Raw genomic sequence first — 114,572 nt, forward strand, 5'->3', positions numbered from 1 at the left:
GTAATCCTTACAGGCCAGTTCGCAGGTCTTGCAACCGGTGCAGCGGCTGGAATCAATATAAAATCCATACTGGGTTGTCATCGGTTACTCCTTACACCTTTTCAACCTGAACAAGGTTTGTGTGGGACGGATTACCCTTCGCCAGCGGCGATGGACGCTGCGTGGTCAGTACGTTAATACTGCCAGCCTGGTCGATGCGATTTGCATCCGGGTTGTACCAGGCCCCTTCCCCCAACGCGACAACGCCAGGCATCATACGCGGTGTAACTTTGGCTTCGATATGCACTTCGCCACGACCGTTAAAGATACGCACGCGATCGCCGTTTGAAATGCCGCGCGCTTTCGCATCCATCGGGTTGATCCACATTTCCTGACGACAGGATGCTTTCAGTACATCAACGTTGCCGTAAGTCGAGTGAACCCGCGCTTTGTAATGGAAGCCCGTCAACTGCAACGGGAATTTCGCGGTCAGCGGATCGTTGTAGTTTTCGAAACCTGGCGTATAAATTGGCAGTGGATCAATAACATCCCCTTCCGGCAGCTCCCAGCTGGATGCAATTTTTGCCAGTTCTTCAGAGTAGATTTCGATTTTGCCCGATGGGGTGGTCAGCGGATTGGCATGAGGATCGTCGCGGAATGCCTTATAAGCAACATGATGCCCTTCCGGGTCGCGCTGCTTGTACATACCCTGCTGACGGAAGGTATCAAAGTCCGGTAGATCAGGGATTGCTTTGCGTGAAAGTTCATGCAGATGACGCATCCATCCTTCCTGAGTACGCCCTTCGGTGAACTGCTGCTCAACGCCAAGACGCTTCGCCAGTTCAGACGTCATCTGATAGATGGTTTTGCACTCGAAACGCGGTTTAATCGCCTGATCGGTAAAGATAACGTAGGACATGTTGCCGCAGGAGGCATCCAGCGCGAAGTCCATCTGCTCTGATGCGGTGCAATCCGGCAGAATGATATCGGCATATTTCGCCGACGAGGTCATGTGGCAGTCGATGACCACAATCATCTCGCACTTCTTATCATCCTGAAGGATCTCATGAGTACGGTTGATCTCAGAATGCTGGTTAATCAGACAGTTACCAGCATAGTTCCAGATCATCTTAATCGGGACATCCAGTTTATCTTTACCGCGCACACCGTCGCGCAATGCCGTCATTTCCGGGCCGCGTTCAATCGCATCGGTCCACATAAACATGGAAATACTGGTCTGTACCGGGTTGTCCAGGGTCGGCATACGTTCAAATGGCACTTCATAAGAGCCTTCGCGCGCGCCCGTGTTACCCCCATTGATACCTACGTTGCCCGTCAGAATAGAGAGCATTGAAATGGCACGGGTGGCGATTTCACCGTTCGCATGACGCTGCGGCCCCCAGCCCTGGCTGATATAAGCCGGTTTCGCCGAACCAATTTCACGCGCCAGCTGAACAATACGTTCTACCGGAATACCGGTGATCGTGGATGCCCACAGAGGCGTTTTTGCCACGCCGTCACTACCCTGGCCAAGGATATACGCTTTGTAATGCCCGTTAGCAGGGGCACTGGCTGGCAGGGTTTTCTCGTCGTAACCGACGCAATATTTATCAAGGAAAGGCTGATCAACGAGGTTTTCAGTGATCATCACCCATGCCAGCGCGCTTACCAGTGCGGCATCGGTACCCGGACGGATAGGGATCCACTCATCTTCACGTCCGGCACCGGTATCGGTGTAACGCGGATCGACGATGATCATGCGGGCATTAGATTTAGCACGAGCCTGCTCAAGATAGTACGTCACCCCGCCGCCGCTCATGCGGGTTTCACCCGGGTTGTTACCGAACAGCACCACAAGTTTGCTGTTTTCGATATCAGACGGACTGTTGCCATCTGCCCAGCCACCGTAAGTGTAATTCAGCCCTGCCGCGATCTGCGCGGAAGAGTAGTCGCCGTAGTGATTGAGATAACCGCCGCAGCAGTTCATCAGGCGTGCAACCAGCGTTTTTCCTGGCGGCCAAGAGCGGGTCATGGTGCCGCCGAGCGTACCTGTACCGTAGTTCAGGTAGATAGATTCGTTACCGAACTCTTTAATCAAACGCTGCATGTTGGTCGCGATGATGTCGTAGGCTTCGTCCCAGCTAATGCGCTCGAACTTTCCTTCCCCGCGTTTTCCCACGCGTTTCATCGGGTACTTGAGGCGATCCGGGTTATAGACGCGGCGGCGCATTGAGCGGCCACGTAAACAGGCGCGAACCTGATGTAACCCGTCATAGTTATCGTCGCCGGTGTTATCTGTTTCGACATATTTGATTTCGCCATCCACCACATGCATCCGCAGCGGACAACGGCTACCACAGTTAACAGTACAGGCGCTCCACACCATTTTTTCCGGGGCTGATGCCGGGGACAGCGCATCCGCTGCCGACACCATACGAGAAAAAGGCAGAGTTAACGCACTGCTGGCAACAGCCAGACCGCCTATTGCCGTGGTTTTCATCAACCCACGGCGAGTGACCTCGGCAGCCAGTAAAGCATCAGGCGCTTTGATTTTCATAAAGACTCACTTTGGTTGCTCACAAATAAAAGAGATACGGTAAAAATCGCTATGTAGTGATATTTATAACGAATTTCTCCGTTATTAGTTTTTTATGCTGACTTTCATTTGGAGGAGTATTACTACTTTAGAGGGAGGCGTTATTGTTTCGCGTCAAAGCAGGGGCATAAAAAAAGCGCCCTTAGGCGCTTTCTTAATTTAAGACAAATTAGCCGATGTACTGCTGGCCTTTCATATACGGACGCAGCACTTCCGGGATCTCAATACGACCATCAGCCTGCTGGTAGTTTTCCAGCACGGCAACCAGGGTACGACCCACAGCCAGGCCAGAGCCGTTCAGGGTATGGACCAGACGGGTTTTCTTGTCTGATTTGCTGCGGCAGCGAGCCTGCATACGGCGAGCCTGGAAATCCCAGACGTTAGAGCACGATGAGATCTCACGGTAGGTGTTCTGTGCAGGAACCCAGACTTCCAGGTCGAAGGTTTTGCAGGCACCAAAGCCCATATCACCCGTACACAGCGCCATACGACGGTACGGCAGCCCCAGCAACTCCAGCACTTTCTCAGCGTGGCCAGTCATTTCTTCCAGCGCGTCCATGGACTCTTCAGGACGTACGATCTGCACCATCTCAACTTTGTCGAACTGGTGCATACGGATCAGACCACGGGTATCACGACCGTAAGAACCTGCTTCAGAACGGAAGCACGGAGAGTGTGCTGTCAGTTTAATTGGCAGGTCGTCTTCGTCGATGATCTCATCACGCACGAGGTTGGTCAGCGGCACTTCAGCGGTCGGGATCAGCGCGTAGTTGCTGCTGTCTGCTTCTTCGTCCAGAGGGCGAGTGTGGAACAGATCGCCGGCAAATTTCGGCAGCTGGCCGGTACCGTACAGCGTATCGTGGTTGACCAGATACGGTACGTAGGTTTCGCTGTAGCCGTGCTGCTCAGTGTGCAGATCCAGCATGAACTGCGCCAGCGCACGGTGCAGGTGAGCAATCTGTCCCTTCATCACAACAAAGCGAGAACCCGTCAGCTTAACTGCGGCTGCAAAGTCCAGGCCTGCGTGCATTTCACCCAGAGTGACGTGATCGCGAACCTCGAAGTCGAACTCGCGAGGTGTACCCCAGCGTTTCACTTCGACGTTGTCGTTTTCGTCTTTGCCGACAGGTACGCTGTCGTCAGGAATGTTCGGGATCGCCAGCGCGATATCACGGATCTCGGTCTGAAGAACGTCCAGATCAGCTTTAGCCTGATCCAGCTCTTCACCCAGTTTGTTTACTTCCAGGCGTAATGGCTCAATGTCTTCCCCGCGTGCTTTCGCCTGGCCGATGGATTTCGATCGAGAGTTACGCTCTGCCTGCAGATTTTCAGTTTGTACCTGCAGAACTTTACGACGCTCTTCAAGAGCGCGCAGCTTATCTACATCCAGCTTAAAGCCCCGGCGTGCCAGTTTTTCAGCGACTGCGTCTGGCTCATTACGCAGCAGATTGGGATCGAGCATGCTTATCCTGTGCTTATCGAATTAAAATAGGAAAATGTGACCACAGCCTGCGGCCACAAGGATACTACGCCAACATTACCGCAACGATTGAACTAACGGTAGCGTTTTATAGGGCTATTTTGATCCTGTCCGGCGAGCCAGGCGAGCTTTTCGCCAATCTTGCCTTCAAGACCTCTGTTTGTGGGGTGATAATAGCGGGTTTGTGCCATCTCCTGCGGAAAATATTCCTCTCCGGCGGCATAGGCATTGGGTTCGTCGTGGGCATATCGGTACTCCTGCCCGTAACCCATCTCTTTCATCAGTTTGGTCGGCGCGTTGCGCAGATGAACCGGCACATCATAGTCCGGGCGTTCACGCGCATCCGCCATCGCCGCTTTAAACGCGGTATAGACGGCATTACTTTTCGGCGCGCAGGCCAGGTAAACAATCGCCTGCGCGATTGCGCGCTCCCCTTCCGCAGGCCCCACGCGGGTAAAGCAATCCCAGGCTGAAATCGCAACCTGCATCGCGCGGGGATCGGCATTACCGACATCTTCCGATGCAATAGCCAGGCAGCGGCGAGCAACATACAGTGGATCGCCACCGGCGCTAATGATCCGTGCATACCAGTACAGCGCTGCATCCGGTGCGCTGCCTCGCACCGACTTGTGCAGGGCCGAGATCAGATCGTAAAAACGATCACCTTTGTTATCGAAACGCGCACTGCGTTCACCGGCAATTTCGGTGAGCAGTTCATGTTTCAGTACACGCTTACCGGAATCATCCACTTCGGCCATATCAGCCATCATTTCCAGCGTATTTAAGGCACGGCGCGCATCCCCATTGACCAGCTCCGCGATCGCAAGCCGCGTCTCGTCTGGCAGCACGATATCCTGCCCGCCATAACCACGTGCCTTGTCCTCCATCGCCTGAGTGAGAACCTTTTCGATATCGTCAGTTGTCAGCGATTTGAGCAGATAAACACGTGCACGGGAAAGCAGTGCCGAGTTCAGTTCAAAGGAGGGGTTTTCGGTCGTCGCGCCAATAAAGAAAATGGTGCCATCTTCAATGTGCGGCAGGAACGCATCCTGCTGGCTCTTATTGAAACGGTGGACTTCATCGACAAAGAGGATAGTGCGGCGTCCAGCATTGCGGTTCTGCCTTGCACGCTCGATAGCTTCGCGGATCTCCTTCACGCCGGAGGTCACTGCGGAAATGCGTTCAACATCAGCGTTCGCATAGCGGGCGATCACTTCTGCGAGTGTCGTTTTACCCGTACCTGGTGGCCCCCACAGGATCATGGAGTGCAGATGCCCTGCTTCGATGGCACGCGGCAACGGCTTACCCGCAGCCAACAGATGCTGTTGACCGATGTACTGCGCTAAATTTTCTGGCCGCATACGGGCGGCCAGAGGTTGAAACGCATTATCTGAAAAATCGAGCGACAGGTTGCTCACTCACGCCTCTTACTTATTGCGTTGGTCGTCCACCGTTACGCCCTGCGGCGGGGTAAAGGTGAATTTCGATGCATCGACAGCGCCGTTTTGCTGGGATTTGAGCTGGTAGCTGCTACGCTGATCGTCCTGCTCAACCGCACCAAACTGATTAATGGTTCCGTTGGTGCTTACGTTAATGGTGAACTGTTTCAGGTTACCGTTGCTGCCTTTCGGCGTCAGAACAAACTCATCACCATTCTGTTTAATGTTGTACTGCTGCCAGTCACTGGACTGGTTACGTGCAATCAGCATAAACGGGGTATTACTGGTGGCATCTTTCAGCCAGGTCGCAGTTGCCTGCTCAACAAACGGGTTGAAAAACCACAAGGTTTTACCGTCTGACACCAGAATGCTTTCATCCGGCTGCGTCATGTGCCAGTTAAACAGATTCGGGCGTTTTACCCACAAATCCCCCTGACCTTCCTGCACCGCATTACCGCTGCCGTCAGTCACTTTTTGGGTGAAGCTGGCGTGGAAGCTGCTCACTTTATCCAGTCGGCTTTTAAGGTCGCTGGCTGCATCAGCCCAGACGCTGCTGGCAACAAAACTGGTCAGTAATGCACAGGCGATTGCGAATTTTTTCATTGTTATTCCTTAAAATACGTCATCCCGATATGGGGTTCTGTCATCTATTGTGAACCTGCCCGCAGGCAGGCGACAGAAGAAAATGCTTAATTTTTGCTGATTTACCCTTCTTTGCAATCGGTGAAGGGTCAATCAAACGGCGGCGGAGCCAGCACCTCACGGTTACCGTTATGGCCCTGCTCGCTCACGATGCCCTGTGCTTCCATCTGCTCGATGATTCGGGCTGCGCGGTTGTAGCCAATACGGAACTGACGCTGTACCCCAGAAATGGACGCTTTACGTTTCTCAGTCACGAAGTTAACCGCCTGATCGAATAACGGATCCAGCTCTTCGCCACCGTCAAAGCCACCGCCACCACCTTCGCTTTCAGTGTCAGAGGTAATACCATCCACGTACTGTGGGCGACCACGCGCTTTCCAGTCCTGAACGACCGCGTGAACTTCCTCATCGCGGACGAATGCACCGTGGACACGCACCGGAGAGGTGGAGTTCGGGCCTGAATACAGCATATCACCCATACCCAAAAGCGACTCTGCGCCGCCCTGGTCGAGGATGGTACGCGAGTCAATTTTACTCGATACGGTAAACGCGATACGCGTAGGGATGTTAGCTTTAATCAGACCGGTGATGACGTCCACGGATGGACGCTGCGTTGCCAGTACAAGGTGAATACCGGCCGCACGTGCTTTCTGTGCCAGACGGGCAATCAGCTCTTCGACTTTCTTGCCGACGGTCATCATCAGGTCAGCGAATTCGTCTACCAGCACGACAATATAAGGCAGTTTTTCCAGCACCGGATGCTGGGCATCCATACTGTCACCCGGCTTCCAGTAAGGATCCGGAATTGGGCGCCCCATACGAACTGCTTCCGCGATCTTGTCGTTATAACCGGCCAGGTTACGTACGCCCAGTGCCGACATTAACTTATAGCGACGCTCCATCTCATTAACGCTCCAGCGCAGGGCGTTAGCAGCGTCTTTCATGTCGGTGACCACTTCAGTCAGCAGATGCGGGATACCTTCATAAACAGAGAGTTCCAGCATTTTCGGGTCGATCATGATGAAACGCACATCTTCCGGCTGCGCTTTGTAGAGCATACTCAGGATCATGGCGTTCACACCGACCGACTTACCCGAGCCCGTCGTACCCGCAACCAGCAGGTGTGGCATTTTTGCGAGGTCGGCCACCACAGGATCGCCTGCGATGTCTTTGCCCAGCACCACACTCAACGGCGATGGATTCTCGCGGAACTTGGCGTTATCCAACACTTCACGCAGATAGACGGTCTGGCGTTTCTTATTTGGCAGTTCCAGGCCGACATAAGGTTTACCCGGGATAACTTCCACCACACGCACCGCAACGGTCGACAACGAGCGAGCCAGGTCACGGGACAGGTTAGAAATTCTCGCGGCTTTAACACCTGGCGCCAGGTTCAGTTCGAAACGGGTAATAACCGGACCTGGGGAATAATTCACCACGTCCGCCTTAATGCGGAAATCAGCCAGACGCGCTTCCACAAGACGCGCCATCTGCTCCAGTGCAAAGGTATCCACCGGTTCAACTTCTGACGGAGGTGGCGTTAACAGATCCAGCGACGGCAGCGGCGTACTTGGGCGTTGCAGCGGACGGCTATCACCATTGCGCATCAGCAGCGGGTGAATCAGGCTTTCCTTCGGCTGTGCCGGTGGCTGCTGGAACTGCGGCGCGTGCTGAGGCTGTTGCGGCTGCGCATAAGCCTGTGGCGCTGGCTGCTGCACGTGCGGCGCAGGTGCAGGCTGCTGGTGCGCAGTTTGGGTTTCAGGCATCACACCTGGGGTGAATAAAGGTTCGCTCGGGCCATCATCAACCAAATCTTTCATTGGCGAGAATTCGAAGTCAGATAACGAGAACGGATTCGCTCCCGTAGGCTGCTCACCGGAATAGCGCTGCTGCTGAGTGGCAGCAAACTGGCGCGCTAACTCTGCTTCGGCAACGTCGTCTTCATCTTCTTCATGAACATGAGTCGGGCGGGCTTCATGTTGATACTCTTCGCCATAACGCTGCTGCTGTTGTGCGGCAAACTGACGCCCCAGCTCATCCTGCTGCATCTCATCGGCGTCATCTTCGTACTCAGATTCACGCGCTTTCTCCTCAGCCATACGCTGAGAAGGTAATTTGATGCCATAGGACGCCAGCTCACGGCGGGTAGGAACACGCACGCGATTAGGACGAGGAAGCTGCGGGCCAATACCCTCTTTCACCTGTGGACGCGGCGCGCCACCAGATGCAAGGCTAAAGACAGGCGAAGCAACTGCCGCCGCCGCGGTAGTGTGCTTCACACTTTCCGCCACTGGCGCAACAACAGGTGTTGGGTCAACTAGCGGAACAGTAACGGAAGGAGCCCTGGTCACAGGTTCTTGCTTCGGTTCCGGTACGGGCTGATACCAGGCAGCCAGCTGTTCGCGCTCACGCGCTCGGCGTTCTTCAACTTCTTCAAAATAGTACATTGGTGGGCGAGTCGGTTTGACCTCTTCCACTTCAACTTGCGGTTCAGCGTCAGGCTGAGCAGGCTCAACCGCAACCGGGGCACAGTCCTGATAAGGCTGAGACACCGGCGCTTCATACTCCGCGTACGGCTGCGGCGCGTATTCCGGTTCCGGCTGGTATGGCTGCTGCCACTGTTCCTGCGGCTGTGCTGGCGCATAGCTTTGCGGTTCAGGGGCAATAACCGGCTGATGTGCAGGGATAGCAGGCGCGTCTTGCCACTCAACCGCAGGTTGCTGGGTAAGAGGCTCTGGCTCATACACCGGCGCGGAAGGCATGACTGCCTCAACAGGCGCAGCATAGGCCTGAGCGGCTGTCGTTGCCGCAGCTGCCGCCGCGACAGGTTCGCTAACAGAATGACCATTTAACAACGGGTCGTATTCGTCGTAATCACCTGGAGTGGCGCGGCTGCCAGAGAAGAGCACATCATCAGGGTCAACGTGGGCACCCGCAGCACGGTATTCAACCTGCTCGTCGTCATCCATGCGTTTGCCGGAGAAGAGCGCAGCATCTGTTTTGCGTCCTAACGGATTAGCAAATTTTTCTGCCACACGTTTGCGGCGCGCCAGCGCGCCACGCAGAATACGCGCGCGGCGAGATTCGCGATGCGGAGCTGAAGCGGTATCCTCTTCGTCCTCATCTTCGTATTCGTATTCGTCTTCATCTACCCACGTATCATCACGACGAGTACGGTTGCTGGCAAACGTCAAAATAGTAAGGATCAGACTGCCGAGTTTTTCGGCAATGCTCACCCATGACCAACCGGTAAACAGAGTTAATCCCGCAGCCCAGATACAGAGCAGCGTAATGGTGCCTCCACTGCTATGCAGCATCGGTTGCAGCGCGGTGCTCAGCAAACTGCCAATCACTCCACCGGAAGCGAAATACCAGATATCGTCGGCATGAATCGCCGACAACCCGCAGGAGGTCAGGATCAGTGCCAGAGCACCAATCAGGCGCAGCGAAACCGCGAAATAATCGATGTATTCGTCGTTCTGACGATGACGCCAGGCAAACCAGCAGCCACCGATGATGATCACCGGGATGGTATAGGCCATGACACCGAAGATGAAAAACAGGGTGTCCGCAAGCCAGGCGCCGGGCGTGCCACCTAAATTATGGATAGGCTCATGCCATGCGGTTTGCGACCAGCTCGGATCTGAGGGGTTGAAACTGAGTAAGGCTGCCATCAGCCAGACGGCAAAAAGGGCAATAACAATCAGCAACGCCTCAAGGAGTCGACGTCCGCTGCTTAGCTTCGATAGTGTGACTTCTTTGTCTTCAGTATATTCCTGGCTCAAGAAAGGCTCTCCAGGTATCAGGCATGTCCTGCCTGTTTGCTAAAACGGACAACAGCGCCGGGTATCCCCGGCACTGTTGCTGTATGGATTAACAGGAGTGTAATCAAACTACGCTGATTTTGCACCTGTTCCGTGTTAGCGCGTCTTAATAACCAGACGATTGCTCTGTTTGACCTCTTCCATCACCACATAGGTACGGGTGTCGTTCACGCCTGGCAGACGCAGCAGGGTTTCACCCAGCAGCTTACGGTAGGCGGACATGTCTGGCACACGGGTTTTCAACAGGTAGTCGAAATCACCGGAAACCAAGTGACACTCTTGAATTTCTTCAAGTTTTTGTACAGCGGAGTTAAATTGCTCAAACACATCCGGCGCACCACGATTCAGAGTAATCTCAACAAATACCAGAAGTGAGGCATCCAGATAATGCGGGTTCAGCAGAGCCGTATAGCCCTGAATAAAACCCTGTCTTTCCAGTCGGCGCACACGCTCAAGGCACGGCGTCGGGGAAAGTCCCACACGTTTTGAAAGCTCGACGTTGGAAATACGCCCATCCTTTTGCAATTCATTAAGAATGTTACGATCGATACGGTCGAGGTCTTTGCCAGGGCGCTTCTTGCTATCTACCATTATTATTGTCTCTCTGTATTCCTTCCCTACTCCTGCCTGGACCCTGTGCACATCACTGTTCAGAGCCTGTACCCGTTATTCATCACATCGCCTGATTATGTAATATACGCGATGCGGATTCGGGTTCTACGGTAAGAAGACCGGTGCCTGAAATGGCCGCCACCGACATCACGTATGGCGTCTGTCCACACCATGCGTAGATTTCACTGACCCGGTAAAAATGGCATTTACGTGCATGTCTATGCGACACACTGTTAACGCGGTTTTTTTCTTCCTTCAATGTTTTCGCAAAAGCGCAGGGGATTGTCAAAGCAAAACATCGATTTTTAGTACAACATGCCGGATATTCATAACGACTGACCATTAATCCTCATTTTATTGCCTTATAAACAACCGGTTTTTAGTAGAAAGCGTTATGTTATAGCGCTCAATCCATCGCCAGTGTCTATTGCACATATCGATATCAAAATTGCTGCGCTCTTTTTTTACGGCAACAAATTCCCTACAATCCTGACAAATGTCTGCCAACAACAATGGGGATCTCATGGGCACGGCCAAACACAGTAAGCTGCTAATTCTTGGTTCTGGACCTGCGGGATATACCGCGGCGGTCTATGCTGCGCGCGCTAACCTGCAACCGGTGTTGATTACCGGTATGGAAAAAGGCGGTCAGTTGACCACCACGACTGAAGTAGAAAACTGGCCAGGCGACCCGAACGACCTGACCGGGCCGCTGCTGATGGAGCGTATGCACGAACATGCGACCAAATTCGAAACCGAAATTCTGTTCGATCACATCAACAAGGTTGACCTGCAAAACCGTCCGTTCCGCCTGACAGGCGACAACGGTGAGTACACCTGCGATGCGCTGATTATCGCGACCGGTGCATCGGCGCGTTACCTCGGACTGCCATCTGAAGAAGCCTTCAAAGGCCGTGGCGTTTCTGCCTGCGCAACCTGTGACGGTTTCTTCTACCGTAACCAGAAAGTCGCGGTTATCGGTGGCGGTAACACCGCAGTAGAAGAAGCGCTGTATCTGGCGAACATCGCCTCTGAAGTGCATTTGATCCATCGCCGCGACACCTTCCGCGCAGAGAAGATCCTGATTAAACGTCTGATGGATAAAGTGGCGAGCGGCAATATCGTGCTGCACACCAATCGTACTCTGGAAGAAGTGACGGGCGATCAGATGGGCGTTGCTGGCCTGCGCATCCGCGATACGCAGAACACCGACCACGTGGAATCACTGGAAGTGGCGGGCCTGTTTGTGGCTATCGGCCATAGCCCGAATACCGCTATCTTTGACGGTCAGCTGGAGCTGGAAAACGGCTACATCAAAGTGCAGTCCGGTATTCACGGTAACGCGACCCAGACCAGCATCCCAGGCGTCTTCGCTGCGGGTGACGTGATGGACCATATTTACCGTCAGGCGATCACCTCTGCTGGCACCGGCTGTATGGCCGCGCTGGACGCTGAACGTTACCTTGATGGGCTGGCTGAAACAGGTAAATAATCTTTACAAGTCAGTAACAAACGTAAATAAAGGCGGCGATAAGTCGCCTTTATTGTCTCTCCGTTGTAACATTGCCGTGCCCAATTTCTAATAACGTCACCTGCAAAGTACGCAATGGAAAAAACCCGTCAACAAGAGTTAACTCGCTGGCTTAAAAAGCAAAGCGTTATTTCCCGCCGCTGGCTGAATATTTCCCGTCTGCTGGGACTTATCAGCGGTCTGTTGATTGTTGCCCAGGCATGGCTGCTGGCCCGCATTCTCAATCATATGATCATGGAGAACATCCCGCGCGAAGCGCTTCTGATGCCCTTTATCGTATTAGTCCTGATCTTTGTTCTGCGCGCCTGGGTGGTCTGGCTGCGTGAACGTGTCGGGTTCCACGCCGGACAGCATATACGCTTCGAAATTCGCCGCCAGGTGCTCGACAGGCTCCAGCAAGCGGGTCCCGCCTGGATACAGGGCAAGCCCGCCGGAAGCTGGGCGACGCTTATCCTTGAGCAGATTGACGATATGCACGACTATTACGCACGCTATATTCCACAGATGGCGCTGGCCGTATGCGTGCCGCTGTTGATTGTGGCCACCATTTTCCCGTCTAACTGGGTAGCCGCCCTTATTCTGCTCTGTACCGCTCCGCTTATTCCGCTGTTTATGGCGATGGTGGGGATGGGCGCGGCAGATGCTAACCGCCGCAACTTCCTGGCGCTTGGCCGTTTAAGCGGCCATTTCCTGGACCGCCTGCGCGGAATGGAGACATTGCGTATTTTTGGCCGCGGTGAAGCCGAAACCGAAAATATCCGTGTGGCGTCGCAGGATTTCCGTCAGCGGACAATGGAAGTATTGCGTCTGGCGTTTCTGTCGTCTGGCGTACTCGAATTCTTCACCTCCCTGTCGATTGCGGTGGTGGCGGTGTACTTTGGTTTCTCCTATCTTGGCGAACTCGATTTTGGCCATTACGGCACTGGCGTTACCCTCTCTGCTGGTTTTCTTGCCCTGATCCTGGCGCCTGAATTTTTCCAGCCGCTTCGCGATCTTGGCACTTTCTATCATGCCAAAGCGCAGGCCGTGGGTGCCGCTGATAGCCTGAAAACCTTCCTTGAAACGCCGCTTGCTCACCCGGAGCGCGGTGAAATCACGCTGAACAGCAAAGAGCCAGTTACCGTTGAAGCGGTCGATTTCTCGGTTCTCTCGCCGGAAGGCAAAGTGCTGGCCGGACCGCTGAACTTTACGCTTTCTGCGGGTCAACGCGTTGTTTTGGTTGGAACCAGCGGTTCAGGTAAAAGCTCACTGCTGAATGCGTTATCAGGTTTTATGGCCTATACCGGCTCGCTGCGTATTAATCATGCCGAACTGCGCGAGCTTGACCCTGATGCATGGCGTAAACAACTCAGTTGGGTGGGGCAGAATCCGCAATTACCTGCCGCCACGCTGCGTGAGAACGTGCTACTTGCACGCCCTGATGCGCGTGAAGATGAGCTGCAATCGGTTCTTGACCGTGCCTGGGTCAGTGAGTTTCTGCCTTTGCTTGCGCAAGGTGTTGATACTGTGGTGGGCGACCAGGCAGCTGGCTTATCCGTTGGTCAGGCCCAGCGTGTTGCCCTTGCCCGCGCCCTGCTTAATCCATGTCAGTTAATGCTGCTGGATGAACCCGCAGCCAGCCTTGATGCGCACAGCGAACAACGGGTGATGCAGGCCCTGAACGCAGCCTCATTGCAACAAACCACACTCATGGTCACACACCAGCTGGAAGGTATCACCGACTGGGATCAGATTTGGGTCATGGAGAATGGTCATATTGTCGAGCAAGGCGATTACGCCTCTCTCGTTGCTGCGCAGGGGCCATTTGCCACCCTGCTGGCTAACCGTCAGGAGGATATCTGATGCGCGCCCTGCTCCCCTATCTTGCCCTGTATAAACGCCACAAATGGATGCTGACGCTCGGGATTGTTCTGGCGATTGTGACATTGCTTGCCAGTATCGGGCTGCTCACGCTTTCCGGCTGGTTCCTGTCGGCCTCTGCTGTTGTGGGTGTTGCCGGGCTGTACAGCTTTAACTATATGCTGCCGGCTGCGGGCGTTCGCGGTGCGGCGATTACCCGCACTGCCGGACGTTATTTTGAGCGTCTGGTCAGCCACGATGCGACATTCCGTGTGCTTCAGCATCTGCGTGTTTACACCTTCAGCAAATTATTGCCCCTCTCCCCTGCCGGGCTGGCGCGTTTTCGCCAGGGTGAATTGCTCAACCGCGTGGTCGCGGATGTCGATACCCTGGATCACCTTTATCTGCGCGTGATTTCCCCGCTGGTGGGGGCATTTGTGGTGATTGTGGTGGTCACTCTTGGGCTTTGTACGCTCGATGCCCCTATCGCCCTGACGCTGGGCGGCATTATGCTGCTGACGCTGTTCCTGCTGCCGCCGCTGTTTTACCGCGCAGGAAAGCCAACCGGAGAAAACCTGACGCGTCTGCGCGGCGAGTACCGCCAGCAGCTGACATCATGGTTACAGGGACAAGCTGAACTCACCATCTTTGGTGCCAGCCAGCGCTATCGCGCCCGGATGGAAAGCACAGAGCTAAACTGGCATGAAGCCCAACGCAGGCAATCTGAACTGACGGCCTTTTCGCAAGCGCTGATGATGCTCATTGGTGGTTTTGCCGTCGTGGCAATGCTGTGGATGGCATCTGGCGGTGTGGGTGGCAATACGCAGCCTGGCGCGCTCATCGCACTGTTTGTCTTCTGTGCGCTGGCTGCATTTGAGGCACTGGCCCCTGTCACTGGCGCTTTCCAGCATCTCGGGCAGGTTATCGCTTCCGCGGTACGTATCACGCAAATTACCGAACAAGAGCCAGAAGTGCAGTTCCAGACACAACAAACCGCAGTCCCGGCACAGGTTGCGCTTCAACTCCAGGAAATCACCTTTGCCTATGATGGACAAGCGCAGAACGCCCTGGAAGGCGTTAATTTGTCGGTTTCTGCCGGTTCACGTATCGCCCTGCTCGGGCGGACAGGCTGTGGTAAATCGACACTGTTACAGCTGTTAACCCGCGCATGGGATCCGCAGCACGGGAACGTTCTGTTTAACGACGTACCACTACGCGTATTAAGCGAGCACGCCCTGCGTAAGACTGTCAGTGTTGTACCACAGCGCGTGCACCTGTTCAGTGCCACGCTACGTGAGAACTTGCGTCTGGCAGCCCCCGAAGCCAGTGACGACGTGCTGAGTGCAATGCTTGAACGCGTTGGGCTGCACAAGCTGCTCGAAGATGACGGCCTGAATAGCTGGTTGGGTGAAGGTGGTCGCCAGCTCTCCGGTGGCGAGTTACGCCGACTGGCGATTGCACGTGCGTTGCTGCACGATGCGCCGCTGATGCTGCTGGATGAACCAACTGAAGGGCTGGACGCCACGACCGAGAGTCAAATCCTTGATTTACTGGCCAATGCAATGGTCGGTAAAACGGTGATTATGGTGACACACCGCCTGCGCGGACTGGCGAGTTTTGATCAGATAATTGTGATGGACAACGGGCACATTATTGAGCAAGGTAGTCACGCAGAACTGTTAGCGAAACAGGGTCGCTACTACCAGTTTAAACAGCGTCTGTAGACTATATTTGAACCGATCCTAACTCGCGTATTGGAGTTCTGCTGTCATGCGCCTGGTCCAGCTTTCTCGTCATAATATCGCGTTCCCTTCCCCGGAGGGCGCATTACGTGAGCCCAACGGGTTGCTGGCATTAGGCGGCGATCTCAGCCCTGCTCGACTCTTGATGGCATACCAGCGCGGGATCTTCCCCTGGTTTTCCCCAGGCGATCCTATTTTGTGGTGGTCGCCCGACCCGCGTGCCGTGCTCTGGCCTGCCCATTTTCACCTCAGCCGCAGCATGAAGCGGTTTCACGCTAAATCACCTTATCGCGTGACTCTCAACCATGCTTTTGGCCAGGTCATTGAAGGATGCGCTAGCGATCGTCACGAAGGGACATGGATCACCCAGGATATCATCACCGCTTACCACCGTTTGCATGAGCTTGGTTATGCGCATTCCATCGAAGTCTGGGATAAAAGCGAGCTGGTTGGCGGTATGTACGGTGTGGCGCAAGGAACACTGTTCTGTGGCGAGTCGATGTTCTCCCGAGCGGTAAACGCCTCGAAAACAGCGCTGCTGGTTTTCTGCCAGGAGTTTGCAAATCGCGGCGGACAGCTGCTGGATTGCCAGGTGCTTAATGAGCATACCGCCTCACTTGGTGCCGTTGAAATCGCCCGCCGCGACTACATTGAGCATCTGGATATTTACCGGCAGGAGAAGCTCCCGCGCGACTTCTGGGTACCAAGGACGCTCTTTCTGCCCAATGCCTAAATGTTTTCCGCACATTTTTTACGAGGGTGTTATAATTACGCCGCAGAGTAGCTTCTGCCTGTTGCCCCGCCGCCGTTTGGGACCCTCGCTTCAGATAACGTCCTGACGTTTATCCTGTTGTCTCCCCTTTACGAATGCGTTTCTCGTTCGGTTGTACCGTGACGCTTGGGCAATGCGCCGAAACTGTTTTGCTGCGTTTTAAACGCGCAATTCTTTACTTAATTGATGAATTTCGGCATTATCTTGCCGGTTCAAAACTTGGTAGTGATACCCCAGAGGATTAGATGGCCAAAGAAGACAATATTGAAATGCAGGGTACCGTACTTGATACGTTACCTAATACCATGTTTCGCGTAGAGCTGGAAAACGGTCACGTGGTAACTGCGCACATCTCCGGTAAAATGCGCAAAAACTACATCCGCATTTTAACGGGCGACAAAGTGACTGTTGAACTGACCCCGTACGACCTGAGCAAAGGCCGCATTGTCTTCCGTAGTCGCTAATTAGTTTCGCCTGTAATGGCAGATGAATATTTAAAAGGTCGGGTAATCCCGGCCTTTTTTATTTAATGAACTTAGTGTTAATGCACGGGAAGACGAATTGTCATCCTGGGCTGCAATGGCGCGATTAAATCCCCGGCCATCGAATGTGCCATGTCATGCAGCAATCCCGTCAGATGCGGCAACATATCGTGGTCAAAATGCGAAATCAGCAGTACATAGTTCAGAGCCCGGCAGTAATCGCACTTAGTTTCTGTATCTTCCAGTAGCCACTCTTTTTTTCCCGGCAGTTCTTCCTCCGCCTCAAATTCCACCACCTGAAAATCACGCATCGATTCTGCGAGCCCGGTTTTAACGTCTTCGAGGTACGCCCCCAGACAACGACAAACAGGCTGCGTCTGCGGAAGTGATTTGCAGTCCAGAAGGATTTCAGTGAGCAGTTTGCAACGCTCAGCAAGCGTTGGGAGATCGGGATTGAGAGAGAGTTCGGTGTAGAGTTGGGAGAAATTATTTTCTGTATTCATTGGGTAATTCCTTCACACACATTGAATTTACCACCGCAGGAAACGCCAGATTCGCTGGCGGCGGACGAAAAGGAATTGGCGTACCAGTGTGTGTGCTACTGGCGCTTCAAAAGAAGCTTCCGATTCGCCCGCCAGATGCAGAATGATACCCTTTTCCATTGGGCGAACGAAGCCCGCAGCAATAATACTGCTCACACACTTTCAGGACGCCAATCCTGACACCTGATTTTGCAGGTGCGCCGCCATTTTATTACTGTGGATTTATCCAGCAATCATCTTCGAGAGAAACTGGAAAGCGCCTCGCAAAATTTCAGCGATGGATTATTTCCAATGAAATATGGGCTAACAGCGACACCCTGGTCCGGCTGAAAATAGCTGCGGCCTGATGCCCTCACCCTAACCCTCTCCCACAGGGAGAGGGAACAAACACTAAAAACGACAACGCCGTTGCCGTTTTGCTTTTACCTTGCAGGCATAAAAAAACCGGGCAAATGCCCGGTTTTTAAGCTCAACGTTTAACTTAGTGAGCCGCTTCAGGCTTATGCTTCGCCGCACTCTGAAAATCGTACGTCAGCTCGCTCTTCGCCTGATCAAGCGCCACCGTCACCTGGCCGCCATCCACCAGCGAACCAAACAGCAGCTCATTCGCCAGCGGTTTCTTCAGGTTGTCCTGAATCACACGCGCCATTGGACGCGCACCCATCGCACGGTCGTAGCCTTTCTCAGCCAGCCAGTTGCGGGCCTCCTGGCTCACTTCCAGCGACACGCCTTTCTGATCCAACTGAACCTGCAACTCGACGATAAACTTATCCACGACCTGATGGATAACCTCAGTCGACAGGTGATCGAACCAGATAATGTTGTCCAGACGGTTACGGAATTCTGGCGTAAAGACCTTCTTGATCTCTTCCATCGCATCGGTGCTGTTATCCTGGTGGATAAGCCCAATGGATTTACGCTCGGTTTCACGTACCCCGGCGTTGGTGGTCATCACCAGCACCACGTTGCGGAAGTCCGCCTTGCGCCCGTTGTTATCGGTCAGCGTACCGTTGTCCATCACCTGCAACAGGATGTTGAACACGTCAGGGTGCGCTTTCTCGATTTCATCAAGCAGCAGTACCGCGTGTGGATGCTTAATAACCGCATCGGTTAGCAGGCCACCCTGGTCGAAGCCCACATATCCCGGAGGCGCACCAATCAGACGGCTGACAGTGTGACGTTCCATGTACTCGGACATATCAAAACGCAGCAATTCGATGCCCAGCGCTTTAGAGAGCTGAACCGTCACCTCGGTTTTCCCCACACCGGTCGGGCCGGCGAACAGGAAGGAACCCACAGGTTTATGCTCATGCCCCAGCCCTGCACGGGCCATCTTGATAGCCTCGGTTAAGGCCTCAATGGCTTTATCCTGACCAAAGACCAGCATTTTCAGGCGATTGCCGAGCGTACGCAGCGTGTCGCGGTCGCTCTGAGAAACGCTCTTCTCAGGGATACGCGCGATACGGGCCACCACAGACTCAATATCCGCCACGTTAACGGTTTTCTTACGCTTGCTGGCTGGCATCAGGCGCGCGCGCGCACCCGCCTCATCAATCACGTCAATTGCCTTATCAGGCAGATGACGGTCGTTGATGTATTTCACCGCCAGCTCTACCGCCGCACGCACCGCTTTCGCGGTATAACGCACGTCATGGTGCGCTTCGTACTTCGGTTTCAGGCCGTTGATGATCTGCACCGTTTCCTCGACGGACGGTTCAGTCACGTCGATTTTCTGGAAGCGACGCGCCAGCGCACGGTCTTTCTCAAAGATGTTGCTGAACTCCTGGTAGGTCGTGGAGCCAATCACGCGGATCTTGCCGCTGGAGAGCAGCGGTTTGATCAGGTTAGCGGCATCCACCTGGCCACCAGAGGCCGCACCCGCACCGATGATGGTATGAATTTCATCGATAAACAGAATGCTGTTGGTGTCTTGTTCCAGCTGTTTTAACAGCGCCTTGAAGCGTTTTTCGAAATCACCACGGTATTTGGTGCCCGCCAGAAGTGAACCAATATCCAGCGAATAGATCGTGCAATCGGCAATCACTTCCGGCACGTCGCCCTGCACAATACGCCAGGCCAGCCCTTCGGCAATCGCAGTTTTACCCACGCCAGACTCACCCACCAGCAGCGGGTTGTTCTTGCGGCGACGGCACAGCACCTGGATCGCGCGCTCCAGCTCTTTATCGCGGCCAATCAGCGGGTCGATACCGCCAACGCGAGCAAGCTGGTTAAGGTTGGTGGTGAAGTTTTCCATACGATCCTCCCCGCCTGCTTGCTCTTCATTGTTATTGACCTGATTGCTGGAATCCGATGCCTGGTTAGGCTCGTCTTTTCGCGTTCCGTGAGAGATAAAGTTAACCACGTCGAGTCGGCTGACTTCGTGTTTGCGCAGCAGATAGGCAGCCTGTGACTCCTGCTCGCTAAAGATGGCAACCAGCACATTTGCACCAGTCACTTCGCTACGCCCGGAAGACTGGACGTGGAAGACCGCGCGCTGCAATACCCGCTGGAAGCTGAGCGTCGGCTGCGTGTCGCGCTCTTCTTCACTGGCTGGCAGCACCGGTGTGGTTTGTTCGATGAAGGCTTCGAGTTCCTGACGTAGCGCCACCAGATCCACGGAGCAGGCTTCCAGCGCTTCGCGGGCGGATGGGTTGCTAAGCAGTGCGAGCAGTAAATGCTCGACGGTCATAAACTCATGTCGGTGCTCACGCGCTCTGGCGAAAGCCATGTTTAAACTGAGTTCCAGTTCTTGATTGAGCATAGGCACCTCCCCCAATTTTATGCCTTATCAGGCCTTTTCCAGCGTACACAGCAACGGATGCTCGTTCTCCCTTGCGTAGTCGTTCACCATCGCTACTTTGGTTTCTGCTACTTCGGCGGTAAAGATGCCGCAGATAGCTTTGCCACGATAATGAACGGTAAGCATCAGTTGCGTTGCACGTTCTACATCATAAGAAAAGAACTTTTGTAGCACGTCAATAACAAATTCCATCGGCGTGTAATCATCGTTCATTAACATTACTTTGTACATGGATGGCGGTTTTAGCGCGTCACGCACTTTGTCTTCCGCCAGCTGGTCAAAATCCAGCCAGTCGTTCGTCTTACCCATTTTGCATAATCACTTTGAATCTACCTCAGATGTTAGATAACAATCATCTATTACTGTCATCCGCGATGTCTGTCACAAACTGTTGCAATAGCGTTAACTGCTTCAAATTTTGGTTGATTATTGTCCCAACTCCAGCGCCAAACTCTTGACGCCCTGTTTCGTTTATCTAAATTGTACAGGCGTGAGATGGCGAGGTTTTGAACAGCCCCCACTCCACCACCGGTTCATTCCATCTTAATTTATAAGATTTACGAAGGATGTCGAAGCATGGAAATGGGTACTGTTAAGTGGTTCAACAACGCCAAAGGGTTTGGGTTTATCTGCCCCGAAGGCGGCGGCGAGGATATCTTCGCTCACTATTCCACCATTCAGATGGATGGTTACAGAACGCTCAAAGCCGGACAATCGGTTCGGTTCGATGTACACCAGGGGCCGAAGGGCAATCATGCCAGCGTCATCGTGCCCATCGAAGCGGAAGTTGTTGCGTAGCCCTCTGTTTCATTGTGTACATCCCGCAGGCAAAATGCCAGCCCGATCGGCTGGCATTTTTATTTTCGGGCTATTCCCGCGCCAGCGCATCCACCGGATCTAATCGCGCTGCATTGCGCGCAGGCAGCCAGCCAAACAAGATACCGGTAAAGGTCGAACACAAAAATGCGGTGAGGATCGCCACAGGCGAGAAGCCAATCTCCCAGCCGGGTAAAAAGAGCTTTAAGGTAAAGGCAATAATCATCGATAAGGCAATCCCCATCGCGCCACCTACCAGGCACACCAGCACCGCTTCAATCAAAAACTGTTGCAGCACATCGCTTGCCCTGGCCCCAACCGCCATGCGAATACCAATCTCGCGGGTGCGCTCTGTCACCGACACCAGCATGATATTCATCACCCCGATGCCACCCACAACCAGCGAAATCACCGCGACCAGCGTCAGGAACAACTGAAGAGTATGTGTGGTCTTTTCAGCCGTTTTCAACAGGCCATCCATATTCCAGGTAAAGAAATCCTTCTTCCCGTGGCGCAACGTCAGCAGACGCTCAAGCTGTTGTTCGGCAAGCGCGCTGTCATAGCCTTCCTTCACGCGCACAGTGATGGAGTTCAGCCACGACTGCCCCATGATCCGCCCGGAAATCGTGGTATAGGGCAGCCAGACGCGCAAAATCTTGCTGCTGCCAAACATCGACTGTTTCTCTTCCGCCACACCGATAACCGTGGCTGGCATGTTTCCTACCAGGATAACTTCACCCACCACATTCGTTTTATCCGGGAAAAGCTGCCTGCGCGAGTTGGCGTCCAGCACAACCACCTGCGCCCGGCCAGCCAACTGTTCCGCATTAAAGGTTGCCCCTTCGCTGAAGGTCATCCCGTACACGTTAAAATAGTCACCGTTAACGCCGTTAGCACTGGCCGCCACATCGATATTGCCGTAGCGCAGGCGTAAATTTTGCGATACCGCAGGCGTGGCGGAGTTAACCCATGGCTGTTTTTGGATAGCCATCAGGTCATCGTATTTCAGCGCCTGCTGATACTGGGGCTCGTCATCACCAAAATCTTTGCCGGGATAGACATCAATGGTATTGGTGCCTATCGCCCGGATATCCGCCAGCACCATCTGCTTCGCCGCATCACCCACCACCACAATCGACACTACCGAGGCGATCCCAATGATGATGCCGAGCATGGTGAGCAATGTCCGCATTTTGTTAGCCGCCATCGCCAGCCAGGCCATTGTCAGGGCTTCGCGAAAACCGCTGGCGAACTGCCCCCAGCCGCTTGACGCAGGCAAGACCTCTTTCGGCGCTGCCGCCCTTGACGGGTGCGGAGGCGGGTTACTGACCAGTTCGCCATCGTGGATCTCAATGATCCGTTCCGCCTGTGCCGCCACCAGCGGATCGTGGGTAACGATAATGACCGTATGCCCCTGGTCACGCAGCTGATGAAGGATAGCCATCACCTCTTCGCCGGAATGGCTGTCGAGCGCGCCAGTCGGCTCATCCGCCAGAATCACCTGTCCGCCGTTCATCAGCGCGCGTGCAATACTCACACGCTGCTGCTGGCCGCCTGAAAGCTGCGATGGCTGGTAATCCACTCGCTCTGCCAGTCCAAGACGCGTCAGCAGCCCCTGAGCGCGCTCCAGCCGTTTTTTCCGCTCAACGCCTGCATACACCGCCGGGACTTCAACGTTCTGCGCCGCACTCAGGTGAGAAAGCAAATGATAGCGCTGGAAAATAAACCCAAAGTGTTCGCGGCGAAGTTTCGCCAGCGCATCGCCATCCAGCGTGGAGACATCCGTCCCCGCCACACGATACGTGCCACGGGTAGGTTTATCCAGACAACCGAGGATGTTCATGAGCGTGGATTTACCAGAGCCAGACGCCCCGACAATCGCCACCATCTCACCCGCTTCCACGCGCAGGGAAATCCCTTTTAACACGTCAACCGGCCCGTCACCTGATGGATAGCTACGGTGAATGTTATTCAGTTCCAGCAATGCCGTCATTTAGCGGCTCCGGGATGGCTTTCGCTGATAACCACTTCTTCTCCCTCTTCCAGCCCTTTGGCAATCACCACATCGGTATCATTGCGCGCGCCAATCATTACCTCGCGTTCACGGGTTTCACCGGCGCGCAGCACTTTGATTTTATAGCGACTGTCGCCTGCCGATTCTCCCAGGGCGGACAACGGAATAGTGAGCACGTTTTTCACCCCGGTCAGTTGAATGTGCACCTGTGCGGTCATGTCCAGACGCAGCACACCCTGTGGGTTTGGCACTTCAAAGCGGGCATAGTAGAAGATGGCGTCGTTCACTTTTTCCGGCGTTGGCAGGATGTCTTTCAGCACGCCTTCATAGCGGGTTTGCGGGTCACCCAGCACCGTAAACCAGGCATTTTGCCCCGGCTTAAGGTGGATAACATCCGCTTCGGATACCTGTGCTTTAACCAGCATGGTGCCCATGTCCGCCAGCGTCAGGATATTCGGTGCCTGTTGCGCAGCGATCACCGTTTGCCCCTGGAGGGTGGTGATTTGCGTCACTTCCCCGGCCATTGGCGCCACGATTTTCGTGTAGTCGAGGTTGGTTTTTGCCGTATCCAGCGAGGCCTGATTACGCTTGATTTGTGCATCAATGGTGCCAATCTGCGCCTGTTTGACCGCAAGCTCGGTTGTGGCGGTATCCAGATCCTGTTTCGAAATGGCCTGTGTTTTAGCCAGCGCCTGCTGACGGGTTAACGTCACCTGCGCGAGATTACGCTCCGCCTGCGCCTGGCTACGCTGGGCGCGCAGCTCCATCAGCGTGGCTTCCACTTCACGGATCTGGTTTTCAGCCTGCTCAGGATCGATAACCCCCAGCAACTGACCTTTCTTCACCTTGTCGCCAATTTCAGCCGACAGGGTTTTCAACTGACCACTGACCTGAGCCCCGACATCAACCTTGCGAAGCGCATCCAGTTTGCCTGTCGCCAGTACGTTTTGTTGCAGCTCACCCGGGCGTACGATCAACGTCTGGTATTGCGGTACGGGCGCATTCAGCACCTGCCACAACCAGAATCCGCCCGCTAACACGACCACCGCCAGCAGCAGTAACAGCTTTCTGCGTTTTCCCTTAAGGTTCATAAATATTCCAAATAAATGTTCCGGCAATCATAACGGTTGATTCTAACTAAACCTCTCCTCAACGAAACCCCTGTTTCCTGGAATCGTCACAATTTGTTTACGAGATGTTGATATACCTCCTGCTGAAATAAAGGTCTGCCAAAAGAAGCGAGATCTATCATGTCTTCCATCGTCGACACACCTTTTTCACATCAGCCGCAACCCAAATCCGGCTGGCAGCTGTTCAAAAACCTGGCGTTTGGCAATCTCACGCCCGGACTTGCGTGGCATAACCCCTCTTATCGACGTAAATTCATGTTACGTTCGCTGGCAACGCCATTCAGCACCGCGCGTCTGCTGGCAAACCTGGCAAAACAACCCCGCTTAATGCAAATGCTACAGGTGCAGCCTGGTCTGCCGTGTCGTCTGCATCGCCCGTGGCTGACGGTCAATATGACCCGCCAGCACGCGCTTGAGTCTCTCAACTGGCATTACCAGGCGATGAGTCGCCATCTTCCGGCAACCCTGATGAACGGCTATTTGTCTAAACCCGGCATGACGCTGCTGACCCTAACAGGCAAAGATGAACAGCAATTTACTGTGCGTCTGTGCGCCGATGCCTTCCTCGATAAAGAAGGTGAAGCGACACTGGCGTTTTGCGACCATCAGAACACCGTTCTGGCTGAGATAACTTTTACACTGTGTCAATTCGAAGGCAAATCCACGCTCTTTATTGGCGGGTTGCAGGGTGCAAAAGCCCATGTACCTCACGAGCTGATTCAGGGGGCGACGAAAGCCTGTCACGGCCTGTTCCCAAAACGTCTGCTGGTTGAAACCGCGATGACGCTGGGAACCGCTTTCCCGGTTGAGCAGATTGTCGCGGTGAGTAACGCCACCCACATCTATCGCAGCTGGCGTTATCGCAAGAAAAAAGAGGGCAAACTGCTGGCAGATTACGACAGCTTCTGGCTTTCCATTGGTGGTGAGCAACGTGATAACGGCAACTTCGTTCTGCCGCTCACGATGCCGCGCAAACCGATGGAAGAGATTGCGAGCAAAAAGCGCTCTGAGTATCGCCGCCGTTATGAGCTGCTGGATAGCCTGACCGATCAGGTTATCCAGGCAAGCCGCACTTAATCGGCTCTCCCGCGTGCCAGCCACAGCACGCGGGAGAACATTTTCCGCAGTAGCGTTGGCACTGACTCCACACCCCTTCTCGCTGCCTCTGTTGCCACTTCAATGGCTAAATCCGGTTTTGACGAACGATGAATTGCCTTCGCGATCACCCGGCGCAAATTCATCGGCACATCGACCGGCACCATCGCTACACGGTGGAAAACGTCATCAAATCCCTGACGATACATAAAGTGTTCCATGTCCATGGCCGGGAGCATGGTCAAATGGTCGCGTTCTTCTTCCCGCTCGTTATTCAACAGGCTGCGAACGGTAGCGGCGTATTTTTTACCCGCCTCGTCGCCGTCTACCAGAACGTGCCATTCAATTCCCATCCGACGGGCAAACTTGATGAGCGGTTTTAACCCCGACTGGGCAAACTCAATCACCTTAATGCCTTCGGCATCAAAATGGTGCCCACACAAGCGCGCCAGCTCGTTAATGACCCAGGTTTCCGTTTCCCCTTCCACCAGCAGCCAGCAGCGCGCAAAGAGCGATGAGGCGCGATTAAAGCGGATATGGAACGCGATGCGGCGGCCATCTTCCGCATTTAACCCACCCGGCCCTAACCGATAAGCAGAAACGCGTGAGGATTCGCGCACCAGACGGCAGACGTACTCAACGGGCGTGAGCGACAGCAGTTCCCCGGAGTTGGTGGTCGTGATGCGTTGCAGCGGCAGCAAATTCAGTAAATGCCACGCGACGGAAAGCATAATGGGATGCAGACGGGTTTCAGGATCTTCCACCAGCAACAACGGACGGGCGTCCCTGTCCAGCCGGACAGTGCCTTTCGCCTGCAACAGTGTGGAAAATAGCCCCAACAGGATCACCCGGTGGCTGCGCCCACCGGGTTTGTCGATCATCCGGTTGATAATGTCGAGATACCGCCAGCTTCGCTGTTCATCATGAGAACGGCGGCGCATCAGGCGGTTGCGAGATTGCGAGGTCCCCTGCTCGGAAAAGTAGTGTTCCAGCAGTTGCACCATCGCCGAGAGACCCTGACGAATCTGGCCGTCGGTTAAATTTTGCGGGCGAGAAACCAGCTCGCGTGCCAGGAAATCCAGTTCACGTGCGGTGACTTCCACTTCCGGCATATTCGGTACGGTGCCGTTACGGATACGGCGCATAAATCGCGCATCGCGCAAACGCAGTACCGGTGTCAGGCGAATAAGGTGGTAGGCCAGTTCGTCGATGTTATCCAGCGGAATGGGGTTACCTTTCCCATCAAGGAACTCGCGCAGGGTTAACACGGTGTCGTTTTCGCCCAGCTCGCCTTCCAGGCGATAGAAGATACGGTGGAATTCGTCATCGCAGGGAACCCAGCACGGCGACATCGGGCGGAAGCGGCGCGCACAGTGTCGGCCCGGTTCTGCCTCCCGGAACGTCAGAATAATATGCAGATGCTTTTCACGCCCCGTAACATCGCCCGGAGGAAACCAGAAGTCATCGTGCACAAAGTGGTACAGTTTATCCTCCGGTGACAGCAGCAACGTGAGCGCATCCAGCAAACTGGACTTACCCCAGGCGTTCTCCCCAATCAGAACGTTGTTCTGCTCAAGCGTCAGCGACAGGCGGTTAATACCGCGAAATCCCACAATATCCACACGTTCGAGAAGCATAAATCCCCCGCGAATAGGTCGCTTTTTCCTTCAAGTTATCAGGAGTATAGCGGGAGGAAGCCCTGCATAACACTGTAATACACCTCAGTTATTCCGAAGCCGCACGAAAAAATCAGAATTTCCCCGCAACGTTTCATTTGAAATAGGAATTACCACACAAGATACTACCGCCCGAGAAGTGGACTATGCTGTATTAACCTTCATTTTGAACAAGGATTGACATCACATTGCCTTAAATCAAATTTATCGAATTTATTTAAGTGGCGAAGGGGTGTTGTTGGTTTCTAAAATAATGACTCTTTGAGTCGTCATCCCTTTATGACGATATAACCCGTATGCGGGAAAGTGTGCGGAAATTTATTATTGAGGTGGTTATGTTCAGAAAATTAGCGGCAGAATGTTTTGGTACATTCTGGCTGGTGTTCGGTGGCTGCGGCAGCGCAGTTCTGGCAGCAGCATTTCCAGAATTAGGGATTGGTTTTGTCGGTGTGGCTCTGGCATTTGGCTTAACCGTATTAACCATGGCGTTTGCGGTTGGACATATTTCTGGCGGTCATTTTAACCCGGCAGTGACATTAGGTTTGTGGGCTGGCGGTCGCTTCCCGGCAAAAGACGTTATTGGCTACATTGTTGCACAGGTTATTGGCGGCATTATTGCTGCGGGTGTTCTGTATGTTATTGCCAGCGGTAAAGCAGGCTTTGACGCAGCAGCCAGCGGCTTTGCATCTAACGGCTTTGGTGAGCACTCTCCAGGCGGCTACTCCATGATGTCAGCCATCGTCATTGAAATTGTGCTGACCGCAGGCTTCCTGCTGGTTATTCACGGCGCAACAGACAAACATGCACCCGCCGGTTTCGCGCCCATTGCCATTGGTCTGGCTCTGACGCTTATCCACTTGATCTCTATTCCGGTAACCAATACCTCGGTAAACCCGGCGCGCAGTACCGCCGTGGCGATTTTCCAGGGTGGCTGGGCGCTTGAGCAGCTGTGGCTGTTCTGGGTGATGCCAATCATCGGCGGTATTCTGGGTGGCGTGCTCTACCGCACTCTGCTGGAAAAGCGCGATTAACTGTTTTCTCCCTCTCCCACCGGGAGAGGGTCGGGGTGAGGGCATCAGACCGCACCACCTACACAAGCCGGGTAAGGAGTAGCCTCACCCGGCTTTCTTTTGCCGCTTTACTGGACGGCCTTTATTGGGTAGTGTCTCTGGCGCTCAACAGATACCCATAAGGACCCGGCTGTTCATGTTTTCAGGACTCTTAATCATTCTGCTGCCCCTGATTGTGGGCTACCTTATTCCGCTTCATCGTGAATCAGCATTAAGGCTCATCAATCGCTTCCTCAGTTGGATTGTCTACGTCATTCTATTCTTTATGGGAATTAGCCTGGCTTTCCTGGATAACCTGGCCGTCAATCTGCTTGCAATCCTTCATTATTCCATCGTGACTGTTGTGGTTATTTTGCTGTGCAATATCGCGGCCTTGTTCTGGCTCGAACGGACTATTCCATGGAAAAATCATCACCACCAGGAAAAGTTGCCTTCGCGAATTGCAATGGCGCTGGAATCATTAAAACTGTGCGGTGTGGTGGTACTGGGTTTCCTTCTGGGATTAACCGGATGGGCATTTTTACAACACGCTACAGAAGCCAGCGAATATACCCTGATATTCCTCCTGTTCCTGATCGGTATTCAGCTGCGAAATAATGGCATGACGCTGAAGCAGATTGTCCTTAATCGCCGCGGAATGATGGTTGCGGTGGTGGTGATTGCCAGTTCAATGGTCGCAGGTGTGATTAATGCCTTTATTCTCGACCTGCCGCTGAAAACAGGTCTCGCGATGGCTTCCGGGTTTGGGTGGTATTCGCTGTCGGGTATTCTGCTCACTGAATCTTTCGGCCCGGTCATTGGCAGCGCAGCCTTCTTTAATGACCTGGCGCGTGAGTTGATAGCCATTATGCTGATCCCGGGCCTTGTGCGTCGCAGTCGCTCCACCGCACTGGGGTTGTGCGGCGCAACCTCGATGGACTTTACCCTGCCGGTATTACAGCGTTCGGGTGGGCTGGAGATGGTGCCTGCCGCCATCGTGCACGGTTTTATTTTAAGCCTGCTGGTTCCTGTTTTGATGGCGTTCTTCTCCGCCTGATACTTCTTTGGCGGTAGCCTGTCTGCCGCCAAAATTGCGCTAAATCAATATCCCTCTATTTTGTAGCAGAAAGGGCTTTTCACCGTTCTGGCACAAGCATAACCTTAAAGATGTATATTAAATATAACTTTAACAGGTGTGATTATGTTTTGTGTGCAATGTGAACAAACCATCCGTACCCCGGCAGGCAATGGCTGCTCCTACGCGCAGGGTATGTGCGGCAAAACGGCAGAAACGTCAGACCTTCAGGACCTGCTGATTGCTGCCCTGCAAGGTCTTTCTGCATGGGCGTTTAAAGCCCGTGAATACGGCATTATCGACCACTACGTAGACAGCTTTGCACCCCGCGCATTTTTCTCCACGTTGACGAACGTAAACTTTGATTCCCCTCGCATTGTCGGTTATGCCCGTGAAGCCATCGCCCTGCGCGAAGCGCTGAAAGCACAATCCCTGAATGCAGACGCGGATGCCCGTGTTGATAACCCAATGGCCAGCCTTCAGCTGGTGAGCGACGACCTGGGCGATTTGCAGCGTCAGGCGGCAGAATTTACCCCGAACAAAGACAAAGCGGCGATTGGCGAGAACATTCTCGGCCTGCGTCTGCTGTGCCTGTACGGTCTGAAAGGTGCTGCGGCCTATATGGAACACGCTCACGTGCTCGGCCAGTACGACAACGATATCTACGCCCAGTACCACAAAATCATGGCATGGCTCGGCACCTGGCCTTCCGATATGAACGCTCTGCTGGAGTGCTCAATGGAAATCGGCCAGATGAACTTCAAAGTCATGAGCATTCTGGATGCCGGTGAAACCAGCACCTACGGTCACCCAACCCCAACCCAGGTCAACGTCAAAGCGACCGAAGGCAAATGTATCCTGATCTCCGGCCATGACCTGAAAGATCTGTACAACCTGCTGAAACAGACCGAAGGCACGGGCGTGAACGTCTACACTCACGGTGAAATGCTGCCTGCTCACGGCTACCCGGAACTGCGTAAATTCAAACATCTGATCGGGAACTACGGCAGCGGCTGGCAGAACCAGCAGGTTGAATTCGCCCGCTTCCCTGGCCCAATCGTGATGACCTCTAACTGCATCATTGACCCAACCGTGGGTGCCTATGATGACCGTATCTGGACCCGCAGCATCGTCGGCTGGCCGGGTGTGAGCCACCTCGAAGGTGACGATTTTGCACCTGTTATCGCCCAGGCGCAGCAGATGGCCGGCTTCCCGTACAGCGAAATCGAACACCTGATCACCGTTGGTTTTGGTCGCGAAACCCTGCTGGGTGCAGCAGATTCCCTGATCGATCTGGTCAGCCGTGAAAAACTGCGCCACATCTTCCTGATCGGCGGCTGTGACGGTGCGCGCGGTGAACGTAACTACTTCACCGATTTCGCCACCAGCGTCCCGCAAGACTGCCTGATCCTGACTCTGGCGTGTGGTAAATACCGTTTTAACAAGCTGGACTTTGGCAACATCGAAGGCCTGCCGCGCCTGGTTGATGCCGGTCAGTGTAACGATGCCTACTCTGCCATCATTCTGGCGGTAACCCTGGCGGAAAAACTGGGCTGTGGCGTGAATGACCTGCCGCTGTCACTGGTGCTCTCCTGGTTCGAACAGAAAGCAATTGTCATCCTGCTGACCCTGCTCTCCCTGGGTGTGACCAACATCGTGACCGGCCCGACTGCGCCAGGTTTCCTGACGCCAGACCTGCTGGCCGTGCTGAACGAGAAATTCGGTCTGCGTTCGGTCACCACCGTTGAAGAAGATATGCAGCAGCTGCTGAGCGCATAAGGAGCGATTCATGACGATGCCAACCTCACAATGTCCGTGGCGGATGCAGGTTCATCACATCCATCAGGAGACGCCGGATGTGTGGACGCTGTCACTGCTGTGCCATGACTACTATCCGTACCGTGCAGGTCAGTATGCGCTGGTCAGTGTCCGCAATTCCACAAACACCCTGCGCGCCTACACCCTCTCCTCTACGCCGGGTGTGAGCGAATACATTACGCTCACCATCCGTCGGATTGATGACGGTGCGGGTTCACAGTGGCTGACCCGCGATGTGAAGCGCGGGGATTATATCTGGCTGTCTGATGCACAGGGTGATTTCACCTGTGATGATAAGACGGAAGATAAATTCCTGCTGCTGGCAGCGGGTTGTGGGGTTACGCCGGTGATGTCGATGCGTCGCTGGCTGGCAAAAAATCGTCCGCAGGCCGATGTGCAGGTGATCTTCAGCGTGCGTTCGCCGGAAGATGTGATTTTTGCCGACGAATGGCGTAACTACCCGGTAACGCTGGTAGCTGAAAATAACGCGACACAGGGTTTTGTTGCCGGTCGCCTGAGCCGTGAGCTGCTGCAAAGCGTGCCGGATATCGCGTCCCGCACCGTGATGACCTGCGGCCCTGCGCCGTACATGGATATCGTGGAAGAGGAAGTGAAAGCGCTGGGCGTTAGCCGCTTCTTTAAAGAGCAGTTCTTTACCCCGGTGGCGGAAGCCGCGACCAGTGGCGTGAAGTTCACGAAGCTGCAACCGGCTCAGACCTTCTTTGGCCGCGTAGGCACTACGCTGCTGGAAGCACTTGAAAGCAACAAAGTCCCCGTTGTTGCCGCCTGTCGCGCTGGCGTGTGTGGTTGCTGCAAAACAAAAGTGGTGGATGGCAACTATACCGTCACCAGCACCATGACGTTAACGGACGCGGAAATCGCCGAAGGCTACGTGCTGGCGTGTTCGTGTCATCCGCAGGGTGACCTGGTTCTCGCATAAAAAAGACAGCCCGGTGGCGCTGCGCTTACCGGGCCTACAACTTCAAACCCCGATTACTTATACGCGGGGTCTTTCCCCACTGCGTAACGCCCTGCCCCTAAAAATGCCACTGCCAGTGCGCCGATAAAGAAGTACACCAGGCTTTCAATGGCCCATGCGCCAACTGCATCCAGTGCGAAGGTTTTACCCGTTCCCACCATCAGCCACGCAATCACCATCGTAAACGCCAGCACCAGTGCCGCCGGACGCGTGAAAAGACCCAGAACAACCAGCACCGGGGCCACCACTTCACCAATTAACACACCGTAGGCGATAAACCCTGGTAACCCTTTTTCCACCAGCATCCCGCTAATGAATCCCACGCCACCAAACAGCTTATGCAGACCGTGAAACAGCATCAGCCCACCCACGGCAAGTCGTAACAAGAGTTTGCCGAGATCGTCGCACGCCAGCTTTTTATTAACAGCAATTAACATTGTTTTAACCATCTGAAATTATTCCTGTTTTTACCCGAGGTATCATCAGATTATGACGAATAGTAACCAATGAAAAGCACCTTTAAATAAGGGGGATCCATCGGGCGTTGCGGCGAGTTTCATCTAAGCTTGTAGGCGGTATCACAAACAGGAGAAGGATCACCATGAAACAAACTGTGGCTGCATACATCGCAAAAACCCTTGAACAGGCTGGCGTAAAACGTATCTGGGGTGTTACCGGGGATTCCCTGAACGGGTTAAGCGATAGCCTGAACAAGATGAAAACCATCGAATGGATGCCAACCCGTCATGAAGAAGTGGCTGCATTTGCCGCAGGCGCAGAGGCACAGCTGACCGGCGAGCTTGCCGTTTGCGCAGGCTCCTGCGGGCCAGGAAACCTGCATCTGATCAACGGTCTTTTTGACTGTCATCGTAACCATGTTCCGGTGCTGGCGATTGCCGCACATATTCCGTCAACAGAGATTGGCAGCGGCTATTTTCAGGAGACGCATCCTCAGGAGCTGTTCCGTGAATGCAGCCATTACTGCGAGCTGGTTTCCACCCCGGAACAGATCCCTCAGGTGCTGGCGATTGCCATGCGCAAAGCGGTACTAAATCGCGGGGTATCGGTGGTGGTTCTACCCGGTGACGTTGCGCTGAAAGCCGCGCCTGAAAGCGCCAGCACCCACTGGTATCACGCGCCACAGCCCGTTGTTACCCCCACCGAAGAAGAGCTGAAAAAGCTGACTCAACTGCTGCGTTACTCCAGTAATATCGCCCTGCTGTGCGGCAGCGGCTGTGCGGGCGCGCATAAAGAGCTGCTGGAATTTGCCGGCAAACTTAAAGCGCCGATTGTCCACGCCCTGCGCGGCAAAGAGCACGTGGAGTACGATAACCCGTTCGATGTGGGCATGACCGGGCTGATTGGTTTCTCCAGCGGTTTCCATACCATGATGAACGCCGACACGCTGATTTTGCTTGGTACCCAGTTCCCTTACCGTCCGTTCTATCCGTCGGACGCCAAAATCATTCAGATTGATATCAACCCGGCGAGTATTGGCGCACACAGTAAGGTAGATATGGCACTGGTGGGCGATATCAAATCGACGCTTGCCGCGCTGCTGCCCCACCTGGAAGAAAAAACCGATCGTAAGTTCCTTGATAAAGCCCTGAGCGATTACCGCGATGCGCGTAAAGGGCTGGACGACCTGGCGAAACCGAGCGACAAAGCCATTCATCCGCAGTATCTGGCGCAGCAGATCAGCCATTTCGCCGACGACGATGCCATCTTTACCTGTGACGTGGGCACACCTACCGTCTGGGCTGCACGCTACCTGAAAATGAACGGCAAGCGGCGTCTGCTGGGGTCGTTTAACCACGGTTCTATGGCCAACGCCATGCCACAGGCGCTGGGCGCTAAAGCCACTGCGCCGGAACGTCAGGTGGTGGCAATGTGCGGTGACGGTGGGTTCAGCATGTTGATGGGGGATTTCCTGTCAGTGGTACAGATGAAGTTGCCGCTCAAAATTGTGGTCTTTAACAACAGCGTGCTGGGTTTTGTGGCGATGGAGATGAAAGCCGGTGGCTATCTGACGGATGGCACTGAACTGCATGATACTAATTTCGCCCGCATCGCCGAAGCCTGCGGCATTACCGGCATTCGGGTGGAAAAAGCCGCCGACGTGGACGAGGCGCTACAACGCGCATTTTCACTCGATGGCCCTGTACTGGTGGACGTGGTGGTCGCCAAAGAGGAGCTGGCTATCCCGCCGCAGATCAAGCTGGAACAGGCCAAAGGTTTTAGTCTTTATATGCTGCGCGCCATCATTAATGGCCGTGGTGACGAGGTAATCGAACTGGCAAAAACCAACTGGCTCAGGTAAAACATCTGGCACGCCTCTTTAAATATAAGGACTTGCCATGATTGATTTACGCAGTGATACCGTTACCCGCCCGACGCGCGCCATGCTCGAAGAGATGATGGCCGCCCCGGTCGGGGACGATGTGTACGGCGATGACCCGACGGTAAACGAACTTCAACGCTACGCGGCGGAGTTAAGCGGTAAAGAGGCCGCGCTGTTCCTGCCAACCGGCACCCAGGCAAACCTGGTGGCGCTACTGAGCCACTGTGAGCGTGGTGAAGAGTATATCGTCGGTCAGGGTGCGCATAACTACCTGTATGAAGCGGGCGGTGCGGCGGTGCTCGGCAGCATTCAGCCACAGCCGATCGATGCTGCGCCTGACGGCACCCTGCCGCTCGATAAGGTCGCCGCAAAAATCAAAGCCGACGACATCCACTTCGCGCGCACAAAACTGCTAAGCCTGGAAAACACCCATAATGGCAAAGTACTGCCGCGTGAATACCTGAAAGCGGCGTGGGAATTCACCCGCGAACGCAAACTCGGCCTGCACGTTGATGGCGCGCGTATTTTTAACGCCATCGTGGAGTATGGCTGTGAACTGAAAGAGGTCGTGCAATATTGCGACTCGTTCACTATCTGCCTCTCCAAAGGTCTGGGCACGCCGGTTGGCTCACTGTTAGTGGGCAATGCGGATTACATTAAGCGTGCAAATCGCTGGCGTAAAATGACCGGCGGCGGAATGCGTCAGGCCGGGATCCTGGCTGCCGCGGGCTTGTATGCGCTGAAAAACAACGTCGCGCGTCTGAAAGACGACCACGACAATGCTGCCTGGATGGCTTCGCAACTGCGTGAAATTGGTGCAGACGTGATGCGTCACGACACCAACATGCTGTTTGTTCGTGTGGGCGAGGATAACGCGGCCGCGCTGGGCGAATTTATGAAGGCGCGCGGCGTTCTGCTGAATGCCTCTCCGATTGTGCGCCTGGTGATGCATCTTGATGTTAGCCGTGAGCAGCTTACCCAGGTGGTGAGCCACTGGCAGGCATTTTTACAGCGTTAACAAAGGAGCGTAACGTGCCGCAACGTATTCTGGTGCTGGGTGCCAGTGGCTATATTGGCCAGCACCTGACGACGGTATTAAGCCAGCAAGGCCATCAGGTGCTGGCTGCGGCACGCAGTATTGAACGCCTGCAAAAGCAAAACCTGCCGAACGTCACTTGCCACAGCGTAGATTTAAACTGGCCGCAAGGTCTGACTACGCTGCTGGAAGGTGTCGACACGCTTTATTATCTGGTGCACAGCATGGGCGAAGGCGGTGATTTTATCGCCCATGAGCGCCAGGTAGCGATGAACGTTCGCGATGCCCTGCTGCAATCACCAGTTAAACAGGTGATTTTTTTAAGCTCTCTCCAGGCGCCTGTTCATGAGCAATCCGATCACCTGCGCGCACGTCAGCTGACTGCGGAAACATTACGCAGTGCCGGGATCCCCGTGACCGAACTGCGGGCGGGGATCATCGTCGGGGCCGGTTCAGCCGCCTTCGAAGTGATGCGTGATATGGTCTATAACCTGCCGGTGCTGACCCCCCCACGCTGGGTGCGCTCACGTACCACGCCCATTGCGCTGGAAAACCTGCTGCATTATCTGGTGTCTCTGCTGGAGCACCCCGCTGACCAGCATCGGGTGCTGGAAGCCGCAGGCCCGGAAGTGTTGAGCTATCAGGAACAATTCGAACATTTCATGCAGGTCAGCGGCCGCCATCGCTGGCTGCTCCCCATCCCCTTCCCGACCCGCTGGATCTCCGTATGGTTTTTGAATGTCATTACCTCAGTGCCGCCAACTACGGCAAAAGCGTTGATCCAGGGGCTAAAGCACGATCTTCTGGCTGACGATCGTGAGCTTCGCACGCTGATCCCGCAAACGTTGATCCGTTTTGATGATGCTGTACGCAACACACTCAAAGAAGAAGAAAAACTGGTGAACTCCAGCGACTGGGGCTACGACGCCCAGGCTTTCGCCCGCTGGCGCCCGGAGTACGGCTACTACCCGAAACAGGCTGGCTGTACGGTGAAAACCGCCGCCAGCCTGGAAGCCCTTTGGGAAGTGATTAACCAGATTGGCGGCAAAGAGCGCTATTTCTTTGGCAATATTCTCTGGCAAACCCGTGGCGCAATGGATCTGTTGATTGGGCATAAGCTCGCAAAAGGTCGCCCGGCTCATCCGTACCTTAACGTGGGCGATACCGTGGACAGCTGGAAGGTAATCATCGTTGAACCCGAAAAGCAGCTGGCGCTGCTGTTTGGCATGAAAGCGCCCGGGCTTGGGCGGCTCTGTTTTACCCTGAAAGATAAAGGCAGCCACCGTGAACTGGACGTTCGGGCCTGGTGGCATCCGCATGGAATGCCGGGCCTGTTCTACTGGTTGTTGATGATCCCGGCGCATCTGTTTATCTTCCGGGGAATGGCAAAACGCATTGCGCAACTTGCAGAACAAAAGAAGGAAAAGATCTAAATAAAAGTCTTATTCTTTCACCTTTCCCATTGCATACAGGCGTAATTCACGGAAGAATGCGCACGAAATTCTTTTTCAACACAGTGGATCGATATGAAGGTACTGGTTACCGGTGCAACCAGCGGCTTAGGCCGAAACGCGGTCGAGTTTCTGCGCAACAAAGGCGTTAGCGTCAGAGCTACCGGCCGCAACGAGGCGATGGGCAAGCTGCTGCAAAAAATGGGCGCAGAATTTGTTCATGCCGACCTGACGGAACTGGTTTCCTCACAGGCGAAAGTGATGCTCGCCGGTATCGATACGCTGTGGCACTGCTCCAGCTTTACCTCTCCCTGGGGTACGCAGGAGGCCTTTGATCTTGCCAACGTACGCGCCACACGTCGTCTGGGCGAATGGGCCGTTGCCTGGGGCGTGCGTAACTTTGTTCATATCTCCTCGCCGTCGCTCTATTTCGATTATCACCATCATCGCGATATTCAGGAAGATTTCCGCCCGGCACGTTTTGCCTGTGAGTTTGCCCGCAGCAAGGCGGCCAGTGAAGAGGTGATCGACCTGCTGGCGCAGTCTAACCCGCATACGCGGTTTACCGTACTGCGCCCGCAAAGCCTGTTCGGGCCACACGACAAAGTGTTTATCCCGCGCCTGGCGCAGATGATGCACCACTACGGCAGCGTGTTGCTGCCACGTGGCGGCGATGCGCTGGTGGACATGACCTACTACGAAAACGCCATTCACGCCATGTGGCTGGCAAGCCAGCCGGATAGCGATAAGCTGGTGTCTGGCCGTGCGTATAACATCACCAATGGTGAGCCCTGCACACTTCGCAGCATTGTTCAGCGGCTGATTGACGAGTTGCAAATCAACTGCCGTATTCGCTCTGTGCCGTACCCAATGCTGGATATGATTGCCCGCAGTATGGAGCGTTTTGGGAATAAATCCGCCAAAGAGCCTGCCCTGACGCATTACGGCGTGTCTAAGCTGAACTTTGATTTCACGCTGGATATTTCGCGCGCAGAGAACGAGCTGGGTTATAAGCCGATTGTGACGCTGGATGAAGGGATTATCCGTACGGCGGCATGGTTGCGGGATCACGGGAAGCTGCATCGATAATTAAACGGGTGCGACCTGATGCCCTCACCCTGGCCCTCTCCCACGGGGAGAGGGTACAAACACTAAAACGGCAACCCAAAGGTTGCCGTTTGTTTTTTACAGAGCCGTCCAGGCATCAGACCATGCCAGACCTGCGCCTGGTTCATAGTATGCCGGGGCATTGTTACACCAGCCACTGTACGGGAACGGTTTGCACTGGAACAGTTTACCGTGGTTGTTCACGATATCGCCTGCCTTGTACTTGCTGTTCGCGCTCCATGCAGCGTAAGAGCCGGAAGTCCCTTCATCCTGTGATGGCGTTGCCGCTTTCGCTTTCACGTTCAGCAAGTAGGTGGTGCTGCTGCTCAGCTCACCATCGCTGACGGTCAGGCTCACTTCGTACTGCTGCGCTGTCGCCGCTTCTGGCGCGGTAAAGGTCACAACCGCTTTGTCTTCACCGGTCACGGTCTGGCCATCCTGAGAGCGCCAGGTGTAGGTCAGTTTGTTACCGTCTTCGTCAGTAGAACCTTCAGCACTCAGAGAAACCTGCGCACCCGCTTCAACGGCACCAATTGGACCCGCAATCTGCGCCACTGGCGCGTGGTTTACCGCTGCCGGGGTTTCATCAGGTACTGGCGCTGGGGTTTCGTCCGGCACTGGCGCTGGGGTTTCATCCGGTACTGGCGTCGGGGTTTCATCCGGTGTGCTCGCTGAACCGTCGTCATTCACGATGTTCACGTTATAGAACTTCTGCACACACTTGGTGTAGTCGCCGTCTTTAAACGCACTGAATGGTGTCTGGTAGCCCACCAGCTGGCAGGCATAGGTCTTGCCGTCTGGTGTATCTGCGTTCCATCCCCAGTCCTGTTCCCAGTAAATCTTCAGCGCGCCCGCGCCGCCTTCATCGAATTGCTTCATGTTGGCGCAGCCAAGTACTTCGTCAGCCGGAACCTTAACGTTCAGATAGTTAGCGAACTCTTTGTAGTACTTAATACGGTTCTGAGACTGCGCAATTTCAGTCGGACCGCCACACTCAACGCCACCGTTGATGATTTGGGTCGTCACGCCGAAACCAGGGACCAGGCCATTCGCTTTATCGTGATCGTTTGGCTGCCAGGTACCGTCAATCACCTGCAACATGCTTGGTTTTGGCGGCTGTGGGTAAGCGAAGAAGAAGATGGCGCTCGCCAGGTTCAACCAGGTATCCGCAACCAACTCTGGTTTTTCCAGCAGAACTTTAACATCGCCATACATCGCTTCGGAGAACGGACCGTAGTTATAGTTGTAGGACAACTGCTTCGCACCGCGACCAAAGTAGCTCAGGAAATCACCGTCTTTGTCTTTCCCGCACGGCCAGGTCTGACCCTGCCAGACGTCGGTATTACATTCGCCGTTGTAACCGCCCTTCTGGCCTTCGCTCCAGCCCATTTCACGCACGTAAACCAATGCCTGACGCCATTCGGCTTCAGGACGCCAGCTTTCGTGACCGCCCGTTTCCTGGGCAAAGTGAGCAAACATGGTTGCCAGCTCTTTACGGCAGATGGCGTCGCTATCACGACCATCTTTGTAGGTGTCGCACAGCGCCGGGAATTTACCAACGGCTTTCAGGAAATTGCTGTAGCTATAATCTTTGGCGCGCAGCGGGAACAAGTACTCCCAGTCGCTCTCTTTCAGGATCCCTTCTACGCGTTTAACGTTTTCCGGGTTGGAAGCGCGGCCTGGCTCAATCTGCTCAACTGAAGCGTTGTCCAGCGTACGGATAGTATCCTTCACAGATTGCATCAGCGGAAAATCCGTCAGTTCTTTCTCTTTTTTCGTCAGATCGCTGGCTTTCATGGTGTAAGGCTCGCTGCTTTCTGCCTTCAGCATGGTGGCCTGAGCCATAACAGGTGCTATGCAAGCCCCTGCAATCAATACGCTCAGTAATGTCCTTTTATTCATCTCGGTTATTCCTGTTAAATACGATTATGTTAGTTAAAATCCCAGCTTATTTATTAATCCATTAATAAATAAGCTCCAGACAGCTGCTTTTCATTTTCTGAAGAATACTGAGGAGTACGCTTCAAAAAAGAAAAAACTCACCAGTTATTTCTCTCGTGTGTCTCAGATTTTAATTGCTGATACTTCGACCAGACTTTATGGGCGTACATCATACGCTTGGGATAATTTTCCTTTTTAAGCCCGGCGTTATACGCACCCACAGCTTCCCAGTTATATCCATAAACCTTTATCATTCCTGAGAGAATAGATGCACCAACCATAATGGAGGTACAGGGCTCCGTCATCAGGCGGTATTCATCGATGCCTTGCCTTTCCAGTTCTGGGAAATGTGAGCTGTTAATTTGCATTAATCCAACGTCGTGCGTCCCGTCATGATTATTCCCGACAGCATATGGATTCATTCCTGATTCCACATTGGCGATGGCATAAAGCAGATAAGGATCGACATGATAATAATGGGCCGCCTTATTCCAGCAATTCGCACATGCGCTTTGACTCAATATTAATAACAGCAACAGTAAACGCTTCATTATTCACCCGGCGTGGTATATCGTTATTCTCCTTACACACATCCTGTTAACGTATTTGAATTTACTGACCACACCCGAAGCGGGGCGTGGTCAGTGATTGTGGGCGGATATCACACCCACAATTTCAGGCTCAGAAGATTATTTGCAGTCTGCTGACGCGCCTTCTTTCACCCATACATCGCTGTTGCCTGGTTTGTCGCCCTGAGTCCACCATTTTGCGCGGTACTCGAAGCCCTGGTAGGTCGTCTTGTCGCCGCCGTTGTAGACGGTGTCAGCGCGCCAGTTCATTTTCACCTGGCTTACCAGTTCCCATGCATCTGCACTAAAGCCTGGCTTGTTGCCCTGAGTCCAGTATTTCGCTTTCCATACCAGATTATCAGCGCTTACCATATCGCCATTGTTGTAGACTTTGCTGGATTCCCACGCAGCATATTTGCTGGCGTTGGCATCAACCGGGGTATCACAGCTGCCGGTCGCAGTGCCTTCATCAGCCGGTTTAGTACCTTCGTCTGCTGGGGTAGTGCCTTCATCTGCCGGAGTCGTGCCTTCATCAGATGGCGTAGTGCCTTCGTCAGATGGAACGACCGGGGTCGCTTTCGGCGCCACGTTAACCTGTACGTTGGACTGAACGCTGGTTTTACCATCGCTCACCACCACGCTCAGGGTGTAGGAAGAATCAGAGGTGACTTCCGGTGCAGTGATGTTCACGTTCGCGGTGTCAGTACCGGTCGCATTCATATCAGCAGGAACGCTCCACGCATAGGTCAGGGCATCGCCATCCGGATCCGCAGCCTGAACGTTCAGCGCGTAAGACTGACCTGCTTCCAGATTCACCGTCTGCATCTGGTTAACAACCGGTGCCTGGTTGGCTTTTGGTGCTTTGTTCAGAACCTGGACGTCAGCGGTGCTGCTCAGGCCTTTGGCATCAGTCACGGTCAGGCGGAACGCCAGAGTCTGGTTGCTGGTCACAGCACCAACAGAGAAGCTCGCTTTCGCTTTGTTGCTGTTGGTCAGGGTTACACTGGAGCCAGAAATCTGAGTCCATTTGTAGGTGATTGCATCGCCATCTGGATCGGTGGATGCAGAGCCATCCAGGGTTACCGTTGCCGGGCCGGTCACGGACTGATCCGCTGCCGCTGCCACTGGCGCATGGTTGGTGACGACAGGTTCAACAGGCGTTGAGCCCCCCATCAGGCTTTCGTTCATCGCATTCAGGATGTCGCCGTTATCAGAGTCGATAGACCAGGAGAACAGGCCGCCCAGGCTTTTCGCCAGCACGTATTTGCCTTTCGCAGTCGTCGAACGGGCATCTTCATAAGAGATCAGGTCGCCGGTAGATTTGTTAAAGACGTATGGTGCTTCCGCATCCGCATCATAACCGTATTCCCAGCCTGGCTTGCCTTTGTATTCGTTCACAATCTGACGATAGTCAACTACGCCCGGTTCCCAGGTGCCTTTCACTGCGCCCGTTGCGGTACCGGTGAACGGGTTGTCGCCGGTGTAACCATGCACACCTGTCCAGCCGCGGCCATACATGCCCGCACCCACCACGATTTTACCTGGCTGCACACCCTGATCCAGTAGCGCATCGACGCCGTTAGAGGTGGTGTAGTTGGTGTCCGGACGCCATGCTGGTACGTGCAGCGCCGCCTGGTGACCGAGTTCAGTGTTGCTCCACGCGCCGTAGAAGTCATAGCTCATCAGGAAGATATGGTCGAGGTACTGCTGTACCGTGTTGTAGTCAACGTCTTCGATCTTATCTTTACCGGAACCAATTGCGGTGGTCAGCTCATAGGTACGACCGGTTTCTGCTGACAACTCGTTCAGCATGGTGCGCAGGTCATGCATCACTGCGGTGTAGGTGGCTTTATCCTGCTGAGGATTACCCAACGTTTCGTTCACGCCGCCGCCGCCCGGGAATTCCCAGTCGATATCTACGCCGTCGAAGAATTTCCAGGTCTTCAGGAAGTCTTTAACAGAGGCCACGAAGCGTGCACGGATCGCCGTGTCGTTCATTTTGTAGAACGGATCGGACATGGTCCAGCCGCCGATAGATGGCAGCACTTTCAGATCCGGATGGGCTTTTTTCAGCGCCATCAGTTGACCAAAGTTACCTTTGTACGGGTCGTCCCAGTTCGTCACGCCAGACTGCGGTTTTTGCAGAGCAGCCCACGGATCGTGAATGGCCACGGTGAAGTCCTGACGGCCCGCACAGGCGCGCTGAAGGGCCGCGAAGCTGTTACCATTTTCAACGGTTTTCAGACCGTCGTTGATGCCGTCGCCGCCGCAGATTGGAATGAAGCCATACAGGATGTGGTTCAGGTTAGATGCCGGGATTTTGTCCACCGGGAATTCACGACCGTACACGCCCCACTCGGGGAAATACGCCCCCACCACTATATCGGTGTGCTGCGCGAAGGTTTTGTTGTTCTCTTGCAGAGGAACATTCAGCGGCAGCAGGTGGCTGCCGTCAGTATCGGCAACGATGATCAGCTTGCTTGCGCTTTTGGAGCACCCGCTGGCGTTACAGAGTTCAACCTGTTCCTGATAGCGGCCACCTTTTTTGACTTTAAAGGTTGCAGAGCCAGACGCACCGGCTGCACCAGACCAAACGGTCTGACCGTCCAGCAGAACTTTACCGGTGGTCGGCGCATCGCCACTCCAGACGTTCCACTCAACCTTCACATCCACACCATCGTTGTGCACTTTAACGAGAGTACCGTAATCCTGTGCGGCCTGGTCAACTTCAACGATAGCAAACTTATCATTGCCACTGCTGATTGAAGGCGTACCTGGCGCGGCGGCAAATACAGAGCCGGATGCCGCTGCAACAAAAAGTGCCAGATATTTAGGCTTCATAAATTTCATTTTTGTTTCCTGATAAATTTATTCGTAATTAAATGACCCATATCTTCCTTTAAGACATGGAATTTTCTACATGCAATAGTTAAAACAATATAACTTGCGGGGTATTACTATAAATATTTACTACCTGAAAAATCCCTCTGTTAAAGAGACACGCTCCACTCCATCTATTTTATGTTTATTACGATACACGGAATAAAAAGCAGATGCCTTTCATTTCCCCGTCGAAAAAAATTTCAAAAAATCTTGACCTGTACATTTAGAATGTGACAGAGAATACCTGCCCGACAAAAACAATCATGCCTGCAACAGATAAATAAGGGCCAAAAGAAATAGTTTGGTTATTTTTATTTAAATTATTAAATATGAAATAACCAATAATGCCGCTTACTGCCGCGATCAGCTCAACAGAAGGTAATGCCTGCCAGCCACACCATGCCCCCAGCGCCGCCAGCAGTTTAAAATCACCGTATCCCAGCCCTTCGCGCCCCGTCGCCAGGCGAAAAGCCCAGTACACCAGCCACAGCGAAAGGTACCCCGCCACTGCGCCAAAAAGCGCATCGCGCAATGGCAAAGAATGGTCGAACGTATGAAAGAGGAGCCCCGCCCACAACAGCGGCTGCGTCAGGCAATCGGGCAGTAACTGATGCTGCGCGTCAATCATTGCCAGCGGCAGGAGAAATGCGGCCAGCAGCCAGAGCGCGAGCAGTGCCTGCACATCAGGTACACACCAGGCCGTTGTGCCAAAATACAGCGCGGTGAAAAGCTCAATCAGGAAGATGCGCAGCGGGATCGCCGTGCGGCACTGGCTGCAACGCCCGCGCAGAAACAGCCAGCTCAGCAGCGGAATATTCTCCCAAACCCTCAGCGAATGCTGGCACACCGGGCAGTGAGAGCCCGGGAACAGTAGATTGCCGCATCCCTCGTCTTCCATCACCATTGCCGGCACGCGCTCTGCCACAACCCCCAGAAAACTGCCCGTAATTGCGCCTAACACCGCACTCATTACGGGAAACCCAACAGGGTAAACCTCCCGGATCAGTGCGAAGGTATTCATGTTATTTTCATCCAGGTCAGTTGAATTTCGGCTTTGACATCGCTGATATGGTCAACAGGGGTAAGGTTCATTTTCTGCAACCGGACTCCCGAAGTCTGATTGATTTCACGCAACCAGTTTTTTAATTCATAAACATTCACCCGGCTCACCACGAACGATAATGTCTGCCCATCCTGGCGCACATCACTGAGCGATAAATTAATCTCATGAGCGCTATTTTCCACAACACTGCGTGGGTTATCCGTTTTAACCTGAAGCATCTGAAGATGGTTTTTATCAATTTCGACACGCATCCAGTTCAGGGTCTCCGTTTGTCGGGCCAGTGTTGATTTACTGCCCTGAATCATATTATCCAGCGGGATCACTCCGGCGTAGTACACCGCGGCGCAGCCTATTGCGGCAGCACACACTTTTAAGATTATTTTTTCTCTGGCGCTGTAATTCTGGTAACGCGATTTCAGCTGCGCGATTCGTTCTTTCATTTATATTTCCCTGTGATCATCGCGGTATAAGGCGCCTCTTTTGAAACTGGCTGTAGAGCAAAATCAAAATTAGCGCGCGTCTGGTTAACGAACTCCTGTGATGCCTGCGGGCTTTCCGCACTGACGCTCAGGGTCAGAACGCCTTGCGTCGCATCATATTCCAGTGCATTAATTTCCAGCGACGGCACGGCCTGTTTCGCTTTTTCCAGCTCATCCAGTTGCAGGAAGATCCCCTTACGCTGTTTCTTAATATTCTGGCCAAAATGGTATTTGATGTTGGTCTGCTGACGCATACTGGGGAAGTGGTGCTGGTAAACCTGCACAATCTCCTGCTGAACCTGGTTTTCTTCCTGCACCAGCATCCAGGCCATCGCCACACGCGGGCCTAACAGCAAGCCGAGCGACAGCAAACCGGCGGCAACGATCATCGCCTTTACGCCTTTCGTTACCCCTTTTTGCGCGCCCCGCGAACTGAACTCGCCGTGCAACACATTGATCTTACAAGCCTGCCACTGGGGCTGGATCAGCGCCAGCGGGTGCTGCCACGGCAAAGATTCATCCACGTCAATACCGTGCGGAACATCACCGTAGCAACGCACTTCGCCTTCGCCCGTTTTCTGCATCAGCATCGGGAGCAGTGCGCCGTCCACCTCGCAGGCAGAAGCCGGAGCCAGACGCAGCCAGTAGTTATCTTCCAGTGCAACAACCGTGCTGCCGCCCGTGGTGCAAGGCAGCAGCCAGGCATCCGGTAACGCCTGGATGACGTTTAAGCCCACTTCGCGAAAACAGGCAAGCCACTGGCGCAGGCGCGTGGCATCGATCGCCACGGCATCCACTTCACGCCCTTTTTTGTTAAGCACCGTCCAGTGAAGGTTGTCCACCTCGCCAATTAATGTCTCTTCCGCCATCCATGAGAACGCCGTGCCCGGCGATGCCATGCCTTTTTTAGGTAGCGTAAAGTGGCGGAAGATCATGTCGCTCGCCGGGAGCAATAAGCACACGCGAGCGGCCAGAGGATGACTGGCAAGTGAGCTGAGTGCTGCCAGGTTATCCAGCGCTTCAACCTGCTGGCTACCGGATTCGCACCACCATAGTTTCCCGTCCTCGCGGCTGTCGGGACGAATAAAAAGTACCTGTTTCATAGATATCGACTTTTGTTATTCAATCATTCGGTAACGACGTTGCCACGTCACAATCTCGCCGGCTTCGTTATTAACCTGAAGCTGGCTGACCACGCGAAGCGTTAAATCGTCAGTGTTGCCGGTATAGTTGACGCGAAAATAGCGGCTATTGATGGCTATCTGCTCTGCAACCTGCGGCAAATCGTCTTTTAACTGCGGGAAGTTTTGCTCCAGTGCTTTGCTGAACGCCTCAACGCTTTCCCAGCCCCCTTCGGGACGGGCATCAAGCAGTCGGGCGGCGTCATCTTCCGTTAACTTCCCCGGGAAGAGCGCTGCCAGAACGGCTGCGTTTTCCGGTTTGAGGGTATTCACGTCCACCTTCGCGGCCATGTCTGGCAGCGCGCACAACAGCGTGCTGACTTTCGAATACGCCGATGCGGGGAACGCCGGCAGCAGCTTGATTTCTGCAATGTTGCGCATCATCTGATTCGCGGGCTGCCGCGCCGGGACAACCCCTGCCCAGGCGTCAATTTCAGCACCCTCTTTAACCGTGGTGCTATCGCCATCGAGGTAATCCGCCAGCTGGAGATAGACCTCTTCGGCGGAGGTCTGGCTGATACCGCCATCGGTCAGAATTTGCTCAACAATCTGCTCTTTGCGCGGTTTTTCCACCACAGCAGGCGCGTTTTGCGCCTGAGCGGATGTGTCGGCGGCCAGCAGGTTATTGACGTTGAAACAGTCCTGCGCATCGTCAACCTGGCTCACCACCGTGTAGTTATCGCCCTGGGTCTCCAGCGGCTGATGCCAGTCACCCTCGGGTGCCAGCGCTTTACTTTCACCGCTGGCATCGGTTTGCAGGGTGTCTTTGATCACCTTCTCCTGCGCCAGCATGGCCCAGCGCAACTGCTGCTGACTCACCTGGTAGTGCGTTTTTTGCAGATTGCGGCAGAACTGCTGGCTGATTTTGGCCGCCAGCGCTGACATCATCACCAGCAGGATCAACACCACCAGCAGGGCAACGCCTCGCTGTTTGTTCACCCGGCTCATGGCTCTGCTCCTGTGGCAACCGGCGGCGCCGTTGGTGCTGGCACTGCGCCAGGTGCTGCCGGTGCTTGCTCATCTTTTTTCTCCGGGGCAGCCGCGACCTCAGGCATATCCCCGGGGGTGGTGAATACCCAACGCCAGGTATCGCCATTTTCCATCGTCAGGCTCAGCTCAACCCCTTCCGGCTGATGGGTGTTATCCGTCCAGCTTTTCTGCCAGCCCTTAAGGTAAAAACGCCACTGCATCGACTTCACCTCACGCACAACGGGCACTTCATCCGGTTTTATATTTTCCGGGCCATCGATAGCGGGCCAGACATCGCGGTACAAAACCCCCTCTTCCAGCCGCCAGCGCACACGCTCCAGCTGCACCGTTCCGCTCACGCCGTTGAGCGTGGTCAATTCGATGGCGTTCTCATCCTGCCGGAACACATCCGGCTCATTACGCGGCGCGCGCGCCTGAAGCTGAAAGAAATCGCGCTCCATCAGGCTCCAGGCGCGCTGAACCTGGTTAAGCTTTGCCGCGCTGGCATCTGTTGCCGAGCTGGTACGCATCGCGCCGTCCAGAATTTGCCAGGCGAGCGTGCTGATCACCGCAAAAATAGTGAGTGCAATCATGATCTCCAGCAGGGTGAAACCGCGCTGACGTTGCGTGTTTTTCACTTGATCTCTCCTGGCGGAATAATACGCAGCGCTATCACCGGCTGGCTTTCATCGCCTTCGGCATAGACGCGGATTTCGTTGGCCCAGACATTGCTGGCGGTTTTTACCCGCTGCTTTTGCCAGTTCCAGCTGCGCCCGCCCATCAGCTCAGTGCCCTGTTCTTCAGCATCCGGGAAATCGCTTTTGCTGAGCTGTGCTTCCGCCAGCTGGTTTTCGGCCACCCAGCTGGCCTGCAATGTTTCGGCAAGGCCGTGGGTAAAGCGCACGTTAAGGGAGACGGAGTTCATCAGCGCCAGCGCGGCGGTGGAGAAGATAACCAGCGCGACCATCACCTCCAGCAGCGTCATGCCTTTTTGCGTCGTTCTGCGTTTAGTCATCGTTCTCCACCGAAACGGGCGCCGCGCCCTGCGACACCACGCGGAAATGGTGCTGTTTATCGTAACTTTGCAACGCAAGCGTAAAACGGCCGATCTCCCCGTCAGGCAGAAAGACGATTTGCGGCTCGGCATCTGTCGTGGCGGCCAGTCGCTGCGGGGAAAGCGAAACGTGCATCTCTTCGGGAAAATCCCCACGGGTAGTAATTCGCCCGGCAGATAATGGCACCCAGTGCCGCTCGCCATTTTTCTCTTCAAGCGTCACCAGCTGATATTTTTCAGCCGTGATAACCAGCCCGACGATATTTCCGTCCATCACTGCACGATCGGAACCATAATCCACAAGGGCTTTTAATTGCTGGCCAAATATATCCGCACCGCTGCGTGACGGTATTGTTGACACCACCATCATGGCGCAACTGGCAAATATCACCAGCGCCAGAATAATTTCCAGCAATGTAAAGCCGCGTTGCTTTTTCATTATTTTGCTTGTTTGTCGAGTGACCAGTTTGTGATGTCATCTGCGGTGTTCGCTTCACCGTCCGGGCCCGCAGAAAATACGTCTACAGCGCCGTGTTCACCCGGGCTGACCAGCAGATAATCACTTCCCCACGGGTCTTGTGGCAGGCGGCGGATATAGCCATCAGCGCGGTAGCCATTTGGGATTGGCGCAATCTCAGGCTTTGTCACCAGCGCCTGCAAGCCTTGTTCGGTGGTTGGATAACGGTGGTTATCCAGCTTATACATATCGAGTGAACCTTCGAGCGCAACAATATCGCTGGTTGCTTTCTGGGCATCCGCTTTTTCTTTATTGCCCATTAAGTTGGGTACGACCATACTCGCCAGAACGCCGAGAATAACAATTACCACCATTAATTCGAGCAAAGTGAAGCCCGCCTGGCGAGCCAGGTTTTTACGTTTTATAGCCATTTAATTAACCTACCATGTTATTAAGTTGCAGAAGCGGTTGTAATATTGACAGCACGATAAATAAAACTATCGTCGCCATTGATACCACCAGCGCCGGTTCAAAAACCGACAGTGTTAATGTAATGCGGTGCTGTAACGCGGATTCCTGGTTTTCTGCCGCGCGATCCATTAAGTTGCCTAATTCACCGCTCTCTTCACCGGAGGCAATCATGTACAGCATGGTCGGCGGGAAGAGTTTCGCCTGTTCCAGTGCCGCATATAATGACGCCCCCTGGCGAACGGTATCGGCCGCCTGCTCCAGGACCTGTCGCGCGCGGAGGTTTTCGATACCATCCATCGCGATATACATCCCCTCCAGCAGCGGGACACTACTCGCCTGTAAAATACTCAGCGTGCGGATGTAGCGGGCGCTGTTAATGGCGCACACCAGCTTTTTAATCGGCGAGCCATTCACCAGCCAGCTGTGCCACAGAAAGCGGTTTTTGCCGTTTCTGATCCAGGCTTTAAACCCGACAAACGCTCCTGCCAGGCTGCCGGCGATATAAATCCCGTAGGCCTGCAAAAAATCACTTACGGCGATAAGCGTGCGGGTGGTTATCGGCAGTTGCTGTTTCATATGGGTGAATTGTTCAATCACCTGCGGAACCACCGCCACCAGCAGAATACTGATCACCGCAATCGCCACCACCGTCAGGGTGATCGGGTAGACCATCGCCTGCGTTAGCTTACTTTTCATTTTCTGGCGCTGTTCGTTGTATTCCGCCAGCTTTTCCAGCACATCGCCCAGATGCCCGGTTTTCTCACCCGCCATCACCAGCGTGCAATAGAGCTTGTCGAAGGTGCGCGGAAACTGGCTAAAAGCGTCAAACAGCGTATGCCCTTCCACCACTTTTTCGCGGATCTCCACCACCATCGACGCCAGCTTTTTGTCTTCCGTCTGTTTCGAAATAGCCTTTAGCGCGCTTTCCAGCGGCAATGCGGCATTGACCAGCGTAGAGAGCTGGCGGGTAAACATCGACAGCACAGGCGTGGAGAGTTTGGCGCCGGTTGCGGCTTTCCCCGCCGCCGCCTTCTCGCGGGTTTCGGTAATACTTACGGGCATTAGCTTCTGTTCACGCAGCATCTGGCGAACCTGCTTTTGCCCCTCGGCCTGCAACGTGCCGCGCCGGGTTTTCCCCGCTGCGTCCGTTGCCGTCCATGCGTAGAAGGCCATCAGTCATCGCCTCCACGTTCGGCGGTGACCCGCATCACTTCTTCAAGTGACGTGACGCCGCTAATCACCTTCAGCAGGCCGTTTTCCCGCAGGCTATAGGCCTGCTTAAAGAGCTGCGTTTCGATGGACATTTCATCTTTATCTTCATGAATGGCACGACGCATGGTGCTGTCTACCACCAGGAATTCATGAATGCCCGCACGTCCCTGATAGCCGCTCTGGCGGCAATGTTCACACCCCACGGCGCGATAAATTGCCTTTGGCGGGGTTTCCATAAAGCTGAACAGTACTTTTTCATTGTCGTCCAGCGGACTGGTCGTGCGGCAGTGAGTACACAGCCGACGCACCAGACGCTGGGCAATGACACCGAGCAACGATGAACCGATTAAAAATGACTCCAGCCCCATATCCCGCAGACGCGTAATCGCCCCTGCGGCGCTGTTTGTATGCAGCGTAGACATGACCAGGTGACCGGTTAGCGACGCCTGCACTGCAATTTGCGCAGTTTCGCCGTCACGAATTTCCCCGATCATCACCACATCCGGGTCCTGGCGCAGGATTGCGCGTAGCCCGCGGGCAAAGGTCATGTCCACGCGCGGGTTAACCTGCGTCTGTCCCACCCCTTCCAGCTCATATTCAATCGGGTCTTCTACGGTCAGAATGTTGCGTTCATGGCCATTGAGCGCCGAAAGAATAGCGTACAGGGTGGTACTTTTACCGGAGCCTGTCGGTCCGGTGACCAGGATAATGCCGTGCGGGCGGTCAATCAGCCCTTTTAACTTTTCCAGCTCTTCATCAATCAGGCCGAGCTTGTTGATATCCGGCTTGAGGTTACTTTTATCGAGTAAACGCATGACCACGCGCTCGCCATACTGCGACGGAATGGTGGAAACACGCACGTCGATAGCCTTACGGCCAATACGCAGCGAAATACGGCCATCCTGCGGAAGGCGTTTTTCCGCGATATCGAGTTTTGACATCACCTTGATACGCGAGACCAGCAGCGGCGCGAGTTTTCGCGCGGGTTGCAGTACCGGTCGCAACACGCCATCGACACGAAAACGGATACTCAGCGTGCGTTCGAAAGTTTCGATATGAATATCCGACGCGCCCTCTTTTACCGCCTCGCCAAGAATGGCGTTGATCAGGCGGATCACCGGCGAGTTTTCGTCGTTATCCAGCAGATCCTCGTTATCGGGGATCTCCTCGGTTAACGCCATCAGATCGATATCCGCATCCATGTCGTCAACCAGCTGCTGTGAGACACCGCTGTTCTGTTGCCAGATTTTCGCCAGCATCTCTTCAAATGATTCCGGCGTCAGGGTCACGGGAACAAAAGAACGTCCCAGTACCCGGCGCATTTCCAGCAGCGCAAACGCCGGTACATCGTCACGGACATAGACATCGTCGTTGTAAAACAGGATGCCGTTGTCTTTCGCGTAGCTGCCGCTGCACAGAAATTTACTCAGTTCGTCCACGTTACGCCCCTGCCTTACTCTTTAAACGGATTGCGCGAGGTAGTGGTGCTACTGGTTTTCACCGGTGCAACGCCGCTCTGTTCAGGGAAAGAAGGCAACACGGCGTTATCCGTGGGGGCAACAATGCCCAGTTTCTTCTCTTCAATACGCTGCTGCTGGCGCGCACGCATCTGGTCGTAACGTTCTTTTGTTGCCGCGCTGTAGTTGTCGTCATCACGCAGAACGGTGGTATGGATGAAGACCATCAGATTGCGCTTAGAGGTATCTTGCGAGGTGTAGCGGAAAAGCTGCCCCACCAGCGGGATATCGCCCAGCAGCGGCACTTTCGATACCGACTGTTTGGTGACGTTTTCCATCAGACCGCCCAGTACAACCGTCTGGCCACTGTGCACCATCACTTCGTTATTGATGGTGCGCGTGTTGAAGGTTGGGCCGAGGCTGGCATCTTCCGTGGCGCTGTTATCCACGCTGGACACTTCCTGTTCAATCTTCAGGTGAATCATGTCGCCGTCGTTGATTTGCGGAACAATCTTCAGCTTGGTGCCGACCGTTTTACGTTCAACGGAGTTAAAGACATTATCGCCGCTGGTAGTCTGCGAGCCGGAAAGCACCGGTACATCCTGGCCGACGTTGAACGAGGCTTCTTTGTTATCCAGCGTCACCACGCTCGGTGTGGAAAGAATGTCGTTTTTGCCTTCGGTAGAGAGTGCCGTCATCAGCGCACCGAAATCGCCGTTGAAGAATCCGGTTGCCATACCGGTGAAGCTCACCCCTTTCAGGTTGCCATTCTTCACCTGGCTTATCGGTAAGCCCGTGGACCCAAACTGTACCCCACCGTGTTTACCCGTCCACTGCACGCCAAGATCCAGTCCGTTTCCGTCCTGGACTTCAGCAATGATCGCCTCGACCAGTACCTGTGGACGACGAATATCGAGCTTGTCGATCACCTTCTCCAGCGAGCTCATAACGTTTGGCTGGGCGGTGATCACCAGCGAGTTGGTGGATTCATCAGCCGTAATATTCAGATCTGTTGTCGCAGTGGCGGTTTTCGCTTTTGCCGCCCCCGCTTTGTCTTTCAGCTGTTCGCCAATCCCGGTTAAAACCGGAACCACTTTGGCGGCATTGGCATACTTGAGGTAGAACACACGCGTGTTACCTTCGTTATTCTGCTCGCGATCCAGCTGGCCGATAAGCGAGCGGGTACGTGCCCGTGCACCTTCCGACCCGCTGATAACCAGGCTGTTGGTTTCGTCATCTGCCACCACTTTGGTCGCCAGCTGCGGCGCGTTTTGCCCTTTCTGCTCTTCGTTGTTGAGGTTGTTCAACATGTCGGAAAGCTCTTTGGCCGAGGCATAACGCAGTGGGACAATTTCACGGCGCTGCATTCCGGAGCGATCGACGCGCTCAACCAGATCCACCAGGCGGTTCACCACCGAGGCTTTACCGGTTAATAACAGCACGTTAGACGGCTCGAAATGCACCACGTTGCCAATGCCCGAGGCATCGTTGAGCTGGCGCAGAAGCGGAGCCAGTTCACGCACAGGCACATTTTCCATGCGCACAACGCGGGTGATAATTTCATCCCCTTTGCCCGGATTTTTACTGTCGGCAATCGGGGCCCCTGCGGTACGCGCCACGCTTGAGCGCACCACTTTCACCATACCGTTATCCATCGGGATCACCGACAAACCGTACAGATCCAGCACGCTCAGGAAGAACTGGTAGTACTCATCTTCCGTCAGCACGTTATAGGTTCTGACGGATACCGTTCCCTGAACGGAAGGATCGACCAGAATAGTTTTATTTAAATTACGACCTACCGTATCGATAAATTCACGAATATCGGTATTTTTAAAACTGGCGCTAAAGTTTGCTGCAAACAGCGAACCGGAATATAACGACAATGCGGTAAGCGCCACGCACGCCCATGGAAATTTCTTCATGTCTGTACACTTGTTAATTGTTTAGAACATTAATCCGAATATTTTCAAGGTGAGCATGACGCCTGACGACGATCTCCGCCTCTTTCATTTTCGACCAGTTAGCAATAATACTTTTCGCCTGTGACGCTTCGGTCATATCGACTGAATTAATTTTCACCGCCACATCTCCCTTTTCCAGCCCGGTATGGCTGTAGAAAGATGATACGTTCCGTGGATTAAGGTTATAGCCTTCCAGCTGGCCTTTTTCGATTAACGGCTTTAATACCAGATAATCATCAAGATGCAGGCTGTCAGCGCCAGCATCTTTTGTCGATTTGGTTACCGGGCCGCTATCTACGCCCCCTTTAAAGTAATCAGGTTTCTTTAATGCCAATACCTGCGTAGTACCTTCGTAATTAACCACCACATTATCTTTATTAATCTCTTCGATAAAAGCACCATTAAAACCGCTGAGCGTCTCGCCTTCTCGGTAGCTTTTTTGCCCGCCAGACGTCTTGATCATGGCAAAGGAAAGCCAGGCGTCGTCACTGCTTACGATGCCTTCAACCTCTGCAGCCAGCGGTGTTTTTACCGCTTGCGACTGGTTAACCTGGCGTATCGCAGCCGTAAAAAGTGCAAAGTTTTTATCTTCACGGCGACTTTTTTTGGGCTGTTTATCAGCATTAGCTAACTTGGTGGTAACTTTTTTATAATCTTTAATGATGACGTACCCTTGCTGACCACAAAAAATCAGCAATACAAACATAATACAGGGCGTAATCAACCGGGAAAGAAATGAGAACCTCATTATTCATCTGGCCTTTAGCAAAGCGAAAATAAGCAGCAGCGTGCTGCGCCAATATGTGATGCAAATAATAGTCAGGCGGTTCGTTATCGACTACTGGCATTGCCATTAACTTTCATACAGAAAAATATTGACCGTTAAAAAACCAGATGTTAAGGCGTATCAGGAGGTTATTTTTACCCTGTTTGTAAATTGACCGGAACCCCGGCTTACCTTACTTTTCGCACCATTGCTATTCATATAAAGAGCCGGTAAGACGTTATGTATCAGAGTCATTTCAACTTTCACACTCCGCCATTCAGAAAAGTCACTCGCCTGTCAGGCGACTTTTTCGTTCCCTATCACCAGGATGTATTTAACCTGTTGAAAGAAAAAACCCGGCAGGTGGGGGTAACTGGACTCTTTTGCAACGATGCTCAACTGACCCGTCAGTTTGGTGATGCCTTAAAGAAAGGCGACCAGACAGTCCTGGCAATTAATGCCTTCCCGAAACTGAGCGCCAGCAGCCTGCTGTATAAACTCAACCCTGGCACCAAAGAGAGTGCGTCCCGTATTCAGGCGATTGATATGGTACTGGGCCACTGGCAGCAGGCGTCATCCTCGCGCAGAGCAACGCATCAGGTGCTGGTGATTTCGCATATCGAAGCAATGAAAGAGAGCTGTCATGATCTGCTCGCTATGTTGTTGACCCGTGCTCAGGAGCGCGAGATTTCGTTGTCAGTGGTACTGATGGGCGCAGCCGAACAGGAAGCTCACCTGCTGGCGCAGTCCGGTCTTCGGGAATATGTGCATACGCACCACGCTCTCCGGGCGCTGACCTGCCGCGAATTTCTCAGTTATGTGCAGGCTCAGTGTGAAGAGCATGGCGCTGAAACATCCCCTTTGGCTCCTGCCCGCGTGCGTAAACTTCACGCGTTGACCAAAGGCAACATCAGTAAACTGAATGAACTTGCCCATCTGTCGATGCTGGCCGCATGGACAGAACGCGCTCCGATGGTTGGGCCGCGCCATTTACGCCTCGCGGCAGGCGAAGCCCTTCCGCCAGTGAGCCACCGTAAACAGCTGGCCACCGTTGGATTGTTTGCCTCTGTACTCTTCGCCGCCTGCGGCTGGTATCTGACATCCACCCTTAGCGCAAAACTGCCTGTTCAGCTGCCCGTTCCGGCAAGCTGGAAACAACAAAAACCGCAGGTAAAAATGCCGGTGGCTCCTGCAATCGATGGCGAAATGGTTAACCAGCCGGATGCAATGCATCAGCTGTATCTCATGTGGGGTTACGATGCCTCGGCAGAGGATGCGCTGTGCCAGAACGCCGCGAAGGTGAACCTGATGTGCAAACAAGGCAGTGCCCCGGTGGCAGAGCTGGCACAGGAGGGTTACCCGTGGGTGAGTGAACTGAAAACCGGCAATCATCTTAACTATGCCGTTGTTGCCCGCGCCGGGAATGACTCCATGGATCTGTTAATGAATAACCGCACCTGGCAGGTGAGCCGCAGCTGGTTCAACCAACATGCCACCGGGAATTACACCCAGCTGCACCGTCTGACGCCCGCAGGTAAAGATGAGATCAGCGCAGCCAGCAGCAATAAAGATATTGCGTGGCTCGACAGCCAGCTGAGCCAGGCGCTTTCCCGCCCGGAAACACAAGCCCAAAGCTGGACGGCAGAACTAATGCAACGCACCCGTATTTTCCAGCAACAAATGAACCTGCACGTAGATGGTATTCCAGGTGAAGACACGCTGATGCAACTGATGCGTGTGACCAACACGACCCCAAGCGTACTTATTCAGGCATCTCAGCCAGCCGCCGGGGCGAAAACGCAGGAGAAACAATCATAATGTCCACGATATGTCTTGCGGCCCAGCGCAGTTACACCACCGGGGAAGCCGTCTGGTTTTCGTATCGTTTTCCCGACGTTAAAAAGATCGCTGGCCTGTTCCTGTTATGGATAGTGGGTTTGTGCGCCATGCTGATAACCGGGCTTTATGCCCACACTTACTGGAACCTGCGACACCCGGCACCTGAGCCGGTAAAAGTGAGCATCGCAAAGCCGGAAACCCAACTTTCAGATATGCATTATGTGTACGTGAGCAAACCGTTCCCGCACCCGCAACCGAAACCGGCACCTCAGCATGTAAGTGCACATCTGCCGGCAATGCAGGATCTGCCGCTCAATAGCGATGATACAGACTGGCAACAAGCACCGGATGGCAATGTTGCGCATGACACTTCACGGGATACCCTGCCAGGAACAGAAGCGCATGATAATGCCTCCGACAGTGCGGATAATAACGATGCATCATTAAAAGAATTATTTAAGCAGGCATTGCAGGAACAACAGCAGGATTACTCGCAGGGGAAAATTCCCGCGCCGCCCGTTGACGAAACGCAGGATATTTCACAAAAACACAGCATTAATAAAGAGATAAAACAGTCTCCTTTAGTTAAGAAAGGAGATCGGCTGGAATAATCAATATTTTTCTGGCAATGATGTCATATTAATCAGGCGACCTTTCTCGACAACAATATATTGTCCTTTTTTCAGGTCTGAGAGGATTTTAATAATGGTACTCCGCGCCAGGTTGGTGTATTCCTGAATGTAATCATAAACGTTGATATCACGTTGATGATTTACAATCAGTTCATTGATCTCAAGTAAAAATTCGCGGACAACGGAATAGGCACTGCGGGCAACCAGCACGTCATCGCGCTTGCTCAGCAGGCAGATATACCATGAGAGCACTTTGGTAAGCTCAGGCCACAGGTTTTTCTCTGTCATCAGGCGTGCAAAATCGTCTTTTTTGATAGAGCGCACTACCGTGTTTGCTCGCACCAGTCCGTACATATGAGAGGAGTTATAAAAAATAGCTGACAGACCAAAAATGCACTGCCCTTGTAATGTAAACATGCACAGCTCGTCAGATGCACGGCGGAACTCAACTTCACCGCTGACGATAACATGAATATACTCAGAATCTACCGTCGAGATTTTCTGCCATTTCTTTAACGTTTTTTCTTCATACGATGACGTTGCAGAAATAATGGTTTCCATTTCATCGTGTGGACGCAGTTTTTTACCGTAAATGCTTAACATTGTTATACCCGTTTAAGATGATTAAATTATTAATATAGAATACACATGCCAGTGAATTAAATTACCCGGCGTATTATTGAATCAAAACCAGGATCAGTTACTGAAAATAGACAATCAGTATTAACGTAATCCCTGAAGATGCTTAGCAAGCTATGTGTCTATATTAAACTCGGGTAATTTTAAGTCAATTAACTATAAATTAATTGAGATTGAACTTAAGATTAATCTCAAGCAAGTGATGGAAAAGTGTAAGAATTCGGGTGATACCGAAGGATCACCCCTGCCCGTATTTCTCTAAAAGCGCTTCGGCAATAGCCATTGTTTCTATATCAGCTACACCATCCCAGCGTTGTGGGCGGAAATGCATCTGAAATACCGTAATCACCCGTTTTTGCTGAGCCTCGGTACTATTTTCCGGGACCTCATAACCGTAACGCGCGAGTACATCCAGCAATGCGGTAGTTTCCGCTGGCTGAGAAGGTGGCCGCCCATTGATATAGAACGCGACGCGCGCCGGATCGGGCCATGCGCCAATACCCTGCTGCGCGAGCTCACGCCACGGGAACAGCGGGCCTGGGTCGTCTTTGCGCTGTGGGGCGATATCGGAATGCGCGACCACGTTTTCCGGTTTGATGTGGTAACGGGCAATAATGTCTTTCGCAAGCGGGATAAGCGCGGCAATTTGCGCCGGTTCAAACGGCGTGAACGTTTTATTTCCGCCCGTTTTCTGCCAGCCGCGGTTTTCCAGCTCAATCCCCACAGAGGTATCATTTATACGGTTCGTGCCACGCCAGAAGCTAATACCCGCGTGCCAGGCAAGCTCACTCTCCGGCACCAGTTGCCAGATGCGCGGTTTACCGTCAGGTGCGGGAGGATGTGCGGGGATCAAATAATGTGAGCTGACGTTTTTATCCGTCAGTGTTGCCAGCGAGCTGTCAAAATCATCGGCGGTGTAGTGAATAACCAACACCTTAATACGCGGATACGCGGCCTGCGCCTGGTGGCGGGTATCCAGCTCATATGCGCCTTTATCGACAATGCCTTTTTCAGTGGCACACCCTGCCAGCAACAGCGCCAGCAGGAGCGTGGAGAGCAAACGCTTCATCGGCGGGTTTTCACCGCCGTGCCGCTGACGCTCACCATCAGCATACTGGCATCTTTGCCTACCGTTTCGTAGTCGATATCAATCCCGACAACCGCATCAGCGCCCAGCGCTTTGGCCTGCTCGCCCAGCTCTTTGAACGCAATTTCGCGCGCTTTACGCAGCTCTTTTTCATATGCGCCAGAGCGCCCGCCGACGATGTCGCGGATACCGGCAAAAAAGTCGCGGAAGATATTCGCGCCCAGAATGGCTTCGCCCGTTACCACACCGCAATACTCGATAATCGGCTGCCCTTCCAGGGTTGGCGTTGTTGAAAACTGCATCGTTTCTCTCCTTCTTTAGCGTTCAATGCCTTAGGGTGCAACTCAGCCAGCATTATCGGTTCGTTACGCTATGATTGAAAGGATAGTTAATAAATAAGGAAATCAACATGCGCTACTCTGCTTTAACGCTTTTAGTGCCATGCGCGCTGGTGCTCAGCGCCTGCACCACGACGGTTACACCGGCTTTTAAGGATATCGGAACGCGCAGCGGCCCCTGCATAGACGGTGGTCCGGATACTGTGGCACAGCAGTTCTATGATTATCGTATTCAGCACCGCAATAATGACATTACCGCGCTGCGCCCGTATCTGAGCGATGGTCTGGCGAAACTGCTGAATGATGCAAGTCGCGATCCGCAGCATAATACGTTGCTGAAAGACGATCCCTTCTCCAGCCGCACAACGCTCCCTGACAGCGCCGAAGTCGCCAGCGCATCCACCATTCCTAATACCGATGCGCGAAACATTCCTCTGCGCGTGAAGCTCACCCAGGGAACCCAATCCTGGCAGGATGAAGTGCTGATGATCCGCGAAGGACAGTGCTGGGCTATCGACGACGTACGCTACGTGGGCGGCAGTGTTCATGCCCCGGCAGGCACGCTGCGCCAGTCGATTGAGAACCGCTAAACCATCCGTTATAAAATTGTTAACCCCGTAAAATGTACGGCATTTCATGCGGAATGCCGACATTTATACTCGCCGCCATTGCCCTTCGCTATTTTGTGCTATGTTTAGAAGGTATTACGGGTTATATTTAACTTTTAACGCATAAATATTGCATAACTATTCTGTCAACGGTACTATCTGCGGCCTCAATTGCTATAGATTGCCTGGATGAGTAAAGACTGCCCCGATGAGTATTAAACTAAACGGCATTAACTGCTTCTACGGCGCACACCAGGCGCTGTTCGACATCACGCTGAACTGCCCAGAGGGCGAAACGCTGGTTTTGCTCGGCCCAAGCGGCGCAGGCAAAAGCTCCCTTCTGCGTGTCCTCAATCTGCTTGAAATGCCTCGTTCAGGTACGCTGGCGATTGCCGGTAACCACTTTGATTTCGCGAAAACGCCGTCTGATAAAGCCATTCGCGAACTGCGTCAGAACGTGGGAATGGTGTTTCAGCAATACAATCTTTGGCCGCACCTGACCGTACTGCAAAACCTGATTGAAGCGCCTTGTCGCGTGCTCGGTTTAAGCAAAGAACAGGCGATGGCTCGTGCCGAAAAACTGCTGGAACGTCTGCGTCTTAAGCCTTACAGCGATCGTTATCCGCTGCACCTTTCCGGTGGTCAGCAGCAGCGTGTGGCCATTGCCCGCGCACTGATGATGGAACCGGCCGTGCTGCTGTTTGATGAGCCGACCGCGGCACTCGACCCGGAAATCACCGCCCAGATCGTGAGCATCATCCGTGAACTGGCGGAAACCAACATTACGCAGGTTATCGTAACCCATGAAGTGGAAGTGGCGCGCAAAACCGCCAGCCGCGTGGTCTACATGGAAAACGGATTTATCGTCGAGCAAGGCGATGCGAGCTGCTTCACAAATCCGCAAACCGATGCCTTTAAAAATTACTTATCTCACTGATGTGTTAGGGAAAATGATAATGAAAAAAGTATTGATTGCAGCACTGCTTGCGAGCGTCAGCCTTTCCGCTACCGCAGCCCAGACTATTCGTTTCGCCACTGAAGCGTCTTATCCTCCGTTTGAATCCATCGATGCGAACAACAAAATTGTTGGCTTCGATGTCGATCTGGCTAACGCCCTGTGTAAAGAGATCGACGCAACCTGCACCTTCAGCAACCAGGCGTTCGACAGCCTGATCCCAAGCCTGAAGTTCCGCCGTATTGATGCCGTAATGGCGGGCATGGACATCACCCCTGAGCGTGAAAAACAGGTTCTGTTTTCTACCCCTTACTATGACAACTCTGCCCTGTTCATTGGTCAAAAAGGAAAATACACCTCCGTTGATCAGCTGAAAGGCAAGAAAGTGGGCGTGCAGAACGGCACAACTCACCAGAAATTCATCATGGATAAACATCCGGAAATCACCACCGTTCCTTACGATAGCTATCAGAACGCGAAGCTGGATCTGCAAAATGGCCGCATCGATGGCGTATTTGGTGATACCGCCGTGGTAACTGAGTGGCTGAAAGCGAACGACAAGCTGGCCTCTGTGGGCGACAAAGTGACGGATAAAGATTACTTCGGCACCGGCCTGGGTATCGCAGTTCGCCAGGGCAACACCGAATTGCAGCAGAAATTCAACGCCGCTCTGGAAAAAGTGAAAAAAGACGGCACTTACGAAACCATCTACAAAAAATGGTTCCAGAAGTAATTCCTGATGAATGAAATTTTTCCTTTAGCAAGCGCCGCCGGGATGACCGTCGGCCTTGCCGTTTGCGCACTCATTATCGGCCTGGTGCTGGCGATGTTCTTCGCGGTGTGGGAATCAGCTAAATGGTTCCCCGTCGCCTGGACGGGCTCAGCGCTGGTGACCGTGCTGCGTGGACTACCCGAGATTCTGGTGGTCCTGTTCATCTATTTCGGCTCCTCGCAACTGCTGCTGATGCTGTCAGATGGCTTCACCATCAATCTTGGTGTGGTACAGATCCCGATTCAGATGCAGATTGAGAATTTTGACGTCAGCCCGTTCCTGTGCGGCGTGATCGCGCTCTCCCTGCTCTACTCTGCCTATGCGTCGCAGACGCTGCGCGGTGCGCTAAAAGCGGTGCCTCAGGGGCAGTGGGAATCCGGCCAGGCGCTGGGGTTGTCGAAATCCGCCATCTTCTTCCGTCTGGTGATGCCGCAGATGTGGCGCCATGCCCTACCGGGGCTGGGTAATCAGTGGCTGGTTCTGCTGAAAGATACGGCGCTGGTGAGCCTTATCAGCGTGAACGATTTGATGCTGCAAACCAAAAGTATCGCGACCCGTACCCAGGAGCCGTTTACCTGGTACATTGTGGCCGCCGCTATCTACCTGGTGATCACGTTGCTGAGTCAGTACATCCTTAAACGTATTGACCTGCGTGCAACGCGTTTTGAACGGAGACCAGGCTGATGCTTGAATATTTACCCGAGCTGATGAAAGGGCTGCACACCAGCCTGACGCTGACGGTGGCGTCCATCATCGTGGCGCTGATCCTGGCGCTTATTTTTACCATCATCCTGACGCTGAAAACGCCAGTGCTGGTGTGGATTGTGCGCGGCTACATCACCCTGTTTACCGGTACGCCGCTGCTGGTGCAGATCTTCCTGATTTACTACGGGCCAGGGCAGTTCCCGTCATTACAGGACTATCCGGTTATCTGGCATCTGCTCTCCGAACCGTGGCTGTGCGCCCTGATTGCACTTTCGCTGAACAGCGCGGCCTATACCACGCAGCTGTTTTACGGTGCGATCCGTGCGATCCCGGAAGGACAATGGCAATCCTGCGGTGCGCTGGGGATGAGCAAGAAAGACACGCTGGCTATCCTGCTGCCGTATGCGTTTAAACGTGCGCTCTCGTCGTATTCCAACGAAGTGGTGCTGGTATTCAAGAGTACCTCTCTGGCCTACACCATCACGCTGATGGAAGTGATGGGCCACGGGCAGCTCCTGTATGGACGCACTTACGATGTCATGGTGTTTGGCGCAGCGGGCCTGGTGTATCTGGTGGTGAATGGTTTGCTGACGTTGATGATGCGTTTAATCGAGCGCAAAGCGCTGGCGTTTGAACGCCGCAATTAAATCAACTTTTGCATAATCACAAATCAAAAAGACGGGCAAGTCTAAACACTGCCCGTCTTTTTTTATTTATAAAATAATATTTAATCATTTTTATTGCATATAAATTCAATCACTGGCATTGTACGTCCATGCCGCAGACACGGCGCATAAGACAGATTGACAGACGGGAGTATTAAAATGAAAAAGTTAGTTCTGGCCGCATTACTGGCAACTTTCGCCGCTGGCGCAGCAGCCGCAGATAAAATCAATTTCGGCGTATCTGCCACTTACCCACCTTTTGAATCACTGGATGCCAGCAACCAGATCGTCGGTTTCGATATCGACCTGGCAAAAGCGCTGTGCAAACAGATGCAGGCCGACTGCACTTTCACTAACCACGCCTTTGACAGCCTGATCCCGTCGCTGAAATTCAAAAAATACGACGCGGTGATCTCCGGTATGGATATCACGCCAGAGCGTAGCAAGCAGGTTTCCTTTACCGACCCGTACTACGCGAACTCCGCCGTGGTGATTGCGAAGAAAGGTGCTTATAAATCCTTTGACGAGCTGAAAGGCAAACGCATCGGTATGGAAAACGGCACCACGCACCAGAAATACCTTCAGGACAAACATCCTGAAGTGAAAACCGTGGCCTATGACAGCTACCAGAATGCGATTATCGACCTGAAAAACGGCCGTATTGATGGCGTGTTTGGTGACACCGCCGTGGTGAACGAGTGGCTGAAAACCAACCCGCAACTGGGTACAGCAACCGAGAAAGTGACCGATCCACAATACTTCGGCACCGGTCTGGGTATCGCAGTTCGCCCGGATAACAAAGCGTTGCTGGAAAAACTGAACGGCGCCCTGAAAGCGATTAAAGCTGACGGCACTTATCAGAAAATCAGCGAGCAGTGGTTCCCGCAGTAATCGTTTTTGCCGGGTGACGGCTGCACCTTACCCGGCCTACGGGGGGAATTGTAGGCCGGATAAGCGCAGCGCCATCCGGCAATTCTATAAGGGTACAAAGAACCTGAACCGCGCCCCGCTCACCGAATCCATCAGCCTGATCCCACCCCCGTGTAGCTCCAGCATTCGCTTAACAATCAACAACCCAAGCCCGCCACGGTTATCCCGCGATGCCTGCGTGTTTAACGCCGAAGGCCGTACAAACAGATCATCACGCAACGCTGCATCCACACCCATGCCGCTATCCGCCACTTCAACCTGCAACTGTTCATTTTCTTGCCAAACCGCCAGGCGAATTTCCCCGCCAGTTGGCGTATGGCGGATAGCGTTATCCAGCAGATTGGTCACCACGCGCTCAATCATCGACACGTCGGCGTTCACCAGCGGCAAGGGGCCTGGCACATCAATATGCAGTTGAAGCGCACGGGTTCGCGCCGTCAGTTCAAACTTTTGCGCGACATCAGAAATAAGCTCCCCCATTGCGAAGCGCTCGCGCTGTGGCCTGATGCCACCATGCTCCAGACGCGCCAGTTCAAACAGCTGCTGAGAGAGATGGCGCACTTTCTGCCCCTGACGCAACGCGGTGGTCAGATACTGCTGATGTTCCTGCGGGGTCAGGGTGGCGGATTTCAGCGACAACGTTTCCAGGTAGCCCAGGAGCGAGGTCAGCGGCGTGCGTAAATCATGAGAGATATTGGCGATAAACTCCCGGCGCTGGCGGTCGCTGTCGGCCAGTTGATCCCACTGGGAGGTGATTTTGCGTGCCAGTTCGATAAAGGTATTACGCAGTGTCGCCACTTCATCACCCGTGGCCGGCGCCAGCGGCTGCGCAGCAAGCTGTTTAATCGCACTGATACTGTCCTGCTCCAGCCCGGCTACTTCCACCGTCAGGCGCTTCACCGGGCGCGTCACCCAATACCAGACCAGTAATCCCGCCAGCAGGCCAAACAGCGCCACCAGCAACAACGACCACAGCGCTGTGCTCCACAACGCCTTATGCCAGGCAATATCCGCCAGAGTGTTCGACTCTTCGCCCTGCAAGATAATGTACAGATAACCGCGTAACTCCCCGTCCTGACGCAGCGGCACCGCACTGAAGACTTTCTGTTTATCGGTACTGCGCGGATCATCGCCATACACCGGCATCACGGCCCCGCTAAGAAAGGTTTGCACCGGCGCGATGTCGATTTTTTGCCGCTGAATATGCCCCGCAGGCGCGGCGTCTGCCAGCAGCTCTCCCTCAGGTGAAACCACATACAGCTCTACGCTCGGGTTAAAAGTCATCAGCCGGTCAAACAGGGGTTTCAGCGCCAGGCGGTCAACCCTACCCTGCGCATCCAGAATCGGCTCACGCTGCACAATCTGTTGCGCCAGGCCGCTGGAAAGACGCTGTACCATGGCGTTGCCATATTGCTGGCTACTGTACATTTGCACCAGACAGGCCACCGCCGCACAGAGCAGCAAGAGCAAAACAAACAGCAGCGTCAGGCGCTGACCCAGGCTAAAACGTCGCATCATCGTTTTGCTCCGCAAATTTATAGCCTTTGCCCCAGACCGTTCGGATTATCTCCGGCTCTGCGGCATCTTTTTCAATCTTGATCCGCAAGCGGTTGATATGGGTGTTAACGGTATGCTCGTAGCCTTCGTGCTGATATCCCCAGACCTGCTCCAGCAACGCCAGACGCGAGAAAACCTCCCCCGGATGGCGGGCAAAAAAGTACAGCAGCTCGAATTCGCGCGGGGTGAGATCGACCTCCTGCCCGTGCAGACGCACACTGCGGCTGAGTGGTTCGAGCGTCAGGCCGTGCGCCTGAATGTTGCCGGTGGTTTGCGCCTGGCCCATCGCCTGCTGACGACGAAACAGCGCTTTAATACGTGCAATCAGCTCCTGCACCGAAAACGGTTTGGCGAGGTAATCATCCGCCCCGGTTTCAAGCCCGGTAATACGGTCAGTTTCACTGCTGCGGGCGCTGATGATAATAATGGGCAGGTAGCGGGTCATCTGGCGAATGCGGCGGCAAATCTCAAGGCCGTCGACCGTCGGGAGCATCAGATCGAGGATAACGGCATCCCAGGGCGTTTGTTCCAGGCGCAGCAACGCCTTCCCCCCGTCCGGCTCGTGGGTAATGGCGTAACCTTCATCTTCCAGATTCAGGCGCAGGAGCGCGGCGATATCGTGGTCATCTTCCACCAGCAGGATCTGCTTCATCGGTAAGCCTTTATTTAATTCTGATGACTTAAGCTTACCTGATTTCGCGGGGAGGAAGAGTTCACATTTTGTTTAAGATTTAACGAGCAACGTCAGCACTTCATAGTGCGCGGTGTGCGGGAACATATCGAAAAGCTGAACGCGTTCAACGCGGTAACCCGGCAGATGAGCAATGTCTTTCGCCATGGTCTGTGCGTTGCAGCTGGAATAGACAATGTAATCCGGCGCCATCTGGCTCAGGTAGTCGCACAGCGCTTTACCAATGCCACGACGCGGAGGATTCACCAGCACCAGCTCCGGCACCTTGCCCTGGCCGGTGGCAAACTGCGTGGAGTCCAGTGCCTGGAAATGAAGATTCGTTAACCCAAGCTCGGCCGCCGATTGCGTTGCACAGGCGATGGCCTCAGCGGAGATCTCAATCCCGGTCAGCGTCATTTCGGGCGTGGCACAGTGCAGGCCAAACCCGCCCACTCCGCAGAACAGATCCCACATATGGTTGATGTTCAGCGCCCGTACCCAGTCGCGGGCGGTGGCGTACAGGGCGCTCGCCACTACCGGGTTAGTCTGGAAGAAGCTCTGCGGGCGGATCCACAGCGGCACATCGTTAAAGCTTTCGGCCAGTGCGTGCTGTTCGGTGAAGAAGATTTCTTTGTCCCCTTCCATGATTGCCATATGCACCGGCTGAATATTTGCCGTAATCACCTTAAGCTGCGGCAACTGTTCCTGAAGCCACGGCAGCGCCGTGCGCAGCTGTTCCAGCTTGGCTTCTGAGCGCAGCACAAAACGCAGCATCATGCCGCCATCACGCTGGCTTTCAGTGAGTAAGAGGTATTTCAGCTCGCCGCGCTTGCGGGCCACGTTATAAGGCGTTAATCCCGCGCGGGCGATAAAAGGCTTCAGCGCGGCGAAAACCGGTTCAAACGAAGCGGGATAGAGCGGGCAATCTGTTAAATCTTCCGGCGTGCCGTCGCGGTGCAGCATCCCCAGCAGCGGTTTTTCGACACTGCCGCTGACCACCATTTTGGCTTTATTGCGAAAACCCTGTTCAGGCCCGCTGACTGGTGCGCACCACTCACCCACCGCGTGTTCAGCCAGCAGCTGTTGCAGATCGGTCATTTTGGCGGTGAGTTGTTGAGAGACGGGCTGTTCTATCCACTGACAGGAGCGACAGCGACCCGCGTCATAGAGTGCGCACTGCATATGAAAACCTTAAGAATAACGAGGGCTGCGATTATACACATTATTGCAGGCGGAAGAACCGTCGACTGGAGGCCGGAACGAAGAGTAAACAGAGCACCAGCATATCCGGCAGTTTTTGCATAAACAGCGCGCGTAAAATCTCGCGTTTGGATTCCCCTGCGATGCTGAACAGCTCCGGGTAACCATAACCCAGAGAGGCCGCCCACAGGTAACCCGTGGCCACCACTTGCGTCAGCAGGTAAACCCAGCGCGCCCAGTTACGCCCTTTAACCAGAGAAAACGCACAGTAAATCTCAACAAACACCAGCACCAGGCTGCTCATAAAAACCAGCGTCAGGTTCCACGTCTGCACGCTGCGGTGGATGAACTCACCGATACCACGCGCACCCAGCGTATTCAGAATCATCAGCACATCAAGACAGCGGATCATAATAATGGCGAGCGCCGCCACCTGCACTAGTGCAGGGACGTTCAGACGGGCGTGCGTTTGACGTGACTTTTTTAAGAATCCCAATGTTTTACTTCCCTGAAAAACAGTGCCGCGACACGCGCGGCACTTCACTGGAAATTTTAAATGCTTCAGCTGCGTCTTGCACGCTGGATATCACGCACGCGTTGTTTTTCAGCACGCGCCATCAGATACCAGGCGATAAAACCGACAACGCCGACCACACCGAGGATGATAGAAGCCAGGGCGTTAATCTCTGGGTTAACCCCCATACGCACGCTGGAGAAGACCAGCATCGGCAGGGTTGTCGCTCCCGGCCCGGACACGAAGCTGGCAATCACCAGATCGTCCAGAGACAGGGTAAACGCCAGCAGCCAACCGGAGATCACCGCAGGCATAATCATCGGCAAGGTAATGATGAAAAATACCTTCAGCGGCGTGGCGCCAAGATCCATGGCTGCCTCTTCAATAGAATGATCCAGTTCCCGCAGGCGCGAGGAGATAACCACGGCCACGTAGGCGGTACAGAAGGTGACGTGAGCCAGCCAGATAGTCAGCATTCCACGGTCCGCAGGCCAGCCAATTGCATGAGCCAGTGCAACGAACAGCAGTAACAACGACAGGCCGGTTATCACGTCTGGCATAACCAGCGGCGCGGTTATCATAAACGCAAAGCCGTTGGACCCACGAAAACGTCCAAAGCGAACCATCACCATTGCGGCAATAGTGCCGAGGATCGAGGCCATTGTGGCGGCGCACGCCGCAATGGTCAGGCTTAACCCCACCGCGCTCATCATTGCATCATCGTGGAACAACTCGCTGTACCAGCGCGTCGACCAGCCCGCCCACACCGTCACCAGCTTCGAGCTGTTAAAGGAGTAAATAACCAGCATCAGCATCGGCGCATACAGGAAGGTAAACCCGATCACCAGGATCAGAATTCGCCACGGGGAGCGTACTACCGGTAAGTTGTTCATCCGTGATCCCCCATCTGTTTTTGCTGATACTTGTGGAACCACATGATAGGCACAATCAGCAGCAGCAACATCACAATCGCCACCGCAGACGCCACCGGCCAGTCACGGTTATTGAAGAACTCCTGCCACAGCACGCGACCAATCATGATGCTGTCCGGGCCACCGAGCAGTTCAGGGATAACAAACTCCCCTACCGCCGGGATAAACACCAGCATCGAACCGGCAATAATCCCGCCTTTGGTGAGCGGCACAATCACGCTAAAGAAGGTTTTCAGCGGACGTGCGCCCAAATCAAGCGAGGCTTCCACCAGCGAGTAATCAATCCGCGTAAGCGCGGTATAAATTGGCAACACCATAAATGGCAGGTAGGCGTAGACAATCCCGATATAGACCGCGAGGTTGGTATGCAAAATGGTCAGCGGCTGATCGATAACCCCAAGCCACATCAGGACGTTGTTCAGGACACCGTTGTTTTTCAGGATCCCCATCCACGCATACACGCGGATCAGGAACGAGGTCCACGACGGTAAAATCACCAGCAACAGCAGAATATTACGCGTCGATGGCTTACTGTGCGCCACCGCCCACGCCAGCGGATACCCCAACAACAGGCAACAGATCGTCGAGATCGCCGCCACCTGCAATGACTGCAAATAGGCCTCAAAGTAGAGCGGATCGTCGGTAAGTTGCAGGAAGTTGCCAAGATTCAGCGTCAGGGTCAGTTGCCCGTCAGCCCAATCCATCAGGTTGGTGTAAGGCGGGATCGCCCGCGCCATCTCTGCCAGGCTGATTTTGAAAACGATCAAAAACGGCATCAGGAACAGCAGGATCAGCCAGATATAAGGCATGGCGATCACCAGCTTGCGCCCATGCGCCATCTTAAAGCGCGTCAGTCCGTGCGCAAAACCACCCGGTTTTTGTACGCGGGCTGGAGGTTCAAGTGTACTCATTGTCCGCTCCTTATACCGTCAGCACGACGCAGCTATCCGCATCCCAGCAAAGACGCACTTCGTCGCCCCAGGTCGGCAACCCTTTGCGGTAGCGATGTTCGTTTTGCAACTGGGCGCTGAGCATCTGTCCACTCTTCAGACGGACATGGTAGATGGAGAGATCACCCAGATAGGCAATGTGCACCACTTCACCCACGGCAAAGTTATAGCCATCGGCTGGTGGGTCTTCACAGAGCATAATTTTCTCAGGACGCAGCGCGACATACACCGGCACGTTATCCACGACGGAGTTATCCGGGTCGACCTTAAGCGGATGCTGCAACCCAGGCGATTCGATGACCAGACCATCTTCCTGGCGCTCTTTCAGCAGCCCTTCGAAGACGTTGACCGAACCGATAAACTCCGCGCTGTAGCGGGTAGTCGGGTGTTCGTAAATCTCCTCCGGCTCGCCAATCTGCACGAACTTACCGCGATTCATGATCGCGATACGCCCGGCCATGGTCATCGCCTCTTCCTGGTCGTGGGTCACCATTACGCAGGTCACGCCCACACGTTCAAGGATATCCACCACTTCGAGCTGCATCCGGTCGCGCAGTTTTTTATCCAGCGCACCCATTGGCTCATCGAGCAGCAGCAGTTTCGGGCGTTTCGCCAGGCTTCTCGCCAGCGCCACACGCTGACGTTGCCCGCCAGAGAGCTGATGCGGTTTACGCTTCGCGAACTCCTGCATGTGTACGAGGCTCAGCATTTCGGCCACACGCGCGGTAATTTCGGCTTTAGGCAGTTTGTCCTGCTTCAGGCCGAACGCGATATTCTGCTCTACCGTCATATGCGGGAACAGGGCGTAAGACTGGAACATCATGTTGATTGGGCGCTGGTACGGCGGCACGCTGGAGAGGTCGACACCATCGAGCATAATCTGCCCGGCAGTGGGTTGCTCAAAACCCGCCAGCATTCGCAGCAGCGTAGATTTACCGCAGCCGGATGCACCGAGCAGAGCAAAAATTTCGCCTTTATAGATAGTCAGGCTGACATCGTCTACGGCATGTTGGCCGTCAAAGGATTTGGTGAGGTTGCGGATTTCAAGAAGCGGGGTCAGCGCTTTACGGACTTTCGCCTGCGGGCGGGGGATCACATCATTCACGGGGTGCTCTCCGGCATAAATCAAATCATGGTGCAGGCGCACCATATCGGTGCGCCGGTTGCCGGGCGCGCTACGCTTGCCCGGCTTACATCAGACGCGCTAAATGTTATTTACCGCTTTTCACCTTGGTCCACGCACGGGTACGTACGCGGTCAATTTTTGGATCCTGGACTTTCAGGGTGAAGAGCTTGGCGAAGACATCCGCTGGCGGATAGATAGCCGGGTTATTGCGGATCGCTTCACTCACCAGCGGCACAGAAGCCTTGTTACCGTTCGCGTAATAAACATGGTCGCTGATGTGGGCGATCACGTCAGGACGCATCAGGTAGTTGAGGAACTGATACGCTTCGTCTTTGTTTTTTGCATCAGCTGGCATCGCGAAGACGTCAAAGAAGGCCAGCGCCCCCTCTTTCGGAATGAAGTAAGACACGTTCACACCGTTTTTCGCCTCTTTCGCGCGGTTAGCCGCCTGCCACACGTCCCCTGCCCAGCCAATTGCCACACAGATGTCACCATTTGCCAGGTCGTTGATGTACTGAGAGGAGTGGAAGTAGCGAATATTTGGACGCAGTTTCAGCAACAGATCCGTCGCCGGGCCGGTGTAGTCATCAGCCTTATTGCTGTTAGGATCTTTGCCCAGATAGTTCAGCACGGTGGCGAAAATCTCTTCCGGCGCATCGAGGAAAGAAACGCCGCAGCTTTTCAGCTTCTCAAGGTTTTCTGGCTTCAGTACTACGTCCCAGCTGTCCAGCTTGACGTCCGGGCCCAGCGCCGCTTTGACTTTATCAACGTTAAAGCCGATACCGGTGGTCGCCCACAGATATGGCATCGCGTATTTGTTGTCCGGGTCGTGTTTGGCCACCAGTTTCAGGACTTCTGGATCGAGATTTTTCCAGTTCGGTAACTTGCTCTTATCCAGTGGCTGGAAGACGCCTGCCGTCAGCTGACGCTCCAGGAAGCTTGCAGAAGGAACCACCAGGTCAAAACCGGTGCTGCCCGCCATCAGTTTTCCTTCCAGCACCTCGTTGGAATCGAAAACGTCGTAGACCACTTTAATTCCGGTCTCTTTTTCAAAATTCGCGACCGTGTCTGGCGCAATATAGTCAGACCAGTTGTAAACGTGCAGCGTTTTTTGTTCCGCAGCGAGCGTGCCGGCAGAGACGGCCATCAGAGCACCCGCAACCAGACCCGATAACCATTTTTTATTCAAGGCGATCATATCTTTATTCCTTCTGAAAGCTCGTTAACAAACGAGCTAAAACTGTGCAATCTGAAGATATGCAATAATCATGCATAGTTTGTCGCTCTGCTCAAAATAAAAAGAAATCTCTTTACCCGGCAGATTCCGCTCGCTTTTTTAAGCATCGCAAGAATAACTGTAGCCCGTGTCTCCGGCTATAGCCCAGACGAAAAAACGCCTTTTATCAATTTTTTATGCAGGTTATGTCTACGTGATAAGCCGAAATGGCCTTAGGGGAGGTGAAATATTCTTTAAAAAAAGGTTAATAACAGCAGAAAAAATGGTGTTATGCAGCCGCTCTGGCAGCGACTGCGCAAAAGTCAGACAGCACTAGTGGAGAAAATTGGGAGATGCATCATCATTCTCTGATTCCTCTTCACTACTAAAGAGCAGATGATGTGCGCTGGCTTCCAGCATGACCATAGAGATCTGCTCTTCGCTCAGGCGCATAAACCAGGAAAATTGCTTGAAGGACACCCCTGCCCCGGAGAATAAAGACTGGCAAACAACCAGTTTTGGCAGATTATCATCCTGAATATCGAGAAATGCTTTCACCGTCAAAGAACTGGCATTGATCGCCGAAAGATCGGAAGCCAGCGCCAGCAGCGCAGAAGGTTTAACTTCAGCAAGGGCCGAGAAAAGAATCACGTCGTTGATCAGATCGATTTTGGCATCGAACACGCCGTCGAAATTTTGCATATGCGGCAGATGCAGTGCCTGGCAGGAATCGCACTCAAAGTACGTGATACCCGCATCATCAAGCCATTGACGTAACGTATCCAGTGTAGGAACGACCTGTAAATCCATAGCTGTGCAGCCTCTTTAAAAATAACTTCGCATAGAGTACGCAAAAAGTGCGTGCGAATCCATTTAACCGCCCGTTTTCAGGCAATACCCAGGGGTCGCGTGGCGTTCGATCCAGGCGATCATTTTCCCGGCGATATCAATGCCAGTGGTTTTCTCAATGCCTTCCAGCCCGGGGGATGCATTCACTTCCATCACCAGCGGGCCGCGTGAGGCACGCAGAATATCGACACCGGCTACGTCCAGGCCTAACGTCTGCGCCGCTTTAACGGCGATTTCACGTTCACGTTCGCTGATGTTGGCAACCCGCGCCACGCCACCACGGTGCAGGTTTGAACGGAAGTCCCCGTTTTTCGCCTGGCGCTCGATGGCCGCAACCACTTCATCGCCAACCACCAGACAGCGGATGTCGCAACCTTTGGCTTCTTCAATATATTCCTGCACCAGAATATGCGCATTGAGGCCGCGAAACGCATCAATCACGCTTTCCGCCGCCTGCCGCGTTTCGGCCAATACCACGCCAATACCCTGGGTACCTTCCACCAGCTTGATCACCAGCGGCGCGCCGCCCACCATGTCGATCAGGTCGCTGGTATCGTCTGGCGAGTGGGCAATCCCGGTAACGGGCAGATCGATGCCCTGGCGGGCCAGCAGTTGCAGAGAACGCAACTTATCGCGGGCGCGGGAAATCGCGACGGATTCGTTAAGCGGGTAGCTGCCGAGCATTTCGAACTGGCGAAGCGCAGCGGTGCCGTAATAGGTAATCTGAGATCCAATGCGCGGTATCACTGCATCGAAAAGCGGGAGCTGACGGCCTTTATAGTGAATGGACGACGCCGCCGGATCGATGTTCATATAACAGGACAGCGGATCGAGGATTTCAACCTGATGGCCGCGCATTGACGCTGCCTCTCGCAGACGTTTGCATGAATAGAGCGTTCCATCCCGGGACAAAATGGCAATTTTCACCCTGCACCTCTCTAAAGACATGGGAAAAGCCTGCGTATCATATACACAAAATCATTCAAGTTGAATCAAGGCAGCCTGAAGGATGACGTGTATAGCAGTAGAGAGGCACAGGATGAATCTGCTAGCGCGTCGCCCAACCCTGTTTATGCAAATAATCGAGAATAAACGGGCGGTTTTCTTTGATGATCGTGCGGCGAATATGGTCGCTCCAGGTATCGCGACGCGTATTGCTGCCGCGCGTCATGTAGTAGTGCGCCAGCTCTTCATCGTATTGTGCCAGTAATTCCTGATCGACAGGCTGGTAGCGGTTTTCATGCATGATCATGGCCGCAGGCAAGCGTGGCTTCACATCCGGGTTATCAGCAGGCCAGCCAAGGCACAGGCCAAACAGCGGTAACACATGTTTTGGCAGATGTAGCAGTTCAGTGACGGCCTCAATGTTATTGCGCAGGCCGCCGATGTACACGCCGCCAAGCCCTAAAGACTCAGCCGCCGTCAGCGCGTTTTGCGCCATCAGCGCAGTATCCACCACGCCCAGCAACAGTTGTTCGGCAAGACCCAGTTCGGCCTCCGGGCAGATTTGCAGGTGGCGGTTGAAATCAGCGCAGAAGATCCAGAACTCAGCCGCCTGGGCGACGTGCTTCTGCCCGCCCGTCAGCGTGACCAGTTGCTCACGCAGTTGTGCATCGGTGATGCGGATAATGGTGGAGCACTGCAAAAAACTGGAGCTTGAGGTGCCTCTTGCACTGTCGAGGATCGCCTCGCGCTGCGCCTGGGTAATGGGTTCATCAGTGAAATGGCGAATTGAGCGGTGGGAACGCAGCAGGTCAATCGTTGGCGTCATGGTGTCTCTCTTTGGTCGGTCTGTACGCGGTATGGCAGCCAGTATAGGCAAAGATGCCGGGCATGTAATTGGCCAAACATAGCCTGAAGATATTAAAGCGACAGGTGAAACCTTCTTTTCATTCCGGCAGGTTATCGTGCAATATAAGTGCCATTCGCCGTCAGGCTTGTTTTTTGAGGAGAGAGAAATGTTTGCAGTAATTTTTGGTCGTCCAGGATGCCCTTACTGTGTGCGCGCTAAAGAACTGGCAGAAAAACTGACCGAAGAGCGTGATGACTTTAACTTCCGTTATGTCGATATCCATGCGGAAGGGATCAGCAAAGCCGATCTGGAAAAAACCGTAGGTAAACCGGTTGAAACCGTACCGCAGATTTTCCTCGATCAGAAACACATTGGCGGCTGCACTGATTTCGAAGCTTACGCCAAAGAAAACCTGGGCCTGTTTGCCGCCCAGTAATGGTAAGACGCCCTCAGCGCGAGGGCGTTTTTATTTGTGGTGACGCCGCTGGCGCATCAGGCTGCGAACAAATAAGAAACACAGCGCGCCCAACGCACACCAGAAAACCCCGCTCAGTAACCAGGCCAGCTCCTGCCAGAAGCTTCTTGTCGTGACAAACAGCAGACGCATCAGTAACAGGCATAACGGTGCGGCCAGCATTGCCCCCAACAACGGCTTGACCACCTCTCCCCGGCGAGAGAGAAAACTGGCCGCCGCCCCCGGAAGGGTGAAGAAGAGCAAACCCAGTTCCGGATGGCCTGAGGCCCTGAATGCCCCTTTCACATTAAAGGCCAAAGACAGGCAAACCACCGTGAAGAGCAAAAAACAGCTGATCACGCCCGCCCAGTTTCGTTTAATGTTCAAACTATCCTCCTGACTTCTTCTCTATCAAATACACTTTCGTCCAGTGGACGCCCAGTCAGATAAAGCAGTGTGGCAATCCTTGCCGAAGCCCGCACAGGGTAATGCGATAATAGGTAGCCGCCGATCGCTAATACGATTAAACTAACCCGCAGCTATTGTTTTACGGAATTAATTAAGGGTGTATGGGATTTAGGATTTTTCCCTGACGCCCAAAACAGTAGCCCAAATAGCCTCTTCATTCAACAACTTACTGGTAAACAAGAAGTTAGCCTCCGTGAATATAAACGTCGCAGACTTGTTAAACGGGAATTACATCCTGTTATTATTTGTGGTACTGGCACTGGGCCTTTGCCTGGGTAAATTACGCCTGGGTTCAGTTCAACTTGGTAATTCGATTGGCGTTTTAGTCGTTTCTTTATTATTAGGTCAGCAGCATTTCAGCATTAACACGGACGCGCTCAACTTAGGTTTTATGCTGTTTATTTTTTGTGTTGGCGTGGAAGCAGGCCCGAACTTTTTTTCAATTTTCTTCCGTGACGGTAAGAATTACCTGATGCTGGCCCTGGTGATGGTCGGCAGCGCGCTACTGATAGCGTTAGGCCTGGGTAAACTGTTTGGCTGGGATATCGGCTTAACGGCCGGTATGCTGGCAGGCTCCATGACCTCCACGCCGGTGCTGGTGGGTGCGGGCGATACCCTTCGCCACTCCGGTATGGCGGGCGATTCCCTTTCAACCGCACTCGATCACCTGAGCCTGGGCTATGCCCTGACCTATCTGATTGGCCTGGTGAGCCTGATTGTTGGCGCGCGTTACCTGCCAAAACTCCAGCACCAGGATTTGCAGACCAGCGCGCAGCAAATCGCCCGCGAGCGCGGTCTGGACACCGACAGCAAACGTAAAGTCTATCTCCCGGTTATTCGCGCCTATCGCGTGGGGCCAGAGCTGGTTGCCTGGGCCGACGGTAAAAATCTGCGCGAGCTGGGCATTTACCGCCAGACAGGTTGTTACATCGAACGTATCCGCCGTAACGGCATTCTGGCAAACCCCGACGGCGATGCCGTATTACAGATGGGCGATGATATCGCTCTGGTAGGCTACCCTGATGCCCACGCGCGCCTCGACCCCAGCTTCCGTAACGGTAAAGAGGTGTTCGACCGCGATCTGCTCGACATGCGTATCGTCACCGAAGAGATTGTGGTGAAAAACCATAATGCCGTTGGCCGCCGCCTGGCGCAGCTGAAGCTGACCGATCACGGTTGTTTCTTAAACCGCGTGATCCGCAGCCAGATTGAGATGCCAATCGACGATAACGTGGTACTGAACAAAGGTGATGTGCTGCAAGTGAGCGGTGATGCGCGTCGCGTGAAAACCGTTGCTGACCGCATCGGCTTTATCTCCATTCACAGCCAGGTGACCGACCTGCTGGCATTTTGCGCCTTCTTTATTGTCGGCCTGATGATCGGGATGATCACCTTCCAGTTCAGCAACTTTAGTTTTGGCATCGGTAACGCTGCCGGTCTGCTGTTCGCCGGGATTATGCTTGGCTTCCTGCGAGCTAACCACCCGACCTTCGGTTATATCCCGCAGGGTGCGCTGAACATGGTGAAAGAGTTTGGTCTGATGGTGTTTATGGCCGGGGTGGGTTTAAGCGCCGGTAGTGGCATTGGCCACAGCCTGGGCTCTGTCGGCTGGCAAATGTTGGTTTCCGGACTTATCGTCAGCCTGGTGCCGGTGGTGATTTGTTTCCTGTTTGGTGCCTACGTGCTGCGCATGAACCGCGCCCTGCTGTTCGGCGCCATGATGGGTGCGCGTACCTGCGCCCCGGCGATGGAAATCATCAGCGACACCGCGCGCAGCAACATCCCGGCGCTGGGTTACGCGGGCACCTACGCTATCGCCAACGTCCTGCTGACACTCGCCGGTACACTCATCATCATCATCTGGCCAGGACTGGGATAAAGAGAAAATTTGCGCATAGTCGAAAATATTTTAGATATGCGCAGAACTTTTCTTTCAGGGGGTAGTCATAATTAGTGCCACTGCTTTTCTTTGATGTCCCCAATTTGTGGAGCCCATCAACCCCGCCGTTTTGGTTCAAGGTTGATGGGTTTTTTGTTGTCTGTTATTTTATTCATTGTAACTCAATTGGTTATACAGCCTTCGCAAGCCTAATGGCGACATTTTGGCGGCAGAGCTTCATCCATGGCTGTAGTTGTCCATCCCTATAACAACGTTAGTTTTTTGTTAGGGACATGAGTTTATAACCCTCAATTCATTAGTATGAATATAATAACGGACGTTAATAATGGATCCACGTTGCATACAAATCGTCAGTGACGAATTTAGAGACTGCGTACAGCGAACTTTAGTTAGATTACGAAGCGAACCTACTAGTATGCCATTTCACGAGGCGTTACTCAGTAGAGAGGCTGTCTTTTGGAGTAGATTCGAAAGGTCTTTTAGTACAAGTTTTGGCCAGCGTGTAATTGAGAGAATTTCAGCTTATATAGCTCAATATTCTGGCGCGCAAAACGTAACTACACAAAAACAAACCAATGTAACTTTAGATGTATCCAGATTCTCAGCTATAGAAAATATCATTCATGCGGCCCGCTCAAATGCAATTGGATACTCTCCAGCTTGGAATGCTGAAGTTAATCACATAAACAACCTTCAACTTACAGGAACCCAACAAACTCAAAGGGTAATATCTGACTTGTATTTTGAACGTGATGGCAGGGCGAATTATATATCTATTAAAACCGTAAAGCCTAATATTGACCAAACAGCCGAAGCAAAACGCGACTTATTAAAGATAAAGCTCGCAGACAATTCTGCAAATGTTTACTTCGGATTATATTACAATCCTTATGGAGATCGAAGAGATTTGTACAACTGGACTCCTCCTATGAAAATATTCAATTTCCATACCGACCCATGCGTTCTAATTGGACGCGATTACTGGGATACGTTAGGAGGTGTGGGAACGTATGATACTGTTTTACAGATCGCACGCTCTGTTAGCCAAGAATTACAGGGACTGGTAAGACAGTTTGGAGTAGATAGACTTTAATAATAAGGAGGCTAACGCCTCCTTTATTTATATAACCATACTTAATTGGTCATCATTTATAAAACTGGCCGCCAATTGTTCTTCAAGGTAAAAATCAGAAGTATTTTTATACCTCGAGTATTTAAATCCCTGATAATTTTTAGGCATAATTCCTTTTTCGAAATTTAAAATATGCCTACCAACAGCATAGCCCAATCCTATTGGAACGGCATTACCCAATTGCTTGTATTGGTCAAGCAATTTCCCTTCAATTTTCCAATCTAATGGGAATTGCTGTACACATTTATACTCTTCTATTGAAAGAGGGCGTAATTCCTCAGGATGTGCTAAGTCTGTCGCAGGCATAGCCGGATGCGTTACAAGAGTGGGCGATGGTTTATCCCAAGACAACCTTCTTAAAAAACCAGTCTTTCCTCCGCCGGAGAAATATGATTTACCCAAAGCTTCCATTTGTAATTCTACTGACAAATTTTTCCAATACTCACCTGGTTTTAATAATCTATAGTACTTGAGCCTTTTTTCAGGAAAATCTAAATGTGTATGCGCATTTCTATCAAGATGTTTAACTGCATCTTTAAATGTTTTCCACAAAGGCAATCCAAACTCACCAGTTTCAGAGTGAGTGGGCTCAAGATATGGAATACGTTTACCATCTCGAGCACACATTAAAATAACCCGTTCTCTAGTTTGCGGAACGCCAAAGTTTGCAGAGTTATATAACTCAAAGGAACAACTGTATCCTGAAGCTCTGATCATACGATAAACATAACTCAATACCCCCCCAGCCTCTTCTTCATTTTTGAGGGGAGGAAAATCTTGTCCTCTTTGGCTGTGAGGCCTATGTTGAAGAGGTGCAGAAAGCAGGCCCCTAACATTTTCTATTATGAAATATTTAGGTCTAATCTCAAAAATCGTTTCTAAATATTTTAAGAAAACGTTCCCCCTTTCATCTTCAAAACCTTTACGCTTACCTGCCGTCGAGAAAGCCTGGCATGGCGGCCCACCCATAATGAGATCTACCTCATCACCTATTTTTAATCCAGCGTGTAACATAATTTCCTGAGGGGAATAGTCTCGTATATCGCCAATAAGTGCCACATCAGGCCTATTCACTTTAATAGTTTTACGGGCACTTTTATCTATTTCACATGCTAGTAAAGTTTTAAAGCCTGCTTTCTCAATTCCAAGATCTAACCCCATAGCCCCAGAAAAAAAACTTAAAGCAATAGGTCTCGAAGTAGTGACATTTGTCATCCTATCTTCCGCATTCAAATTGGCTTTGTAGTCTAGAACTTCTTGTTCATCAAGCAACCATATCCTTCCCGATTGACGTGCTTTAGATAGGATACCCGAACGGCACAGCGACCTGACTCTTTGAGGGGATATATTAAGAATTTGAGCTGTTTCGCCTACTGTCAATACGGTACTCAATTTTAGTTTCCTTAACGATATAATTTTTTTTCCAAATTTGCCTTCTATATGACAAGATGTCAATGCTTAATGAGCAATCTTGAGGAAGTGAATCTCAAATCGGGGCTAACCAGTCTGGTTGCTACACAAATTAGTAAGTTCGGAACGAAATATTTCACTTGGTAAAATCAAAGGGCTTGACCTAACTCCTTGTCTAAACTGCTTTTGACGCACAGACCAATTTTTTACTCGGTATGTAAGATTGTTAGAAGTAATGACGGAATTACACAAAACACTTGTAAATCAATGAAATGGGAAACTTAATCATTATTTTTTTTAATCCAAAACTGAAAAAATCTGAAATTCTTTTCAATCTTTTCAGTTCTGGTTTTCCTCAAAGCTGCCAGCGCTGGCGCGGTCTGGCGGTCTGGTTTGTAGAAAAATAAAACTGAAAAATTTTTACGATCCAAAAACCGCAGGCGGGTGCGGTGTAGTGCGATTTTTGTCTGTGACTGATTTATTTTGTCATGCCGTGACGCTCTCAGCGCCCCACTGTGGGTGCGATCTGTTGTGCTTGCGTGGCTGATGACCCAAAGAAGCTAACCGCCCCAGAGCGCGTCTGGTTGCGTGTGGTGATATCCCCTTCAAGGGATAAGGACGAAAAAAAACCCGCTGGCGCGGGCTTTAATGTGGGATGTGTTACTTACCTATAACTGGCGAATATTTGGTATTCAGGGTGTCCGCTTTCGTTCCGGTGTTCCTGATGGCTACCGCGTTTGTTGGCGCTCCTGTATTGCTGTGGGTGTGGCTTGCTGTCTGCTCTGCCAGTTCCTTCAGCACATCAAGTGTATCAAGCATCAGCTGTGCCACGTTGATACTGCCTGAACCAATCCAGACTATCGGGGCGATAATTTGCTGTTGTGCTGCGGCCACGCTTTTACGTATCTGCCCAATCTTCTCTATCAGGTCTTTACCAACTGTAACTGTTTTGCTCCCTGCAATATCGCTTTCATCATCCCCACCAATACTGGCCACCCGGTTTCTCATTGCCTGGCTGAAATCGCCTGTACATACCTGCTGAATGGCTCCGGCCAGTAGCGTGGACGTGCCGATCACAGTGATTTTATCCGTGGCCTTAACTGTTGTTTCCCGACTTACCAGCTCACGCTGTTCCGTATCGGCATTAATCACACGCGCCATAGAGGTTTCACTGATCGTCTGGTCTGTCTTTCGTACCCAGTCCCCTGCCTGTGTCACCCGCTGAGATACTTCCTCACGCTGTTGCTGCAACTGCTCGCCAGGCTGGATATCAGGGAGGCTGGTTCCGTCCGGCATGGTCTGCCGTACAAAAGGCTTATCCGGCCTTCCCCCCGTAAAACCGATCTCAACAAGTGTCCCTTCAGGTGGAAACTGAAACATCCCGGAGTCATTTCCCGCCATAGGAACCGGCAGCGGAACGGCTGAATAAACAGGCGTGTCTTTATCCGGGTTGCCGTCCGCGTCCAACAGCTGCACATCAACGGCATAACGCGGACGGAATGGGTCGGAAAAATTACCGCTTTTAACCCCCTCAACAGGATTCATGACACGGGCGAATTTCGGCAAATGAAGCCCGGATGCCAGCTCAGGATAATGACTCTCAATCTGGCGCTGAACGGGCGTTTTTTGCAGTGGCTTACCCGTAGCACGGTTGCGGGGTGTCCAGCTAACTGCCATCGTGTCATTTTGCAGGTGGACTTTTGTCACCCTTTCCCCGTTCAGCTCCACACCGGGGCGCAAACTCTGCACCACGGGCAGCGTCATTGAATTACCGCCCGCCGCGCCCTGGCTGAATTCATGCGGGATCTCAACAGGCCGATCAGCAAACAGGGCTTTCTCTGCCCCCCCGACATAAACCCCGCCGTCCGGCAGTTGATACCAGATGTAATCTGTAATGCCGAAAGCCTTTCCCAGATTATCCAGCAACTGATAACCCGTGCCGCTGTGGGTGAAATGTGGGATCGGACGGTCTGAGTAATCTGCATCCGGCACACTGAAAGTTAACCCGCTATGTTCTGTCAGCCAGCTGGCCACTTCACGTAACGTAGGGTGCTGGAAAGAACATGGCCACAGACGTTCAAAAACGCCAACCAGCTCACGAACAAACAGACGCTGGAAACCATTTTCAGCAGGTTGGGAGCGCTCCACGTACCCGGTAAACCAGCGCAGCACCAGATCGGTATAACCCACATCCAGGCGAACCAGTTTCCCGGTAAAGTCCTCTGTAGTCCCTGCCGTGATAAATCCCCGGCCGCAGCTGTTCAGCTCCAGCACCAGGCTGGCATCTGCCAGGTGTATTTCTTCCGTTGAAAGGTACAGGCGTTTTATGGGCTTCATTTTTTACCCCAGAGCGTCATTTACAGGCTTGAGCACTTTGCTTTCAAACCACGTCAGTTTTTCTTCATCCTCGCCAGCGGCCTGGCTCCCGTTCTGTCCGCCGCCACTTCCTGCTGTTTGCTTCACAGCGTTGGTTTTGCCGCTTGCCCTGGCCTCACGTTTTTCCTGCACGCTGATATGTTCGGTCAGCGTGAACGTAACCAGCCAGGACATGCGCCCGTCCTGCGGCGGTGCGTCCAGGGTTCCGGTGAAAGTTGCCTCACGAAAATTCACAGCCCGCGCCGCCTCATGTGCAACGCGGTATTTCTGACGCTGGCCGCTGGCATCCGTTGCACTGCCCAGCTCAAAGATACGCCGCAGGATCTCCGGGTTTTTATACGGAATTTCGCCGGACACGCGCAGCTCTTTGCCTTTGATGCCCTGCTCTGATTTCGTGGTTGCACTCGTCTGGCCGGACTGGTCTTTATCCTGAAATTGCTGCGAAACGGTAACGCGCATGTTTTTCAGCAGAATGGCTTCACCGTTAAGCGCCAGTGTCGGGTTCGAGGTCATGAATCATTCCTTTTATGCCGTCGAGGTTATCGCCAACCAGCATCATGGCGGAGGTAAATACTGATGACTGAAGCGGGATTCCCTTTACCAGTTCCAGAAGTGTGGAAGGGAGATCACCACTGGCCGTAAATACCCAAGCCCGGGCGCTTTTCCCCTGTAAATCAGTTAACCCGCTGGATATGCCAGAAATAAGGTTTTCACGCTGCTGTTTGAATTCCCCCATCAGTTTTTTAATCCCAGTAATTCCCACCGTGGCTGCGGCTTCCTGTTGTGCTTTTTTCACTGCCGCTGCCGCCAGCGCAGTCCGGCTTGTAGGCACGGAAAGCGGGATCGCTGCGGGCAAACTCTTGCTGTACTTCGCCGGAATTTGCATTTTCTCAGCAGCCAGCTGCGCGGCAGACTCTGCCAGCCTTCGCACCTGTGTAAATGCCGGACTGGGGAATACATCCACCAGTTGATTCAGGTTGGTCATGAAATTGTCATGCGTCTGCCCGGAAACCATCATGATCACGATATCCGATGCACCACCCGTGCCAGCCAGCTTCTCAGCCAGGTAATTAATAGCGTTTACCGGGCTGAGATAAGCCCCGTTTTCGGTCTGCTGCCCCAGCCCATTAATCCACGGGTGCGCCGGGATAACGGAACAGTTCAACGCAGCCACCGAATCACTGAATGCAATCCGCGCTTCACGCCACATCAGGAAACCCTTCTGGCCACGAAATATCCGGCGCACTTTCCGTGTCAACAGCTTCCAGTGCCTCGATATAGTCCAGAGCGCGGTTTAGTCTGGATGACTCGCTATCCGACACACTCCGGCCATTCATCTGCTTTAACTGAATGACCGAAATTGATTGCATTGCACCTTCAATCAGCAAGGTTCTTTTTTCATTGGCCTGAGTAACCAGCTCATCATGCCCTGGTTCCGGGCGGTCTTGCAGCACGGGGTAACAGCGCTTATCCGGGACAATCATTTTCCCGTTCCCTTGCCCTTCCATTAAAGCCAGATAATCCTCATCAGAAACCCGGACGTAAAATCCCGGCCAGGTTCCCGCCTTACGATATTCAGCCTCAAAATCTTCGTTATAAAAACCGCCCGTCATTGCCCGGTATAAATACCCCATTCTTACCTCCCCTCCGCAATCCATGTGATTGTCGCTGTCCCGCCGCCAGCTATACGTAAATTGAACCCCGTTGTATCAACGCTGTAAGGCTGCATTGCAGCGGAATCCCCGGACTCATGATTTCGGTTGGCAACAACTGAAAAGCACTTATTTGGGAACGTTAAGGGGAAGGCCACGCGGCCACTGTTTGAAACGTTTGCCGTCACACCAGAAATACGAATTACGCCCGTCTCCCCACACTTCCACCACATCACATTCCCGCTGATGCCGTAAGTGTTTGGTTTTCCGTAACTGCCTTTAGGCTGGAATGTCTGATCAGCAAGCGTTTTAGTATAAAAACGGCCATCAAAATTGGAGTAATTTCCTGGCACAAGCTGCCCTGTGGTGGAAAGGATTTTACTTGCGCCACCATAAGCCAGAATCCTGTTACCCGATGTCGAATCTTCCTGGATGCGAAACTCGCTGGCATCAACAACAAGAAAATACTGTTTACCAGTGTCCGTTTCCGAAAGTTTAATCAGCGGCGCACCACTGCTTATTTCTAAATCACCCGACACCTTGCCGCCACCAAGGGATAACGCACCCACTTGCGCAGCTGTTGGCGGGTGTAACGTGTCAAACACCTGAATCCAGTCGCCCCATACTGCATTAGTTTTTGTGCGATGGTGCATTGCAGCATTCGCCTGGCCAGCGCGGAACCCCACCTGCTGCCCGGCGTTTTTGTCATACTGGAACTGAAGAATATTTGCGGGCGCATTCGCTGCCACCCCGTGAATACCGTCTGACGGCATTCTAAAGAAACAGTTAAAGTCCGGGGTATTTGCATCAGAAACACTGAGTCCAGACACTGAACCTAGCCCCATCCAGCCAACAGTGAGCACACGCCCTTCTGTGCGATCGGTATCGGACGTTGTGACGTCCTTTGTCGCAGACGTCCCCGAACCATCCAGATTTCCCACTTTCAGGCTGATATCGGATGTACCATCAAAAGCAACTCCTGCAATTTTCCGCGCGGTGGCAAGCTTCTTAGCCGCTTCAGCAGTACCCTTTATTGGCAGTGCTCCCACATCGTCAGCCGTGGGCTTATATCCCTCATGGTAAATAGCCTTGTCGTCATACTTCAGCTCGCCCGTGTGCTTCAGTTGTAGGAATTTATTAGACGTACCGTTAGAAATATAAACATCTGAGTTACCCACCCCAAATGACACGCTGCCAATCGTGGTTTTAATTCCAAAACCGCCTGTCAGCCAGCCGCCCGCAAGCGGTAAACGTGTGTTTGCATTGTCATTTGCAGCCTTCGCATTATCATTGGCCACTTTCGCATTATCGTTGGCGATTTTTACGCCTTTTGGCGTTGCGGCCAGCGCTTCGCTGTCACTGGTGACTGAACTACTTAGCTGCACAAACCCTTTGGCAGTCAGTGAGCCGTCCGGGTGATTGCGGGACTGCTCATGTTTAGCCAGCGCATCACTTGCAGTCTGATCGTTAAGCGTTCCTTTCGGGCGCAGGTCGGTAATATTGCCGTTTGCATCAATACTGGCCACAGCAAAAACATAATGCTGGACGCCGTTCTGAACATAATCAGCCAGGCTCGCCGCCACGGTTATTTTGGTGTTTACAGCCCATGCGCTCGTCAGCGTTCCTGTCCAGGCAACATCCAGCCAGACCTTTACCGGCTTGGTTGTTACCGTAATATTCTGGTTAGCGGCCAGCAGCGCCCTCAGCCCACGCACATAGCCCGCCCCGGCAGTCACGTAAAATTGCGTGCCTGATTTTGCAACCAGCCAGCCATCCCCCAGGAATGCAGCTGCGCCGTAAAGGTCGATATTTTCCAGGCGCTGACGCTCATCCATCCCGGCCATACGGGCAGTAAAATCAATCTGCCAGGTTTCGGCAGGCGTATTAATCCCGGTTTCGGTCTGTGCGCCGTTGTATTCCATCAAAAACGAACGGGTGAGCACGTTCCCCTGCTGGCCATCTTTCGTTTTCAGTTTTTGCTGTAATGGCGCATGAACAATCATGGCCAGCGTGTTGCTTGCCTTGTTAATCAGCCCTACCCAGTTAAACGAAAAATCACCCACGTCTGCGCCCAGCACAACGGAATGCACCACGGCGTTTTCGTTTACCACGCCTTTACGGCTGACAGCCTGACGGTGGACGATTTGCGCGGCAGGCGGCATCCCCTCATTGCGATCAATCGCTTTATCAGTATTCAGCCCCGGCACGTTGGCAAAAACAAACTCGTCCAGCAGAACAGGCTCACCCGTTACCGCCTGGTTGGCTTTCCATTGCTCAAAGGCCAGTGTGATAGCAGTCTGTGACATAAATACTCCCTATAAACTCGCGCTAAACGTTGCGCTGCTGGCTTCCGTACTGCTCAGGCGTGCCAGATAAACCACATACTCCCCCTGATCCCATCCTGCCCGGATAGCCAGGCTTTCAGACGTAATCACTTCAAACTGATAGCGGCGGCAAGTTCGCCCGTACTGCCGGATTATCTGGATCATCAGTTGCGTGTTATCCGCAATCTGGCTATCCGTCACGCGCACCAGGATCACATCCCAGTCAATGTCCGGCTGGCGTTCAACCAGCTCCACATAACCAATCCCCAGACGCGAGAAAATATTAATAAACCCCTCAACAGAACCCGCATCACGCGCGTTAATGAAGGCATAAGCGACACGCTTGCGATACAGACTTAACGGCTCGCCACTGAAGCGGGTAATGTCCCGGTCATAGGCAATCAGATTTAGTACCGGCTCAACACAGGTCAGCGGATCAAACTGCCTCAGCGGCCACGTAATCCAGCCGTACACCTCAGCCCAGAACGTCCGCGCCGTGCGCAATAAAACCAGTGGCTCGCCTTTATTCATCCAGGACGGCAGCGCCATGCTGGCCAGCTTTTTGAGAAAATCAGTCATCTTTCAGGCTCACCGTTAAGGAGTTAAGGCGCGGCACGCTCAGATCGCTGGTGATATCCTTCAGCGAAAACTCAATGGAATCTGAATCCGGGAAGGTTTTGTGAACCTCACGCCCCAGCTGTGAGAAGGAAAATCGGGAATATGGCCACGTTTTTTTCACGTCATAGTCCGTGTTTTCCCTGAAGGCACAGCGGATCAGGTTTTCAATCCCCTTTTTCAGCGTGTCCTGCTGTTCCTGTTCAATATTGCTCAGGCTTCTGACGTAAACCGTAACCGTGAGATCGTGCCGGGTTTCCGGCATGGCAAAACACTGCATATCATCCCCGTGGCCGTGGTGGCCTTGCGTGTTGATATAGTCATTCACGGCTTCAATAAACGGCTCAGACGTTACCCCGCTATCAAGCAACAAATACGCGTTCGCTGTACCAGGCCCACGGGGCGCATCATGCAGAAAGAAAATTCGGTCAATGCTCAGCCCGGCAACGCTGGCAATCATCGAACGGTAAACCGCATCCGTGTGATAGTTCCCCACCAGGTTGAACTGATTCCGGCAGCGCTCGCGCAGCTCGTCATCGCTTTCCTCGTCTGCGCCCGGAACAGTCAGCCAGTCCTCTTCACTGGCCACATGGCTGATTCCATCCACAGCCACGGGCAAAATGCGGAAATACCCCGGCGCAAGGTTATAAGCCCCACCCGTTCCGGTCGCTTTTACAGGCAATAAGGCACTGGCCGTGCCGGACGGGATCACCACATCGGCAGTCGTGGCCACGGCGTAAACTTTGCCGTTAATCCTTTCGGTCTGGATCACCGTTCCCGCTGTAACCGTGACGGCCTGTTTTGAATCTTCCTTGTAAAAACGGATCACACCTTCCGCAGCGCTGGCAGGTTTTGCAGTGACATTCACCGCCCAGGCCAGCAGACGCAACATCTGCCCTCCGGCCGTGGCCACAAACATATTGGTCATGACCACAGAAACCAGCGCATCCTTGAGCCACATCACTGGCGCGGTCACAATTGCTGTAATCAGCCGCCAGAACGGAGACATGCGGGACGTGTTTGTGATCAGCCCCTCCTGGGCTGCAATGGTGTTAAACCGGGTGCGCACCGCCTCTTCAGTGACAGGCATCCCGCTGGCCTTCACTACCTCTTCAAAATCTACCTGTGGCTTTTCAGTCATAAATCCACCTGCACCGATATTCCGCCAAAGTCATACGTGCTCGCCGTCACCCATAAACGCTTCTGGCTTTCCTCGCTCACCTCCACCGTACCCGGCACAATGCGTTCATCCTCTTCAATCAGCAGTTCCAGCTGCGTGAAGATATCAGCGCGTAAAGTTGGGCTGCGTTCGCCAATTAATTGCGTGGCAAGACCACTTTCAATAATGCTGTGAATAATGTCCTGGCCGATGCTTTTGCGGTTATTACACAATTCCGGCTCTTTCCCGGTATTCAGGACGAAATTGCCGTTTTCAATCAGCAGATCGATGTAAAGCAAATCACTCATGGGTTTAGCTCCTGCCACTCCTGCAATTGTCCCGGCGAAAGTGTTTCTTTCGGATAGATATTTACCGTGTCAATTTTCCGACTGTTGTCCGTCACAGATTTTGAATTACTGTTTATGGTTTTACTGATTCCGCCTCGCTCAACACCTTTCAGTTCACCACCTGTTAAAAGTACATTTGGGGCAATTGCTGGAGGAGGCTCTGGCATTAATGTGTTTTGCGTCAACTGCGGCGTAATATTCCCGCCATACTCAATCTGTTTTATTTCAGGTGAAGCAATTCCAGACTGTTCAATCTGTTTAGGGTTAAAGGGCACTCCCTTATTCGCTCCCGAACCTGAATCAGCAGCCAGGGCAATATCCACACCCGGAATTTTATTCAGCTTTTCAATAATCCAGTTGTACGTTCCGGTAAATGAACCTCTCAGGGTGTCCCACAGTTTCCCGAATACCCCACCGATCACACTGGCCATTTTTTCAAATGAGGCGACAGGGGAATTTATATCAAAGGCATTAACCACATCGCCCCAGCCCTCAATAACGATCCCGAACATCTCAATGACTGTCTGAATGGAACGATAAACCAGCTCAAACGGAGTCAGAACCAGACCAACCGCCCCCGCCACGACACGGCCAAAGGTTTCGCCCGCGCTGGTAACGCCAGCCAGTTTTTCCCCGGTCATTTGTACCGGAGAAAGCAAGCTGCCAAACCAGCCAAACAGCGTTTTAACGCCGTTCCAGACCCAGCCCACCGCCGTGGCGATCCCACTAAACAGCCCTTTAAACGGAGTCAGTGCGCCGCTGGCCTGGCTGAAACCACTGATAAAACCGCTGACAAACGCCTTTATTGGTTGCCAGAACTTAATGACCGCCAGCACCACGCCAGCTATTGCCAGTGCAACGGCCGCAATCGGGGCAATCATCAGTAAAAACGAGGCTGAACCCATACGGGCGGCAATACTGGCGGCCAGCAGCGCAGCACGCAAACCACGCAACCCGGCAGTAAACAGCTGTGTCACAGCGTTACTGGCCAGCATTGCCAGACGATTAAGCCCCAGCAGCCTGGCCATCGGCGCCAGCACTTTCGTCACGCCCATCATTACAAAGGCATTGACACCCATCACGATATTGGCGATGGCTCCCACAGCGGCGAAACTCAGCAATGCCAGCGCGGCATAACCCACCACCCGCGCGATATTGGGAAACAGCTGCATCCAGCGGGCAAAGGTCTGCCCCATATCTGCCAGGCGATTCAGTAGCGGATAAAGCACCGGGATCAGCGTCAGGCCAATGACGGTTTTAATGGCCGTCAGGATGGCAATAAACCGATCCCACGACTTCACCATTTTGGCCGCCATTTCCTGTGTACGCTTCAGCCCGTCAGCGCCGCCCAGCTCATTGATATTCCGCTGAAGTAGCGCCACGTTGCCATACAGCTGTTTAACCACTGCCGAACTGTCCCCAAAGGCTTCATCCAGTTCCGCCTGTGCCTTCAGGTTTCCTTCCAGGCTCTTGCCATATTTGCCCTGTAGCTTCGCCAGCATTTCAGGCATGGACAGCATTTTTCCGGTGGCATCAGTGAAAGACAGCCCCAGCTTTTTAGCGCCATCAATCGCGCCCGTCATAAAGCCTTCGTAAGCGCTGCTCGCTTCCGTTCCCAGCGTCCGGCTCAGTTGCCCCAGTACGGCCAGTTGCTCATCCAGTCCGACACCGTAGTTTGTCCCGACACCCCGCGCGCCTTCCATCAGGTCTTTGATAGTGGCCATCTCAGCGCCGAACGTCTTACGCATGTAAACCATCTTGCCAGCCAGTTGCTCAGCGAACTGCACTTTGCCCAGGCGGGCGGCATCGGCGGAAAAGTTGCCGAACATCTGCCCCATAAATTCTGACGTGTCTGCGGCAGTGGATTTCAGGGCAAACGCCAGGACGTTGGCGATTTTGGTCACTTTCGGGAGTTCGCTCCCCGTCAGCCCGGCAATGGACGCATTAATTTCTTCTGTGGACTTCACAAAATCCACTGCGCTTGCGCCGTATGTCGTGCTGAACGTCAGCGCATCACGCTGAACGGTTTTCAGCGCTGAATCGTCGATACCTTTTGCGGCCGCCTCATTCAGCGCGTCATACATTTCAATGGCCGGAGACAATGCGCCTTTGATGGCCATCCCCGTTCCGGCCAGCGCCAGTGCGCCGCCGCCAATCTGCATAAACGCTGCTTTTGATTTATCCGCAAAGCCGGTCACATTGTTCTGCACCTGTTTTAACGGGCGGGACAATTTATCGATCAGGCTTAATGTAAAATCTAACTGTTTCATTCAGCGCCTTTAAAAGCAGTGCTTATTCCATTTGCCGTGGCAATACGCATATTTTCCCAAAAGCGATTATCCAGCCAGACAGCGGCAGCGATATCATCAACGGAATCATCCCCGTGGGGTAAATAATGGCGGCGTAAAATCAAATACTGGTCGAGTCCGTTTCTCTCTATTGCCCGGACTCGCTTTGTCAGTTTTTTACTTCAATTTCCAGCTCAGGCGCGTAAATCTCGTTTACTTTGCCAGCCAGCTGCAACGCCGCACCCGGACGTTTTAAAAGCTCGGCCAGCGCGTCCTTACTTTCCGGCTCAACAATACGGGTCAGATAGTTATGCGCCGGGGCAACTTTGTTATCCATCGCCATTTCGTTAATGAATTTGTTATAAGCGGTCTGGTTAGGCGCGAAAACAATTTCTTTACCAGTTACTACCAGAGTAATTTTCTGTTCCATTTAATACACTCTCTCGTTTATTTATTTCGTCAATCAGCGCGTTATGACGTGCTGCACACACAGAATATAAATCCTGATATTCAATAGCTGGGGCAGCAATATCCGCCCCGGTATTACCTTTAATGCGCGGAAGATTTTCCGTTGGGCATTTTCGCTTCAGGTTTTCCTGAAAGGGTACGCTCGGTATTGTCGACGGTTGCGTTATACATCCTGATAAACTCATCAGACACGCAAACGTTAGTGAATACCGGCTTAAGAATTTCCGTTCTGATTTCCTTCGGTCTGCCACTTTCCAGCGCCTCCAGTTTATCTTCCAGGCTCCTGGCGGATTCGCTGGCAATCTCCAGCATTTCCTTGCGGGATTTGTTACCCGCAACCTGCGCGGCGGAGTTAATCGCCAGCTCCAGACTGTCACGCCGCCAGTCAGCGGTCAGCCAGCCCCAGACAAACGCCAGCGCAACCACAACAAGCCACTGGCCGTTTGTCATCAGCGCACCCCGTTATGTTCCAGGCTAAAGTGATTGCCGTCCGGGCGGGATTTGAAACGCCCACCCCACGAACCGCCCAGCGATTCCCAGTATTCACCCAGCGGGAGATAATCGGCCGTGTCGGTTTTGTACTGGCCATTCACAAACAGGTTAAAATCCACGGCAAGACGCTGCGTGTGCAGACTGTTGGTGATACCGCTGCCCTTTTTGGCGTTCAGTGCCGCCTGTTCCGGCGTGCGGTACGCTTCACCAAAGGTCAGGCGATAGCCATGCTCTTCAGCCCAGTGGATCAGATTGGCCACCATCACGGTAAACAGCTGCTGTTTTTCGCTCAGTGTCATTTCGTCGCTCCTTTCCCAAAAATCCCGGCAAAGCCCCGTTTACGCAGCCAGGCTTCAACAACGTTTTGACCCAGAATACCCAGACCGGAACCAAACCCCAGCAAGGCCAACGGGTGAATATCCGGCACAAAATAGAGCGCTACTCCGGCAACCAGAGACAGGCCGCCGCCAACAATCACGCGCCCCAGCACCAGGCGAACGGTGATAGGTTCATCGCTGTTAAGCATCTTGCCCAGAGCAATAAGCGCCCCCATAACAACCAGCGCAATGAACCCCTTTTCATAGTCCTGCATCCCTGCCCCTTACCCGATCAGGTTTTCCGTGGCTTCCGCTTCCAGATACGGAACGCCGTTAATGTTTACGAACTTCGGACTGGTCACAAAATATTTGATTTTGTGCGTGGCCACGCTGCCGCCTTTCGGATCGATATCCAGCAGATTGCTCAGTTGCAGCTTGCAGCCGAACGTTTCCACCTTGACCTCTTCACTGCCCGCTTTGGCATAGAAAAGGAAATCAACCGGGTCAATACCGCGCCACGAACCTGCTGAACGCGCTTTTGCTGTGAGCACACTCAGCACTTTGGAACTGACTTCAATTTCCCCCTCTGCGGCCACATCGCCATCAACATGGCCATCCGGCACACCACGGGTCTGGGCGGCGGCGCTGTTGTCCGTAATATCGAGAGAAATTTTCTCAATGTGGATCAGATCGCCGTCAACATAAGAATCAAACGACATCCCCGAAATACGCTTACTCATGCGGCGGCCTCCAGGCTGGCATCCAGTAACAGGCTGATAGTGATTTGCAGCGGCACTTCCCAGGTACGCACCACAATGTAAATCTCAACGGCCTTTTTATTTTTCCAGACGATAGTCACGTCACCGTCCTGCGGCGGCTTCACCTCACCGGGGAACGACACACCGTTGATACTTGCAGCGGTGGACATTTCACGCAGCGGCCTGGCAAACAGCGTCTGGTGTGCAGCAATGCTTCCCGGCGTGCTGTTAAGCGAACGGTCTGCGATTTTACCGATAGCCAGCAGACGCACCCGGCGTGCGGCTTTATCGGCCACGCGCAGCGTTTCGATGGATTGATAATCGCCCCCTTCCACGTCCAGCGTGCGGCCATCTGACCAGTAGAACCCGTCATAATCCGGATACCACATCGGCACGCTAAAGCGCTGCGCCTCCAGTGCCTGAAGTGTTGCCAGCTCCAGCACTTCCCCCGCGCCATCAAGCGGCAGCTCGTCACTGCCCAGGCTGATCAGCGCACCCGTTTTTACTCGCGCCGGACTGTCAGCAATCGTGACAGCACGACTGCACAGGCGACCAGCCAGCACACCCGGCTCATGCCCCCAGAGGCGGGGAACCAGCTGCACCGCTTTTTCCGCAATACCCGCCTGAAGCGTGGACATTCTGGCGAGATAGTCAGCCTGCCCCTCTTCGTCCTGCATTCCCTGCGTGGCCAGAATGAACCACACCCAGCGGCCATACTTCGCGATCAGATCTGCACGCAGCGTAATGGCCTGGTTAATTTCCGCCTTTGTGGAGATATCATCGCTCAGCACCACACCTTCCACAGAGCACGACACCTGCGCGGCCAGCGCCGCTTTAACCCATGCACCCGGCTCGCTGTCAGCAGCAAGGACATGGACGAACCCCCACCAGTTCTGGCCAGCATTTGACACTGCTGCCAGCACATCACTTTTTAACTGACTGTCACCCTCACCCAGCAAAGCGTCAAAATCACTCTGGGTGTTTACAGCCAGGGTCTTGCCTGTGTTTTTGGTTCCCGTACCGATAAACAGCACCGCACGCTCCACCTCATTGGTTTCGCCCAGTAGCTGATTTACCTGATTCACGGTCACATTTGGCCAGGTCATGTTCTCCCCCTGATATCCTGCGCATTTACATCCCAGCCAAAGCCAATGGCCTGAAGCTGGCGTGCCAGCGCCTTGTTAAAGTCCTCATCACCCATCCCCAGAAATACACGGGAAGGGAGATCGATAGTCCAGCTGGTTTTCACGGCCTTGCCGCTTAACTTACGAATCAGCAAACCCGCCTGTCCGTATGGCATTTCACTGGTAATTTCCCGGATAGTGGGCTTTTTCCAGCGCTTCCCGCGTCGCACCCGGTAGCCCAGCGCACGCAGTTTCTTTCCCTGCGCAGCGGTGGCCATCTTTCCCGGCTGCGCCTTCCCTGGCTGGCTTGCCCGGCTCACCCGGACACGCATACCGTTCTGATGTGAATAGCCCACCGTGCCAGCGGGTACAGGCGTTTCCCCGTTCCGGTAGCCCCCGCCCTGCAAATAAATCCGCACAGCCTGCATTTCTGGCATTTCCCGGATATGCAGCAGTTTTGGCATATAGCGCAGCATCTTCCCTTTGCGCTTCGTTTTACGCCCCGCCCAGGCTCCCCCGTCCGGCTCTTCCTGATTCCGCACGTTGCGTTTGGCGGCGGCGATCACGCCATATTTCGCCATTCGCCACAGCAGCCGCCGCCGTTTTTTGGGCGGCAGCTCCATGCTGGACAGTGCTTTTTTCAGCTCCGCCAGCTGGCGCTTGTTAAGCTCGCCCCCGGCTATCACGACAGTTCACCCACAGGCGCACCGGATTCATCAACGCCGTAAACGGTGGCTGTCAGTGCCGTCCAGATCTCCGGCTCAACCAGTGACCAGCGCTTGCCTCGCCAGGGGATTAGCCCCTTTTCGTCCTCCCGGATCACCAGCTCTTCCGCCATTGGAACCGTCAGGACAATATCGGATGTTTCCTCATCGGCCACCGACACATCCCACTGCGGATCGGCCTCAGTTACCCCGATGTCGTCCAGCAGCTCCCGGTCTGCCTCATCAAGCCAGGCAGCCATCAGCGACATAAGCAGCTGCGGCGGACACAGGCGATACGGGAAACGCTCCCAGCTCAGTACCGCGTCATAACGGATCACCGCCTGGCGGTACTGCCCCAGCCCTATATCCTTTGCAGCCGGTACGAACTCCATTTCATCCACCACGCTGGTAAACGACTGCATTGCGCGGGCTGGTACATTGCTGGTAAAAAATGCCGTCAGGTTTTCAAGCTGTGTCTGGCTCATACTTTTTTCACCGTTGCCCTTTTCAGCCCCTTCATGCGGCGGATCACAACAGACGCCTCCGCCAGTAACCCGGCACGGGTTTCCGTACTTTCCTGGCCAGGGTGAGAATCACGCCGCCCTACGGTGGCAAACTCCCCCAACAAGTCCGCTTTTGCCCTGGCAAAAACCGCCTTCATGTACTGCGCACAGAGGGTGTTTAAGTCCCCCATCCGTGCCCCCGGCGCGTCCCCTGCGCTCAGAACACCTTTCGCCTTCCAGGTGGCTTCCACTTTTTCCAGCTCTGCATTCACTTCCGCCACAGCCGCCAGTAGCGCCTGGGCAACAGTGTCCGCGTCAACATCGGCCGGGATAGCTCGCTGTGCCTGAAAATCTTTCAGATTCAGGTCTGGCCAGAATCCTTCGTTTTTCAGTGGCTCATCCTGATAATCAAGCGGCTTTCCACTAAACATGACTCCCCCGAAAAAATAGGCGGGCTGTCCGGTTTCCACGGCGCAGCTTCACTGTGTGTTTCTGCCCTCCACCGCGCCCGCCTGGCTTGCGGTAGTCTTTAAGGCTGAACGGGTGTCAGCTCGTTTTCATCAAACCAGGAATCCACAGCGCGGCCATCAGCGGCCAGATAGTGAATCAGGTACTGATTGCGGCAATTGGTGTATTCAGCGCGGGCTTTAACGTGCCCCTGTTCCCCACTGATAGTGACCTTCACCACCTGCCCCAGCTCATGTTTAAACTTGATTACTGTTGCCATCTTTAAGCTCCTTTTCCAGGCGGCGAATGCGTGCGGCAATGGTCTGCCGCTGGGTGCTTACGCCAGCTTTTGAATAATGTTGTTCGGCAATGGCCAGCAACTCATCAGCCTTTTTCAGCGTGTCGATATCGTCAACGCTGGCCGCTGATTTCTGTCCGTCATCACCGCGCAGCAGCTGCAACCCGGCGAACTTGTACCACTTCGCCGTCACCTGCTCATGCAGCCGCCATTTGGTTGCCACGTTCTCAAACGTACGAGAGAAATACGGCTCAATGCTTTCCCCGCGCCCCGCAGACTCCTGCGCCCAGGCCAGCATCGTATCGGCCACGAACGTAGGGAAATTGCTGCGCAGACGTTCCGGTGTTGCCTGTTGCTGGCTAATAGCGATATCCGCCCAATCCAGCGCCTTATCCAGATCGCTCACGTCAAACAGCCAGATCACGCACCAGGCCAGAACCGGATTCGCGTACACCTGCCCGCTGGCCAGATACGCTTCAACAGTCGGAACCCATTTCGGCAGCAGCACATTGCGCTTATGCTCCACACGGTCAGCAATCAACGGCAGGTTTCGCAACTGCTCCACGTCCGTTTCCAGTGCCTTAATCAGAAGATGCATACTTTCCGTAGTTCCAACGGCCAGGCTTTGCTTCAGCTTCTGTTCCATCGCAATGCGCTGGTTATGACGTTGCGCGGGAGAAAGTGACATTGATTAGCCCTCCACAGGCTCAGACGGTTTGCCGATTGTCACGGCATCTTCATCAATCGCCGCGTACAGCTCCGGCACTTCAACCGCGTAACCTTCATTACGCAGATAGCTGTTTTCGAACTGTTTGCGATCATCTTCAAATCGCGCTTTACGCTGGCGCGTGTTGCGCTGGGTGTAGATGTGCAGGTTAGAAAGCGGTGTCACCACCATGCGTTTACCCGGCATGAACGGCGGGATAATCGCCTGACGGCCAGCAATGGTACTGCCCAGCATCTGCGCCGCGATTTTCTCCGTTGGGCGGTCAGCTGCCTGGAAAAGGCGGTACTGTTCAGCAGCCACCAGATCAGCACCTACCAGCACCACCAGGCGCGGGTCATTGCGGAACTGCGCCGGAATTTTGGCGTTAATCAGATCGGAGGCCATTGCATCCAGAGATTTGTAATCACCCGCCTCATCCAGCACCACGGGATCGGTCATGATTTGCTTGCCATCCAGCAGGGTTTTCATGCGCTCATGCCAGCCGATGTTTACATCTTCCCCGTTCGGGTTTGCGTCAGGGTCTGTGGTTTTGGCACGGGATTTACCGTTAAAGCCAATACGCAGCATATCCATCGCAAATGCCTGGGTGCTGAAGGTCTGCACCAGGTTATAAAACTCGTTTTCTTCCTTCCCGGCGTTCGCCCAGACGGAAAGCAGATCCCAGCGCAACGCGGCGCAACTGTCTGTTTCAACCAGTGAATAGTCATTACCGTCAACACCCACCTGACGGACAAAACGACTTTTTTCACTGCGCCCGGTATGAAGCGCTGATGCACCGACAGAAATCACCTGGCCACTCAGCTGGTCAACGTCCAGCGTGGTGATCCAGCTCAGAAACTCCACGGACTCCAGCAGCGCCAGGCGCAATGCGTTTTCCTGCGGATCATTCAGGGCAAAATATCGACCTGGATTTTGCGTATTAAACTGCTGCGCCATCCCTGCCGAATATTTACCCAGTAATTCCCGCGCACGGTTATTCAGTAACATAAGACTCCCTCGCAATTAAGCGATAATAAAAATGTTTTGCTTATTCGCGTTGCGGCTAATTAAAGGTATTTGAACTGACCGGATTTAGACGGCATCTGACGCTCTTTACGCTTACCGCCTTTATTACCCAAATCATTAAAGCGGGTAACAATTTCTTTGGCATTGTCACGAATAGCGGCAAACTCTTCCGTGTCCACTACTTCGGTAATAGTGTCAACATCGTCCTGCACGGAATTAAGCTGGGTTTCAATTGCACCCACTCGCGCTTCCAGATCGTTCAGTGCGCTGGCCAGCGCCTGCAACTTATCATCAGCTGGCGGATCGTCCTGCGAGTTTTCATCTTCAAACTTCGGCTTAATACCAAATAATTTCTGCCAGTTTTTCATCTTCCCTTCCTGCGTAATTTTGCCATTGCGGGAAATCACACAACTGTAATATCCCTGTTTGTTTAATTTGCGCCGACTAAAGCGCAGCCGTGTTGTTCCCACGCTTGCGGGTTGGTCAGTAACGGCCAGCCCCTTCAGATAAGTGCGATCTCCACCGCGCCAGTTCAGTTCCGGCTCAACGGAGAAATAAAGCAACTGACCTTCATCATTTGCATAGATGAGGCGCTTATTCGGGCACAGGCTGACATACAGCCGCGCCAGCCCGTCATCGCCGTCCTGCCACGTTGCTTCCAGCACCTCACCGAAATTTCCGGCGTAGCGCTCATGTTCCGGCCAGAGTAAGGCGGCGTAATGTTTCGGATCATAGGTTTCCCCCATGTCGATAATCCATTGCCGTTCCAGCACTCGCCCGTCAACCGTATCGCCTTCAGTAGCAACACACAGCCAGCCAGTTTTTAAATGCGACACATATATCCCCCTCTGTCGATTAACTGTTTCCCTTGCTGCGGATTTGATTATTGCTAATTAACCTCGCCCCCGCATTACGCTTTATTCTGAACAGTTCGGTTATAAGCCTTTACCGAACAACAACGAATTTACCCCGCCGTTTTTTTATAAGCGCCACGGCATAATTAAATCTATGGCTAAATACTCAGAAGAATTAAAAGGCGTTGTTCGTGCGCTTTATCTGCGCCGCTATACGCCCAAAGAAATTGCATCAGAATTAAATCTGCCAAATGCGCGGATCGTTTACTACTGGGCTGAAAAACATAACTGGGCTGATTTACTCAGTTTCGAAAGCACGGAGGAGGCAATTGAACGCCGTTACCAGCTGTTAGCCGGGCGCGACAATAAAAGTGATCTGGATTTAAAGGAAATGGATTTGCTTATTGCGCACGCCACAAAGCTGCGTGCCCAGAGCAACAAGCATAAAGAAAAGCTGGCCTCCAGCCAGGGTGAACGGCAAGCAGCTGCGCGAGGGGATAACGAGGACGAACCCCGCGGTAAACGCAAGTACAAGAAAAATGATATTTCATCACTTACCCAGGAAGACTTTGACACCTGGGCAGACGAACATCTTTTCGAATATCAGAAACACCTGCGCCGCAACATTGGCCTGCTGGTCAGGAACATCCTGAAAAGCCGCCAGATCGGCGCAACCTGGTACTTTGCCTTTGAGGCATTTGAAAATGCCGTAATGACGGGCGATCCCCAGATATTCCTGTCCGCGTCCAAAGCCCAGGCGGAGGTATTCCGGTCTTACATTGTCAACATTGCAGAACAGTATTTCGGTATCACGCTGACCGGGAACCCGATCCGCTTAAGCAACGGCGCAGAGCTGCGCTTCCTGTCTACCAACAAAAACACAGCCCAGTCATACAGCGGCCATCTGTACTGTGACGAATATTTTTGGGTTCCAAACTTCGCAAAACTCAATGAAGTGGCCAGCGCGATGGCCACACATGACAAATGGCGCACCACCTACTTTTCCACGCCATCAGCCAAAACACACCAGGCCTATCCGTTCTGGACAGGTGAAGAGTGGAAACAGGGCAGCAAGAAACGTGCGGCCATCAAATTTCCCTCATTTGATGAAATGCGGGACGGCGGCCGGCTCTGCCCGGATGGACAGTGGCGTTATGTCATCACAATGGAAGATGCCATTGCTGGCGGCTTCAACCTGGCCAACATCGAGAAGCTGCGCAACCGCTACAACACCGCCACATTCGACATGCTTTATATGTGCGTGTTTGTGGACAGCAAGGATTCTGTTTTCAGCTTTGCCGACCTGGAAGCGTGCGGCGTGGAAGTGGACACCTGGCAGGATCACGACCCGGACGCCAGACGGCCTTTCGGTGACAGGCCTGTGTGGGGCGGATTCGACCCGGCACGCAGCGGCGATTTGTCGTGTTTTGTCATTGTCGCCCCGCCGATGTTCGCCGTGGAAAAATTCCGCGTGCTGAAGGTGATTTACTGGAAGGGCATGAACTTCCGCCACCAGGCAAAGCAGATCGAAAAGCTGTTCGACCAGTACAACTTCACCTATCTGGGGGTAGATGTTACGGGGATTGGCCAGGGGGTGTTTGACAACATCCAGCACTTTGCCATGCGTGTGGTTGTCCCGATTCGCTACGACATGAACACCAAAAACCAGCTGGTACTGAAAGCGGCGGACGTGGTGGAAAGCCAGCGTATCGAGTGGGACAAAAATCTGAAGGAAATCCCTGCCAGCTTTATGTCTGTGAGGCGTACTACCACGAACAGTGGCAACGCCATGACTTTTGTTGCAGACCGCAGCCAGGACACTGGCCACGCAGAGGCATTCTGGGCAATTACCCACGCCCTGCATAACGAACCACTCAACTACGAAAACAAACCAAAATCCCGCTGGGGTGTAAGGAAACAGGCAGCATGAGCAAAAAGAAACGCTTTGTGAAACGCGAACCGCGCGGCAACCAATCCAAGAAAATGAGCATCATCAGCTTTGGCAAACCAGAACCGGTACTGACCACCGGAACGGACTACCGCGAAATCTGGTACGACAACGCCGCCGACCACTACACGCAGCCGATTGACCGTCTGGCGCTGGCGCAGCTTATCAACCTGAACGGCCAGCACGGCGGGATTATCCACGCCCGTAAAAACATGGTCACGGCGGACTATCAGGGCGGTGGCCTGACGTTCGACGAGCTGGAGGCCGCTGTTTTTGATTACCTGACATTCGGGGATATTGCTGTGGCCAAAATCCGTAACGGCTGGGGCGATGTGATCGGGCTTCAGCCTTTGCCAGGGCTTTACCTGCGCCGCCGAAAAGAAACAGGAAACGCGGGAACTGTGCCAGGGGATTACGTGGTTTTGCAGGAAGGTGAGCCACTGACGTTCCCGCCTGAAGATATCATTTTTATCAAGATGTACGACCCGCAGCAGCACATCTATGGTCTGCCGGATTACATCGGCGGCGTTCACTCCGCCCTGCTGAACAGTGAGGCGGTCATTTTCCGCCGCCGCTACTACCACAACGGCGCACACACTGGCGGCATCCTTTATACCCGCGACCCCAGCATGACGGACGAAATGGAGGAGGAGATTGAACAGCAGCTGCGTGACAGCAAGGGGATCGGAAACTTTTCCACCATCCTGGTGAACATCCCAGGCGGCGATGCTGACGGGATCAAGTTTATTGAGATGGGGGATATTTCTGCCAAAGATGAATTTGCGAGCGTGAAGAACATAAGCGCCCAGGACATTCTGAACGCGCACCGCTTCCCGGCCGGGCTGGCGGGTATCGTACCGCAGAATACTGCCGGGCTGGGTGACCCAGAGAAGGTGGAACGCACTTACAAAAAGAATGAGGTGCTGCCCATTCAGCGCCGTCTGGCGATGGCCATCAACAGCGATCCAGAAATTCCGCGCCACCTGCATTTAAATTTTGCTGAAGAAACAATGGCGGAGGGTGCAGCATGATGCAAAAAAGGCTAAAATCCAGGCATCATTTTACAGCCGGAGAATGGAATATGAGAGTCCTGAAGATTGAATGCCCGGAATGCGGCTCTAAGGCTGTGATTCGCAAAACTAACCGGAAGCACCGCCAGATTGCGGATATCTACTGCGCCTGTGCTGATGTGGAGTGTGGGCACACTTTTGTTATGAATTTGACGTTTTCCCACACTCTCAGCCCCAGCGCTAAAACGGGTGACGCTCTGGTACAAACCTTATTAAAAAATCTGTCACCCAATCAGAAGCAAATGGCACTGGATTTACTGAAAGCCGCCCCTGCCGCCTGAATCGCCCCCATTATGGGGGTGTTTTTTTTCATACTGATCCAGCTTCCTTCCCAGTTCCTGCGTCATCTCTCCAAGCCAGGCCAGCGCCACATCCTTTTCATCTTCAGAACAGTCAGCGGTTGCCATAAGTTTTGCAACTAAAGCGATCCGTTGAAAGGCAACGGTTTCAAAAAATAAATCCTGCACAGTATCCTCCCACGCAAACAACTGTATAAACATACAGTACACTCAAAAGCAATAATTGTGAATTTTTTTATTCACACCAGTAACAGTTTACGTTTTACATATCACATACTTACAGGCTATTACTGCCAGCCTGGCCATTGCTCATCTTCCGGACTGTTCCGTTTTTCCTGCAACCTCCCCTCCCTGTAAATCAGTGCAGATCGGCCAAATTTGAGACCACCACCCCGCTTCAGAATGTCGATTTCTTCATCCGTTCCGGCAAACCCACGCTGGTTCAGTTCCAGTTTTAACCGCCTCCGGGTTCCTCCCTCCGTACAGTTATTGACAGAACTCCAAGGGTGATTAAGGTCAACGGCAAAACCCGCCTCCGCTGGCGCTTCGGCCAACTTCGCAACCTTCTGCCACTTCACCAGACGCGTGCACACTTCAGAATCTGGAACTAAAGGCGAATAAACACCCTGAACACGCTGAACATCTTCCGCATATTCGTTACCCTGCTCAGTGATTTCATAGGCCAGACGAACAACCAGATCACGGCGTGCTACCAGTGCCCCGCCCTGCAATTGTGTATAGGCAGCCCAATCCCCAACATCTGCCGCCGCTAACACCGCATCCATACGCTTGTCAGTAAGGCGCTGATCACCCAGACGACGCAACTCCCGCCAGACAGTCACTGGCGCACCACCAATCTGCTGAAACTGCCGAATACGCCAGCGGGATGCCCAGGCTGATACGGATTTGGCCATATCACGCAAGTTTTCCCCTGTTTCTTCATCCTGCTCACCGTCCAGGGCAAAGCCGTCGATATTTTTAGATATGTATTTAGCGATGTAGCCTGTAGCCGAACCCTTAGCCGGATCGATAGACTCAACATGAAAACGCGCTTTAAGCGCGTTGGGTGATTGCAGCTCTTCTGAATCCGCAATTCTGGCGTGATAACAAAGAATATCGCGCACCGCTTCAACGTCATGCGGACGCATAAACAGCAACATATGCCAGTGAGGCGTTCCATCGTGGTGGGGTTCAACCACACGAAAACCAAAAACATGAATACCGGCACGCGAGATCGCCGCGCGGGCTTTCGCCCAGACGTTGCATAAATAACGCTGCGTATCCTGCGGGCTTGCTCCGTTCCATTGGCTAACAAATCCGCCTTTGCTGTGTACCGCGTGATAACGTGACGGTGCAGTAATTGTGTAGAACTCTCCGGCCAGCCCCTCTTCATTTGCCATATCTTCAAATCCTCGCATCCTAACCATTAATTCACATCGACGGATTGCCGGGTTTGCCACGCTGCGATGCACCAAACTATCCAGCGCAATGCGGTTGCCCTCGTCATCCATCAGATCAAACTTTTTGAAGAACTCCAGATTACGTTTCTTCTGGTCTATCCATTCGCCCAGGGTTTTACGTGACACATAGGCGCTGGCTGATTTCTGCACCTGGCCAACGGCGATGGCCAGATGTTCACGTTGCAGATCACGGGCACGCTTCAGGCGCTGATACCACCATTCCGGTGCCATTAAACGCAAAATGCCGGATTCCGCTTTTCGGGTTTCCAGCTGGCCTTCATTCGCTTCGTGCTCTGCCCAGTACGGTGGCTGGTTGTTCAGCATGAGGGAAAGCGAGCAAAGATTGCGGTATGCCTCCAGCGTGCGCTGGCGCATTTCTCTTTCGTCTTTTGGCCTACCCTTCAGCTGGTCAGTGAAGTCATAAAACATCTGTGCCATCCAGCCGGAAACCTGGCCAGACAGCTTTTTGAGATCGGTACGGTCAAGTGACGGTAAACGCTGCAATGATTTACCGAAGGAGAGATCGTTAACGTCAGCGGCCAGCTGATAACGCGCGGCCACTTTCCGCAGACGTGGCAATACATTCCCGCCGATTGTTTTGCGCAGGAATGTATTGGCACGGCGGCGGCCGTCACGACCAGCAAAAAGCTTTTCGTAACGGTTGCCAAAATACCCGGCCAGCCAGTCGGGTATTTCATGAAGGTACTTTGAGCGCCATTCATAATCCTGCGGGTTAACTGACCACAATCGGCGCTCTGTTATCGTTGCGTTAGCTGGCGTTCCTGGCGCAAAAGTATCGCGCCGCCAGGTATCGACGGCGTGATGTTGACCATTTGCAACAAGCGTCATGCGCAAGCTCTTGCAATTGAATCAAGCGGGGATTTCAGGATCAGCTCTGCGGCTTTTTTCTGGCTTGCAGCTGCGGCACCGACACTGCGCGGCGCATTGATTTGAACAAAATCAAAACCTGCATAGAGGTAACGCACCATTTCCAGATCGCTGTTTGAGGCAACAACACCAACCCCTGCACGTGCCAGACGGCGCAACCTACGCGCCAGCCTTCCCTGATCCAGGTGAGAAAAGCCAGTATCTGTGTATGAGGTGAAATTTCCTGATTCCGTCAGATATGGCGGATCGCAATAAACCACATCCCCTGCACGAACCAGCGCCAGTGTTTCGGAGTAATGCGCTGTAATGAAGGTTGCACGCTTTGCCTTCTCAGCAAATGCGCGGACTTCTTTCAGTGGGAAATAGTTTTTCTTGTACTTCCCGAATGGGACATTGAACTGGCCACGGCGGTTGTAACGGCAAAGCCCATTAAAACCGTGGCGGTTCAGGTACATGAAACGGGCAGCGGCTTCAACGCTTTCAGAGCCCAATCCCTTACCGGGGGAATTGAACGCATCCCGGACGGCATAGTAAAAAATGGCGCGGCTCTCCTGTTCACCCAGCGCCCCGGCAGAAAACAGGGTTTCAAGTTCCATGAGAAATGCGTCAGTGTGGTAGGCCATCGCCTTGTACAGATTGACTAAATCCGGGTTCAGGTCAGCAATCAGGTATTCGTCATAATCAGTATTCATCATGACGGCGCACGAACCTGCGAACGGCTCAACCAGGCGTTTACCTTCCGGCAAATGGTCAAGCAGCTGCGGCATAATGCGGACTTTGCTGCCAACCCATTTAAGAGGGGTTTTCACTGTCATTGAACACCCCCAGTAATTACGTATGCGAGAGCGTCAAATGGAGAAAGCGAACGAATAGAAAGCATCACCCACCCGCTTGAATCTGGCATTACTTCGCTCACAGGTAATATGTGGGTGATCACAGCCGCCCACTCCCGCCCTGTGTATGAGCCGTGCTTCCATTCCTGTAATGACAGAAGATCACCCACGCTGTAGGCGCGGTCATTTTTACGCAGCTCTGCTTTTTTCTGGCCAGCAACCACAGCATCCAGAAACTTTGGAGTTATTTTTATGCTGTGAATTTTTACTGCCATGCTGCACCGCCTTTGCTGCAAATAGCCGCAGCCTCTTCACGGATCAGCTCCACGATTTCGGCAGCGCTTAGCCCTTCAATGGCGGCATAGGTGGCCAGCTTATCCAAACGGGTGGAACACAGATCAGCCGCTGCAACCTTCCCCTCCTGCGTGGCCTTAATAAGCATTGCCATCAGGTCAATACCTGATTCTGTAGCTGGTAAATTCTGACGATTCATGTGCATTTTGGTTTCCTTAAGGCAAAAGAATCCCCGGCCACCGCAGGGATGGCCAAAAATTCAGGCAGTTAATTAGTGGAAAGAGGCGGTAACGGGCGCGGCTGAGTGGCTCGGCGCAGGGACTTTGTGAAGCTCGTAAGTTTTGCGCCACCACTCCTGGATCAGCGCCTTTATTTCGCCAGCGCCCAACGCCCCAGCGATGTAATACATGGAACGAATACCAGCCAGCGCTTCAACCTGCTGGTACTGGCTTTCTGCTTCACGATAAACACAGCTCCAGTAAGCAACATTCACAGCCAGCCAATGACGCTGGCTTGTCATGTGCTCGGTATCATTGAAGAAGAACGGGTGTAAGGCCACGCGGTCATTTTTAACGGTGCTTTTCTCCAGAAAGAGAATGGCGTAATTATGTGGCACACCCCACACTGCCAGCTCTTGTCCCAGTTCTTTGGCGTTTACAGATATAACGGACATTAGTGATTCTCCTGCTGTTGCAACAATTGCATTTTGCTAACAAATTGAGGTGCTATAACCATTTGCACCCCGTTACTGCTGTAAATCGGATTAACTTCCTTGGCCGGGCGATTAGCGGTACGCCTAGAAAAATCGCTGTCACATAAACTGCCGAAACCTTCAAACGTCAGACGCGCACGTGATATTCCCAGACGCAGCTGAATCATCGCCCGATAGTCCAGGCGTTCGAACAATTCTCGCCAGCAGCATTTACACAGATGGGCTTTGAGAACGTCCGAACCGGAAGCAACCGCCGCCGCATGTAAAACAACCCCGCGCCATTCTGGCGTCAACTTGTCCCACCAATCCGCCGCCTCGCTTTTGCCACTCCAGTACTTACGGCGGATATTTTTCAGATGCTCAAGCCCGCGCTTTTGCTGCTCAACGTTTATGGCCATAGATCCCCCTGATAACCCCAAACAAGCGAGTCCAAAACGGACGATGATGAACACAGGCGTTAAATTTGTATTGGTGGCCAGGGTTCCAGCGCTTACCATTTGGCAGTTCAAGCCAGCCAGTCGAACCGCTGGCCAACTGCATAACCGGAGATTCTTTTTTCAGGTAAGTAACGAAAGCTTTCATGGTTATCCCTCACATCATGCCGCTGGCGCTGGTAGTCACAATATCGACGGCAGCAGCAAGAACCGGCGCAGACTGGAGGCGGCTTTCTACGGTGTAAGCCAGAACGGAAAGGGAACGGATTGCATCACGCGCACGATCAAGGATTTGTGTGCGACGTGCTGCGGTCATGTGCTCAGTTGATACAGCTTCCCCAGCGATTGCCCCCACATTTGCTGTGGCACTCAACGCGCAAAACTGCATGTTGGCTTCAGTGGCGTTATTGATAGGAACGGACGGGAGGCAATTAATCTGCCCCAGCATCCCATCCAGTAAGCGCGCATCTTCGGTGTAATCGGTGATAGCCAGAAGCTCATCGCAGGTCAGGCGGTGTGGTTGAACCGGGTTCAACTTATTGCGCAGGATCTGCGGGCGCATACCAACGGCAGCGGCCACATCTTCCAGGTTGTGCGCCAGCGCAAACACTCGGCAAGCTGCATCAAAATGAGCATGTTTAGAAGTTTGGTAATCAAACATAGTCAGCACCCTCTTAGCGTTTCAAAATCGAATCAGTTAAGTACGATGTTGCAACCCGCAAGAGCGTCGATAGTAAGCGCCGCAATATTGATCATGACCTTTTCACGACCTAAATCTTTGCGAAGGCGATGACGAGGCAAACGGCCATCCTTCAGCATCGCGTCTACGGTATCTTCTGGTAAACCAGTAAGTTCGATGTACTTCTCTTTTGAGATTGATGGAACGGGCAGATTGATTGAAATGTTTGTGGTCATAGTGCAAGATTCCTCGTTTGAGTCTTAAACCGTAGCTAGCGGTGATAAGTATTAATAACTCCATTTCCGTACCTCAAACGGAAGGCTAAAGCTTCAAATGGAGTTAGTCAACAATTAAAACTCCAAAGGCGTAATTATGGACTTCAATAGAGGCGGGCGGGAGGTAATCAAACGATTACTTCTTGCTTATGGATTCAAGACAAGACAGGCCTTGTGCAACCAGCTCGGTGCATCAACCAGCACAATGAGCACAAGATGGATGAGGGATATTTTTCCAGCAGACTGGGTTATTCAATGCTCTATGGAAACAGGTGCTTCGCTTGAATGGCTCTCCTTTGGGAAGGGTGAAATCTTCCAAACCGGAAAAAATAAAACTCCAAATGAGTACTCACAGACAGCGAACGACAACGCCTTGGGTGATGTAGTCTCAATTGCTCGTAAGAAAATCATTGATGGGAATCTGTTCGACTCCAATTTTTATATGCTCGATAAGGCAATGCTTCCCTCCCACCTCAGCAAGCCGGTAATCATTATTGATGACGAAACCGCCTATGTCGCAGACATGAAAACTGACGAATTATCGGATGGAACATGGGTTGTTGAAATTGAGGGGAAAACAAGCATCAAAGAGCTTACCCGTATTCCTGTTGGTAAGGTGCTTGTCGCCCCGATATCTGGTGGCCAATCTTTTGAATGTGGAATCAATGAGCTTAAGCCATTAGCTAAATGTTACTACTACCTAATGTCGAATGTTTGATCGAGCGATTATCAAACATTGACACTGTATAAATAAACAGTAAAAAATACCCTATTACTGATGATAAGGGGTATTTAATGGCGGTTCGTAAACTTGAAGCAGGAAAATGGATCTGCGAGTGCTACCCTGCTGGACGTTCTGGACGCAGGGTAAGAAAGCAGTTTGCCACCAAAGGCGAGGCACTGGCTTTCGAACGTCACATCATGGATGAAACAGCGGCCAAACCATGGCTAAGCGAGAGTGTTGACCGGCGTTCACTTAAAGATGTCGTAGATCTATGGTTTAAGTTGCACGGCACATCTCTGTCAGCTGGCAAACACGTTTACGCCAAACTTTTACTCATAGTCACTGCGCTGGGCAATCCTACAGCAAGTTTGCTAACACCCAAGATGTTTGCCCATTACCGTGATAGACGTATCACTGGAGAGATTTACTTCAGTGATAAGTGGCGAAAAGGTGCCAGCTTGGTAACCGTCAACCTTGAGCAAAGCTATCTAAGTAGTGTTTTCAGCGAACTTATCCACCTAGGTGAATGGTTGCAGCCTAATCCTCTGGAAAATATGCGCAAATTCACCATAGCCGAAAAGGAAATGGCTTGGCTGACGCATGACCAGATAGCAGAATTACTTTATGACTGTCAGCGTCAAAGTCGATTACTGACACTGGTTGTTAAAATATGCCTGTGTACTGGCGCGAGGTGGCGTGAAGCGGTAAACCTCACACGTTCGCAGGTTACAAAGTACCGCATCACGTTTACCCGAACTAAGGGCAAAAAAAACCGAAGCGTACCGATCAGCCCCGGTTTGTATGAAGAACTAACATCCCTGAAGGGATTTAAATTCTTCGACGATTATTACTTTCAGTTCTCATCTGTAATGGATAAAACCTCCATTACTCTTCCGCGTGGCCAGCTTACCCACGTGTTGCGCCATACCTTCGCCGCGCATTTTATGATGTCCGGCGGAAACATTCTCGCCTTACAAAAGATACTTGGCCACCACGACATTAAAATGACCATGCGCTACGCACATCTGGCACCTGAACACCTAGAATCAGCTCTGCGCTTTAATCCACTGGCCACTATGCCCAGTGGCGACAAAGTGGCGGCGGCTGTTGCCACTCCCTAACCTTTAATACCCCTAACTACTATTTTAACTTATTGATTTTAAAGTAAGTGATTGTTTTTCCTAACCCATTTATATAAATGGGTTTTTTGTTGCCTGAAATCCCCCCTTCCCTCGTCAATTCCCCACCCATCGCACATACTTTTGGTTCACCCGGACTGACAAAGGTGGACACATGCAACTCAAACACCAGACCGCGCTCATCTTTGGCGGCAGCGGTGCAATCGGCAGCGCGGTGGCGCACGCTCTGGCACGCGACGGAGCGCACGTATACCTTGCCGCGCGTGACCAGGCCAGACTGGATATCACCGCAGAAAGCATCCGCGCCGCAGGTGGCACGGCCAGTACGTTTATCTTCGATGCCCTTCACGGCTCTGACCCGCTTCCGGCCCTCACCAGCATCGACGTGGTGGTTAACGCCACCGGTTTTATGCACGACCAGGGGAAACGTATCGATGAATTAACCCTGTCCGAATTCAGACAGGGATTCGATCCTTTCCTCACGGCGTACTTCAACATCGCAAAATCTGTTTCACCGAAAATGGGCGCCGAGCGCGCAGGCTGTATCATCACTGTCGTCGCACCGGCGGCGAATATGACCATGCCGGGTCATCTCGGGCATATCGTGGGGTGTGCGGGGATAGAGGCTTTTACACGGGCGCTCGCCGGTGAGCTGGGGCCGAAAAATATCCGGGTGTTGTGCATACGCTCCCACGCCATTGCCGATGCGGTCCAGGCGGGTTCGTATGTGGGTGAATTGTTTGCCCTAAAAGCAAAGGGAATGGGCATTTCGGTGGATGCGTTTTTAGGTGGTGCGGCACAAGGCACCATGCTAAAACGCCTGCCGACGCTGGCACAGGTGGCAAATACCATCGCGTTTCTGGCCTCGGATGAAGCGAATGCGATGACGGGCGCGGTGGTGAATATGACGGCCGGCGCAACCACTTATTAGCTCCCGCCCTCACCCGCAATCCTCCCCACCATCATGCGGATCTCTTCCCGTGATAACGGCTGTCGGTCTGTTACAAAGTGCAGCGTCATGCCTTCAATAAACGCATCCAGCGCGCGGGCAGTGACCGGCTCAAACCACTGCTCAAGCGTGTTCTGGCTCATTTTCATCCAGTCCTGCATCACTGTTTTAAGCGCCGGGTTGCGGTTCATAAAGGCATACAGTTGATACATCAGCTCCATATTGTGCGGCGTGGTGACTTCAGAACTGTGGATCAGGGTGGTAATGGATTCACAGGCCATTTCCGGGCCGTTAACGCCTGCAAAGTAGTCGCGATACTGCTGCGACATTTGCCGCGTAAACCACGTGAACGCCTCTTCAAGCAGCGATTCCTTACCGTCAAAATAGTAGGTCATCGATCCCAGCGGCACACCTGCACAACTGGCAATTTTACGGTGCGTAACCGCATGGATCCCGTGTTCTGCAATGGTATCCAGCGTGGCCTGGAGTATCTTCTCCCGGCGGTTGGGATCGTTCGGTGGTCTGCTCATAAAATCCTCATCTCGTTTATGTACAAATGTACACAAACTTGATAGTGTTGTCGCTATTGTTGTACTTCTGGTGCTTACCTCAATGACAGTAACTTCACCCCGTAAAGCCCTTCGACTGCGTATGTGGGCGCTCTTTATGTTCTTCTTTATCCCCGGGCTGCTTATGGCATCCTGGGCGACCCGCACACCCGCCATCCGCGACATTTTGTCGGTATCAACCGCAGAAATGGGCATTGTGCTGTTTGGCCTGTCGGTAGGCTCAATGAGCGGTATTCTCTGCTCCGCATGGCTGGTGAAGCGTTTTGGTACGCGCGCAGTTATTCGTACCACCATGTGCTGCGCGGTATTTGGGATGCTGGTACTGAGCCTGGCATTGTGGTTCGCCTCCCCAGTGCTGTTTGCTCTGGGCTTGACGGTGTTTGGCGGCAGTTTTGGTGCAGCCGAAGTGGCAATCAACGTTGAAGGGGCAGCCGTTGAGCGCGAAATGAACAAAACCGTGCTACCCATGATGCATGGTTTTTACAGCCTCGGCACGCTGGCAGGCGCTGGCGTCGGGATGGCACTCACGGCATTCGGGATCGCCGCCAGTCTGCATATCTTACTGGCTGCGCTGGTCTGCATTGTGCCCATTCTTACCGGTATCAGAGCAATCCCTGGCGGGACGGGCAAAAACACCGCTGACGAGCAAAAATCGGCGGAGAAAGGGTTGCCGTTTTATCGCGACATGCAGCTGATGCTGATAGGCGTGGTGGTGCTGGCCATGGCCTTTGCCGAAGGCTCCGCAAATGACTGGCTACCGCTGCTGATGGTGGATGGCCACGGATTTAGTCCAACCTCCGGCTCGCTGATTTACGCCGGGTTTACGCTGGGTATGACCGTTGGTCGCTTTACCGGCGGCTGGTTCATCGACCGCTACAGCCGCGTGACGGTGGTTCGTGCCAGTGCCCTGCTGGGCGGGCTGGGAATTGCGATGATCATCTTTGTTGATGTCGACTGGATTGCCGGTGTCTCGGTGATTTTATGGGGGCTTGGCGCATCGCTGGGCTTCCCGCTGACCATTTCCGCCGCCAGCGACACCGGTCCGGATGCCCCAACGCGCGTCAGCGTGGTTGCCACGACAGGTTACCTCGCCTTCCTGGTGGGCCCGCCACTGCTCGGTTTCCTGGGTGAGCACTACGGGTTGCGTAGCGCCATGCTGGTGGTGTTAGGATTGGTCATGATTGCGGCGCTGGTGGCGCGCGCGGTAGCAAAACCAGAAGCAGAACACACGACACTGGAGAAGGGATATGAGCGTTAAACTGATTGCAGTCGACATGGATGGCACCTTCCTGAGCGATGCGAAAACCTACAATCGTGAGCGTTTTCTGGCGCAATATGCGCGCATGAAAGAACAAGACATTCGCTTTGTTGTCGCCAGCGGAAACCAGTATTACCAGTTGATTTCATTCTTCCCGGAAATCGCGCGCGAGATAGCCTTTGTGGCCGAAAACGGCGGCTGGGTGGTGAATGCCGGTGAAGACGTGTTTAACGGTGAACTGTCGAAAGCCGACTTCGCCGCCGTGGCAGCCGTGTTAAGCGATGTCCCGGAAGTGGAGATCATCGCCTGCGGGAAAGGCAGCGCCTATACACTGAAATCCTACAATGACGGCTTCAAGGCGATTGCCGCCCAGTACTACCACCGACTTGAAATGGTAGATAACTTCGACAATCTGAACGATATCTTCTTCAAATTTGGGCTTAATGTTTCAGATGACGAAATCCCGCGCATCCAGCCAATGCTGCATGAGAAGCTGGGCGATATCATGGTGCCCGTCACCACAGGCCACGGCAGTATCGACCTGATTATCCCCGGCGTGCATAAAGCCAATGGCCTGCGGATTTTACAGCGGCACTGGGGTATCGAAAACGGTGAGGTAGTGGCCTTTGGCGACAGCGGAAACGACGTGGAAATGCTGCGTCAGTCGGGCTTTAGCTTTGCGATGGCCAATGCAAGACCTCACATTAAAGAGGTCGCCCGGTTTGAAGCGCCGCACAACAACGATGAAGGTGTGCTGGATGTGATTGAGAAGGTGTTGAACCGGGAAGCGCCGTTTAATTGAGTTTACGTTCCCTCTCCCAAGGGGAGAGGGAACTGTCCGTGCTCGTACTGTTTTGTGGGGATCACTCAGCCCAACATCAACAGATTACGGCTGCAACGCATTCCCGACACGTTTATCCTTCAGGAACACTACCATCAGGGCAACCCACAGCACGCCGTTGGCGAGGTTAAACAGGCTGAACAACCCATTGCCGCCCAACGCGTAAGCGTGCTTGCTCACCTCGATACCGACAGTAAAAATCAGCATCTGTAACATGCCCATTGCGGCAGACACCGTACCTTTACTCATATCACTGGCAAACAGCGTCAGGCGAACCAGCCCGGCGTTCGCCAGCCCAATGCCAAAGGCATACAGACTCAGCCCGGCGGTCATCCACAGGTAAGCGTGTGATGACGCCACAGTCGCCACAGCTGCTACAATCAGCCCTGCCGCAATCGGCCAGCCGCCCATGATAATCAACGAACGTACGGTACGACGCGAAGTCAGACGCGCCAGCACCAGGTTACCGATTATCAGCGCGCCAAAAATCGGCACCTGTAGCAGGCCATACTCATAGCTGCTGAGCTTCTCGCCGCTGATGATAATGACCGGTGACTGCGCAATCCACGCCAGCAATGGCAGGCTGACAAAGCCCGTTGCCAGCGCGCCCGCCACAAAACGGACGTTTTTCAGCACCTCTTTGTAATCCCGCCCCAACTCTTTAAGGGACAGTTTTTCGCCCAACCGGGTGGCGGTTTCCGGCATCGCCCGATGCAGGCCAAAGAAGGAGATGGCCGCAAGCGCCGCAAAGAGAACAAACATCCCCTCCCACGGCGCGACATGCACCCATGCAGCCCCCACCAGCGGCCCAAGCAAGGGAGCAATCAGCGCGACGTTCGCCATCAGCGCGGTAATTTTGATGCACACCGCTTCTTCAAAGGATTCCTGAATCGCCGCATAGCCCACCGCGCCGATAAAGCACAAGCTCACCCCTTGCAGGAAACGCAGCAGTGTAAATTGCTCGATATTTTGCGCCAGCAGCGTGGCAAGGCAGGTCACGATAAACCACACCACGCCCGTCAGCATAACCGGACGACGGCCAATACGATCTGACAGCGGGCCTAACAGCCACTGTAAAAACATACCGCCAGCCAGATAGGCGGTCATGGAGGTCGGCACCCACTCAATGCCTGCGTTGTACTGTTCGACAACAGCCAACATACCCGGCTGGATCATATCGTTGCCGATGTAGGTTGAGAATTCGTAGAGCACCAGACACAGAGGGAAAAGTAACGCCTGACGTCCCAGACGATTACCGGAAGAAGAACGGTTTAACATGCAGTCTCTTTATGATGAAAAAATCGCGGTGAGTGTAATGAAATGCTGCTTCCTGAGATAGTCATTTATCGAGGAGAAACAGAAATAAAGCACCTCTATCCTGAATAATTCAGATTGCATAAAGGCGGCGATGCACAGGCAACCTGGAGTATGGCGAGTATATCGTCGTTGTTTAAGGTTTCCTTAAGTTGACACTAATATGATAGCCACATTTCACGTCACTGACCTTAATTATGGCACAAACCTCCAGCCGTTCAGAATTATCTAAGTTACCGACAAATAAGACAAAACGACTTTACCGTTTGCCGGGCCGCTTTTATGGTTATCAGCTTTTCGTGCTGATAGTCCTTGCCGTTTTGTTTACCTGGCTATCTCGCGATGAAACGCTCGACAGATGGATAACAGGCTTTTGGTATGACACCGCAGCGCAGCGCTTCCCGTTGCAGCAAAACCCGCTGCTGGATTTGTTAAACCACCGGCTGGCGAAGTACATCGCCATTGCTTTAGGCGCGGTGGCATTGTTTTACGGCGCGTACAAGCGTAACGCGAGGCTGGTTACCGCCGCGCTGTTGATGGGGCTTGGTGCACTGGTCGTTGGCGTGCTGAAAAGCGTTAGCCATCACAGTTGTCCGTGGGATCTGGTGGAATATGGCGGTAAGGCAGTCTCTTACTCCCTGTTCAGCGCTGCTCCGGCAGACAGTGGCCCGGGTCGCTGCTTCCCGGGTGGACACGCCTCCAGCGGTTTTATGGTCATGGGTCTGTTTTTTGCCTTCTGGCGCGAGCGCCCTCGT

At 53.2% G+C, this 114,572-nt stretch carries 116 protein-coding genes (1 of these 116 running past the window's edge); 35 read left to right on the plus strand and 81 right to left on the minus strand.

Annotation, left to right across the window (positions count from 1 at the left end):
- The 7 genes from ACS603_RS05540 to lrp all read right to left on the minus strand — a co-directional run.
- Nucleotides 1-81 (minus strand): 4Fe-4S binding protein (locus ACS603_RS05540; protein ID WP_474943979.1); only part of this gene is annotated, 81 nt, incomplete at its 3' end.
- Between the two features lie 10 nt (nt 82-91).
- Nucleotides 92-2,536 carry a dimethylsulfoxide reductase subunit A gene (gene dmsA, locus ACS603_RS05545; protein WP_182060225.1) on the minus strand — a complete coding sequence of 815 codons (2,445 nt, stop codon included), beginning with the start codon at nt 2,534-2,536 and terminating at the stop codon, nt 92-94.
- A 208-nt stretch (nt 2,537-2,744) separates the two neighbouring features.
- Nucleotides 2,745-4,037, minus strand: coding sequence for a serine--tRNA ligase (serS, locus tag ACS603_RS05550; protein ID WP_182060224.1), 1,293 nt, complete (start codon nt 4,035-4,037; stop codon nt 2,745-2,747).
- Nucleotides 4,038-4,129: 92 nt separating this feature from the next.
- Entirely contained in the window at nt 4,130-5,473 is a 1,344-nt protein-coding gene (gene rarA / locus ACS603_RS05555; RefSeq protein WP_315688235.1) for a replication-associated recombination protein RarA, read from the minus strand.
- A 9-nt stretch (nt 5,474-5,482) separates the two neighbouring features.
- Complete coding sequence (gene lolA, locus ACS603_RS05560) at nt 5,483-6,097, minus strand: outer membrane lipoprotein periplasmic chaperone LolA (RefSeq protein WP_014069567.1); 615 nt, start codon at nt 6,095-6,097, stop codon at nt 5,483-5,485.
- A gap of 128 nt (nt 6,098-6,225) precedes the next feature.
- Nucleotides 6,226-9,921 carry a DNA translocase FtsK 4TM domain-containing protein gene (locus tag ACS603_RS05565; protein ID WP_474943897.1) on the minus strand — a complete coding sequence of 1,232 codons (3,696 nt, stop codon included), beginning with the start codon at nt 9,919-9,921 and terminating at the stop codon, nt 6,226-6,228.
- Nucleotides 9,922-10,056: 135 nt separating this feature from the next.
- A complete protein-coding gene (lrp, locus tag ACS603_RS05570) occupies nt 10,057-10,551 on the minus strand; it encodes a leucine-responsive transcriptional regulator Lrp (RefSeq protein ID WP_002439523.1) in 495 nt (164 codons plus the stop codon).
- A gap of 544 nt (nt 10,552-11,095) precedes the next feature.
- On the opposite strand from lrp, the gene trxB reads away from it, so the two are divergent.
- From trxB to infA, 5 genes are all read left to right on the plus strand, one after another.
- Nucleotides 11,096-12,064 (plus strand): thioredoxin-disulfide reductase, encoded by a 969-nt coding sequence (trxB, locus tag ACS603_RS05575; protein ID WP_182063540.1) that lies wholly within the window; start codon nt 11,096-11,098, stop codon nt 12,062-12,064.
- A gap of 114 nt (nt 12,065-12,178) precedes the next feature.
- A complete protein-coding gene (gene cydD, locus ACS603_RS05580) occupies nt 12,179-13,945 on the plus strand; it encodes a heme ABC transporter permease/ATP-binding protein CydD (protein WP_182060221.1) in 1,767 nt (588 codons plus the stop codon).
- A complete protein-coding gene (gene cydC / locus ACS603_RS05585; RefSeq protein WP_474943898.1) occupies nt 13,945-15,666 on the plus strand; it encodes a heme ABC transporter ATP-binding protein/permease CydC in 1,722 nt (573 codons plus the stop codon). The genes cydD and cydC overlap by 1 nt, the downstream gene beginning before the upstream one ends.
- 46 nt (nt 15,667-15,712) lie before the next feature.
- Entirely contained in the window at nt 15,713-16,417 is a 705-nt protein-coding gene (aat, locus tag ACS603_RS05590; protein WP_182060219.1) for a leucyl/phenylalanyl-tRNA--protein transferase, read from the plus strand.
- 284 nt (nt 16,418-16,701) lie between these two features.
- Nucleotides 16,702-16,920, plus strand: coding sequence for a translation initiation factor IF-1 (gene infA, locus ACS603_RS05595; RefSeq protein ID WP_002211347.1), 219 nt, complete (start codon nt 16,702-16,704; stop codon nt 16,918-16,920).
- Between the two features lie 77 nt (nt 16,921-16,997).
- Here infA and ACS603_RS05600 read toward each other — a convergent pair whose 3' ends face one another.
- The 4 genes from ACS603_RS05600 to clpS all read right to left on the minus strand — a co-directional run bounded on the left by ACS603_RS05600 (nt 16,998) and on the right by clpS (nt 20,589).
- On the minus strand, nt 16,998-17,441 hold the full coding sequence (locus tag ACS603_RS05600) for a hypothetical protein (protein ID WP_474943899.1): 444 nt from the start codon (nt 17,439-17,441) through the stop codon (nt 16,998-17,000).
- Nucleotides 17,442-17,468: 27 nt separating this feature from the next.
- On the minus strand, nt 17,469-17,636 hold the full coding sequence (locus tag ACS603_RS05605) for a hypothetical protein (protein ID WP_315688232.1): 168 nt from the start codon (nt 17,634-17,636) through the stop codon (nt 17,469-17,471).
- 325 nt (nt 17,637-17,961) lie between these two features.
- Nucleotides 17,962-20,241 carry an ATP-dependent Clp protease ATP-binding subunit ClpA gene (clpA, locus tag ACS603_RS05610; RefSeq protein ID WP_182060210.1) on the minus strand — a complete coding sequence of 760 codons (2,280 nt, stop codon included), beginning with the start codon at nt 20,239-20,241 and terminating at the stop codon, nt 17,962-17,964.
- A 27-nt stretch (nt 20,242-20,268) separates the two neighbouring features.
- Complete coding sequence (gene clpS / locus ACS603_RS05615) at nt 20,269-20,589, minus strand: ATP-dependent Clp protease adapter ClpS (protein ID WP_006174393.1); 321 nt, start codon at nt 20,587-20,589, stop codon at nt 20,269-20,271.
- Between the two features lie 267 nt (nt 20,590-20,856).
- Here clpS and cspD point away from each other — a divergent pair, with 267 nt between their 5' ends.
- Nucleotides 20,857-21,078 (plus strand): cold shock-like protein CspD, encoded by a 222-nt coding sequence (gene cspD, locus ACS603_RS05620; RefSeq protein ID WP_014069558.1) that lies wholly within the window; start codon nt 20,857-20,859, stop codon nt 21,076-21,078.
- Nucleotides 21,079-21,148: 70 nt separating this feature from the next.
- On the opposite strand, the gene macB is transcribed toward cspD, so the two are convergent.
- Both macB and macA read right to left on the minus strand, forming a co-directional pair.
- A complete protein-coding gene (macB, locus tag ACS603_RS05625) occupies nt 21,149-23,089 on the minus strand; it encodes a macrolide ABC transporter ATP-binding protein/permease MacB (protein ID WP_182060209.1) in 1,941 nt (646 codons plus the stop codon).
- Nucleotides 23,086-24,201 (minus strand): macrolide transporter subunit MacA, encoded by a 1,116-nt coding sequence (gene macA, locus ACS603_RS05630; RefSeq protein ID WP_474943900.1) that lies wholly within the window; start codon nt 24,199-24,201, stop codon nt 23,086-23,088. Before macA ends, macB begins: the two co-directional genes overlap by 4 nt.
- Nucleotides 24,202-24,360: 159 nt before the next feature.
- On the opposite strand from macA, the gene ACS603_RS05635 reads away from it, so the two are divergent.
- Nucleotides 24,361-25,317, plus strand: a complete 957-nt coding sequence (locus ACS603_RS05635; protein WP_182060207.1) for a VirK/YbjX family protein — start codon at nt 24,361-24,363, stop codon at nt 25,315-25,317.
- Here ACS603_RS05635 and ACS603_RS05640 read toward each other — a convergent pair.
- Nucleotides 25,314-26,972 (minus strand): ATP-dependent endonuclease, encoded by a 1,659-nt coding sequence (locus tag ACS603_RS05640; protein WP_182060206.1) that lies wholly within the window; start codon nt 26,970-26,972, stop codon nt 25,314-25,316. The two genes, ACS603_RS05635 and ACS603_RS05640, sit on opposite strands and share 4 nt — an antisense overlap.
- Before the next feature lie 374 nt (nt 26,973-27,346).
- Between ACS603_RS05640 and aqpZ the strand changes: the two genes are divergently transcribed.
- From aqpZ to hcr, 4 genes are all read left to right on the plus strand, one after another.
- Nucleotides 27,347-28,042, plus strand: coding sequence for an aquaporin Z (aqpZ, locus tag ACS603_RS05645; RefSeq protein ID WP_014069553.1), 696 nt, complete (start codon nt 27,347-27,349; stop codon nt 28,040-28,042).
- Nucleotides 28,043-28,217: 175 nt separating this feature from the next.
- The gene (locus ACS603_RS05650) at nt 28,218-29,117 is read left to right on the plus strand and encodes a LysO family transporter (protein ID WP_182060205.1); all 900 of its coding nucleotides are present in this window, start codon (nt 28,218-28,220) and stop codon (nt 29,115-29,117) included.
- Nucleotides 29,118-29,261: 144 nt separating this feature from the next.
- Nucleotides 29,262-30,914 (plus strand): hydroxylamine reductase, encoded by a 1,653-nt coding sequence (gene hcp / locus ACS603_RS05655; RefSeq protein ID WP_474943901.1) that lies wholly within the window; start codon nt 29,262-29,264, stop codon nt 30,912-30,914.
- A 10-nt stretch (nt 30,915-30,924) separates the two neighbouring features.
- Complete coding sequence (hcr, locus tag ACS603_RS05660) at nt 30,925-31,893, plus strand: NADH oxidoreductase (protein WP_474943902.1); 969 nt, start codon at nt 30,925-30,927, stop codon at nt 31,891-31,893.
- A 53-nt stretch (nt 31,894-31,946) separates the two neighbouring features.
- On the opposite strand, the gene ACS603_RS05665 is transcribed toward hcr, so the two are convergent.
- The gene (locus tag ACS603_RS05665; protein ID WP_474943903.1) at nt 31,947-32,381 is read right to left on the minus strand and encodes a DoxX family protein; all 435 of its coding nucleotides are present in this window, start codon (nt 32,379-32,381) and stop codon (nt 31,947-31,949) included.
- A gap of 152 nt (nt 32,382-32,533) precedes the next feature.
- On the opposite strand from ACS603_RS05665, the gene poxB reads away from it, so the two are divergent.
- The 4 genes from poxB (at nt 32,534) to ACS603_RS05685 (ending at nt 37,849) form a co-directional block, all read left to right on the plus strand.
- Nucleotides 32,534-34,252, plus strand: coding sequence for a ubiquinone-dependent pyruvate dehydrogenase (gene poxB, locus ACS603_RS05670; RefSeq protein WP_182060201.1), 1,719 nt, complete (start codon nt 32,534-32,536; stop codon nt 34,250-34,252).
- 37 nt (nt 34,253-34,289) lie between these two features.
- Complete coding sequence (gene ltaE / locus ACS603_RS05675) at nt 34,290-35,291, plus strand: low-specificity L-threonine aldolase (protein ID WP_474943904.1); 1,002 nt, start codon at nt 34,290-34,292, stop codon at nt 35,289-35,291.
- Between the two features lie 14 nt (nt 35,292-35,305).
- Nucleotides 35,306-36,742 (plus strand): SDR family oxidoreductase, encoded by a 1,437-nt coding sequence (locus ACS603_RS05680; protein WP_474943905.1) that lies wholly within the window; start codon nt 35,306-35,308, stop codon nt 36,740-36,742.
- A 93-nt stretch (nt 36,743-36,835) separates the two neighbouring features.
- The gene (locus ACS603_RS05685; RefSeq protein ID WP_182060198.1) at nt 36,836-37,849 is read left to right on the plus strand and encodes an NAD-dependent epimerase/dehydratase family protein; all 1,014 of its coding nucleotides are present in this window, start codon (nt 36,836-36,838) and stop codon (nt 37,847-37,849) included.
- 96 nt (nt 37,850-37,945) lie between these two features.
- On the opposite strand, the gene ACS603_RS05690 is transcribed toward ACS603_RS05685, so the two are convergent.
- The 15 genes from ACS603_RS05690 to gspC all read right to left on the minus strand — a co-directional run bounded on the left by ACS603_RS05690 (nt 37,946) and on the right by gspC (nt 54,273).
- Nucleotides 37,946-39,769, minus strand: coding sequence for a glycoside hydrolase family 19 protein (locus tag ACS603_RS05690; RefSeq protein WP_474943906.1), 1,824 nt, complete (start codon nt 39,767-39,769; stop codon nt 37,946-37,948).
- Between the two features lie 137 nt (nt 39,770-39,906).
- Entirely contained in the window at nt 39,907-40,359 is a 453-nt protein-coding gene (iagB, locus tag ACS603_RS05695) for a type III secretion system invasion protein IagB (RefSeq protein WP_182060196.1), read from the minus strand.
- A gap of 138 nt (nt 40,360-40,497) precedes the next feature.
- Nucleotides 40,498-43,227 (minus strand): glycosyl hydrolase family 18 protein, encoded by a 2,730-nt coding sequence (locus ACS603_RS05700; RefSeq protein WP_474943907.1) that lies wholly within the window; start codon nt 43,225-43,227, stop codon nt 40,498-40,500.
- Between the two features lie 256 nt (nt 43,228-43,483).
- Nucleotides 43,484-44,281, minus strand: a complete 798-nt coding sequence (locus ACS603_RS05705; RefSeq protein WP_474943908.1) for a prepilin peptidase — start codon at nt 44,279-44,281, stop codon at nt 43,484-43,486.
- Nucleotides 44,278-44,763, minus strand: a complete 486-nt coding sequence (gene gspM, locus ACS603_RS05710; protein ID WP_182060193.1) for a type II secretion system protein GspM — start codon at nt 44,761-44,763, stop codon at nt 44,278-44,280. The genes ACS603_RS05705 and gspM overlap by 4 nt, the downstream gene beginning before the upstream one ends.
- The gene (gene gspL, locus ACS603_RS05715; RefSeq protein ID WP_315688224.1) at nt 44,760-45,905 is read right to left on the minus strand and encodes a type II secretion system protein GspL; all 1,146 of its coding nucleotides are present in this window, start codon (nt 45,903-45,905) and stop codon (nt 44,760-44,762) included. Before gspL ends, gspM begins: the two co-directional genes overlap by 4 nt.
- Nucleotides 45,906-45,920: 15 nt before the next feature.
- A complete protein-coding gene (gene gspK / locus ACS603_RS05720) occupies nt 45,921-46,931 on the minus strand; it encodes a type II secretion system minor pseudopilin GspK (RefSeq protein WP_474943909.1) in 1,011 nt (336 codons plus the stop codon).
- Entirely contained in the window at nt 46,928-47,590 is a 663-nt protein-coding gene (gspJ, locus tag ACS603_RS05725; RefSeq protein WP_474943910.1) for a type II secretion system minor pseudopilin GspJ, read from the minus strand. The genes gspK and gspJ overlap by 4 nt, the downstream gene beginning before the upstream one ends.
- Nucleotides 47,587-47,967, minus strand: a complete 381-nt coding sequence (gene gspI / locus ACS603_RS05730) for a type II secretion system minor pseudopilin GspI (RefSeq protein ID WP_182060189.1) — start codon at nt 47,965-47,967, stop codon at nt 47,587-47,589. Before gspI ends, gspJ begins: the two co-directional genes overlap by 4 nt.
- Nucleotides 47,960-48,445, minus strand: coding sequence for a type II secretion system minor pseudopilin GspH (gspH, locus tag ACS603_RS05735; RefSeq protein WP_182060188.1), 486 nt, complete (start codon nt 48,443-48,445; stop codon nt 47,960-47,962). Before gspH ends, gspI begins: the two co-directional genes overlap by 8 nt.
- On the minus strand, nt 48,445-48,894 hold the full coding sequence (gene gspG / locus ACS603_RS05740; RefSeq protein WP_182060187.1) for a type II secretion system major pseudopilin GspG: 450 nt from the start codon (nt 48,892-48,894) through the stop codon (nt 48,445-48,447). The genes gspH and gspG overlap by 1 nt, the downstream gene beginning before the upstream one ends.
- Before the next feature lie 4 nt (nt 48,895-48,898).
- Nucleotides 48,899-50,107, minus strand: a complete 1,209-nt coding sequence (gene gspF, locus ACS603_RS05745; protein ID WP_315688222.1) for a type II secretion system inner membrane protein GspF — start codon at nt 50,105-50,107, stop codon at nt 48,899-48,901.
- Entirely contained in the window at nt 50,107-51,585 is a 1,479-nt protein-coding gene (gspE, locus tag ACS603_RS05750) for a type II secretion system ATPase GspE (RefSeq protein WP_182060185.1), read from the minus strand. Before gspE ends, gspF begins: the two co-directional genes overlap by 1 nt.
- A 14-nt stretch (nt 51,586-51,599) precedes the next feature.
- Entirely contained in the window at nt 51,600-53,528 is a 1,929-nt protein-coding gene (gene gspD / locus ACS603_RS05755; protein ID WP_182060184.1) for a type II secretion system secretin GspD, read from the minus strand.
- Between the two features lie 13 nt (nt 53,529-53,541).
- The gene (gspC, locus tag ACS603_RS05760) at nt 53,542-54,273 is read right to left on the minus strand and encodes a type II secretion system protein GspC (protein ID WP_474943911.1); all 732 of its coding nucleotides are present in this window, start codon (nt 54,271-54,273) and stop codon (nt 53,542-53,544) included.
- 300 nt (nt 54,274-54,573) lie between these two features.
- Here gspC and ACS603_RS05765 point away from each other — a divergent pair, with 300 nt between their 5' ends.
- Both ACS603_RS05765 and ACS603_RS05770 read left to right on the plus strand, forming a co-directional pair.
- Nucleotides 54,574-56,151, plus strand: coding sequence for an ExeA family protein (locus ACS603_RS05765; RefSeq protein WP_474943912.1), 1,578 nt, complete (start codon nt 54,574-54,576; stop codon nt 56,149-56,151).
- Nucleotides 56,151-56,783, plus strand: a complete 633-nt coding sequence (locus ACS603_RS05770) for a hypothetical protein (RefSeq protein ID WP_474943913.1) — start codon at nt 56,151-56,153, stop codon at nt 56,781-56,783. The genes ACS603_RS05765 and ACS603_RS05770 overlap by 1 nt, the downstream gene beginning before the upstream one ends.
- Here ACS603_RS05770 and ACS603_RS05775 read toward each other — a convergent pair whose 3' ends face one another.
- The 3 genes from ACS603_RS05775 to ACS603_RS05785 all read right to left on the minus strand — a co-directional run bounded on the left by ACS603_RS05775 (nt 56,784) and on the right by ACS603_RS05785 (nt 58,832).
- On the minus strand, nt 56,784-57,407 hold the full coding sequence (locus tag ACS603_RS05775; protein WP_182060179.1) for a helix-turn-helix domain-containing protein: 624 nt from the start codon (nt 57,405-57,407) through the stop codon (nt 56,784-56,786). It lies immediately after the preceding gene.
- Nucleotides 57,408-57,681: 274 nt separating this feature from the next.
- On the minus strand, nt 57,682-58,512 hold the full coding sequence (locus tag ACS603_RS05780) for an N-acetylmuramoyl-L-alanine amidase (RefSeq protein WP_474943914.1): 831 nt from the start codon (nt 58,510-58,512) through the stop codon (nt 57,682-57,684).
- Nucleotides 58,509-58,832, minus strand: coding sequence for a heavy metal-binding domain-containing protein (locus ACS603_RS05785; RefSeq protein WP_112012253.1), 324 nt, complete (start codon nt 58,830-58,832; stop codon nt 58,509-58,511). The genes ACS603_RS05780 and ACS603_RS05785 overlap by 4 nt, the downstream gene beginning before the upstream one ends.
- Nucleotides 58,833-58,939: 107 nt before the next feature.
- Between ACS603_RS05785 and ACS603_RS05790 the strand changes: the two genes are divergently transcribed.
- The 6 genes from ACS603_RS05790 (at nt 58,940) to artJ (ending at nt 63,464) form a co-directional block, all read left to right on the plus strand.
- Nucleotides 58,940-59,458, plus strand: a complete 519-nt coding sequence (locus ACS603_RS05790; RefSeq protein WP_182060177.1) for a lipoprotein — start codon at nt 58,940-58,942, stop codon at nt 59,456-59,458.
- A gap of 226 nt (nt 59,459-59,684) precedes the next feature.
- Nucleotides 59,685-60,413 carry an arginine ABC transporter ATP-binding protein ArtP gene (gene artP, locus ACS603_RS05795; protein ID WP_182060176.1) on the plus strand — a complete coding sequence of 243 codons (729 nt, stop codon included), beginning with the start codon at nt 59,685-59,687 and terminating at the stop codon, nt 60,411-60,413.
- 19 nt (nt 60,414-60,432) lie between these two features.
- Entirely contained in the window at nt 60,433-61,164 is a 732-nt protein-coding gene (gene artI / locus ACS603_RS05800) for an arginine ABC transporter substrate-binding protein ArtI (protein WP_182060175.1), read from the plus strand.
- 6 nt (nt 61,165-61,170) lie between these two features.
- The gene (gene artQ, locus ACS603_RS05805) at nt 61,171-61,887 is read left to right on the plus strand and encodes an arginine ABC transporter permease ArtQ (protein ID WP_182060174.1); all 717 of its coding nucleotides are present in this window, start codon (nt 61,171-61,173) and stop codon (nt 61,885-61,887) included.
- Nucleotides 61,887-62,555, plus strand: coding sequence for an arginine ABC transporter permease ArtM (artM, locus tag ACS603_RS05810; RefSeq protein WP_182060173.1), 669 nt, complete (start codon nt 61,887-61,889; stop codon nt 62,553-62,555). The genes artQ and artM overlap by 1 nt, the downstream gene beginning before the upstream one ends.
- A gap of 177 nt (nt 62,556-62,732) precedes the next feature.
- On the plus strand, nt 62,733-63,464 hold the full coding sequence (gene artJ, locus ACS603_RS05815) for an arginine ABC transporter substrate-binding protein ArtJ (protein ID WP_182060172.1): 732 nt from the start codon (nt 62,733-62,735) through the stop codon (nt 63,462-63,464).
- An 84-nt stretch (nt 63,465-63,548) separates the two neighbouring features.
- On the opposite strand, the gene ACS603_RS05820 is transcribed toward artJ, so the two are convergent.
- The 11 genes from ACS603_RS05820 to nfsA all read right to left on the minus strand — a co-directional run bounded on the left by ACS603_RS05820 (nt 63,549) and on the right by nfsA (nt 74,288).
- Nucleotides 63,549-65,021, minus strand: a complete 1,473-nt coding sequence (locus tag ACS603_RS05820; RefSeq protein ID WP_474943915.1) for a sensor histidine kinase — start codon at nt 65,019-65,021, stop codon at nt 63,549-63,551.
- Nucleotides 65,005-65,712 carry a response regulator transcription factor gene (locus ACS603_RS05825; RefSeq protein WP_182060170.1) on the minus strand — a complete coding sequence of 236 codons (708 nt, stop codon included), beginning with the start codon at nt 65,710-65,712 and terminating at the stop codon, nt 65,005-65,007. The genes ACS603_RS05820 and ACS603_RS05825 overlap by 17 nt, the downstream gene beginning before the upstream one ends.
- A 72-nt stretch (nt 65,713-65,784) precedes the next feature.
- Nucleotides 65,785-66,912, minus strand: coding sequence for a 23S rRNA (uracil(747)-C(5))-methyltransferase RlmC (gene rlmC, locus ACS603_RS05830; protein WP_315688214.1), 1,128 nt, complete (start codon nt 66,910-66,912; stop codon nt 65,785-65,787).
- A 40-nt stretch (nt 66,913-66,952) separates the two neighbouring features.
- Complete coding sequence (locus ACS603_RS05835; protein ID WP_446492550.1) at nt 66,953-67,426, minus strand: YbjO family protein; 474 nt, start codon at nt 67,424-67,426, stop codon at nt 66,953-66,955.
- A 65-nt stretch (nt 67,427-67,491) separates the two neighbouring features.
- Nucleotides 67,492-68,337 (minus strand): putrescine ABC transporter permease PotI, encoded by an 846-nt coding sequence (gene potI, locus ACS603_RS05840; protein WP_446492549.1) that lies wholly within the window; start codon nt 68,335-68,337, stop codon nt 67,492-67,494.
- Nucleotides 68,334-69,287, minus strand: coding sequence for a putrescine ABC transporter permease PotH (gene potH, locus ACS603_RS05845; RefSeq protein ID WP_166717117.1), 954 nt, complete (start codon nt 69,285-69,287; stop codon nt 68,334-68,336). The genes potI and potH overlap by 4 nt, the downstream gene beginning before the upstream one ends.
- Before the next feature lie 10 nt (nt 69,288-69,297).
- Complete coding sequence (potG, locus tag ACS603_RS05850) at nt 69,298-70,431, minus strand: putrescine ABC transporter ATP-binding subunit PotG (protein ID WP_182060166.1); 1,134 nt, start codon at nt 70,429-70,431, stop codon at nt 69,298-69,300.
- A gap of 106 nt (nt 70,432-70,537) precedes the next feature.
- The gene (potF, locus tag ACS603_RS05855; RefSeq protein WP_182060165.1) at nt 70,538-71,650 is read right to left on the minus strand and encodes a spermidine/putrescine ABC transporter substrate-binding protein PotF; all 1,113 of its coding nucleotides are present in this window, start codon (nt 71,648-71,650) and stop codon (nt 70,538-70,540) included.
- A 351-nt stretch (nt 71,651-72,001) separates the two neighbouring features.
- Nucleotides 72,002-72,478, minus strand: a complete 477-nt coding sequence (locus ACS603_RS05860) for a YbjN domain-containing protein (RefSeq protein WP_182060164.1) — start codon at nt 72,476-72,478, stop codon at nt 72,002-72,004.
- Nucleotides 72,479-72,541: 63 nt separating this feature from the next.
- On the minus strand, nt 72,542-73,444 hold the full coding sequence (gene rimK / locus ACS603_RS05865; protein WP_257272559.1) for a 30S ribosomal protein S6--L-glutamate ligase: 903 nt from the start codon (nt 73,442-73,444) through the stop codon (nt 72,542-72,544).
- Nucleotides 73,445-73,565: 121 nt separating this feature from the next.
- Nucleotides 73,566-74,288, minus strand: a complete 723-nt coding sequence (nfsA, locus tag ACS603_RS05870) for a nitroreductase NfsA (RefSeq protein WP_182060162.1) — start codon at nt 74,286-74,288, stop codon at nt 73,566-73,568.
- A 187-nt stretch (nt 74,289-74,475) separates the two neighbouring features.
- Between nfsA and ACS603_RS05875 the strand changes: the two genes are divergently transcribed.
- Nucleotides 74,476-74,745, plus strand: a complete 270-nt coding sequence (locus ACS603_RS05875) for a GrxA family glutaredoxin (protein ID WP_014069504.1) — start codon at nt 74,476-74,478, stop codon at nt 74,743-74,745.
- A 30-nt stretch (nt 74,746-74,775) separates the two neighbouring features.
- Here ACS603_RS05875 and ACS603_RS05880 read toward each other — a convergent pair whose 3' ends face one another.
- Nucleotides 74,776-75,150, minus strand: coding sequence for an inner membrane protein YbjM (locus ACS603_RS05880; protein WP_182060161.1), 375 nt, complete (start codon nt 75,148-75,150; stop codon nt 74,776-74,778).
- A gap of 274 nt (nt 75,151-75,424) precedes the next feature.
- Here ACS603_RS05880 and ACS603_RS05885 point away from each other — a divergent pair, with 274 nt between their 5' ends.
- Together ACS603_RS05885 and ACS603_RS05890 are read left to right on the plus strand one after the other, a co-directional pair.
- The gene (locus ACS603_RS05885; RefSeq protein WP_182060160.1) at nt 75,425-77,110 is read left to right on the plus strand and encodes an aspartate:alanine antiporter; all 1,686 of its coding nucleotides are present in this window, start codon (nt 75,425-75,427) and stop codon (nt 77,108-77,110) included.
- A 346-nt stretch (nt 77,111-77,456) separates the two neighbouring features.
- Entirely contained in the window at nt 77,457-78,224 is a 768-nt protein-coding gene (locus tag ACS603_RS05890) for a TdeIII family type II restriction endonuclease (RefSeq protein WP_474943916.1), read from the plus strand.
- A 27-nt stretch (nt 78,225-78,251) separates the two neighbouring features.
- Here ACS603_RS05890 and ACS603_RS05895 read toward each other — a convergent pair whose 3' ends face one another.
- The 24 genes from ACS603_RS05895 to ACS603_RS06010 all read right to left on the minus strand — a co-directional run bounded on the left by ACS603_RS05895 (nt 78,252) and on the right by ACS603_RS06010 (nt 98,113).
- Complete coding sequence (locus ACS603_RS05895) at nt 78,252-79,718, minus strand: DNA cytosine methyltransferase (RefSeq protein ID WP_474943917.1); 1,467 nt, start codon at nt 79,716-79,718, stop codon at nt 78,252-78,254.
- Nucleotides 79,719-80,333: 615 nt separating this feature from the next.
- A complete protein-coding gene (locus tag ACS603_RS05900) occupies nt 80,334-82,010 on the minus strand; it encodes a hypothetical protein (protein ID WP_474943918.1) in 1,677 nt (558 codons plus the stop codon).
- Between the two features lie 3 nt (nt 82,011-82,013).
- Nucleotides 82,014-82,562 (minus strand): baseplate complex protein, encoded by a 549-nt coding sequence (locus tag ACS603_RS05905; RefSeq protein WP_333119188.1) that lies wholly within the window; start codon nt 82,560-82,562, stop codon nt 82,014-82,016.
- Nucleotides 82,534-83,259: a hypothetical protein gene (locus ACS603_RS05910; RefSeq protein ID WP_474943919.1), complete on the minus strand. Its 726-nt coding sequence runs from the start codon at nt 83,257-83,259 to the stop codon at nt 82,534-82,536. Before ACS603_RS05910 ends, ACS603_RS05905 begins: the two co-directional genes overlap by 29 nt.
- Nucleotides 83,249-83,683, minus strand: coding sequence for a tail fiber assembly protein (locus tag ACS603_RS05915; RefSeq protein WP_474943920.1), 435 nt, complete (start codon nt 83,681-83,683; stop codon nt 83,249-83,251). Before ACS603_RS05915 ends, ACS603_RS05910 begins: the two co-directional genes overlap by 11 nt.
- Nucleotides 83,684-83,685: 2 nt before the next feature.
- The gene (locus tag ACS603_RS05920) at nt 83,686-86,007 is read right to left on the minus strand and encodes a phage tail-collar fiber domain-containing protein (RefSeq protein WP_474943921.1); all 2,322 of its coding nucleotides are present in this window, start codon (nt 86,005-86,007) and stop codon (nt 83,686-83,688) included.
- 9 nt (nt 86,008-86,016) lie between these two features.
- Nucleotides 86,017-86,604 (minus strand): hypothetical protein, encoded by a 588-nt coding sequence (locus ACS603_RS05925; protein ID WP_474943922.1) that lies wholly within the window; start codon nt 86,602-86,604, stop codon nt 86,017-86,019.
- The gene (locus ACS603_RS05930) at nt 86,597-87,781 is read right to left on the minus strand and encodes a baseplate J/gp47 family protein (RefSeq protein ID WP_474943923.1); all 1,185 of its coding nucleotides are present in this window, start codon (nt 87,779-87,781) and stop codon (nt 86,597-86,599) included. The genes ACS603_RS05925 and ACS603_RS05930 overlap by 8 nt, the downstream gene beginning before the upstream one ends.
- Nucleotides 87,778-88,107, minus strand: coding sequence for a DUF2590 family protein (locus tag ACS603_RS05935; RefSeq protein ID WP_048228464.1), 330 nt, complete (start codon nt 88,105-88,107; stop codon nt 87,778-87,780). The genes ACS603_RS05930 and ACS603_RS05935 overlap by 4 nt, the downstream gene beginning before the upstream one ends.
- Nucleotides 88,104-90,416: a phage tail tape measure protein gene (locus tag ACS603_RS05940; RefSeq protein ID WP_474943924.1), complete on the minus strand. Its 2,313-nt coding sequence runs from the start codon at nt 90,414-90,416 to the stop codon at nt 88,104-88,106. Before ACS603_RS05940 ends, ACS603_RS05935 begins: the two co-directional genes overlap by 4 nt.
- A complete protein-coding gene (locus tag ACS603_RS05945) occupies nt 90,413-90,559 on the minus strand; it encodes a DUF6890 family protein (RefSeq protein WP_376779138.1) in 147 nt (48 codons plus the stop codon). Before ACS603_RS05945 ends, ACS603_RS05940 begins: the two co-directional genes overlap by 4 nt.
- Before the next feature lie 44 nt (nt 90,560-90,603).
- Nucleotides 90,604-90,864, minus strand: a complete 261-nt coding sequence (locus ACS603_RS05950; RefSeq protein WP_048228467.1) for a putative phage tail assembly chaperone — start codon at nt 90,862-90,864, stop codon at nt 90,604-90,606.
- A gap of 119 nt (nt 90,865-90,983) precedes the next feature.
- The gene (locus ACS603_RS05955; protein ID WP_474943925.1) at nt 90,984-91,352 is read right to left on the minus strand and encodes a hypothetical protein; all 369 of its coding nucleotides are present in this window, start codon (nt 91,350-91,352) and stop codon (nt 90,984-90,986) included.
- Nucleotides 91,352-91,693, minus strand: coding sequence for a M15 family metallopeptidase (locus ACS603_RS05960; RefSeq protein WP_306684699.1), 342 nt, complete (start codon nt 91,691-91,693; stop codon nt 91,352-91,354). The genes ACS603_RS05955 and ACS603_RS05960 overlap by 1 nt, the downstream gene beginning before the upstream one ends.
- Nucleotides 91,690-91,986: a phage holin family protein gene (locus tag ACS603_RS05965; protein WP_107703030.1), complete on the minus strand. Its 297-nt coding sequence runs from the start codon at nt 91,984-91,986 to the stop codon at nt 91,690-91,692. Before ACS603_RS05965 ends, ACS603_RS05960 begins: the two co-directional genes overlap by 4 nt.
- A 9-nt stretch (nt 91,987-91,995) precedes the next feature.
- A complete protein-coding gene (locus tag ACS603_RS05970) occupies nt 91,996-92,451 on the minus strand; it encodes a phage protein (protein ID WP_058657590.1) in 456 nt (151 codons plus the stop codon).
- Nucleotides 92,448-93,575: a DUF2586 domain-containing protein gene (locus ACS603_RS05975; protein ID WP_058657589.1), complete on the minus strand. Its 1,128-nt coding sequence runs from the start codon at nt 93,573-93,575 to the stop codon at nt 92,448-92,450. Before ACS603_RS05975 ends, ACS603_RS05970 begins: the two co-directional genes overlap by 4 nt.
- Entirely contained in the window at nt 93,572-94,279 is a 708-nt protein-coding gene (locus tag ACS603_RS05980; protein ID WP_474943926.1) for a hypothetical protein, read from the minus strand. The genes ACS603_RS05975 and ACS603_RS05980 overlap by 4 nt, the downstream gene beginning before the upstream one ends.
- Complete coding sequence (locus ACS603_RS05985) at nt 94,276-94,782, minus strand: phage tail protein (RefSeq protein ID WP_474943927.1); 507 nt, start codon at nt 94,780-94,782, stop codon at nt 94,276-94,278. Before ACS603_RS05985 ends, ACS603_RS05980 begins: the two co-directional genes overlap by 4 nt.
- Entirely contained in the window at nt 94,779-95,231 is a 453-nt protein-coding gene (locus ACS603_RS05990) for a head completion/stabilization protein (protein WP_072204946.1), read from the minus strand. Before ACS603_RS05990 ends, ACS603_RS05985 begins: the two co-directional genes overlap by 4 nt.
- A 98-nt stretch (nt 95,232-95,329) precedes the next feature.
- The gene (locus ACS603_RS05995) at nt 95,330-95,527 is read right to left on the minus strand and encodes a hypothetical protein (protein WP_058657585.1); all 198 of its coding nucleotides are present in this window, start codon (nt 95,525-95,527) and stop codon (nt 95,330-95,332) included.
- The gene (gene gpM, locus ACS603_RS06000) at nt 95,505-96,233 is read right to left on the minus strand and encodes a phage terminase small subunit (protein WP_474943928.1); all 729 of its coding nucleotides are present in this window, start codon (nt 96,231-96,233) and stop codon (nt 95,505-95,507) included. Before gpM ends, ACS603_RS05995 begins: the two co-directional genes overlap by 23 nt.
- A 3-nt stretch (nt 96,234-96,236) precedes the next feature.
- Nucleotides 96,237-97,259: a phage major capsid protein, P2 family gene (locus ACS603_RS06005; RefSeq protein ID WP_474943929.1), complete on the minus strand. Its 1,023-nt coding sequence runs from the start codon at nt 97,257-97,259 to the stop codon at nt 96,237-96,239.
- 59 nt (nt 97,260-97,318) lie between these two features.
- Complete coding sequence (locus tag ACS603_RS06010) at nt 97,319-98,113, minus strand: GPO family capsid scaffolding protein (RefSeq protein WP_474943930.1); 795 nt, start codon at nt 98,111-98,113, stop codon at nt 97,319-97,321.
- Between the two features lie 172 nt (nt 98,114-98,285).
- Here ACS603_RS06010 and ACS603_RS06015 point away from each other — a divergent pair, with 172 nt between their 5' ends.
- From ACS603_RS06015 to ACS603_RS06025, 3 genes are read left to right on the plus strand one after another with little or no spacing between them, the layout of a single operon-like run.
- The gene (locus ACS603_RS06015) at nt 98,286-100,061 is read left to right on the plus strand and encodes a terminase large subunit domain-containing protein (RefSeq protein WP_474943931.1); all 1,776 of its coding nucleotides are present in this window, start codon (nt 98,286-98,288) and stop codon (nt 100,059-100,061) included.
- Nucleotides 100,058-101,110: a phage portal protein gene (locus ACS603_RS06020; RefSeq protein WP_474943932.1), complete on the plus strand. Its 1,053-nt coding sequence runs from the start codon at nt 100,058-100,060 to the stop codon at nt 101,108-101,110. Before ACS603_RS06015 ends, ACS603_RS06020 begins: the two co-directional genes overlap by 4 nt.
- Entirely contained in the window at nt 101,107-101,430 is a 324-nt protein-coding gene (locus ACS603_RS06025) for an Ogr/Delta-like zinc finger protein (RefSeq protein WP_474943933.1), read from the plus strand. Before ACS603_RS06020 ends, ACS603_RS06025 begins: the two co-directional genes overlap by 4 nt.
- On the opposite strand, the gene ACS603_RS06030 is transcribed toward ACS603_RS06025, so the two are convergent.
- From ACS603_RS06030 to ACS603_RS06075, 10 genes are all read right to left on the minus strand, one after another.
- Complete coding sequence (locus ACS603_RS06030) at nt 101,404-101,616, minus strand: hypothetical protein (RefSeq protein WP_013097403.1); 213 nt, start codon at nt 101,614-101,616, stop codon at nt 101,404-101,406. The two genes, ACS603_RS06025 and ACS603_RS06030, sit on opposite strands and share 27 nt — an antisense overlap.
- A gap of 119 nt (nt 101,617-101,735) precedes the next feature.
- The gene (locus ACS603_RS06035; protein ID WP_474943934.1) at nt 101,736-103,757 is read right to left on the minus strand and encodes a replication endonuclease; all 2,022 of its coding nucleotides are present in this window, start codon (nt 103,755-103,757) and stop codon (nt 101,736-101,738) included.
- On the minus strand, nt 103,754-104,611 hold the full coding sequence (locus ACS603_RS06040; RefSeq protein WP_474943935.1) for a DNA adenine methylase: 858 nt from the start codon (nt 104,609-104,611) through the stop codon (nt 103,754-103,756). The genes ACS603_RS06035 and ACS603_RS06040 overlap by 4 nt, the downstream gene beginning before the upstream one ends.
- Nucleotides 104,608-104,904 (minus strand): DUF3850 domain-containing protein, encoded by a 297-nt coding sequence (locus ACS603_RS06045; RefSeq protein WP_347499264.1) that lies wholly within the window; start codon nt 104,902-104,904, stop codon nt 104,608-104,610. Before ACS603_RS06045 ends, ACS603_RS06040 begins: the two co-directional genes overlap by 4 nt.
- Nucleotides 104,895-105,128 carry a DUF2732 family protein gene (locus ACS603_RS06050; RefSeq protein WP_347499263.1) on the minus strand — a complete coding sequence of 78 codons (234 nt, stop codon included), beginning with the start codon at nt 105,126-105,128 and terminating at the stop codon, nt 104,895-104,897. The genes ACS603_RS06045 and ACS603_RS06050 overlap by 10 nt, the downstream gene beginning before the upstream one ends.
- Nucleotides 105,129-105,194: 66 nt before the next feature.
- Nucleotides 105,195-105,596, minus strand: coding sequence for a hypothetical protein (locus ACS603_RS06055; RefSeq protein ID WP_474943936.1), 402 nt, complete (start codon nt 105,594-105,596; stop codon nt 105,195-105,197).
- The gene (locus tag ACS603_RS06060) at nt 105,596-106,033 is read right to left on the minus strand and encodes a hypothetical protein (RefSeq protein ID WP_474943937.1); all 438 of its coding nucleotides are present in this window, start codon (nt 106,031-106,033) and stop codon (nt 105,596-105,598) included. The genes ACS603_RS06055 and ACS603_RS06060 overlap by 1 nt, the downstream gene beginning before the upstream one ends.
- Complete coding sequence (locus tag ACS603_RS06065; RefSeq protein WP_474943938.1) at nt 106,017-106,217, minus strand: phage filamentation protein Fil family protein; 201 nt, start codon at nt 106,215-106,217, stop codon at nt 106,017-106,019. The genes ACS603_RS06060 and ACS603_RS06065 overlap by 17 nt, the downstream gene beginning before the upstream one ends.
- 9 nt (nt 106,218-106,226) lie before the next feature.
- Complete coding sequence (locus tag ACS603_RS06070; protein ID WP_474943939.1) at nt 106,227-106,730, minus strand: phage regulatory CII family protein; 504 nt, start codon at nt 106,728-106,730, stop codon at nt 106,227-106,229.
- 32 nt (nt 106,731-106,762) lie between these two features.
- Nucleotides 106,763-106,984 (minus strand): regulator, encoded by a 222-nt coding sequence (locus tag ACS603_RS06075; protein ID WP_320731693.1) that lies wholly within the window; start codon nt 106,982-106,984, stop codon nt 106,763-106,765.
- A gap of 136 nt (nt 106,985-107,120) precedes the next feature.
- Here ACS603_RS06075 and ACS603_RS06080 point away from each other — a divergent pair, with 136 nt between their 5' ends.
- From ACS603_RS06080 to ACS603_RS06090, 3 genes are all read left to right on the plus strand, one after another.
- A complete protein-coding gene (locus ACS603_RS06080; protein WP_474943940.1) occupies nt 107,121-107,741 on the plus strand; it encodes a phage repressor protein CI in 621 nt (206 codons plus the stop codon).
- Nucleotides 107,742-107,818: 77 nt separating this feature from the next.
- Complete coding sequence (locus ACS603_RS06085) at nt 107,819-108,868, plus strand: phage integrase (RefSeq protein ID WP_474943941.1); 1,050 nt, start codon at nt 107,819-107,821, stop codon at nt 108,866-108,868.
- 172 nt (nt 108,869-109,040) lie between these two features.
- Nucleotides 109,041-109,817 carry an SDR family NAD(P)-dependent oxidoreductase gene (locus tag ACS603_RS06090; protein ID WP_474943942.1) on the plus strand — a complete coding sequence of 259 codons (777 nt, stop codon included), beginning with the start codon at nt 109,041-109,043 and terminating at the stop codon, nt 109,815-109,817.
- On the opposite strand, the gene ACS603_RS06095 is transcribed toward ACS603_RS06090, so the two are convergent.
- Nucleotides 109,814-110,365 (minus strand): TetR/AcrR family transcriptional regulator, encoded by a 552-nt coding sequence (locus tag ACS603_RS06095; protein WP_474943943.1) that lies wholly within the window; start codon nt 110,363-110,365, stop codon nt 109,814-109,816. The genes ACS603_RS06090 and ACS603_RS06095 overlap by 4 nt on opposite strands.
- An 82-nt stretch (nt 110,366-110,447) precedes the next feature.
- Between ACS603_RS06095 and ACS603_RS06100 the strand changes: the two genes are divergently transcribed.
- The gene (locus ACS603_RS06100; RefSeq protein ID WP_182060157.1) at nt 110,448-111,662 is read left to right on the plus strand and encodes an MFS transporter; all 1,215 of its coding nucleotides are present in this window, start codon (nt 110,448-110,450) and stop codon (nt 111,660-111,662) included.
- Nucleotides 111,652-112,464: a Cof-type HAD-IIB family hydrolase gene (locus ACS603_RS06105; RefSeq protein WP_474943944.1), complete on the plus strand. Its 813-nt coding sequence runs from the start codon at nt 111,652-111,654 to the stop codon at nt 112,462-112,464. Before ACS603_RS06100 ends, ACS603_RS06105 begins: the two co-directional genes overlap by 11 nt.
- Before the next feature lie 84 nt (nt 112,465-112,548).
- Here ACS603_RS06105 and ACS603_RS06110 read toward each other — a convergent pair whose 3' ends face one another.
- Nucleotides 112,549-113,781, minus strand: coding sequence for an MFS transporter (locus tag ACS603_RS06110; protein WP_182060155.1), 1,233 nt, complete (start codon nt 113,779-113,781; stop codon nt 112,549-112,551).
- 233 nt (nt 113,782-114,014) lie between these two features.
- Between ACS603_RS06110 and ACS603_RS06115 the strand changes: the two genes are divergently transcribed.
- A protein-coding gene (locus tag ACS603_RS06115) for a phosphatase PAP2 family protein (RefSeq protein WP_474943945.1) crosses the window boundary here: on the plus strand, nt 114,015-114,572 show its 5' portion. The gene runs 171 nt beyond the window's last position; only the first 558 of its 729 coding nucleotides appear in the window; its start codon is at nt 114,015-114,017; the stop codon falls past the right edge of the window.

Source organism: Enterobacter sp. Li2LvB3, from assembly GCF_056156645.1.

What these genes read in the sequence shown, in the direction of transcription:
- ACS603_RS05940 (WP_474943924.1), bottom strand. Translation starts at nt 90,416, where the DNA reads ATGAAACAGTTAGATTTTACATTAAGCCTGATCGATAAATTGTCCCGC.
- dmsA (WP_182060225.1), bottom strand. Translation starts at nt 2,536, where the DNA reads ATGAAAATCAAAGCGCCTGATGCTTTACTGGCTGCCGAGGTCACTCGC.
- ACS603_RS06050 (WP_347499263.1), bottom strand. Translation starts at nt 105,128, where the DNA reads ATGCACATGAATCGTCAGAATTTACCAGCTACAGAATCAGGTATTGAC.
- potI (WP_446492549.1), bottom strand. Translation starts at nt 68,337, where the DNA reads ATGAACAACTTACCGGTAGTACGCTCCCCGTGGCGAATTCTGATCCTG.
- clpA (WP_182060210.1), bottom strand. Translation starts at nt 20,241, where the DNA reads ATGCTCAATCAAGAACTGGAACTCAGTTTAAACATGGCTTTCGCCAGA.
- ACS603_RS06105 (WP_474943944.1), top strand. Translation starts at nt 111,652, where the DNA reads ATGAGCGTTAAACTGATTGCAGTCGACATGGATGGCACCTTCCTGAGC.
- gspL (WP_315688224.1), bottom strand. Translation starts at nt 45,905, where the DNA reads ATGAAACAGGTACTTTTTATTCGTCCCGACAGCCGCGAGGACGGGAAA.
- ACS603_RS05900 (WP_474943918.1), bottom strand. Translation starts at nt 82,010, where the DNA reads ATGAAGCCCATAAAACGCCTGTACCTTTCAACGGAAGAAATACACCTG.
- gspG (WP_182060187.1), bottom strand. Translation starts at nt 48,894, where the DNA reads ATGGCTATAAAACGTAAAAACCTGGCTCGCCAGGCGGGCTTCACTTTG.
- ACS603_RS05860 (WP_182060164.1), bottom strand. Translation starts at nt 72,478, where the DNA reads ATGGATTTACAGGTCGTTCCTACACTGGATACGTTACGTCAATGGCTT.
- gspF (WP_315688222.1), bottom strand. Translation starts at nt 50,107, where the DNA reads ATGGCCTTCTACGCATGGACGGCAACGGACGCAGCGGGGAAAACCCGG.
- gspM (WP_182060193.1), bottom strand. Translation starts at nt 44,763, where the DNA reads ATGAAAGAACGAATCGCGCAGCTGAAATCGCGTTACCAGAATTACAGC.
- serS (WP_182060224.1), bottom strand. Translation starts at nt 4,037, where the DNA reads ATGCTCGATCCCAATCTGCTGCGTAATGAGCCAGACGCAGTCGCTGAA.
- gspK (WP_474943909.1), bottom strand. Translation starts at nt 46,931, where the DNA reads ATGAGCCGGGTGAACAAACAGCGAGGCGTTGCCCTGCTGGTGGTGTTG.
- artP (WP_182060176.1), top strand. Translation starts at nt 59,685, where the DNA reads ATGAGTATTAAACTAAACGGCATTAACTGCTTCTACGGCGCACACCAG.
- ACS603_RS06035 (WP_474943934.1), bottom strand. Translation starts at nt 103,757, where the DNA reads ATGACGCTTGTTGCAAATGGTCAACATCACGCCGTCGATACCTGGCGG.
- gspC (WP_474943911.1), bottom strand. Translation starts at nt 54,273, where the DNA reads ATGTTTGTATTGCTGATTTTTTGTGGTCAGCAAGGGTACGTCATCATT.
- ACS603_RS06045 (WP_347499264.1), bottom strand. Translation starts at nt 104,904, where the DNA reads ATGGCAGTAAAAATTCACAGCATAAAAATAACTCCAAAGTTTCTGGAT.
- ACS603_RS05825 (WP_182060170.1), bottom strand. Translation starts at nt 65,712, where the DNA reads ATGAAGCAGATCCTGCTGGTGGAAGATGACCACGATATCGCCGCGCTC.
- lrp (WP_002439523.1), bottom strand. Translation starts at nt 10,551, where the DNA reads ATGGTAGATAGCAAGAAGCGCCCTGGCAAAGACCTCGACCGTATCGAT.
- ACS603_RS05935 (WP_048228464.1), bottom strand. Translation starts at nt 88,107, where the DNA reads ATGAGTGATTTGCTTTACATCGATCTGCTGATTGAAAACGGCAATTTC.
- ACS603_RS05780 (WP_474943914.1), bottom strand. Translation starts at nt 58,512, where the DNA reads ATGAAGCGTTTGCTCTCCACGCTCCTGCTGGCGCTGTTGCTGGCAGGG.
- ACS603_RS05965 (WP_107703030.1), bottom strand. Translation starts at nt 91,986, where the DNA reads ATGCAGGACTATGAAAAGGGGTTCATTGCGCTGGTTGTTATGGGGGCG.
- ACS603_RS05910 (WP_474943919.1), bottom strand. Translation starts at nt 83,259, where the DNA reads ATGTGGCGTGAAGCGCGGATTGCATTCAGTGATTCGGTGGCTGCGTTG.
- artI (WP_182060175.1), top strand. Translation starts at nt 60,433, where the DNA reads ATGAAAAAAGTATTGATTGCAGCACTGCTTGCGAGCGTCAGCCTTTCC.
- ACS603_RS05635 (WP_182060207.1), top strand. Translation starts at nt 24,361, where the DNA reads ATGTCTTCCATCGTCGACACACCTTTTTCACATCAGCCGCAACCCAAA.
- ACS603_RS05955 (WP_474943925.1), bottom strand. Translation starts at nt 91,352, where the DNA reads ATGACAAACGGCCAGTGGCTTGTTGTGGTTGCGCTGGCGTTTGTCTGG.
- macA (WP_474943900.1), bottom strand. Translation starts at nt 24,201, where the DNA reads ATGAACCTTAAGGGAAAACGCAGAAAGCTGTTACTGCTGCTGGCGGTG.
- ACS603_RS06085 (WP_474943941.1), top strand. Translation starts at nt 107,819, where the DNA reads ATGGCGGTTCGTAAACTTGAAGCAGGAAAATGGATCTGCGAGTGCTAC.
- ACS603_RS05640 (WP_182060206.1), bottom strand. Translation starts at nt 26,972, where the DNA reads ATGCTTCTCGAACGTGTGGATATTGTGGGATTTCGCGGTATTAACCGC.
- ACS603_RS06040 (WP_474943935.1), bottom strand. Translation starts at nt 104,611, where the DNA reads ATGACAGTGAAAACCCCTCTTAAATGGGTTGGCAGCAAAGTCCGCATT.
- ACS603_RS05995 (WP_058657585.1), bottom strand. Translation starts at nt 95,527, where the DNA reads ATGGCAACAGTAATCAAGTTTAAACATGAGCTGGGGCAGGTGGTGAAG.
- ACS603_RS05700 (WP_474943907.1), bottom strand. Translation starts at nt 43,227, where the DNA reads ATGAAATTTATGAAGCCTAAATATCTGGCACTTTTTGTTGCAGCGGCA.
- cspD (WP_014069558.1), top strand. Translation starts at nt 20,857, where the DNA reads ATGGAAATGGGTACTGTTAAGTGGTTCAACAACGCCAAAGGGTTTGGG.
- aqpZ (WP_014069553.1), top strand. Translation starts at nt 27,347, where the DNA reads ATGTTCAGAAAATTAGCGGCAGAATGTTTTGGTACATTCTGGCTGGTG.
- ACS603_RS06100 (WP_182060157.1), top strand. Translation starts at nt 110,448, where the DNA reads ATGACAGTAACTTCACCCCGTAAAGCCCTTCGACTGCGTATGTGGGCG.
- hcr (WP_474943902.1), top strand. Translation starts at nt 30,925, where the DNA reads ATGACGATGCCAACCTCACAATGTCCGTGGCGGATGCAGGTTCATCAC.
- cydD (WP_182060221.1), top strand. Translation starts at nt 12,179, where the DNA reads ATGGAAAAAACCCGTCAACAAGAGTTAACTCGCTGGCTTAAAAAGCAA.
- ACS603_RS05775 (WP_182060179.1), bottom strand. Translation starts at nt 57,407, where the DNA reads ATGTTAAGCATTTACGGTAAAAAACTGCGTCCACACGATGAAATGGAA.
- potF (WP_182060165.1), bottom strand. Translation starts at nt 71,650, where the DNA reads ATGATCGCCTTGAATAAAAAATGGTTATCGGGTCTGGTTGCGGGTGCT.
- ACS603_RS05970 (WP_058657590.1), bottom strand. Translation starts at nt 92,451, where the DNA reads ATGAGTAAGCGTATTTCGGGGATGTCGTTTGATTCTTATGTTGACGGC.
- artM (WP_182060173.1), top strand. Translation starts at nt 61,887, where the DNA reads ATGCTTGAATATTTACCCGAGCTGATGAAAGGGCTGCACACCAGCCTG.
- clpS (WP_006174393.1), bottom strand. Translation starts at nt 20,589, where the DNA reads ATGGGTAAGACGAACGACTGGCTGGATTTTGACCAGCTGGCGGAAGAC.
- ACS603_RS05950 (WP_048228467.1), bottom strand. Translation starts at nt 90,864, where the DNA reads ATGGAACAGAAAATTACTCTGGTAGTAACTGGTAAAGAAATTGTTTTC.
- ACS603_RS05790 (WP_182060177.1), top strand. Translation starts at nt 58,940, where the DNA reads ATGCGCTACTCTGCTTTAACGCTTTTAGTGCCATGCGCGCTGGTGCTC.
- ACS603_RS05905 (WP_333119188.1), bottom strand. Translation starts at nt 82,562, where the DNA reads ATGACCTCGAACCCGACACTGGCGCTTAACGGTGAAGCCATTCTGCTG.
- ACS603_RS05820 (WP_474943915.1), bottom strand. Translation starts at nt 65,021, where the DNA reads ATGATGCGACGTTTTAGCCTGGGTCAGCGCCTGACGCTGCTGTTTGTT.
- ACS603_RS05925 (WP_474943922.1), bottom strand. Translation starts at nt 86,604, where the DNA reads ATGACTGATTTTCTCAAAAAGCTGGCCAGCATGGCGCTGCCGTCCTGG.
- gspH (WP_182060188.1), bottom strand. Translation starts at nt 48,445, where the DNA reads ATGAAAAAGCAACGCGGCTTTACATTGCTGGAAATTATTCTGGCGCTG.
- ACS603_RS06070 (WP_474943939.1), bottom strand. Translation starts at nt 106,730, where the DNA reads ATGTTTGATTACCAAACTTCTAAACATGCTCATTTTGATGCAGCTTGC.
- ACS603_RS05690 (WP_474943906.1), bottom strand. Translation starts at nt 39,769, where the DNA reads ATGAATAAAAGGACATTACTGAGCGTATTGATTGCAGGGGCTTGCATA.
- ACS603_RS05960 (WP_306684699.1), bottom strand. Translation starts at nt 91,693, where the DNA reads ATGACACTGAGCGAAAAACAGCAGCTGTTTACCGTGATGGTGGCCAAT.
- ACS603_RS06005 (WP_474943929.1), bottom strand. Translation starts at nt 97,259, where the DNA reads ATGTTACTGAATAACCGTGCGCGGGAATTACTGGGTAAATATTCGGCA.
- ACS603_RS06090 (WP_474943942.1), top strand. Translation starts at nt 109,041, where the DNA reads ATGCAACTCAAACACCAGACCGCGCTCATCTTTGGCGGCAGCGGTGCA.
- ACS603_RS05930 (WP_474943923.1), bottom strand. Translation starts at nt 87,781, where the DNA reads ATGACTGAAAAGCCACAGGTAGATTTTGAAGAGGTAGTGAAGGCCAGC.
- ACS603_RS06065 (WP_474943938.1), bottom strand. Translation starts at nt 106,217, where the DNA reads ATGAAAGCTTTCGTTACTTACCTGAAAAAAGAATCTCCGGTTATGCAG.
- ACS603_RS05685 (WP_182060198.1), top strand. Translation starts at nt 36,836, where the DNA reads ATGAAGGTACTGGTTACCGGTGCAACCAGCGGCTTAGGCCGAAACGCG.
- nfsA (WP_182060162.1), bottom strand. Translation starts at nt 74,288, where the DNA reads ATGACGCCAACGATTGACCTGCTGCGTTCCCACCGCTCAATTCGCCAT.
- ACS603_RS05915 (WP_474943920.1), bottom strand. Translation starts at nt 83,683, where the DNA reads ATGGGGTATTTATACCGGGCAATGACGGGCGGTTTTTATAACGAAGAT.
- ACS603_RS06110 (WP_182060155.1), bottom strand. Translation starts at nt 113,781, where the DNA reads ATGTTAAACCGTTCTTCTTCCGGTAATCGTCTGGGACGTCAGGCGTTA.
- artQ (WP_182060174.1), top strand. Translation starts at nt 61,171, where the DNA reads ATGAATGAAATTTTTCCTTTAGCAAGCGCCGCCGGGATGACCGTCGGC.
- ACS603_RS06015 (WP_474943931.1), top strand. Translation starts at nt 98,286, where the DNA reads ATGGCTAAATACTCAGAAGAATTAAAAGGCGTTGTTCGTGCGCTTTAT.
- rlmC (WP_315688214.1), bottom strand. Translation starts at nt 66,912, where the DNA reads ATGCAGTGCGCACTCTATGACGCGGGTCGCTGTCGCTCCTGTCAGTGG.
- infA (WP_002211347.1), top strand. Translation starts at nt 16,702, where the DNA reads ATGGCCAAAGAAGACAATATTGAAATGCAGGGTACCGTACTTGATACG.
- ACS603_RS05920 (WP_474943921.1), bottom strand. Translation starts at nt 86,007, where the DNA reads ATGTCACAGACTGCTATCACACTGGCCTTTGAGCAATGGAAAGCCAAC.
- ACS603_RS05875 (WP_014069504.1), top strand. Translation starts at nt 74,476, where the DNA reads ATGTTTGCAGTAATTTTTGGTCGTCCAGGATGCCCTTACTGTGTGCGC.
- iagB (WP_182060196.1), bottom strand. Translation starts at nt 40,359, where the DNA reads ATGAAGCGTTTACTGTTGCTGTTATTAATATTGAGTCAAAGCGCATGT.
- ltaE (WP_474943904.1), top strand. Translation starts at nt 34,290, where the DNA reads ATGATTGATTTACGCAGTGATACCGTTACCCGCCCGACGCGCGCCATG.
- ACS603_RS05975 (WP_058657589.1), bottom strand. Translation starts at nt 93,575, where the DNA reads ATGACCTGGCCAAATGTGACCGTGAATCAGGTAAATCAGCTACTGGGC.
- gspI (WP_182060189.1), bottom strand. Translation starts at nt 47,967, where the DNA reads ATGACTAAACGCAGAACGACGCAAAAAGGCATGACGCTGCTGGAGGTG.
- ACS603_RS06060 (WP_474943937.1), bottom strand. Translation starts at nt 106,033, where the DNA reads ATGGCCATAAACGTTGAGCAGCAAAAGCGCGGGCTTGAGCATCTGAAA.
- ACS603_RS05770 (WP_474943913.1), top strand. Translation starts at nt 56,151, where the DNA reads ATGTCCACGATATGTCTTGCGGCCCAGCGCAGTTACACCACCGGGGAA.
- potH (WP_166717117.1), bottom strand. Translation starts at nt 69,287, where the DNA reads ATGAGTACACTTGAACCTCCAGCCCGCGTACAAAAACCGGGTGGTTTT.
- ACS603_RS06075 (WP_320731693.1), bottom strand. Translation starts at nt 106,984, where the DNA reads ATGACCACAAACATTTCAATCAATCTGCCCGTTCCATCAATCTCAAAA.
- ACS603_RS05990 (WP_072204946.1), bottom strand. Translation starts at nt 95,231, where the DNA reads ATGTTTAGTGGAAAGCCGCTTGATTATCAGGATGAGCCACTGAAAAAC.
- ACS603_RS06080 (WP_474943940.1), top strand. Translation starts at nt 107,121, where the DNA reads ATGGACTTCAATAGAGGCGGGCGGGAGGTAATCAAACGATTACTTCTT.
- lolA (WP_014069567.1), bottom strand. Translation starts at nt 6,097, where the DNA reads ATGAAAAAATTCGCAATCGCCTGTGCATTACTGACCAGTTTTGTTGCC.
- ACS603_RS06020 (WP_474943932.1), top strand. Translation starts at nt 100,058, where the DNA reads ATGAGCAAAAAGAAACGCTTTGTGAAACGCGAACCGCGCGGCAACCAA.
- ACS603_RS06055 (WP_474943936.1), bottom strand. Translation starts at nt 105,596, where the DNA reads ATGTCCGTTATATCTGTAAACGCCAAAGAACTGGGACAAGAGCTGGCA.
- ACS603_RS05765 (WP_474943912.1), top strand. Translation starts at nt 54,574, where the DNA reads ATGTATCAGAGTCATTTCAACTTTCACACTCCGCCATTCAGAAAAGTC.
- ACS603_RS06025 (WP_474943933.1), top strand. Translation starts at nt 101,107, where the DNA reads ATGATGCAAAAAAGGCTAAAATCCAGGCATCATTTTACAGCCGGAGAA.
- macB (WP_182060209.1), bottom strand. Translation starts at nt 23,089, where the DNA reads ATGACGGCATTGCTGGAACTGAATAACATTCACCGTAGCTATCCATCA.
- ACS603_RS05985 (WP_474943927.1), bottom strand. Translation starts at nt 94,782, where the DNA reads ATGAGCCAGACACAGCTTGAAAACCTGACGGCATTTTTTACCAGCAAT.
- gspD (WP_182060184.1), bottom strand. Translation starts at nt 53,528, where the DNA reads ATGAAGAAATTTCCATGGGCGTGCGTGGCGCTTACCGCATTGTCGTTA.
- ACS603_RS05890 (WP_474943916.1), top strand. Translation starts at nt 77,457, where the DNA reads ATGGATCCACGTTGCATACAAATCGTCAGTGACGAATTTAGAGACTGC.
- poxB (WP_182060201.1), top strand. Translation starts at nt 32,534, where the DNA reads ATGAAACAAACTGTGGCTGCATACATCGCAAAAACCCTTGAACAGGCT.
- ACS603_RS05650 (WP_182060205.1), top strand. Translation starts at nt 28,218, where the DNA reads ATGTTTTCAGGACTCTTAATCATTCTGCTGCCCCTGATTGTGGGCTAC.
- hcp (WP_474943901.1), top strand. Translation starts at nt 29,262, where the DNA reads ATGTTTTGTGTGCAATGTGAACAAACCATCCGTACCCCGGCAGGCAAT.
- ACS603_RS05665 (WP_474943903.1), bottom strand. Translation starts at nt 32,381, where the DNA reads ATGGTTAAAACAATGTTAATTGCTGTTAATAAAAAGCTGGCGTGCGAC.
- artJ (WP_182060172.1), top strand. Translation starts at nt 62,733, where the DNA reads ATGAAAAAGTTAGTTCTGGCCGCATTACTGGCAACTTTCGCCGCTGGC.
- ACS603_RS06095 (WP_474943943.1), bottom strand. Translation starts at nt 110,365, where the DNA reads ATGAGCAGACCACCGAACGATCCCAACCGCCGGGAGAAGATACTCCAG.
- aat (WP_182060219.1), top strand. Translation starts at nt 15,713, where the DNA reads ATGCGCCTGGTCCAGCTTTCTCGTCATAATATCGCGTTCCCTTCCCCG.
- ACS603_RS05600 (WP_474943899.1), bottom strand. Translation starts at nt 17,441, where the DNA reads ATGAATACAGAAAATAATTTCTCCCAACTCTACACCGAACTCTCTCTC.
- ACS603_RS05785 (WP_112012253.1), bottom strand. Translation starts at nt 58,832, where the DNA reads ATGCAGTTTTCAACAACGCCAACCCTGGAAGGGCAGCCGATTATCGAG.
- cydC (WP_474943898.1), top strand. Translation starts at nt 13,945, where the DNA reads ATGCGCGCCCTGCTCCCCTATCTTGCCCTGTATAAACGCCACAAATGG.
- ACS603_RS05705 (WP_474943908.1), bottom strand. Translation starts at nt 44,281, where the DNA reads ATGAATACCTTCGCACTGATCCGGGAGGTTTACCCTGTTGGGTTTCCC.
- gpM (WP_474943928.1), bottom strand. Translation starts at nt 96,233, where the DNA reads ATGTCACTTTCTCCCGCGCAACGTCATAACCAGCGCATTGCGATGGAA.
- trxB (WP_182063540.1), top strand. Translation starts at nt 11,096, where the DNA reads ATGGGCACGGCCAAACACAGTAAGCTGCTAATTCTTGGTTCTGGACCT.